This is a genomic window from Elusimicrobiota bacterium (assembly GCA_026388095.1).
Lineage (GTDB): Bacteria > Elusimicrobiota > Elusimicrobia > UBA1565 > UBA9628 > UBA9628.
In genome coordinates, this window is record JAPLKL010000006.1 from 1 (window position 1) to 113,935 (window position 113,935).

The 113,935-nt window shown below is 66.2% G+C and carries 103 protein-coding genes and 2 tRNA genes (1 of these 105 cut by a window edge); 69 read left to right on the forward strand and 36 right to left on the reverse strand.

The features are described from left to right. From NTY77_00825 to NTY77_00835, 3 genes are all read left to right on the forward strand, one after another. Window positions 1-182: hypothetical protein (locus NTY77_00825; protein ID MCX5794023.1), on the forward strand; the 182-nt coding region annotated here is incomplete at its 5' end. Continuing rightward, window positions 173-709 (forward strand): phosphatidylglycerophosphatase A, encoded by a 537-nt coding sequence (locus NTY77_00830; GenBank protein ID MCX5794024.1) that lies wholly within the window; start codon window positions 173-175, stop codon window positions 707-709. The genes NTY77_00825 and NTY77_00830, both read left to right, overlap by 10 nt. Beyond that, entirely contained in the window at window positions 706-1,923 is a 1,218-nt protein-coding gene (locus tag NTY77_00835; protein ID MCX5794025.1) for a hypothetical protein, read from the forward strand. The genes NTY77_00830 and NTY77_00835 overlap by 4 nt, the downstream gene beginning before the upstream one ends. A 12-nt stretch (window positions 1,924-1,935) precedes the next feature. Here NTY77_00835 and NTY77_00840 read toward each other — a convergent pair whose 3' ends face one another. Genes NTY77_00840 through NTY77_00850 form a run of 3 tightly spaced genes read right to left on the reverse strand, consistent with a single transcriptional unit; the run spans window position 1,936 to window position 7,873 of the window. Continuing rightward, window positions 1,936-4,176 carry a glutamine amidotransferase gene (locus tag NTY77_00840; GenBank protein ID MCX5794026.1) on the reverse strand — a complete coding sequence of 747 codons (2,241 nt, stop codon included), beginning with the start codon at window positions 4,174-4,176 and terminating at the stop codon, window positions 1,936-1,938. Further along, a complete protein-coding gene (locus NTY77_00845) occupies window positions 4,173-6,998 on the reverse strand; it encodes a DUF4159 domain-containing protein (protein MCX5794027.1) in 2,826 nt (941 codons plus the stop codon). Before NTY77_00845 ends, NTY77_00840 begins: the two co-directional genes overlap by 4 nt. After that, on the reverse strand, window positions 6,995-7,873 hold the full coding sequence (locus NTY77_00850; GenBank protein MCX5794028.1) for a DUF58 domain-containing protein: 879 nt from the start codon (window positions 7,871-7,873) through the stop codon (window positions 6,995-6,997). The genes NTY77_00845 and NTY77_00850 overlap by 4 nt, the downstream gene beginning before the upstream one ends. A 79-nt stretch (window positions 7,874-7,952) precedes the next feature. On the opposite strand from NTY77_00850, the gene NTY77_00855 reads away from it, so the two are divergent. From NTY77_00855 to NTY77_00865, 3 genes are all read left to right on the forward strand, one after another. After that, a complete protein-coding gene (locus NTY77_00855) occupies window positions 7,953-8,324 on the forward strand; it encodes a VOC family protein (GenBank protein ID MCX5794029.1) in 372 nt (123 codons plus the stop codon). A 130-nt stretch (window positions 8,325-8,454) separates the two neighbouring features. Beyond that, a complete protein-coding gene (locus NTY77_00860) occupies window positions 8,455-9,465 on the forward strand; it encodes a radical SAM protein (GenBank protein ID MCX5794030.1) in 1,011 nt (336 codons plus the stop codon). 24 nt (window positions 9,466-9,489) lie between these two features. After that, window positions 9,490-9,903: a hypothetical protein gene (locus NTY77_00865; protein MCX5794031.1), complete on the forward strand. Its 414-nt coding sequence runs from the start codon at window positions 9,490-9,492 to the stop codon at window positions 9,901-9,903. 56 nt (window positions 9,904-9,959) lie between these two features. Here NTY77_00865 and NTY77_00870 read toward each other — a convergent pair whose 3' ends face one another. The 4 genes from NTY77_00870 to NTY77_00885 form a co-directional block, all read right to left on the reverse strand. Beyond that, complete coding sequence (locus NTY77_00870; protein ID MCX5794032.1) at window positions 9,960-10,943, reverse strand: MoxR family ATPase; 984 nt, start codon at window positions 10,941-10,943, stop codon at window positions 9,960-9,962. Between the two features lie 29 nt (window positions 10,944-10,972). Next, on the reverse strand, window positions 10,973-12,067 hold the full coding sequence (locus NTY77_00875; protein MCX5794033.1) for a hypothetical protein: 1,095 nt from the start codon (window positions 12,065-12,067) through the stop codon (window positions 10,973-10,975). A 95-nt stretch (window positions 12,068-12,162) separates the two neighbouring features. Then, window positions 12,163-13,584 carry a radical SAM protein gene (locus NTY77_00880; protein ID MCX5794034.1) on the reverse strand — a complete coding sequence of 474 codons (1,422 nt, stop codon included), beginning with the start codon at window positions 13,582-13,584 and terminating at the stop codon, window positions 12,163-12,165. 1 nt (window position 13,585) lies between these two features. Beyond that, entirely contained in the window at window positions 13,586-14,065 is a 480-nt protein-coding gene (locus NTY77_00885; GenBank protein ID MCX5794035.1) for a hypothetical protein, read from the reverse strand. 195 nt (window positions 14,066-14,260) lie between these two features. On the opposite strand from NTY77_00885, the gene NTY77_00890 reads away from it, so the two are divergent. The 6 genes from NTY77_00890 (at window position 14,261) to NTY77_00915 (ending at window position 20,083) form a co-directional block, all read left to right on the forward strand. Next, window positions 14,261-14,794, forward strand: coding sequence for a MotA/TolQ/ExbB proton channel family protein (locus NTY77_00890; protein MCX5794036.1), 534 nt, complete (start codon window positions 14,261-14,263; stop codon window positions 14,792-14,794). After that, complete coding sequence (locus NTY77_00895; protein ID MCX5794037.1) at window positions 14,791-15,210, forward strand: biopolymer transporter ExbD; 420 nt, start codon at window positions 14,791-14,793, stop codon at window positions 15,208-15,210. Before NTY77_00890 ends, NTY77_00895 begins: the two co-directional genes overlap by 4 nt. After that, entirely contained in the window at window positions 15,207-15,902 is a 696-nt protein-coding gene (locus NTY77_00900) for an energy transducer TonB (protein MCX5794038.1), read from the forward strand. Before NTY77_00895 ends, NTY77_00900 begins: the two co-directional genes overlap by 4 nt. A 122-nt stretch (window positions 15,903-16,024) precedes the next feature. Beyond that, the gene (locus NTY77_00905; GenBank protein MCX5794039.1) at window positions 16,025-17,788 is read left to right on the forward strand and encodes a hypothetical protein; all 1,764 of its coding nucleotides are present in this window, start codon (window positions 16,025-16,027) and stop codon (window positions 17,786-17,788) included. Between the two features lie 42 nt (window positions 17,789-17,830). Then, the gene (locus tag NTY77_00910) at window positions 17,831-18,787 is read left to right on the forward strand and encodes a hypothetical protein (GenBank protein ID MCX5794040.1); all 957 of its coding nucleotides are present in this window, start codon (window positions 17,831-17,833) and stop codon (window positions 18,785-18,787) included. 21 nt (window positions 18,788-18,808) lie between these two features. Further along, window positions 18,809-20,083 (forward strand): response regulator, encoded by a 1,275-nt coding sequence (locus NTY77_00915; GenBank protein MCX5794041.1) that lies wholly within the window; start codon window positions 18,809-18,811, stop codon window positions 20,081-20,083. Between the two features lie 24 nt (window positions 20,084-20,107). Here NTY77_00915 and NTY77_00920 read toward each other — a convergent pair whose 3' ends face one another. Together NTY77_00920 and NTY77_00925 are read right to left on the reverse strand one after the other, a co-directional pair. Beyond that, window positions 20,108-22,303 (reverse strand): hypothetical protein, encoded by a 2,196-nt coding sequence (locus NTY77_00920; GenBank protein MCX5794042.1) that lies wholly within the window; start codon window positions 22,301-22,303, stop codon window positions 20,108-20,110. Between the two features lie 103 nt (window positions 22,304-22,406). Then, on the reverse strand, window positions 22,407-22,826 hold the full coding sequence (locus NTY77_00925) for a response regulator (protein MCX5794043.1): 420 nt from the start codon (window positions 22,824-22,826) through the stop codon (window positions 22,407-22,409). 98 nt (window positions 22,827-22,924) lie between these two features. Between NTY77_00925 and NTY77_00930 the strand changes: the two genes are divergently transcribed. Both NTY77_00930 and ileS read left to right on the forward strand, forming a co-directional pair. Then, window positions 22,925-23,000, forward strand: a tRNA-Ile gene (locus tag NTY77_00930). Window positions 23,001-23,013: 13 nt separating this feature from the next. Then, entirely contained in the window at window positions 23,014-26,193 is a 3,180-nt protein-coding gene (gene ileS / locus NTY77_00935; protein MCX5794044.1) for an isoleucine--tRNA ligase, read from the forward strand. 3 nt (window positions 26,194-26,196) lie between these two features. Here ileS and NTY77_00940 read toward each other — a convergent pair whose 3' ends face one another. From NTY77_00940 to NTY77_00975, 8 genes are all read right to left on the reverse strand, one after another. Continuing rightward, window positions 26,197-29,619, reverse strand: coding sequence for a PepSY domain-containing protein (locus NTY77_00940; GenBank protein ID MCX5794045.1), 3,423 nt, complete (start codon window positions 29,617-29,619; stop codon window positions 26,197-26,199). A 59-nt stretch (window positions 29,620-29,678) separates the two neighbouring features. Continuing rightward, window positions 29,679-29,769, reverse strand: a tRNA-Ser gene (locus tag NTY77_00945). 17 nt (window positions 29,770-29,786) lie between these two features. Beyond that, window positions 29,787-31,739, reverse strand: a complete 1,953-nt coding sequence (locus NTY77_00950) for a SpoIIE family protein phosphatase (GenBank protein MCX5794046.1) — start codon at window positions 31,737-31,739, stop codon at window positions 29,787-29,789. Beyond that, window positions 31,729-32,697: an ABC transporter substrate-binding protein gene (locus NTY77_00955; protein MCX5794047.1), complete on the reverse strand. Its 969-nt coding sequence runs from the start codon at window positions 32,695-32,697 to the stop codon at window positions 31,729-31,731. The genes NTY77_00950 and NTY77_00955 overlap by 11 nt, the downstream gene beginning before the upstream one ends. After that, complete coding sequence (locus NTY77_00960; protein MCX5794048.1) at window positions 32,694-33,116, reverse strand: ATP-binding protein; 423 nt, start codon at window positions 33,114-33,116, stop codon at window positions 32,694-32,696. The genes NTY77_00955 and NTY77_00960 overlap by 4 nt, the downstream gene beginning before the upstream one ends. Before the next feature lie 13 nt (window positions 33,117-33,129). Continuing rightward, window positions 33,130-33,423 (reverse strand): STAS domain-containing protein, encoded by a 294-nt coding sequence (locus NTY77_00965; protein MCX5794049.1) that lies wholly within the window; start codon window positions 33,421-33,423, stop codon window positions 33,130-33,132. A gap of 70 nt (window positions 33,424-33,493) precedes the next feature. After that, window positions 33,494-35,488: an ATP-dependent DNA helicase gene (locus NTY77_00970; GenBank protein MCX5794050.1), complete on the reverse strand. Its 1,995-nt coding sequence runs from the start codon at window positions 35,486-35,488 to the stop codon at window positions 33,494-33,496. 67 nt (window positions 35,489-35,555) lie between these two features. Further along, window positions 35,556-36,794, reverse strand: coding sequence for a hypothetical protein (locus tag NTY77_00975; protein ID MCX5794051.1), 1,239 nt, complete (start codon window positions 36,792-36,794; stop codon window positions 35,556-35,558). 102 nt (window positions 36,795-36,896) lie between these two features. Here NTY77_00975 and NTY77_00980 point away from each other — a divergent pair, with 102 nt between their 5' ends. The 4 genes from NTY77_00980 (at window position 36,897) to NTY77_00995 (ending at window position 42,820) form a co-directional block, all read left to right on the forward strand. Then, a complete protein-coding gene (locus NTY77_00980) occupies window positions 36,897-37,229 on the forward strand; it encodes a hypothetical protein (GenBank protein MCX5794052.1) in 333 nt (110 codons plus the stop codon). A gap of 51 nt (window positions 37,230-37,280) precedes the next feature. Then, on the forward strand, window positions 37,281-40,178 hold the full coding sequence (locus NTY77_00985; GenBank protein MCX5794053.1) for a tetratricopeptide repeat protein: 2,898 nt from the start codon (window positions 37,281-37,283) through the stop codon (window positions 40,176-40,178). 33 nt (window positions 40,179-40,211) lie between these two features. Next, window positions 40,212-41,075, forward strand: coding sequence for a methylenetetrahydrofolate reductase [NAD(P)H] (metF, locus tag NTY77_00990; protein MCX5794054.1), 864 nt, complete (start codon window positions 40,212-40,214; stop codon window positions 41,073-41,075). A gap of 71 nt (window positions 41,076-41,146) precedes the next feature. Then, window positions 41,147-42,820 (forward strand): BamA/TamA family outer membrane protein, encoded by a 1,674-nt coding sequence (locus tag NTY77_00995; protein MCX5794055.1) that lies wholly within the window; start codon window positions 41,147-41,149, stop codon window positions 42,818-42,820. 9 nt (window positions 42,821-42,829) lie between these two features. Here the strand turns inward: NTY77_00995 and NTY77_01000 are convergent, their stop codons facing one another. Continuing rightward, the gene (locus NTY77_01000) at window positions 42,830-43,351 is read right to left on the reverse strand and encodes an MOSC domain-containing protein (GenBank protein MCX5794056.1); all 522 of its coding nucleotides are present in this window, start codon (window positions 43,349-43,351) and stop codon (window positions 42,830-42,832) included. A 60-nt stretch (window positions 43,352-43,411) separates the two neighbouring features. On the opposite strand from NTY77_01000, the gene NTY77_01005 reads away from it, so the two are divergent. The 16 genes from NTY77_01005 (at window position 43,412) to NTY77_01080 (ending at window position 57,522) form a co-directional block, all read left to right on the forward strand. Then, a complete protein-coding gene (locus NTY77_01005) occupies window positions 43,412-44,515 on the forward strand; it encodes an NAD(P)/FAD-dependent oxidoreductase (GenBank protein ID MCX5794057.1) in 1,104 nt (367 codons plus the stop codon). Next, entirely contained in the window at window positions 44,512-45,369 is an 858-nt protein-coding gene (locus NTY77_01010) for a TRAP transporter TatT component family protein (GenBank protein MCX5794058.1), read from the forward strand. Before NTY77_01005 ends, NTY77_01010 begins: the two co-directional genes overlap by 4 nt. After that, a complete protein-coding gene (dctP, locus tag NTY77_01015; protein ID MCX5794059.1) occupies window positions 45,356-46,381 on the forward strand; it encodes a TRAP transporter substrate-binding protein DctP in 1,026 nt (341 codons plus the stop codon). Before NTY77_01010 ends, dctP begins: the two co-directional genes overlap by 14 nt. Continuing rightward, entirely contained in the window at window positions 46,359-46,862 is a 504-nt protein-coding gene (locus NTY77_01020; GenBank protein ID MCX5794060.1) for a TRAP transporter small permease, read from the forward strand. The genes dctP and NTY77_01020 overlap by 23 nt, the downstream gene beginning before the upstream one ends. Continuing rightward, complete coding sequence (locus tag NTY77_01025; GenBank protein ID MCX5794061.1) at window positions 46,859-48,130, forward strand: TRAP transporter large permease subunit; 1,272 nt, start codon at window positions 46,859-46,861, stop codon at window positions 48,128-48,130. Before NTY77_01020 ends, NTY77_01025 begins: the two co-directional genes overlap by 4 nt. Next, window positions 48,127-49,017, forward strand: a complete 891-nt coding sequence (locus NTY77_01030; protein MCX5794062.1) for an LOG family protein — start codon at window positions 48,127-48,129, stop codon at window positions 49,015-49,017. Before NTY77_01025 ends, NTY77_01030 begins: the two co-directional genes overlap by 4 nt. Window positions 49,018-49,021: 4 nt before the next feature. Further along, a complete protein-coding gene (locus tag NTY77_01035; GenBank protein ID MCX5794063.1) occupies window positions 49,022-50,053 on the forward strand; it encodes a tetratricopeptide repeat protein in 1,032 nt (343 codons plus the stop codon). 45 nt (window positions 50,054-50,098) lie between these two features. Beyond that, window positions 50,099-51,253 carry a hypothetical protein gene (locus NTY77_01040; protein ID MCX5794064.1) on the forward strand — a complete coding sequence of 385 codons (1,155 nt, stop codon included), beginning with the start codon at window positions 50,099-50,101 and terminating at the stop codon, window positions 51,251-51,253. A gap of 94 nt (window positions 51,254-51,347) precedes the next feature. Then, window positions 51,348-52,127: a hypothetical protein gene (locus NTY77_01045; protein ID MCX5794065.1), complete on the forward strand. Its 780-nt coding sequence runs from the start codon at window positions 51,348-51,350 to the stop codon at window positions 52,125-52,127. A 214-nt stretch (window positions 52,128-52,341) separates the two neighbouring features. After that, window positions 52,342-52,653: a co-chaperone GroES gene (locus NTY77_01050; GenBank protein MCX5794066.1), complete on the forward strand. Its 312-nt coding sequence runs from the start codon at window positions 52,342-52,344 to the stop codon at window positions 52,651-52,653. 41 nt (window positions 52,654-52,694) lie between these two features. Further along, the gene (gene groL, locus NTY77_01055; protein ID MCX5794067.1) at window positions 52,695-54,320 is read left to right on the forward strand and encodes a chaperonin GroEL; all 1,626 of its coding nucleotides are present in this window, start codon (window positions 52,695-52,697) and stop codon (window positions 54,318-54,320) included. A gap of 132 nt (window positions 54,321-54,452) precedes the next feature. Then, window positions 54,453-55,130 (forward strand): YggS family pyridoxal phosphate-dependent enzyme, encoded by a 678-nt coding sequence (locus tag NTY77_01060; protein ID MCX5794068.1) that lies wholly within the window; start codon window positions 54,453-54,455, stop codon window positions 55,128-55,130. Between the two features lie 24 nt (window positions 55,131-55,154). Beyond that, window positions 55,155-55,418, forward strand: a complete 264-nt coding sequence (locus NTY77_01065; GenBank protein MCX5794069.1) for a DUF167 domain-containing protein — start codon at window positions 55,155-55,157, stop codon at window positions 55,416-55,418. A gap of 103 nt (window positions 55,419-55,521) precedes the next feature. Further along, entirely contained in the window at window positions 55,522-56,547 is a 1,026-nt protein-coding gene (gene mtnA, locus NTY77_01070) for an S-methyl-5-thioribose-1-phosphate isomerase (protein MCX5794070.1), read from the forward strand. A gap of 4 nt (window positions 56,548-56,551) precedes the next feature. Further along, a complete protein-coding gene (locus NTY77_01075) occupies window positions 56,552-56,914 on the forward strand; it encodes a divalent-cation tolerance protein CutA (protein MCX5794071.1) in 363 nt (120 codons plus the stop codon). After that, complete coding sequence (locus tag NTY77_01080) at window positions 56,914-57,522, forward strand: Maf family protein (protein ID MCX5794072.1); 609 nt, start codon at window positions 56,914-56,916, stop codon at window positions 57,520-57,522. Before NTY77_01075 ends, NTY77_01080 begins: the two co-directional genes overlap by 1 nt. Here NTY77_01080 and NTY77_01085 read toward each other — a convergent pair. Then, window positions 57,483-58,886 (reverse strand): HAMP domain-containing sensor histidine kinase, encoded by a 1,404-nt coding sequence (locus NTY77_01085; GenBank protein ID MCX5794073.1) that lies wholly within the window; start codon window positions 58,884-58,886, stop codon window positions 57,483-57,485. The two genes, NTY77_01080 and NTY77_01085, sit on opposite strands and share 40 nt — an antisense overlap. A gap of 120 nt (window positions 58,887-59,006) precedes the next feature. Between NTY77_01085 and NTY77_01090 the strand changes: the two genes are divergently transcribed. From NTY77_01090 to NTY77_01100, 3 genes are read left to right on the forward strand one after another with little or no spacing between them, the layout of a single operon-like run. Beyond that, window positions 59,007-59,519 (forward strand): hypothetical protein, encoded by a 513-nt coding sequence (locus tag NTY77_01090; protein ID MCX5794074.1) that lies wholly within the window; start codon window positions 59,007-59,009, stop codon window positions 59,517-59,519. A gap of 11 nt (window positions 59,520-59,530) precedes the next feature. Beyond that, a complete protein-coding gene (locus tag NTY77_01095) occupies window positions 59,531-60,817 on the forward strand; it encodes a Yip1 family protein (GenBank protein ID MCX5794075.1) in 1,287 nt (428 codons plus the stop codon). Window positions 60,818-60,828: 11 nt separating this feature from the next. Then, a complete protein-coding gene (locus NTY77_01100; protein MCX5794076.1) occupies window positions 60,829-61,239 on the forward strand; it encodes a 6-carboxytetrahydropterin synthase in 411 nt (136 codons plus the stop codon). A 6-nt stretch (window positions 61,240-61,245) separates the two neighbouring features. Here NTY77_01100 and NTY77_01105 read toward each other — a convergent pair whose 3' ends face one another. Further along, window positions 61,246-62,499, reverse strand: coding sequence for a family 1 glycosylhydrolase (locus NTY77_01105; GenBank protein MCX5794077.1), 1,254 nt, complete (start codon window positions 62,497-62,499; stop codon window positions 61,246-61,248). Window positions 62,500-62,536: 37 nt separating this feature from the next. Between NTY77_01105 and trxB the strand changes: the two genes are divergently transcribed. The 10 genes from trxB (at window position 62,537) to NTY77_01155 (ending at window position 73,538) form a co-directional block, all read left to right on the forward strand. Beyond that, window positions 62,537-63,463 carry a thioredoxin-disulfide reductase gene (gene trxB, locus NTY77_01110; GenBank protein MCX5794078.1) on the forward strand — a complete coding sequence of 309 codons (927 nt, stop codon included), beginning with the start codon at window positions 62,537-62,539 and terminating at the stop codon, window positions 63,461-63,463. Further along, window positions 63,456-64,355 carry a lipoyl synthase gene (lipA, locus tag NTY77_01115; protein ID MCX5794079.1) on the forward strand — a complete coding sequence of 300 codons (900 nt, stop codon included), beginning with the start codon at window positions 63,456-63,458 and terminating at the stop codon, window positions 64,353-64,355. Before trxB ends, lipA begins: the two co-directional genes overlap by 8 nt. 17 nt (window positions 64,356-64,372) lie before the next feature. Next, entirely contained in the window at window positions 64,373-65,773 is a 1,401-nt protein-coding gene (lpdA, locus tag NTY77_01120; GenBank protein ID MCX5794080.1) for a dihydrolipoyl dehydrogenase, read from the forward strand. Window positions 65,774-65,816: 43 nt separating this feature from the next. Next, window positions 65,817-66,368, forward strand: a complete 552-nt coding sequence (gene lipB, locus NTY77_01125) for a lipoyl(octanoyl) transferase LipB (protein MCX5794081.1) — start codon at window positions 65,817-65,819, stop codon at window positions 66,366-66,368. A 32-nt stretch (window positions 66,369-66,400) separates the two neighbouring features. After that, window positions 66,401-67,579 (forward strand): phosphoserine transaminase, encoded by a 1,179-nt coding sequence (locus NTY77_01130; GenBank protein MCX5794082.1) that lies wholly within the window; start codon window positions 66,401-66,403, stop codon window positions 67,577-67,579. Next, on the forward strand, window positions 67,576-68,526 hold the full coding sequence (locus NTY77_01135) for a hydroxyacid dehydrogenase (protein ID MCX5794083.1): 951 nt from the start codon (window positions 67,576-67,578) through the stop codon (window positions 68,524-68,526). Before NTY77_01130 ends, NTY77_01135 begins: the two co-directional genes overlap by 4 nt. 66 nt (window positions 68,527-68,592) lie before the next feature. Continuing rightward, on the forward strand, window positions 68,593-69,927 hold the full coding sequence (locus NTY77_01140; GenBank protein ID MCX5794084.1) for a DUF1015 domain-containing protein: 1,335 nt from the start codon (window positions 68,593-68,595) through the stop codon (window positions 69,925-69,927). Window positions 69,928-69,934: 7 nt separating this feature from the next. Further along, the gene (locus NTY77_01145; protein MCX5794085.1) at window positions 69,935-71,674 is read left to right on the forward strand and encodes an ABC transporter ATP-binding protein; all 1,740 of its coding nucleotides are present in this window, start codon (window positions 69,935-69,937) and stop codon (window positions 71,672-71,674) included. Then, entirely contained in the window at window positions 71,671-72,828 is a 1,158-nt protein-coding gene (locus NTY77_01150; GenBank protein MCX5794086.1) for a glycosyltransferase family 9 protein, read from the forward strand. Before NTY77_01145 ends, NTY77_01150 begins: the two co-directional genes overlap by 4 nt. Continuing rightward, entirely contained in the window at window positions 72,825-73,538 is a 714-nt protein-coding gene (locus NTY77_01155; protein ID MCX5794087.1) for an HAD-IA family hydrolase, read from the forward strand. Before NTY77_01150 ends, NTY77_01155 begins: the two co-directional genes overlap by 4 nt. Here NTY77_01155 and NTY77_01160 read toward each other — a convergent pair. Genes NTY77_01160 through NTY77_01185 form a run of 6 tightly spaced genes read right to left on the reverse strand, consistent with a single transcriptional unit; the run spans window position 73,463 to window position 78,872 of the window. Continuing rightward, window positions 73,463-74,941, reverse strand: coding sequence for an FGGY family carbohydrate kinase (locus tag NTY77_01160; GenBank protein MCX5794088.1), 1,479 nt, complete (start codon window positions 74,939-74,941; stop codon window positions 73,463-73,465). The genes NTY77_01155 and NTY77_01160 overlap by 76 nt on opposite strands. Beyond that, window positions 74,938-76,071, reverse strand: coding sequence for a PD-(D/E)XK nuclease family protein (locus tag NTY77_01165; protein ID MCX5794089.1), 1,134 nt, complete (start codon window positions 76,069-76,071; stop codon window positions 74,938-74,940). Before NTY77_01165 ends, NTY77_01160 begins: the two co-directional genes overlap by 4 nt. Before the next feature lie 40 nt (window positions 76,072-76,111). Next, window positions 76,112-76,828, reverse strand: a complete 717-nt coding sequence (gene radC / locus NTY77_01170) for a DNA repair protein RadC (protein ID MCX5794090.1) — start codon at window positions 76,826-76,828, stop codon at window positions 76,112-76,114. After that, a complete protein-coding gene (locus NTY77_01175) occupies window positions 76,825-77,835 on the reverse strand; it encodes a hypothetical protein (protein ID MCX5794091.1) in 1,011 nt (336 codons plus the stop codon). The genes radC and NTY77_01175 overlap by 4 nt, the downstream gene beginning before the upstream one ends. After that, on the reverse strand, window positions 77,828-78,307 hold the full coding sequence (locus NTY77_01180; GenBank protein ID MCX5794092.1) for a zf-HC2 domain-containing protein: 480 nt from the start codon (window positions 78,305-78,307) through the stop codon (window positions 77,828-77,830). Before NTY77_01180 ends, NTY77_01175 begins: the two co-directional genes overlap by 8 nt. Continuing rightward, window positions 78,297-78,872, reverse strand: coding sequence for an RNA polymerase sigma factor (locus NTY77_01185; protein ID MCX5794093.1), 576 nt, complete (start codon window positions 78,870-78,872; stop codon window positions 78,297-78,299). Before NTY77_01185 ends, NTY77_01180 begins: the two co-directional genes overlap by 11 nt. Before the next feature lie 118 nt (window positions 78,873-78,990). Between NTY77_01185 and NTY77_01190 the strand changes: the two genes are divergently transcribed. The 16 genes from NTY77_01190 (at window position 78,991) to NTY77_01265 (ending at window position 95,683) form a co-directional block, all read left to right on the forward strand. After that, window positions 78,991-79,896 (forward strand): HAMP domain-containing sensor histidine kinase, encoded by a 906-nt coding sequence (locus NTY77_01190; protein MCX5794094.1) that lies wholly within the window; start codon window positions 78,991-78,993, stop codon window positions 79,894-79,896. 65 nt (window positions 79,897-79,961) lie between these two features. Then, the gene (locus NTY77_01195) at window positions 79,962-80,195 is read left to right on the forward strand and encodes a hypothetical protein (protein MCX5794095.1); all 234 of its coding nucleotides are present in this window, start codon (window positions 79,962-79,964) and stop codon (window positions 80,193-80,195) included. Window positions 80,196-80,282: 87 nt separating this feature from the next. Continuing rightward, window positions 80,283-81,413, forward strand: a complete 1,131-nt coding sequence (locus tag NTY77_01200; protein ID MCX5794096.1) for a glycosyltransferase family 1 protein — start codon at window positions 80,283-80,285, stop codon at window positions 81,411-81,413. 100 nt (window positions 81,414-81,513) lie between these two features. Next, complete coding sequence (locus NTY77_01205) at window positions 81,514-82,536, forward strand: SDR family oxidoreductase (protein ID MCX5794097.1); 1,023 nt, start codon at window positions 81,514-81,516, stop codon at window positions 82,534-82,536. Beyond that, window positions 82,533-83,549, forward strand: a complete 1,017-nt coding sequence (locus tag NTY77_01210) for an SDR family oxidoreductase (GenBank protein MCX5794098.1) — start codon at window positions 82,533-82,535, stop codon at window positions 83,547-83,549. The genes NTY77_01205 and NTY77_01210 overlap by 4 nt, the downstream gene beginning before the upstream one ends. 2 nt (window positions 83,550-83,551) lie before the next feature. Next, window positions 83,552-85,111, forward strand: coding sequence for a PfkB family carbohydrate kinase (locus NTY77_01215; GenBank protein MCX5794099.1), 1,560 nt, complete (start codon window positions 83,552-83,554; stop codon window positions 85,109-85,111). Beyond that, entirely contained in the window at window positions 85,108-86,247 is a 1,140-nt protein-coding gene (locus NTY77_01220; protein ID MCX5794100.1) for a DegT/DnrJ/EryC1/StrS family aminotransferase, read from the forward strand. Before NTY77_01215 ends, NTY77_01220 begins: the two co-directional genes overlap by 4 nt. 1 nt (window position 86,248) lies before the next feature. Beyond that, window positions 86,249-87,355, forward strand: coding sequence for a DegT/DnrJ/EryC1/StrS family aminotransferase (locus NTY77_01225; protein MCX5794101.1), 1,107 nt, complete (start codon window positions 86,249-86,251; stop codon window positions 87,353-87,355). Beyond that, entirely contained in the window at window positions 87,345-88,196 is an 852-nt protein-coding gene (locus NTY77_01230) for a transketolase (GenBank protein MCX5794102.1), read from the forward strand. The genes NTY77_01225 and NTY77_01230 overlap by 11 nt, the downstream gene beginning before the upstream one ends. Further along, window positions 88,186-89,112, forward strand: coding sequence for a transketolase (locus tag NTY77_01235; GenBank protein MCX5794103.1), 927 nt, complete (start codon window positions 88,186-88,188; stop codon window positions 89,110-89,112). The genes NTY77_01230 and NTY77_01235 overlap by 11 nt, the downstream gene beginning before the upstream one ends. Then, window positions 89,100-89,870: a class I SAM-dependent methyltransferase gene (locus NTY77_01240; GenBank protein MCX5794104.1), complete on the forward strand. Its 771-nt coding sequence runs from the start codon at window positions 89,100-89,102 to the stop codon at window positions 89,868-89,870. The genes NTY77_01235 and NTY77_01240 overlap by 13 nt, the downstream gene beginning before the upstream one ends. A 76-nt stretch (window positions 89,871-89,946) precedes the next feature. Beyond that, a complete protein-coding gene (locus NTY77_01245) occupies window positions 89,947-91,050 on the forward strand; it encodes a radical SAM protein (protein MCX5794105.1) in 1,104 nt (367 codons plus the stop codon). Between the two features lie 21 nt (window positions 91,051-91,071). Beyond that, window positions 91,072-92,076, forward strand: a complete 1,005-nt coding sequence (locus NTY77_01250) for a radical SAM protein (protein ID MCX5794106.1) — start codon at window positions 91,072-91,074, stop codon at window positions 92,074-92,076. Further along, window positions 92,073-92,843 carry a class I SAM-dependent methyltransferase gene (locus NTY77_01255; GenBank protein MCX5794107.1) on the forward strand — a complete coding sequence of 257 codons (771 nt, stop codon included), beginning with the start codon at window positions 92,073-92,075 and terminating at the stop codon, window positions 92,841-92,843. The genes NTY77_01250 and NTY77_01255 overlap by 4 nt, the downstream gene beginning before the upstream one ends. 170 nt (window positions 92,844-93,013) lie before the next feature. Further along, complete coding sequence (locus NTY77_01260) at window positions 93,014-94,018, forward strand: glycosyltransferase family 2 protein (GenBank protein MCX5794108.1); 1,005 nt, start codon at window positions 93,014-93,016, stop codon at window positions 94,016-94,018. A gap of 24 nt (window positions 94,019-94,042) precedes the next feature. Further along, window positions 94,043-95,683 carry a radical SAM protein gene (locus tag NTY77_01265; protein ID MCX5794109.1) on the forward strand — a complete coding sequence of 547 codons (1,641 nt, stop codon included), beginning with the start codon at window positions 94,043-94,045 and terminating at the stop codon, window positions 95,681-95,683. Window positions 95,684-95,689: 6 nt separating this feature from the next. Here the strand turns inward: NTY77_01265 and NTY77_01270 are convergent, their stop codons facing one another. The 6 genes from NTY77_01270 to NTY77_01295 form a co-directional block, all read right to left on the reverse strand. Then, window positions 95,690-96,559, reverse strand: coding sequence for an FkbM family methyltransferase (locus tag NTY77_01270; GenBank protein MCX5794110.1), 870 nt, complete (start codon window positions 96,557-96,559; stop codon window positions 95,690-95,692). Window positions 96,560-96,612: 53 nt separating this feature from the next. Then, window positions 96,613-97,245 carry an FkbM family methyltransferase gene (locus NTY77_01275; protein ID MCX5794111.1) on the reverse strand — a complete coding sequence of 211 codons (633 nt, stop codon included), beginning with the start codon at window positions 97,243-97,245 and terminating at the stop codon, window positions 96,613-96,615. Window positions 97,246-97,458: 213 nt separating this feature from the next. Next, window positions 97,459-98,976, reverse strand: coding sequence for a flippase (locus tag NTY77_01280; GenBank protein ID MCX5794112.1), 1,518 nt, complete (start codon window positions 98,974-98,976; stop codon window positions 97,459-97,461). Continuing rightward, on the reverse strand, window positions 98,973-99,959 hold the full coding sequence (locus tag NTY77_01285) for an SDR family oxidoreductase (GenBank protein MCX5794113.1): 987 nt from the start codon (window positions 99,957-99,959) through the stop codon (window positions 98,973-98,975). Before NTY77_01285 ends, NTY77_01280 begins: the two co-directional genes overlap by 4 nt. Next, window positions 99,956-100,591 (reverse strand): dTDP-4-dehydrorhamnose 3,5-epimerase family protein, encoded by a 636-nt coding sequence (locus NTY77_01290; protein ID MCX5794114.1) that lies wholly within the window; start codon window positions 100,589-100,591, stop codon window positions 99,956-99,958. The genes NTY77_01285 and NTY77_01290 overlap by 4 nt, the downstream gene beginning before the upstream one ends. A 132-nt stretch (window positions 100,592-100,723) precedes the next feature. Further along, entirely contained in the window at window positions 100,724-102,904 is a 2,181-nt protein-coding gene (locus tag NTY77_01295) for a Zn-dependent oligopeptidase (protein ID MCX5794115.1), read from the reverse strand. Window positions 102,905-103,022: 118 nt separating this feature from the next. Here NTY77_01295 and NTY77_01300 point away from each other — a divergent pair, with 118 nt between their 5' ends. Continuing rightward, complete coding sequence (locus tag NTY77_01300; protein MCX5794116.1) at window positions 103,023-103,991, forward strand: AI-2E family transporter; 969 nt, start codon at window positions 103,023-103,025, stop codon at window positions 103,989-103,991. A gap of 12 nt (window positions 103,992-104,003) precedes the next feature. On the opposite strand, the gene NTY77_01305 is transcribed toward NTY77_01300, so the two are convergent. Genes NTY77_01305 through NTY77_01320 form a run of 4 tightly spaced genes read right to left on the reverse strand, consistent with a single transcriptional unit; the run spans window position 104,004 to window position 109,349 of the window. Then, complete coding sequence (locus NTY77_01305; protein MCX5794117.1) at window positions 104,004-104,681, reverse strand: response regulator transcription factor; 678 nt, start codon at window positions 104,679-104,681, stop codon at window positions 104,004-104,006. Window positions 104,682-104,726: 45 nt separating this feature from the next. Further along, window positions 104,727-106,406 carry a hypothetical protein gene (locus NTY77_01310; protein ID MCX5794118.1) on the reverse strand — a complete coding sequence of 560 codons (1,680 nt, stop codon included), beginning with the start codon at window positions 106,404-106,406 and terminating at the stop codon, window positions 104,727-104,729. After that, window positions 106,396-106,920, reverse strand: coding sequence for a flavin reductase (locus NTY77_01315; protein MCX5794119.1), 525 nt, complete (start codon window positions 106,918-106,920; stop codon window positions 106,396-106,398). Before NTY77_01315 ends, NTY77_01310 begins: the two co-directional genes overlap by 11 nt. After that, complete coding sequence (locus NTY77_01320) at window positions 106,917-109,349, reverse strand: DUF3536 domain-containing protein (protein MCX5794120.1); 2,433 nt, start codon at window positions 109,347-109,349, stop codon at window positions 106,917-106,919. The genes NTY77_01315 and NTY77_01320 overlap by 4 nt, the downstream gene beginning before the upstream one ends. A 69-nt stretch (window positions 109,350-109,418) precedes the next feature. Between NTY77_01320 and NTY77_01325 the strand changes: the two genes are divergently transcribed. The 5 genes in view from NTY77_01325 to NTY77_01345 are tightly spaced (at most 16 nt apart) and all read left to right on the forward strand, a layout consistent with a single transcriptional unit that may run on beyond the window. Beyond that, window positions 109,419-110,843, forward strand: coding sequence for a tetratricopeptide repeat protein (locus tag NTY77_01325; GenBank protein ID MCX5794121.1), 1,425 nt, complete (start codon window positions 109,419-109,421; stop codon window positions 110,841-110,843). Between the two features lie 16 nt (window positions 110,844-110,859). Further along, entirely contained in the window at window positions 110,860-111,615 is a 756-nt protein-coding gene (locus tag NTY77_01330; protein MCX5794122.1) for an outer membrane lipoprotein-sorting protein, read from the forward strand. Beyond that, entirely contained in the window at window positions 111,615-112,829 is a 1,215-nt protein-coding gene (locus NTY77_01335) for an ABC transporter permease (protein ID MCX5794123.1), read from the forward strand. Before NTY77_01330 ends, NTY77_01335 begins: the two co-directional genes overlap by 1 nt. After that, the gene (locus NTY77_01340) at window positions 112,822-113,496 is read left to right on the forward strand and encodes an ABC transporter ATP-binding protein (protein ID MCX5794124.1); all 675 of its coding nucleotides are present in this window, start codon (window positions 112,822-112,824) and stop codon (window positions 113,494-113,496) included. The genes NTY77_01335 and NTY77_01340 overlap by 8 nt, the downstream gene beginning before the upstream one ends. Beyond that, window positions 113,493-113,935, forward strand: partial view of a hypothetical protein gene (locus NTY77_01345; GenBank protein MCX5794125.1) — the beginning only. 730 nt of this gene lie beyond the right edge of the window; only the first 443 of its 1,173 coding nucleotides appear in the window; it begins with the start codon at window positions 113,493-113,495; its stop codon lies off the right edge, out of view. Before NTY77_01340 ends, NTY77_01345 begins: the two co-directional genes overlap by 4 nt.

Below are 113,935 nucleotides of genomic sequence, written 5' to 3' on the forward strand. Positions count from 1 at the left end.
AGAGCGGCGCGGTCGCGCTGATGCTGGTCATCCTCGTCGCCATCGATAACTTCGCCGGCGCCCCGTCCTGGCTGGCCCGCCTGCCCTACCCTCTCACCGTCCTCTGCGTCGTGTTCACCTGGGCCAGCGCCTACTTCTATTACCGACAAAGCCGCCGCATGATCGAGAGCTCATGGGGCTGAGCCGCTGCGACCGCGCGTCGGTCTGCCTTGCCACCGGACTCTATTTAAGCTATATTCCCTCGACGTTATTGGGCGCCCTTTCCAGGGCAAAGTTCTTTGAGTGGGCGCGGGGACGGCGCTGGACCGGGGCGGGGCTGATGGGAACCTGCGCAGGCTTGGCCCTGGCCCCGCTGCTGCCGACGGCGCCTCTGCGCTTCGCCGCCTTCTGGGCCTGCGCCGTGGCGGCGTCCTGCTGGCTCTGCGACCGTGCGGAGAAGGCCTTCGGCGTCCACGACGACCCGCGCATCGTGCTCGACGAGGTCGTCGGCTTCTGGACGGCGATCGCCTTCCTGCCGCCGCGGCTGCCGGTCTGGATGGCCGCTTTTGTGCTGTTCCGGATCCTGGACGCGTGGAAGCTGCCGCCTTGGAGCTGGCTGGAGCGGCTGCCGGGCGGCCTGGGAGTGGTCGCCGACGACGTGGGCGCGGGCGTCGCGGCCAACATCGGTCTGCGTGCCCTGCTCTGGTTCGTGCCTTGGTTCGGCCTGTGAAAAAGACGATTGCGGCGGTCATCCTCCTGCTCGGCCTGGGCGTCTCAAGGGCCCGGGCCCAGTTCGTGGGCGTCTCCACGCAGCCGGTCGCCTTCGGAACCTCCACATCGACCGTGGTCAACCTGGCAGGCTATCTGGGGACCAAGATATCCCGGGAGCGCGGCCCCTGGGTGCTGGGCGAGGTCCTCTTCTTCTCCAGGGACCGCCTGGTCAGCGACTACTCCTGGCGCGAGGCCGTGCGCGGGCAGCGCGGCTCGCTCTACACCAACGCGGACATAGACTCCGACGTCGAGCGCCTCCTGGCGCTGAAGAAGTTCGACAAGGTGGACGCAGGCCTCTACGAGATCCCGGGAGTGCCCGTGCCGCCGGAATTCCAGGGCGTGGCGGTCTCGACCTCCGAGGTGCGCCTGGTCTTCTTCATGACCGAGAAGTTCGTGGTGGGCGCCTCGACCAAGGCGGCGCGGCCGCTAGCGCCCGCGGCCGTCTCCGGCGTCGTGCTCACCCCTACGGCCTACCGGGGTGCGGGCCGCTACACCACACCGGGCATGGGCCTCGACATCAACGCGGCCTACTATATCGGCCGTCTCTACGGGAAGAACAGCTATGCTTTGACCCCGGCCAAGACCAACTACATCGACCGCCTGGGAGTCTGGCTCCTGACCGCGGACGGCAAGATGCAGGTCCAATCCGAGACCTCCCTGCGGCCGGCCATGGCGGTGGGCGTCCAGGCCACGGCCCTCTTGCGCGACTCCCCGCAGCCGCAGATCAACCAGACCCCCACCCTCACGGTCAAAGCCTCCAACGGCAGCACCCAGATCCTCACCGACGCCTTCGTGGTGCTGAGCAAGAAGTTCGGGCCGGCGCGCACGAGCATGGGCCTCATGATGGGCAGCATCGGCAACCTGCCCGCGAACCTCTCCGAATTCCTCACGCCTGAAGCCCTGAAGTTCTACCGAGACCCGAATCAGAACCTCACGTCCCTCAAAAGCAACACCGTGCCCTACGCCAGCGTCCTGTTCGTGCCCAAGCCCGCCTATCCCCTGGGAGTCGAGATCATGAAGTTCAACGGGGCGATGATGAACCCCTGGCTCATCAACTTCAAGATAGGCTACTTCATCAAGCTCAACTTCGACGTGGCCTACCTCAAGTATCAGGGCGGCTACGACGTCATCGGCGTCCTGCAGTTCCGCTACAACTACTTCCCGCAGCGGTAAGGCGCCGGGGCCCTAGGGGTGGCCCCGCCAGCGCCGAGCCGCCCACTCGCAGAGCAGCAGAGCCAGGGCCGCGGTGAGCCACCAAAGCGAGGTGCAAAGGCGCCGACGCCGGACGATCTCGGACTGGCGCCGGACGGGCGAGAGCTTCTCCAGCAGGGCTGCGGCGTCGGCGGCGGAGAGTTCGCTGAAGGTCCCTCCCGTGGCCTCAGCCACCCGGCGCAGCCACTTCCGGTCCATGGGCGCCTCGGGGGGAGTCTGGGCCCACTCGAAGCGCGCCTCGTCTTCGCCCCAGGCTTTTCCCTGGTAGCGCGCCATGGCCTTGAGCCGGTTCCAGCCCGGGGCCAGTCCCGTCATTTCCACGGCATAGGCTCCCGGGCCGGTCTCCCGAGGCACGACCTCGCGCACTGTCCCGTCCGGCGCCGTCCATAGGACCTTGAGCTCGGTGGCGGCCGCGGCCGCGGGAGCGAAGCCTTCGTCGAAGACCCGCAAGGCGACCACGGCCGGCTCCCGGGAAGGCAGGCGGTCCGGCAGCGGCGCGAACTTGACCTTGGAGAGCTCCAGGCTGCCGGTCAGGTACTGCACGGCCCGGGTCCAGAACCGGCCGTAGAAGTTCGCGGTCCGCCAATCCAAGGCCCCGCCCAGGCGCCAGCGCCAGGTCGAATCCGAGCTGACCAGCATGACCTTGCCCCGTCCATAGTCCCGGATCGCGAAGATGGGCACCGGCTCGCCCTCATCGGTGCGGGCCCGCGGATGCGCGGCCAGCACCGCGGCCCCCGGCCGCGCGGCGACGAACTGTCCGTAGCCGTCGAGCTCGGGCAGGGCCTCCCAGGCGGCGCGGGACTGCTCAGGCGTATCGTAGAGCTGCACGAGCGGATGGCTCAGCGCCACGGGCTTGGCCCGGAACAGCCCGCCGATGAAGTCCGGGACCCGGCTGGAGAGCTTGACCGGCAGGACCTCCTCCAGAGGCGTGCCGCGATACCCGCCGAGGCTGAAGGCGTTCTCGCCGCCGATGACCAGCAGGGCCCCGCCCGCGGCCACGAAGCTGCGCAGCGAGTCGAGGTAGGCCAATGGGATCTGGGCGCGGAAGCGCTCGTAGGAGAAATTCTCCAGGATGAAGAGGTCGAATTGACTGATGGTCTGCACGAAGATCTCCGGGGCCGGGAAGGGGATGAGCGAGAGCTCGTTGTCCGGGACGAGCGTGGGGTTCTCCGGATTGCGCAGGATGACGAAGGAGACCAGCTCATGGTTGGGATTGGATTTCAGGAATTCGCGCAGGTTCGCGTACTCGGCGCTGGGCCGGCCGGCCAGGTACATGATGCGGTATTTCTGCCGTATGACCTCCATGCGGAAATCCCGGGCGCCCTGGGCGGACCCGGCTCGCGCGGCGACCCTGTAGCTCTCCGAGCCCAAGGACTCGGCCGTAGCCGTGAACGTGGCCACCACGGTCTCCAGGTCCGTACGTATAAGGGACTCCCGGCGCTCCACCGTCTCCCAGCGCTGCCGGTCCACGGCGCTCCTCTTGAGCAAGCTGAGTTCCAGGACCCGGCCGGACAGAGCCGACGCCTCCACTGCGGCCTCCACGCTGACGCGGCCGTGCAGGAAGGCGAAGTCAGGGGTCTTCAGATCGACGAAGGCGACGCCGCGCTCCCGCTGGGAAGGGCCTACGCCCACCACATCGACGGGCAGGCGCAGCTCGGCCAGCGCCCGCTCGAGCTCCGGGTCGGATTCGGCGTTGCCGTCGCTGAGCAGCCAGGCCCGCTCCGGCCGCGACTCGGGCCCCTGCTCGTCGGCTGCGTCGCGCAGGGCCGCAGCCGGCCGCAAGCCGGCCGCCGAGACGCTCAGCCCGTCGAGCTCGCTCCAGCCCGCCAGCCTGCGGCCGCGGTCGCTGAGGGCGTAGAATTCCGGCTGGCAGCGGACCTCCAAGGACCGGCGCTGGCCCCGCAGCCAGTCCAAGGCCGCGCGCAGGCGGCTGGCGGAGCGCAGCAGGGGCAGCCCCCCGATGCGCGCCGGCGCGGCCATGGGATGGCCGTTGTCGACGAGGACCAGCAGCCTTGGCTTGAAGAGCTGCGGCTCGCTGACCGCGACTGTCGGCTGCAACAGGGCCACCGCCAGGGCGGCCGCGGCCAGGACCCGCAGGGCCAGCAGGACGCCGCGCGCCGGGGTGCGGCGCCCGTGCCAGATCATTGCGGCGGCCAGCGCCAGCGCCGCCAGGGCTCCCGTCCAACCGCCGCCCCATTCCAGGGAGAGACTCATGGGATCCCCAGGCGCATCTTCTGGAGCAGATAAGGCTGATGCACGGCGTCCGACTTGTAGCTGCCGGTCAGCGAGTACATCAGGATGTCGAGGGTGAGCTTGCGCGCGTTGTGCCTCTGGGCCTCTCCGCCGGGAAGGCAGGGCAAAAGCGGCCGTCCCAGGGCGTCCTTGACCCAGGCTCCCAGAAGGTCGTCGCGGGAGTAGAGCACGGCCGTGCGCTCTCCCCAGGAGACCCCTTCCAAAGTCCCGCGCACCATGACCCGGCCCGCAGCCCCGCGCAGGAAGAAGAAGGTCCTGAAGACCACGTGGTCCGCAGGCAGCGGCTGGAGCTCGGACTCGGCGAGCACGTCTTTGAGCGTGCCGCGCACCCAGCGGTCGAAGGAGCTCCTCGCCAACCCCGAGGTGTCCTCGATCCAGAGCATCCCGCCCGCGGTCAGGTAGGCGCGCAGGCGCCGCGCATCCTCGGCGTCGAGCGGCGGCGGGGCTTCGCGCCCCGCCAGGATGACCAGGGGGGAAGTGAAGAGCGCCGGGTCCTTGAGGGTGATGACGCGCCTCTGCGGTTCCACCAGGACGCTGGTCACCGTGCCCAGGAGCTGCAGCGCCTCGGCGGGAGCGTCCGGATAGGGGTCCCAGGTCGCTCCAAGCTTGAGCTGGGTCCACACGAACCGGTCTCCCTGCTGGGCCTCTGACGGGACGGTCAGGCCAGCCAACAGAAGCACGAGGGCGAAGGCCCGCGGCAGGCAGAGGAGCATCTCGAGGATTAGGCAGGCGGCGGCCGCCGCCAGGACCGCGCCGCGCGCTTCGCGGCCGCGCACCTTGAGCCAGAACTCCTCGCGCAGGCGCTCCACGCCCAAGTCCCGCCAGAAGGCCGAGGCGGCCGGCGCCAGTTCGCTCTCGCCGGTGCCGCGGTCGAGATTGACGGCGTAGACCCTGCTGCCGGAGTCGTCTTCCATGACATAGAGTCCGGGCCGCTCCGTCTCGGAGTAGGCGACCCGCCGGTCCTTGACCCAGAGGGTGGCGCTGCGCCCCTCGGGTGAACGCACCCGCACCCGGGCCGGCGCCGCCTCCTGGCGCGACCAGGCCCTGACGATGGGCTCGCCCACCTTCACGCCGAAATCCTCGATCCCGCCCGCGGGTTCGCGCAGCAGAGAGAGGGAGGCGGACACCAAAGCGGCGAAGACTGGCTTGACCGGGAGGTTTCCGGAGACGGCGTCCAGCGGCGCGGCCCAGACGGCCACGCGGCCGATGCCATAACCCGACGAAGCCAGAAGAGGTGCGCCGGAGGGGGTCCGGATCCAGACCTTGCCTCCCGGGCGCGGCGCCAAATCCAACCGGCGGGTCAGCGCGACCTTGTCGAGCTCGAATTCGCGCCATGCCGCGAAGGTCGCGCCGGCCGTATGGAAATCCGCCCGGCCGGTGCCGGCGGAACCTCCGATACCGCCGGCGCCCGCCTCCAGACGCAGGCCCCGCGCCGGCTCCGGCTCGGCCGCGGCCGAGACTCGGACCGGCAGCCATTGCGACAAGCCGCCCAGGACGGCGGAGCCTTCGCGGCTGCCTGGGAACAACCACAAGCCTCCGCCCTGCCTGACATAAGCCTCCAGAGCCGCGGCGACGGAGACGGAGAGCGACTGGACATCAGCCAACGCCACGGCGTCGTAATCCGAGAGCCGCGCCACGGAAGAGCCGAGCCGGCCCGACTCCGCGAAATCCGCGTCCCATTCCAGCAGCCGCTTGCCGGACCCCGCGAAGAGGTCCTGCAGGAAATAGCCGGCGTGCGGCGAGCGCAGGAAGGCGGGGTCGCCGTAAAGGACCAGCAGCCGGGCGCGGCGCGGCTGCCGGAAGGAGTAGTAATGGGGATCGTCGGCCGGCAGGGCGTCCGGCCGCAACTCCACCCGGCCGGACCACGTCGAAGCGGCCCCCGGTCGAGCGGCGGGCAAGGGCACGGACGAGGCGGTCTCGGCCCGGCCCCGCAGAGCCACGGCGCTGGCCCCCAGGCGCGTGCGCTCCTGCCACAGGTCCAAGGACGAGTCCGCCTTGGCCGAGGCCCACAGCCTGACGCGCAGGGCCGGCTGATCCGAGGTGCCGCCGCGCTCCGGGCGGGCGGAGAGCACCGTCGCGTTGAAAGGGGGGGGCGGCCAGGATAGGCAGTAAAGGCCGATTCCGGGCTCCGGCGGCGGGAAATCCCCGCGCAGTCCATGGGCCGCGCCGTCGCTCAGAAGCAGGACGGCGCGGTCTCTGCGGGAGCGCGCCTGCGCCAGAAGCGCGTAGGCGGCCCGCAGGGCGGGAGCGTAATGGGTGCCGCGCCAGCCCGGCGGAGAATGGTCGATGAGTTCCTGGCAGGCGCTCGGGGTCATCCAGTCGAGCCCGGCGTCGGCTCCCTCCACGCGCTCCGCGAAGGCGGCGCAGGCCACGCGGTCGGAGGGACGCAGGCTGCGCAGCAGTCCCGCCGCCGCCTCGCGCGCCGCGGTCCAGCGCGTGCGGCCCTGGCTCACGACCCCCATGGAATAAGAGCGGTCCAAGAGCAGCACGAGGTCCATCCCGTCGTCCCTTCCGGGAGCGGAGGACGCCTGCCCGCCGCCGCGCGGCTCCAGAACCGGTCCGGCATAGGCCGCGATCAGGAGTATCACGACGGCGCTGCGGGCCGCGGCCAAGAGCCATTGGCGCAGCCTGGTGCGCGGCAAGGCCTGGGCCTGGACCCGGCGCAGCAAGGTCAGGTCCGAGAACTCCACCGCCAGCGCCCGGCGCCGCGACAGCAGGTGCAGGAGCAGAGGCACGGCGCCCAAGGGCAAGGCCCAAAGCACGGCCGGATCGGTGAAGGTCATGGGCGGCGGCCCAGCAGACGCGCCAGGTCCTCGTCCCAGGGGCGGTCGTTGTAGAAGCTCAGGAAGGAGATGTCGGCGCCGTGGAAGCCCGCCTCATAGAGCCTCTGTTGGCGATGGAAGGCTTCCCGGTAGGCGGCCTGCAGGGAGGAGGCGTCGCAGAAGAGCTCCCGTTGGTCCTCCAGTCCCCGGAACACGATGGGGCCCGCGAAGCCGAAGTCCCTCTCGGCCGGGTCGAGCACCTGCAGGACCATGAGCTCATGGCGGCGCGCCTGCAGGGCCTTGACCACCTTGAGGATGGCGTCGCAGTCTCCGAGAAGGTCCGAGATCAGGACGACCAAGGAGCGGCGCCGGATGCGGGCGGCCGAGGCCTCCAGGGCCGCGGAGAGGTCGGTCTCGCCGCCGGCCCGGCTGCGCCCCAGCAGAGAATCGATGACCTCGAGCTGTCCGAAGCTGGTCCGAGGGGGGATGAACTCCCGCGGCTGCGTGTCGAAGGTGGCCAGGCCCACGGAGTCGCCCTCGGCGAGGACCAGGAAGGAGACGGCCATGGCCAGGCGGCAGGCGTTCTCCCACTTGGCCGGGCGGCCACCGGCGGCGTAGGCCATGGAGCCCGAAGCGTCGAGGAGGATCATGCCGGTCAGGATGTTCTCGGATTGGTACTGGCGCACGTAGAAGCGCTCCTGGCGCGCGAAGACCTTCCAGTCGAGGGCCTTGATCTCGTCGCCGGGGACATAGGCGCGATGCTGGGCGAACTCGTGCGAGATGCCCCGGGCCGAACTGCGGTGGCGGCCGGTCAGATGGCCCTCGGCGGTCATGCGGCGCAGGTTGAGGCGGAGGTTGCGCAGCTTGGCCAAAGCGACGGGGTCGAGATAACGCATCGAGGGATTCTACCAATATGCGCGAGCGCGCGTGATCAAGTCCGCATAATGTATATTATGCCGACATCGGAGGGAGAACATGACCTTCAAGTTCGCGCACAACAATCTCAACGTGCTGGACCTCCAGAAGAGCCTGGACTTCTACTCCCAGGCCCTGGGGCTCAAGGAGACCCGGCGCATCAACGCCGCGGACGGGAGCTTCATCCTGGTGTTCCTCGGAGACGGCGTCACCGCGCACAAGCTGGAACTGACTTGGCTGCGCGACCGCAAGGGAAAGTACAACCTCGGCGACAACGAGATCCATCTGGCTTTCACCACCCCCGACTATCCGGGCGCCCACAGACAGCACAAAGAGATGGGCTGCATCTGCTACGAGAACGAGAAGATGGGCATCTACTTCATCGAAGACCCTGACGGCTACTGGCTGGAGATCCTGCCGGAAAAGCGCTGATCCCGTGGAGTAAGAAGCCCTGGACACTCAGCAGAAACTGGAGCTCCTGGCCGACGCGTCGCGCTACGACCTGTCCTGCGCCTGCGGCACCACCGACGGCGACGACCACCGCCGCCGCGGCCAGGACGGCATGTGGCTCTACCCGGCCGCGCTTCCCAGCGGCGGGACCTCCATCATGCTCAAGACGCTCATGTCCAACGCCTGCGTCAACGACTGCCGCTACTGCCCCTTCCGCAGCAGCCAGGACGTGCCCCGCTGCACTCTGACTCCGGAGGAGATCGCCGCCCTTTACATGAGCTACGTGCGCCGTATCGGCGTCTTCGGGCTCTTCCTGACCTCGGGCGTGGTGCGGGACCCTGACTTCACCATGGACCGCATGATCGCCACGGCCAGCATCCTGCGCCAGGGCTACCAATACCGCGGCTACATCCATTTGAAGATCATCCCGGGAGCGTCGGACGAGGCCATCACGCAGGCCGTGAGCCTGGCCAGCGCGGTCTCCCTCAACGTGGAAGCGCCCAAGGCCTCCTATTTCCGGACCCTGTCGCAGAAGAAGGACTTCGAGCGGGACATCGTGCGTCCGATCAAGTTCATCAGCAGCCTGACCGCCCCGGGGACCCGCTATGCGCGGGTCAAGCAGACCACCCAGTTCGTGGTGGGCGCGGCGGAGGAGAAAGACGCCGAGATCCTGCAGGCCACCTACGGCCTGTACCGCCGCTGGGGCTTGAGCCGCATCTATTTCAGCGCCTACCAAAGAGGCCTGGGAGACCAGAGCCTGCCGGGGGAGCGCGCCGAGCGCCGGCCGCAGGACCTGCTGACCCGCGAGCACCGGCTCTATCAAGCCGATTTCCTGCTGCGCAAGTACAAGTGGGACCTCAAGGACATCGGCTTCGAGGGGGACGGCAACCTCGCGCTCGATACAGACCCGAAACAGCGCTGGGCGGACGCGCATCCGGAGTTCTATCCGGTGCGGCTGCGCACGGCGCGGCGCGACGACCTGCTGCGGGTGCCCGGCCTGGGGCCGATCACCGCTGACCGGATCCTGGAGGCGCAGCGGGAGGGGGGGCTGGGCAGTTTGCAGGACGCAGGTCTGCGCGGCTCGCGGCTGGAGAAAGCGTCGGCCTATGTGACGCGCCAGTAGGTGCGACGCCGGTAAGGAGACAGAATGAATCATATCTGCGAGCGGCTCCGGTCATTTTTATCAATCGTGCTCGTGGCGTCGATATTGTCTGGCTGTGCTGCCACAACCGTTTTGGGGCGCCCCTCAGCGAAAGACATGAATGTGCTGAATCCCGGCACCTCGAGAGGAGTCGTCGTCAGTGAATTAGGCAAGCCAATCTACACCAAGGATATCGACGGAGAAAAACTAGACACGTTCACATTCGACAAGGGCGTGTCTGGTGGTTTTATGTGGAGTCGCGCCTTCTTTCATGTAGTCGCGGATCTATTCACTATTTTCCTCTGGGAGTTTGTGGCTTGGCCCAGTGAAAGAGTCGCAGCCAGGCGCAGAACGACCGTTGAGGTCGGATATGACAAGGACGAAAAAGTCCAGACGGCGAATTACATCAAGAAAGGTTAAACGAAAAGCGGCTGGGCAAGCGACGCGCGCGGCCTCCGGCGCTTCGCGCCGGAACCTCAGTCCTGCAGCAGCCTCTCGATCAACGCGTCGGGCTTGACGCCCTCGGCCTCGGCCTGGAAGTTGAGCACCAGACGGTGGCGCAGAACCGGCCTGGCCACGGCCTTGATGTCGTCGAGGCAAGCGGCGAAGCGCCCCGAGAGCAAGGCCCGGGCCTTGGCGCCGACCACCAGAGCCTGGCTCGCGCGCGGCCCCGCGCCCCAGGCCACCCACTTCTTCACATCCTCGCGGACCCCGGACTCGGTGGGCCGGGTGCTGCGCACCAGGCGCACCGCGTAGTCCACGGCCGAATCCGGCACCGGGACCCGCCGCACCAGATCCTGGAAGGCCAGGACCTCGGAGCCGGTCAGAACCGGGGTCAGCTTGACCTCCTTGGCGCCCGTGGTCTCGGTCACGATGCGGCGCTCCTCCTCGGCTGTGGGGTAATCCACCGCGATCTGCAGGAAGAAGCGGTCCAACTGCGCCTCGGGCAGGGGATAGGTGCCTTCCTGCTCGATGGGGTTCTGCGTGGCCATCACGAAGAAGGGCGGCGGCAGAGGCCGGGTCGCGCCCGCGGAGGTGACCTGCCACTCCTGCATGGCCTCCAGGACCGCGGACTGCGTCTTGGGCGGCGTGCGGTTGATCTCGTCGGCCAGGATCATGTTGGCGAAGACCGGGCCGGGCAGGAAACGGAAGGACCGCTGGCGCGTGTCGGGGTCCTCGTGCAGGACCTCGGTGCCGGTCACATCGGAGGGCATCAGGTCCGGCGTGAACTGGATGCGGGAGAACTTCAAGTCCAGCAGGCGCGAGAGGCTCGAGATCATCAAGGTCTTGGCCAGGCCCGGCACTCCCTCGAGCAGGCAGTGGCCCCGGGAGAACAGGGCGATGAGGAGCTCCTCGATGACATGGTCCTGCCCGATGATGGCCGAATGGATGCCGCGCAGGACGGCGTCCTTGGCCTTGAGCAGACCCTCGGCGGCCTTCACGTCGTCGGCAAGTTCCATCTTCACCATTTCAGAACCCCTCGTCGCACTCACGCCCCCTGATTGCGCCACCAGAACCAGAGCACGGCGGCCACCAGCAAGATCAGGATCAGCGTGCTCGTCCAGGGCGAAAGCACCGACACCCGGTGCGTCACGGGCATCCTGGGGGAGGCCGCCACGAGCTTGGGCACGGCCGCCGAGCCCAAAGACAAGGAGCCCAGCATCGTCGCGGCCAATTCCGGGACCTTGGCGCCCTTGGCCAGGATGGAGTAACCCCAATACGCCCAGGGCATATAGCCGGCCAAGAACACGCCCTCGCCGGCCGCGTCGGCGACCCGCGCCGAGGCGTAGATGAAATCCGGCCCGGCCGAGGTCATGATGTACTGCACGGGGGTCAGCGTCTTCGGCTGCACGCCGGGGGCCGCGAGCACCGTCCCCTTGACGATCTCGGGCTGGTCCTTGACCGGCGTCCCGTCGTCGGCCGACTTCAGGACCAGAAGCTCGACCCCGGAGCCCTCGAAGGCGGCCACGAATTCCAGCTTGCGCTCGCGCGGGGTCAGCGCCCGGGCGCGCAGCCCCGGCGGCAGGATGAAGCGCAACTGTCCGTCGGCGCTCTCGGCGACCGCGCCCGCTCCCGCGACCGGGGTCCCGGTGCCTTTCAGCGAGCCGAGGATGGAGGGCAGCAAGGTCTCGGGCACGGCGCTCACCAAAGTGCCCAGCAGGTAGACCCCTTCGACTTCCATGACCGCCAGAGTCATGCGCGGCTTGTCGTCCAGATCGGCCCGGAGACAGATGGCGGTGACGCCGTTGGCGTAGGAGGCGGTCTCGACGTTCGCTGCCCCCCGGAACTTGAGGTGCGTGCGCGCGTTGATGCCGGAGAGCACATCGGAAAGGAAGGTGCGCACGGCCGCACGGTTCTCCAGGCTGACCGGATTGATGCGCGCCAGGACGAAGGAGCTTTTCTCCGGCCCCTTGAGGGAGAGGATCAAGGTCGGGTTGTCCCCGGAGAGGGGCACCAAGGACCAGCCCGCCGGGGGTTCGACGGTGAAAGGAGGCGGGGGGGCTGCGCCTGCGCCCGAAGCCGCGCGCTCGGGCACGCCGGCCGCCGCCAGGAACAAGGCCATCGCCATCACCCAGCGATTCATCAGACAGGTAGTTTATCAGCCTGGGACGGGCCGCGCAAGCCCGATGCGGCAGGACAGAGGAGCAGGTCGCGGCGAGGACGACGGGATGGGCTGATCTACGACCGATCTGGCGATAACGCTGACCATATCCTCCAGAACGAGAGCTGGATGAAATTCTGGCATATCTTCAGCGGCAGCCTGCGGACCGCCTGGAAATAGAGCGCATACAATTCGTTCTTGGTCAGATGGCGCTCCCATATCGGCGGAGAAAAGTCAGCCCGAGGATTGCGGACATAGTTCGTCCAATAAAGGGGATCCAGCCCGCCCTCGGCTACAGCCTGCCGATGCAGCTCCGTGCCCGGCATGCATTGCAGCAGCTGGAAATTCGGCACCGATGGCGTGCCGAAAGCCGTATCGATAAGCCTCTCGACGTCCCGGGCGCATTGGTGTTGCGGGAAGCCGATGATCCAATTCGTGCTGCAGCTTATGCCATTATGCATGACCGCGCGCAGCCCATCATCGATCTGCCGCATGGTGACATGCTTCTTGATGGCATGCAGGCCGGCATCCGTGCAATCCTCGATCCCGACGGAAAAAAGATAGCAGCCGGCCTTGCGCGCCAAGCGCATCATGGGGCCGTCGATCTGGTCGATGCGCCCCTGGAAAGACCACTTGATATCGAGCTCCTTGGCGAGCACCGCCTCGCAGAAGTCGATCACCCTCTTCTTGTTGATGTTGAACAAGTGATCGCAAAAGAAGAAATCCCTCACTCCTTGCCGAGTATAAAGCTCGATTTCCTCGATTATATTGGGGATGCTGCGCAATCGATATCGGGCCTCATCGATCTGGCAGAACGTGCAGCGGAAGGGACAGCCTCGGGACGTGCTGATCACGGCCCTGAAACTCCCGAAGCCAAAACGCAAGCCTTTCATCCCCATGTATGGTGAAAAGCCATGCAGGTCCACGGCCGGCACCCCGATCCGGTCCAGATCCTTCACCACGGCCGCGCCGCCTCCCTGGACCTCATCGCCGACCCGGCGCAAAAGCCCAGGGACCAGCTTCACCTCCACCTTATCCCGCAGCGCTTGGCAAAGGTCCGCGAAGACCTCCTCCCCTTCGCCCGCCACCCCATAATCGAAGCAGTCATGCGCCATGGTTTCCCGCCCCAGAGCGTACATGTGCGGCCCGCCGACGACCACGACCACATCGGCTTTCGCTCTCTTGACGGAACGGGCGGTCTGCCAAGCGTCAAAGAAATAGTGCGTCAACGCGCTCAGGCCGACCACATCCGGATCCATATCAGCCGCCCGGCGCGCGGCCTGGTCCTCATCGAGACGCTCGGCCACGCAGTCGATCAAGCTCACCTGGACCCTCGGCATCTTCAGCCTCAGGGCTTGAGCCAGGTACATCAAGCCGACCGGCGGGTACACCAACAGCAGGCTATCCGCGGACCCGAATCCAGGATGGTCGAAAATGACCGGATGCCGCCTGGGCGGATTGATCAATACGACTTTGAAGATGTCATCCCTGGCAGCCACCTCAACCGCCTCTGGCCACGACCATGGTGCGGATCGACTGCATGATCCAGGCCGAGAACAGGAGCAGAAGGAGCTCCCATTGCATGAGCGCGGAAAGGACGGTCTCCCAAAGGATATAACGGGGGTCGATATCGAACGCCGATAGGAGGGTGAAAACGAAGAACAAGACCAGGAAGACCGTCGCCAGGGGGGAAAGGGCGCGCACGGCCATGGTCGATTGCAGAGCCGGGACAGCGGCGGCCAGGATGAATACGGAGAATCTGAGGACATGCATGGAGCACCGGTTCCGCCTGAGCTCCAGAAGCCCCTCGATGAGCGCGCAGGCCATGCACACAAGCATGATCCAACGCAGCGCCTCATGCCGCAGAGGCCAGGGTATGGACCCGTGGGGGATGAGGCGCCCTCTGCCCAGCATGAGATAGAGGGTCGTGGGGATTCCCGCGACGAGACCAAGGGCGGCGGCCCAGTGTCGTCGCAGCATGCGCCAATAGTAGCAAAAAACCGCCTGCGCACCGATCCGCGGGGGAATGTCCCTGCCCACCGTCCACTTCCTTACGGGCGGAGGATTTGACATAATCTCACCATGAGCTTCCATGTCAGCGTCAAGGATATCCTGGTCTCCGGAGGAGCGACCCTTTGGCTGCTCATCGGCCTGTCCATATACTCCGTCGCCCTCATGGCGCAGCGCTGGCGGTTCGTCCGGCGCGCCACCGGCGGCGAGCGGGCCTTGCTGGCCAAGCTGCGCCCGCTCATCGCCTCAGGCAACCTCTCGGATGCCGTCAAGCTCTGCCAGGCCCATAAGGGGCTCGCCGGCCCCATCCTCGTGACCAGCCTCACCGGCTCGCCCAGCCGCGACGAGCGCAAGCGCGCCGTCGAGCGCGAAGTCGAGCGGGCGGTGGCCGACCTCCAGAAGGGGACCACGCTGCTGGGCACGGTCGCGACCGTCGCCCCCTTCATCGGTCTTTTCGGGACGGTCGTGGGCGTCATGCGCGCCTTCCGCGACCTGGCCAGCGCCGCGGGCGCCGGCCCCGGGGTGGTCGCCATCGGCATCTCCGAGGCGCTGGTCTGCACCGCCGCGGGCCTCTTCGTGGCCATCCCGGCCGTCGCCGCCTACAACTACCTCAACCACCGCGCGGCCCGTTTCGGGGAAGACCTGAACTGGGCGTGCGACGAGGTCCTCGACGGCCTCACCGCGAAGGCCCGGCAGTGAAGATCCCCTCCGGGCGCCGGACCTTCGCGGAGATGAACCTCATCCCGCTCATCGATGTCTCGCTCATCCTGGTCATCATCTTCATGGTGCTCACGCCGATCCTGGTGCAGTCCCAACTCACGGTCAAGCTGCCCAAGGCGCAGTCCGGCACCCCGGCCGCCGCCGAGACCACGGTCAACGTCCAGATCAGCCGCGGCGGCGCCGTGCTCGTCGAAGGCCAGCCCGTGCGCTGGGACAAGCTCGAGCGCGAGCTGACCCTGAGGCTGCCCAAGTCCGCCCAGAAGACCCTGCTGGTCCAAGCGGACCGCAGCGTCCCCGTCGAGAAGGTGGTCGCGGTCCTCGACGTGGCCAAACGCCTGGGCGTGGGCAAGCTGGGCATCGGCGTTTCACCGGAGGCCAACGAGGCCAAGCCGTGACTTCCGCCGATGACGGCATGGCGCCCTACCTGACCTATTCTCTGGCCATCCATGTCGGGGCGGCCGCCCTGGCTCTGGCGCTCTACAGCGCCGCCAAAATCAGCTCAACGCCCGTCTACATGATCGACTTCGTGGGGCCCTCCGCCGCCATCCTCAGCCCTCAGGCCGAGACCGCGGCCGCAGCCAAAGGCCCGGCGCCCGCGCTGCAGCCCCAGACCGAGACCGACGAATTCTCGCCGCAGCGGCACAAAGGCGCCCCCCTGCCGAGGCCCAGCCTCCTGCGCGGCTGGAGCGAGCCGACCAGCGACGAGAAGCCCGCCGCCCCGGCCCCGGCGGCAACGACGGCCCAGCCCACGGCGGCCAGCGCACCCGCCAGCGGTGCCCCCGCGCAGGCGGGCATCGCCACGGACATGCCCAACTTCCCTTACCCTTGGTACATCAGCCAGATCCGCCAGGTCCTGTGGGAGCAATGGTCCAGCCGCATGCCCAAGGGAGCGGGCGAATGCGTGGTGGTATTCACCCTGCTGCCTAACGGGCGCTTCGTGGACTTGCGCACGGAAGAGAGTTCCGGAGACCCGGCTTTCGACCTGGCCGCTTTGAGCGCCGTCCAAGACGGGGCCCCTTACCCGCCGCTGCCGCGGGGCTTCAAGGAGCCCTTCCTCAAGATTCACCTCACCTTGAAGAGCCTCTGAGAGAGGCCCCGGACCGGTCGCTCGTTTTACCGTTTTTTTAACGACATTTTTCCATTTTTTTGGAATCCTGTAATAAGAATACCCATACTTCTGTTACACTATAGCGACAGAGGACCGCCCCCATGAAAGAAAAAGAGATTGGAGACACGGATCAGCAAAACCTCGACGCTCAGGTTCCGAACATCCCCGACCTGAAGAAGAAGGACAAGGAGCGCAAGCGAGCAGGGGCGGCTTGGGGCGGCGGCCGGCCTGCGGGGACCCCGTTCACTGGGGCGACCGGGGGGTCCGGAGCCGGCGGCCTTACGGCCGTCGCGGGCGAGGGACAAGTCGCGGCCAGCGCGGCGGGAGCGGCGGGAGGAGCGGGAGCGGCGGGCGCAGCGGGAGCGGGGGGAGCGGCGGGAGCGGCGGGAGCGGCGGGAGCCGCTGGCTCGGCCGCGGCTCCGGGCGGGATGGGCTGGCTGGCCTCCTGGCTGGGCGGCTCCAGCGGCTGGCTCGGTGGGGCCGGTGGCTGGCTCGGCGGGGCCGGTGGCTGGCTCGGCGGCGCCAGCGCGAGCTTCTTCGGCAAGGCCATGATCGCCATCGGCGCGGCGGCCCTGCTGGCCGGCGTAGGGCTCTACGCCTATATGCGTCTGCACGGCAATGGAGCGGAGCGCCAGAGCCCGGAATTAGGTCCGATCTCCGATCCTATCGCGGTACACCGCAGCCCCAGCGATGATCGGCTGCGCATGGCGGCGCAGGCCGGCCATGGCCAGTTCCAGTGGGACCCTCAGGAGTCGCCGGCCGAACCCGCGACGCCCGCCGCTGAAGACAAAGCCCAGACTCCAACGTTGGCGGCGGCGCAGAAGCCGGCGGAGACTCCTTGGGGCGACATCCTTTCCGGGTTCCAGGCCAAGGGCGGATCCCAGGGCCTCTCCGGGTTGCCTTCGGGCTCGGGCGCGTTCGGCGGCAACAACCTCTTCTCGGCGCTGACCGGAGCCGGGGCTCGCGGAGGCAGCGGCGGCGGAGGCAAGAATCTGGGGAGCATGCCCTCGCTGAGCAACCCCGGCCAGAAGGGGCATCTTTCCAGTGCCTTCGCGAAAGGCTCGACGCGCTCGACCAATGCCCAGGCCTTGCGCACCCGCAACATCCGCTCCAGCCGGGCCTTCGCCCAGCTGCGCACCGCCCGGGCCATGTCCGTGCTGGCGGCGCGCGGCTCTTCCAGCGAACAGGGCATGAAGATCGGGGCCGCGGACGCCTTCGACCAGACCCAGACTCAGGGCGGGCAGATCGGGGCGATCGACTCAGCGGTCCCCACGAACCCGCCCGGCGGCAGCGGAGCCTCCGGGGGCGAATACGGCGGGACGGCGCCGCTGCTCAGCGACCCCAACGCTCTGCCCCCCGAGCCGACCTCGCCTCCCGGCGCCGTCGACCCCGGCCAACAGCAGAACTACCAGAACCCCATGGACGCGATCAAGCAGCTCGCCGCCATGGCCGCCAAGCTCAAGCTGCTCTCCATGCTGCTCATCGCCATCGGGATAGCGATGATCATCGCGGGGTGCTGTTGCGCTCCGCCCAACATCGGCTTGATCATGGCCGGCATCGCGATGGTGGCCATGGGCGTCATGATGCTGATGATGGCCCAACAGATGGCGGCCCAGGCCAAGGCCATGGGGGAACAGCTCTCCGCGGCCATGGGGCAGCAATACGAGCAGGATAACGTCAATGCCTGCGTCAACCAAGCCGTCGCCAACGGGACCGATCCCAACGCCTGCAACTCGCCGCACAACAACGGCAACACGCACAACGACCAGACCACGATCAGCCAGGACGTCAACGCGGAGCGCAACTCCACCTCCGAATACGACGACGGGACGCCGGTGTCCCAGCAGCAGTTGCAGCAGCAGTAGCGGCGCTTGAATCGGCGCATCGCCTAGGCTATACTCATGGGGATGCGCTATTGGGTCCGGGTCGATCGAGAAATCCGGGGGCCTTACACGTTCGAAGAGCTGGCCGCCCAAGGCACCCACGACTCGACGCTGGTCTGCCCGGAGAACCGCCCCAACAACAAGCGCCAGAACTGGCTGCCCTTGCGCAAGGCCAAGGAGCCGCCGAGATTCTACGTGCGCGTCGGCTCCCGGGTGCGCGGTCCCATGCCCGGCGCCGAGCTGGGCCGCGTCGGCGGATTCTGCGGCGACACATTGGTCTGCCCCGAGCGGCGCAACTACAGGAACCGCTGGAACTGGGCCCCGGCCAAGACCTTCGCCGGTCTGCGGTCGGCCCCTGCGAGCCCGGTTGCGGTCGCCCCGCGAGAAGCCGCCCCCGTGGCGCGGCGCTTCTGGGATGCGCTGAAGACCCGCTGGCGCCAGCCGCCGGTGCTGCCGCTGCTCATAGGCGCAGCGGCCGTCATCGTAGTCGTGCTGCTCTGGATGAAGTTCTCCTATCTGCCCCGCGTCCGCCAGACCTACCTTAGGGTGCACGCGAGCATCGACCTCGCGGCTTTGGCCGTCCTCCAAGAGCGCTACCACCGCCAGACCGGGTCTTATGCCGACGACCTCGCCACGCTGGTCGCCGCGGGGGGAGACCCCGGACTGCCCGCGGACCTGGCCCCGGACCTCGACTTGCAGACTTTGTTCATCCGGGGGACATCCACTTATTTCATGCTCGAGGCCAACGCCCTCGACGAGAAGCGCACGTTGATCCGGCATGTGGGCTGGACCCCTGTCCTCAAGGAAGGGGACAGGGACCGTGCGATGACGATCTCCTCAAGCACGGCCCCGGTCCGCGAGGGAAAAGACCAGTACCGCGCGCCTGCCGTTTCCTCACACACGGCCGCCGGCCACCATGAAGGAGACGAGGGCCGTGCGCCGGCGATCTCTTCGCGCACGGCAGCCGACAGGACCCCGTGACCTGAACCAGGAGCTACGCGCATGGACATGATGATCTTCGACGACGATCCTTACGCGGCGGAGCTTATAGCCACCATCGCCGAAGACGAAGGCCTGACCGTGGAGAAGCACCTCGACGGGATCGACGCCTTGGAGAAGATCCGCTGCGGACGTCCCCGCCTGGTGGTCACGGACATCATGATGCCGGGCATAGATGGGATATCCCTGTGCCGGGCCGTACGAGCCGACCCCGCCCTGGCTTCCATCCATGTGGTCGTCTGCTCGGGCAAGCAGTTCGAAGAGGACCGCCAGCGGGCGCTCGCCGCGGGTGCGGCCGCCTACTTCACCAAGCCCTTGGAGATGGCCAGGCTGCGCGAAACCATGGCCCGTCTGCTGCCGCGCTCCAGCCTCGCGGTACCAGGCCTGGCCCCGGTCGGAGGCGCTCCGGCGCCCGCCTTCCGGGCCAAGGTCTGGGGCTGCCGCAACGCCGGGACGGAAGCCGCCTCCCACTGCGTCTGCGTGGAGTTCGGCTCCAGGCTGTTGATCCTCGACGCCGGGACGGGGTTGGCCGGCGCGACCGCCGGGCCGCCTCCGCAGGACCGGCAGCTTTGGCTCCTGCTCAGCCGCCACCACTCCGACAACATGACGGGGTTCCCGGCCCTGGCCCCCTGGCTGCGGCAGGGCTGCGTGTTCCGCGTGGCCGGACCCGGGGACATGACCGAGGTGGGCTTCATCTTCGTGCGCTGCCTGCCCGGCACGAGCGCGGCGCAGGCCCAGTTCTACCAGCTCAGCGAGGGCCCCTTCCAGCTCTGGCCGGACGTCGCTTTGACCGCCCTGCTCGCCAATCATCCGGGCGCCACCATGGCCTTCCGCCTGGACCACCGCGGCCGCAGCCTGGTCTACTGCCCAGCCAACGAACTGGAGGACCCGGATGACGTGCAGACCGACTTCAACGAGAAGATGGCGCGTTTCGCCCGCGGAGCCGATGTCCTGCTGCACGACGCCCGTTACAGCGACGAGGACTTCGCTCACCGGCCAGACCGCGGACCGGCCGGCGCGGCCCTGCCCGCCGACCTGTCGACCGCGGGTGCGCAGGCGCGGCCGGGCCGGGAATTCCAAGGTCACAGCTGCCCGTCGCTCGCCGTCGACCTCGCCCTCAAGTCGGGAGCGCGCCGCCTGGTCCTGTTCCAGCTCGACGCTCGCTACGGCCCCGCGGAAGTGGACGGCATCGTGCGCGCCAGCCGCGACCGACTCAGGGAGAGCCGCTCCACGCTGCGGCTCGATGCGGCCGAAGCCGGGCAGGTCCTCGAGGTCTGAGAGTTCCCTGCCCCTTCGGGGGCCTCACTTGGCGGACGGCGAGGTGTTCCTGCTCCGCTGTTCTTTCGTGAAGGCCAGCCAGGGCGAGACCAGCTCGAAGGCGCCGTAGATCGTCGTGGCCACCGCCGCGATCAAGAGCGCCGTGGCGATGGGGATGCCCGAGAGCACGAAGCCGTACACGAAGGTCGACACGATGGCCGCGAGGATGCCGAGGAAGGACTCGGCGGCCAGGACCTTGTTCACCTGGCTGCCGGTGAAGGTCCCCATCTTCTTCTGGTTCACCCCGGAGACGATCATGGCGGCGAAGCTCGCCAGGAAGGTCTGCAGCCCGTAAAGGGGCAGGACCAGCCACATGGAGGGCACGGAGATCATCAGCCAGAACAGGGGGACCTGCAGGGCGGCGAGGATGTAGAGGGGGACGGTCATGGACTCCTCGCTCTTGAAGCCGAACCTGTTGAGGAGCTTGCGCGCGGGCTCCATGAGCATGGCGCCGACGATGCTGCCCAGGCTGGAGAAGACCACCAGGAGGCTGAAGAAGCCCATGGGCGTGCTGGTCATGCCCTTGAGGAACCAGCCCAGGACCGGGATATGCAGGGCCGCCCCGATCGTGGCCGGATTGGCCTTGATGAGGTTCTCCACGTACTCCGGCAGGACGTTGAAGATCAGCGGGTCGGAGAAGAGGGAGACGAGCAAGGACGTGATCATGGAGGTGCGCAGGAAGCGGTCCGAGAACACCAGCTTGACCCCGTCCTTGAGGGAGCTGGCCAGCTCCTTGAGCACTCCCTTGAGCCCCAGTTTCTCCCGGGCCGGCTCGGCCTGCGCCGAGGCGGTCGCCGTGGAGGATTTCTTCGCGAAGATCTTGACCGTGGCGTAGATGAGGCCGGCGATCCCGGTGCACAGCGCGTAGAAGCCGTAGATGACGGCCCCGCCGACCCCGGTCTTGCCCAGGAAATCTCCGACCATGGAGACCTGGCCGGCGATGGCCGGGCCGATGATGGCCACGGCTGAGGCGATGAAGGTCAGGATGGCGTTGGCCCGCACCCGCTCCGAGTCGCTGACGCTCGGGTCGCCCAGCATGCGGTTGACTCCCACGCTCTCCATGGTCACGGAGAGACCCTGGAAGAAGGACTGCACCGCGATGAAGCCCAGGAGGGTGTAGAGCGCGGCGCTCAGGCTGAAGACGCCGGAGGCGAAGAAGAGTCCCACGATGCCGCCCAGCACCGCGGAACGGACCCAGAAGGAGCGCGGCAGCCACTTGAGGCTGCCGTCGGTGTTGCGGGTGAACAGAGGGATGGTCGCGTAGCTGAAGGCCTGCGCCACCCAGTGCGCGATGCGCACCATGCTGCGGTTCTGGCGCACCAGGGCCTGGACGGCCTCGGAGTTGCCCGCGCGCGGGTCATTGTTCTCCTTCAGGGAGTTCTTGGTGAAGGCCGAGACCAGGTAGGGCAGGCCCACCATGTACATCTCGATGCCGAAGGTGTAGAAGATGTTGCCGACCACGTAGCGCCAGAAGGACTTGTTGCGCTCCGGGTCCTTGAAGACCTGTCCGAAAGAGCCCTTGGCCTCGGGAGCGGCGGCCGGGACCTCGGCCTGCGCTTGCGCCGGCTTCTCGCCGGAGGGCTGCAGCGTCGAACTGCGCGCGCCGCCGAGTTCGGGAGACTGCGTGGCCGAGACGGGATCGGCGACATCCTCCGCGCCCCGGGCGCGGCGCTCACCGGTCAGGACTCCGAACTGATTTTCGGCGGCGCTCTTGGAGCCGTCGGCGGAGGTCTTCTCCACCCCCTGCACAGCCTCGGCTGCGGCCTGGGCGGCCGGCTGGATCTTCTCCGCGCTCAGCGTGCGGACGGCCTCGGCGACCGGGACCTTGGTCTCGGCTGGCGCGGCCGAGACGACGGGAACTGCGGCCGCCGCCGGACCAAGAGCGGGCGCAGCCTGAGGAACGACTCCCGGAATGACGCGCAGGCCGGAAGCATCGACAGTCGGCACGGCGGAGAGGGAAGGACCCGAAAGGGGCTGCAGGGAGAGGCCGGAAAGCGATGCGGCGCCCGCAGTCAGGCGGGAGACCTGGAGGGAGGAGCCGACCGCGCTCGCCGCGTTGATGGGCAGGGCGCCGGTCTGGACCTGCACGGTCTGCACCGCAGCCAAGGCCGACTGCACGCTCAGGAGGTACGCCAGCAAGGAGGCGATGACCTTGAGGCCGCAGCGCGAGAGAGGTCTCATGTCAATGATTATATCCACAGGGCCTGCGCGGCAGCACGGCCCTTTGGTCTGAATCAGGCCGTTATTGGGCCTAGGCGGAGTTGGGTCCTTGGACCGGGAGACTTTAGGGGGTCACGCGCCAGGGCCGATAGTCGTCGTCCTTCTGCCGCTGGGAAGGTCCTTCCAGGAGCCGCTTGACCTCGCCGCGCAACTCTCCGAAGTCGAAAGGCTTGGTGATGTACGCGTTGGCGCCCAGGTCGAGCGCCTCGCGGGCCAGCTCCAGGTCGGCCTGCGCGGTCAGCATGAGCACCGGGATGCAGATGCAGCCGGCGCGCGCGCTGCGCAGGACCTCGATGCCCGTCATGCCGGGCATGGCGACGTCGAGGAGGAGCAGGTGCGGGCAGGACTCGGCCAGGGCGCGCAGGCATGACGGGCCGTCGCAGGCCTCGTGGATCTCATACTCCTTGCCCAACAGGAGCACCAGCCCCCGGCGCAGGTCCGGGTCGTCGTCCACGACCAGGATGCATTTCCTCTCCAGGGCCATATTCGCATTATACCACTAAACCCCGATGGCCGAACCCGGGGATGGCGCCGCCGGGGAAATTATGTAGAATGTCTGGCCATTTCAGGCAGGCCGCATACGGGCGGATAGCTCAGTTGGTAGAGCGCTGTGCTGATAACACAGAGGTACCGGGTTCGAATCCCGGTCCGCCCACCACTTTTTTCACCCCATGAGCGAGACCCCTCCGCAGATGAAGCCGGCGCCGGCCATGCCGCGCCACACCGAGATCGATCGCCGCATCCTGGAGTTCTGGAAGGAGCACCGCAGCTTCGAGGTCCTGCGCGAACTGCGCCAAGGCCGGCCCCCGTTCCGCTTCGTGGACGGTCCCATCACGGCCAACAACCCCATGGGCGTGCACCACGCCTGGGGCCGCACCCTCAAGGACGCCTTCATCCGCTACAAATCCATGCGCGGGCACTCCTGCCGCTACCAGAACGGCTTCGACTGCCAGGGCCTCTGGCTCGAGGTGGAGGTGGAGAAGGAGCTGGGCTTCAAGGGCAAGCCCGACATCGAGCGCTTCGGCATCGACAACTTCTCGCGCAAATGCCGGGAAAGAGTGGAGAAGTTCTCCCGCATCCAGGCCGAGCAATCCGTGCGCCTGGGCCAGTGGATGGACTGGGACCACTCCTATTATACGCACACGGACGGCAACATCCTGGGCATCTGGCACTTCCTCAAGCTCTGCAAACAGAACGGCTGGCTCACGCGCAAGGCTTTGCCCATGCCCTGGTGCCCGCGCTGCGGCACCAGTCTCTCCGAGCACGAGATGGCCGGCTCCCACAAGGACCTCCAGCACCTCTCGGTGTTCGTGCACCTGCCGCTCAAGGACGACCCCAAGAAACATCTCCTGCTCTGGACCACGACCCCTTGGACCCTTTCTTCTAATACGGCCGCGGCCGTCAACCCGGACCTGCAGTACTGCGAGGTCTCCTCGCCCAAGTGGCCGCACCGCCTCATCCTCTGCAAGGACGCTTTGGGAAAGCTCAAGTCCTACGCGCCCAAGGTGGAGCGCATGTTCCCCGGCAAGGAGCTGGTGGGGCTGCGCTACGAGACCTTCTTCCCTGAGTTCGAGCCGCAAAAGTCCGTGGACCACAAGGTGGTGCCGTGGGCCGAGGTGGACGCGGCCGAGGGCTCGGGCATCGTGCACATCGCCCCCGGCTGCGGCCGCGAGGACCACGAATTGGGGCTGGAGCAGAAGCTCGCCGCCATCTCTCCGGTCGATGACAACGGAGTCTTTTTACCCGGCTTCGGCTGGCTGACCGGCCGCACGGCCGGAGAGGTGGCCGACGACGTGGCCAAGGCGCTGGAGAAGGCCGGCAAGCTGCTCCGGGCCGAGATGTACACGCACCCCTACCCCGTGTGCTGGCGCTGCAAGAGCGAGGTCCTCTTCCGGCTGGTGGACGAATGGTTCATCAAGACCGCGGAGATTAAGCCCCGGCTCAAGAAGGCGGCGTCAGCCGTGCAGTGGATGCCCGAGCACCTGGGCAAGCTCATGAGCGACTGGCTAGAGAACATGGGCGACTGGTGCATCTCCCGCAAGCGCTTCTGGGGCATGCCTCTGCCTTTCTTCAGCTGCAAGGACTGCGGAGAGCTCACGGTGGTGGGTTCCCGCGAAGAGCTGCGCTCTTTGGCCGTGGACCCGGCCAAGGTGGACGCCCTGCCGGAGCTGCACAAGTCCTGGATAGACACGGTCCAGATCCGCTGCCCGAAGTGCGGCAAGAGCGTACCGCGCACCGTGGAGGTCGGCGACTGCTGGCTCGACGCGGGCATCGTGCCCTACTCGACCATGGGCTATTTCACGGACCGGCCCGCTTGGGAGAAGCAGTATCCCATAGAATGGGTCTGCGAGATGCGCGAGCAGGTCCGGCTCTGGTTCTACTCCATGCTCTTCATGGGCGTCACCATCAGCGACCGCGCCCCTTACGAGAAGGTCCTGGCCCACGAGCGGGTCATCTCGGAGGAGGGCAACAAGTTCTCCAAGACCGGCTACATGATCCATTTCGACGAAGCCGTGGACAAGCTGGGCGCCGACCCCATGCGCTACCTCTACTGCGGCCAGCCCGTGGCCCTGGACCTGCGCTTCGGCTTCAACCTGGGCGAGCTGGCGGGCCGCAAGCTCTGCGCCCTCTGGAACATCTACGTCTTCTTCGTGACCTACGCGCTGGTCGACAAGCCCGACCTCGCGGCCGAGGTGCCCGCCGACTCTCGCTCCGTGGCCGACCGTTGGCTTTTGGCGCGCACCCACGCCTTGCTCGCCGCGGCCACCGCAGCCTATGAAGGCTATGCCGTCAACGCGGTAGTGCGCGAAGTCGACGAGTACCTGGAAGACGTGTCCAATTGGTACGTGCGCATCAACCGCCGCCGGTTCTGGAGGAGCGGGGAGGCGGCTGACAAGGCCGCAGCCTACCAGGCCCTCCATGACGGACTCAAGACGCTGGTCGAGGTCCTGGCGCCCATCGTCCCTTTCATCACCGAGGAGATCTGGCAGAACGCGGTGCGCCCGCTGCTCCCCGGGGCCCCGGAGTCGGTCCACCATGCGGACTGGCCGGTCACCCCCGAGGGCTGGGCCGACGCCGGGCTCATCGCGCGCACCGCTTCGGTGCGCCGGGTCATCAGCATGGCTCTGCACTTGCGCGAAGCGGCAGGCGTCCGGGTGCGCCAGCCCCTGCGCGAGCTCCTGGTCAGAAGCTCGGAGGAGACCGCAGCGGCGCTGCGCGAGCAGCTTCCGGTCATCCTGGCCGAGATCAATATCAAGAACGTTCGCTTCATCCCGGACACGGACGCCCTCTTCGTGCCCCGGCTCGCGATCAACCTCCGCGCCGCGGGCCCGGTCCTGCGCGGGGACATGGGCAAGGTCAAGCAGCTCGTGGAGGGCGCATCCGCTTCCGAGATGGCGGCGATGGCGGCCAAGTTCGATGCCGGAGAGCCCTGCCGCGTCCCAGGTCACGACGGCGACCTGCCGCCCGCCATCTTCACGCGCGAGAAGGGCATGACGCCGGGCTTCCAGGTCGCGGAGGAGGGGGACCTCACCTTGGCCCTCGACACGCGCCTCGATGAAGCCTTGGAGCTCGAAGGCTTGGCGCGCGACGTGGTGCGCCATCTCCAGGTCCTGCGCAAAGACGCGGGTCTCGAAGTCACGCAGCGGGTGGAATTGGGATGGACGACGCCCAGCGCGAAGCTCAAGAAGGCCATCGCCGAGCACAAGGACCACATCGCCGAGGAACTCCTTGCGGTCAGGCTGCAGGAGGGGGACTTGCCCGGCGAGGCGGTGCGCAAGGACTTCGACATCAGCGGCCACCCGCTGACCGCGATGCTCAAGCCGGCCTCCAGGCAGTCCGTCGGCGCCTGACGGCTACTTGACCACGACGATCTTCTGGGTCTTGCTGCCGCCGGGGCCGGACATGTGCACGAGATAGACGCCGCTGGCCACCCGGTTGCCCGCGCCGTTGTTGCCGAACCAGTCCACGGAGCCCTTGCCTGCCGGGACGTCCCCGTCGAAGAGCGTGCCCACCAGCGTGCCGTTGAGAGTGTATAGCTTGATGGTCACGCGTCCCGCGGTCTGGACCTCGTATTTGACAGTGGCCTTCTCCCCCCGAAGCGGGTTGAAGATGTTGTTGTAGGCCGTGAGTTGTGCGCCCCCATCGGACGTCAGATTGATGGCGTTCGACAAGCCTAGAGAGACCGTGCTGCCCGTCACATTGTAGCCGAAGACTTCCAGATATATCGTCCCCACGGATGGGAAACGGCACGAGAACGTCACCGTGGATGAGCACTGCGTGAACGCCTTAGTGGTTTCGGTCGTGAGTTGCACCTGGCCTGTGATCATGCCCAACGCATTGACCATCGAGCCGGGCACAACGTTCAAGAAGGTGAAGGTGTTGCTGCTGATCGTATCGGGAATCACATTCCTGGCTTGATCGCGCAGTTGGGCGTAAGCGAAGGAGTAGTCCTGTTTCTGTGGCCAAGTGGTCACAACAACGGAGAATTTGATGATGTCATGGTCCATCGATGCATTGACCACGCTCCCCTCCAGAGCTCCGGAGCGAGGATAGTCGAAGGTCAGAGTGTAGGGAAGCAGGGAACTGACGCCGCTCTCGAAGCCGCCGGCCACCTGCAAGAAGAACTGTCCGGCCGACTCGTTCCTGTAGTTCAAGACCACGGTCGGCGCCGCCGAAGTGCAGTCACTCTGGTCGCAGAAGGCGAACTCTGAAGGCACCGTGACCACGGGCTTGTGCCGGAGGTCGTAGAGGGTCAGGCCGTAGCCCATGTAGTAGCCGTCGGAAGGCACGCTATGGACCGGCAGCTTCATGATGATCGAGATCTGTCCTGGCCCGGCCCCAAAGGTGTAGAAGTCCGTGTGCCCGGGCGGGGAGATCGTGCCGGTCACCACGGTGTAGGTGCTCACGTCCAAGGCGCTCTCGAAGCCCGTATGGAGCTCGTTGACTCCGCCCCCGAGCAACAGGCCGTGCGCGTTGAAGCGCGGGATGATCGAACTGTTCTGGACCGGACCGCCGCAGGCCGGGACGAGGCCCTGGCTGTCCACCCTCTTCAGGGCATCCAGGAATTCTTCGAAGCTCTCCGGGAAGAACTGCAAGGCCTGGAAGACCAGCCCGTCCGCGCAGGCCTGGCCGACCGACGGGTTCAAGCGCGCGATCTGGTCGGCGCGGATGTCCCAAAGTGCCTGGCTGAAGAAGATGCTGTCCGCATGGATCTCTCCGTTCCAAGCCTGGTCCAAGTAACCGTTGACCGGGAGAGGATTGCAGGCGGTGCCCGAACACAACTTCGAGCACTTTCCGTTGGCCCACGATTTTGCCGGGTTGCGGCAGTCCAGTTCGCGCAGGGGCGCCTCGGGATAGTTGTAGTAGGCGCCAATGGAGGAGTCGTCGAGGGAGGTCGCCGCGAAGTAGTCCGCCAGCCCTTCGGAGATGGCGCCGGCCTGTCCGAAGTTCTGGATCGACCAGATTTTCTCCACTACATAGTGGGTGTATTCGTGGCGCGGGACAGTGGCGTCGTCCGTGAGCGAGTCGGACGGAGTCTGGCCCCCGATGGAGGTATCCCCAAAGTTGAGGTTGTCATAGTCCGGATTGTAGAATGGGTCGCTGACGTTGGGCCCCAGGAGCGCGATGGCGTCGACCGGATGGCTGTTGATGTCAGCGGCCCCATCCTTGTTCACCGCGTATTGCTGAATGTAGCCGGCGCCGTAGGGGGTCCCCGCCGGGATGCCGGAGTTGAAGAAATCGTGCATCAGGTTGAGGTGGTAGAACAGGCTGATCTCGCTGCGCATGCCTTCCAAGGCCGTGCCCGTGCTCCATACGAGGTCGCTCACGCCGGAGACGCCCGGGTTGGGCAGGACCATGTAGCTGGAAAGGCTCACGTCGTAGCCGTACTGCCCCCCCGGCTGATCGTTCGACTTGAGCCGCAGGTAGTAGGAGTCGCCGGCCACGGCCGCGCCCCTGAAGGCGCCGCGGTTGCCGAAGAAGGTTCCCACGGGATTGCCGGCGGGGTCCAGCACCGCCAGCTCGTCGTCGTCGATGACCGCGCTCGCCTCGTTGATGGCCCCGCCCACGGTCCCGACCTCGAATTTGTCGAAGATGGGAAGCACCTTGACCACCTTATGGTTGCTGGGGTGCGTGGGGTCGGAGTCCGTGACGGTGACTGTGGATATCAGGGTGACGCTGCCGGGATAGGGGTGCGGCGACGAGACCGGGGTGCTCCCGGTGTACCAGAGGCCACCGCCGTTGTCATAGTGGACGCTGGGACCCCGGAAATTAGAGACGTTGACGTAGGGCCCCTGCAGCTGGGTGAACATCGCGCCCTGCTTGGTGCTGCAGTAGTGGCCGTCGCCGTAACCGCCGGTGGCCGGGTCGTCGTAATAGGTCTCGGCCGAGGTGCTGGCGTCGACCACGTAGACGTACTGGTGGCGGAAAGGCCGGACCTGCAGAGCGCCGCGGAGAGGGTCCACGTCGTAGACCTGGCCGGAGACAGTCCCCGTGCTCAGGCATCCCAGGGTAAAGAAGCGCAGGTCGTTGTAGCGAAAAAGCACCGCGCCGCTATGCGCGTCGATGTAGTAGCGCCAGAGCGCGGACTTGTCGCGCGCGGTGAACTTCCAGGCCAGACGCGCCTGGCCCGAGTTCTCGTCCGGGAAGACCACCAAAGCGGCGCGGCTGGAAGGGGCCACCCCCGCGTCCCGGCGCACCGCGGCCGCGGCTTGCGCGGCCGTCAAGGTCGGGACGATGTCCACGGCCAAGTCCGGCTCGAAGCGCGAGTGCACGCCGGTCACCGCGCCGCGCGCGTCGAGATGGACCTTGACCCGGGCGAACTCCACGGGCAGGCCCCGATAGGTCTGGCGGTAGAGGACATGGTGCTGCCCGCCGCCCGAGACGACCCGCTCCACGGCCAAGGCCGCCGGGTCGACGCCGAGCATCCCGCGCTGTTCCGCCAGGAACGCGGCCGCCGCCTCTTGAGGCCGTCCCGGATGGGGCCCCGAGGCGCCTTCCACCAGGGCGGAGGGCATGCCGGTGCGTCCGTCGAACCGGATCTTCCAGCGGCCGCCGTGGGCTTGGTTGAAGGAGTCGAAGGCGCTGCGGGACCGGACGGAAGGGTCCCGCCGCCGGGGCCGGGAGAACTGGTCGAGTCCGAAGCGCTTGGCGTCCGCGCGGGCGACGGCGGAGCCCCGGACGGCGTAGGCTTGGCGCGGGACCAGGCCGGCCGTCGCCAACAGGGCGGCGCCCGCAAAGGTCCGGATGGCGTGCCTTAGGTGCTGACCGCGCCGCATGACGTCACTAGGTTAGGACAATCCGTTTACAGAAATGTTACGTTCCCGGAAGGAAGACACGGAGAGGGAGGGATTCGAACCCTCGGTACCAGGATTACCCAGTACAACGGTTTAGCAAACCGTCGGTTTCAGCCGCTCACCCACCTCTCCAAGATCGGGGCGACGCCTTATTCTCCTATTTTTGTCGGCCTTCCGCAACCCGGCCCCAGGTAGCGCAGGGCCAGCAGCGTGATGTCGTCGGCGTGATCGCCCTGGGAGAACCGGTCCACGTCCTTGAGCAGGCCGAGCACCATGTCCTTGGGCGGGAGCTCACGCGCCTGCTTCAGGTACTCGAGCATCCGCTCTTCGCCGAAGAACGAGCCGTCCGGTGCCATGCCCTCGGTCACGCCGTCGGTGTAGAGGAACAGGCCGTCGCCCGGCCTCAGAGTCAGCGTCGCCTCCTCGTAAGCCGCCCCGGGGCGGACCCCGACGGCCGTCCCGTGGCCGCCCTCCAGGAAAGACATCTCCTCGCCTCGGCGCAGGAGCAGAGGGGGGTTGTGCCCGCCGTTGGAGTAGCGCAGCATCCCGGTCTTGATGTCCAGGACGGCGAAGAAGGTCGTCACGAACATCATCTGATCGTTGCCCTCGCTGAGATTGTCGTTGACCCGGGCCAGGATGGCCGCCGGCGAGAGCGTGGCGCCGGCCACGCTCTTGAGCAAGGTCTTGGTGATGGCCAGGAACAAGGAGGCAGGCACGCCCTTGCCGGACACGTCGCCGATGGTGAAGCAGAACTGCCCGCCCTCCATCAAGTAGAAGTCATAGAGGTCGCCGCCGACCTCGCGCGCCGGGTCCAGGACCGCGTGCATCTCGATCTCCGGGAAGTCCGGCAGCGGGGGGAATATCTTGGGCAGCGTGCTCATCTGGATGTCGCGGGCGATGGAGAGCTCGCTCTCGATGCGCTGCTTGGCCGCGGTGGTCTCGGTGAGCTTGCGGATGTAGTCCTTGAGGGAGTCGCGCATCCTGCGGAAGGAGTCCGTCAACTGGCCCACCTCGTCCCGGGATAGCGCCTGGGGCAAGTCCACGTCGAGGTTGCCCCCGGCCATGGCCTCAGTGGCCCGCGCCATGGCCGTGAGCGGCTGCGTCACCGAGCGGCACTCCGAGGCCACGAACAGCACGAGGATGAGCAGCGCGCCTGTGCCCACCAGGACGGTGATCCAGCTCAGCCGCCGCAGGTCGGAGAGCAACTCCCGGTCAGGGAACACCACCCCCAGCGACCAGCCCGCGATGCCGATGGGCGCGAAGAACATATGGGCGGGCTCGTCGGTGCCGACGCGCCGGTAGGGCCTGAAGCCCATCTCGCCGCCGATCATCCTCCTGCCGATCTCCCGCAGGACCGGGTCGCCGCGGCCCTCGGCCAGGCTGAAGATGGTCTCGTTCATGATGAGCTGCTTGCGGTGGTGGGTGACGAAGGTGCCGTTCTGGGATATCAGGAAGGCGTCGCCCGTCCGGAGCACCTTGATGGAGGAGACCAGCTTCGTCAGCCAGTCCAAGGAGATGTCCACCCCCACGACGCCGACGAAGCGGCGCTCCCCTGCGACCCGGCGGTAGAAGGGCACGGAGTAGCTCGTCATCAGGATGTCGCCGCCGCCCACGTCGAAATAGGGCTCGCTCCAGGCCGGGCGCCCCAGCTCCTTGGGGATCTGGAAGAAGTCCTCGTAGAAGTATTGGTAGGTGGGGCTGCCCAGCACCGCGTACCTGAGCTTCCCGTTCATCCGGTGGTAGGCGGGGCAAAAGTAGAGGTGCTTTTGGTCGAAGGCATGCGGCGCGAAGGCGATCCAGAACCCATAGATGTCGGGGTTGGTCTGGGCCGCCTGCTTGAGCAGGCGCTGCATCGTCTCCTGACCGACAGGGGCGTCGTCCAGATAATCGGCCAGGCCCTCCGGGACCTTCTGGATCGGCCCCAGGATGGAGCGCACCTGATGGACCGTGCTCATGGTCAGCTGCCGGGCGTATCGCTCCGTGTCCTGCAGCATCAGCCGGCTCGTGAACCGGTAGAAGAAGCCGAAGACCACCGCAAAGACGACGGTGCTCGTGGCGCAGACGAGCACGATGAGCTTAAAGGCGATCGACTTATCGCGCATCGCGCTCCGCGCAGGGCGCTAAGAAGGAATCGAATGCGGGCGCCGCCTGGATCAGGCCTCCGTCCACGAGCACCTGGGCGGTCCGGGCGTAGTCCTCCGGCTTGAGCCGGCCGGTCAGGACGCGGCTGCTGCGGTCCTGGAAGAGTTCGCGCATCTGATCGAGCATCCAGCGCTGGTGGATCAGGTCGGCCGGGATGTGCGCCGCGCGCATGCGCTGCAGGACGACCTCCAAGGCCTCATCCTGATGGGAGAAGGCGTAGTCCCAGCCTTCCAGGCTGGCCATGGCGAAGGCGCAGGCGCGCGCCGGGTCCTTGCGGTAGGTCGCCTCCAGGGCGTAGATTCCGTCCTCGGGGGAATTCAGGCCGTACTCGTCGAACCGGAAGACGCTCAGCTCCCGGGGCTCGAGGCCGGAATTGAGCATGGTGTGGTACTCATTGTAGATCATGGCCGAAGCCAGGTCCACGCCTCCACGCAGGAACAGGTTCACGGAATGGGACTGCCGGACCTCCCGCACGCTGACCCCGTACTTCTTGAAGAAAGCCCGGGGCAGAATCTGGAAGCTCTCCCAGAGGCCGACCTTCTTGCCCTTCATGTCCGCCGGCTTGCCGATGCCCGAGGACTTCATGGCGACCAGGACCAGCGCGGAGTATTGGCTGGTCTGCGCCAGATTGACCAGCCGCACCCCGTGCGCCCGCAGGCGGATGGCCTCCGAAAGCCAGAGCGTGCCGAAATCCGCCTTCCTCTCGCGCAGCAGTGCGTCGGCGGGCATGTCCGGGCCCCCTTGGAGGATGGTCACGTCCAATCCGCGCTTCCGGTAGAAGCCCTTGGCCTCGGCCATGTAGTAGCCCGCGAACTGAGCCTGCGGGCTCCACAAGGGCGCATAGACCATCGGGCGCGGCGTTGGCGCGGCGCTAGCGCAGCCGGACCACAGCGCCAGCGCCAGGCCGATGGTCGTCATGCCCCGGGAGTGCGCCGGAATTCGAGCCGCAGGACGTTGCGGCCGGGCCGGCGTTCGTAGCTGACGCGATCCGTGACCTTCTTTATCAGGAAGACGCCGAGACCGCCGATGGGACGATCCTCGAGGGGGACCGTAAGATCGGGATCGGCCCGGGCGGTCATGTCGAAAGGCCTGCCGTCGTCCGCGATCTCCACGGCGAGGATGCCGTCGTCCGCGAGACAGGAGAGTCCGATGGCGGCCGGCCCCTCTGGTCCGGCGTATTTGCAGATATTGGTGACCGCCTCCTCCACGGCCAGCTCGACGCAGCCGATCTTCTGGGGATCCAGGCCCTCGGCGCGCGCGGCGCCGGACACCACGGCGATGAATTTCGGGAGGTTTTCGAGGAGGGCCGGCGACTCAAGCCGCGCGATGCTGCGCATTGGGATGGCCAGCCTATTGGATCGTGAGACAGACCTCCAGCCCCGCGATCTTGAAGACCTTCTTGACCTCCGGAGCCACATTGGCCATGATGAAGCGCTCCTGGCCGACCGTCTGGGCCGCGCGCAGGCAGATGCGCAAGAACGACGAGGAAACGTAGCCCACCCCGGACAGGTCGAAGGTCACCGGAGTTTTCGCCTGGGAGACCTCCTCGTCAATCCGGGTGGCGTGCTGCTCGCAGGCCAGAGTATCCATCCGTTCGGGGAAAGTACAGACCAGACGGCCGTCGACCGTGGCGATGTTGAACATGGCGTTGCCTCCGCGTGCGTTATCGCGGTCCGAGTATAGCATATCCCTCTGGAGCGCTCCCGCGGCCCGTTCAACGGCGGCGCTTGGCGCCTTTCCTCGCGGGCCTGGACCCGGCGAAGAAGATCGAGAGCTCCTCCAGACTGGCCAGACGCCGGCAAGGAGGCAGGGCCTCCAGGAAGGTCTCTCCGTAGCGCTTGTGCAGGATGCGCGAATCCAGGATGACCACCGCGCCGCGGTCGCAGCCGCTGCGGATCAAGCGGCCGAATCCCTGGCGCAGCTTCATGACCGCGCGGGGGAGGCTCCAGCACTCGAAATAGGAGCGGCCGAAGGACTCGTGCCAGCGCCTGCGCGCCTCTTCCAAGGGCGAGGCGAAATTGGGGAAAGGGAGCTTGGCCAGGATCACGCAGGAGAGGGCCGCTCCGGGGACGTCCACGCCCTGCCAGAAGGTGTCCACTCCCAGCAGCACGGCGTCGCCGGCTGAGATGAAGTCGTTCAAGAGCGCCTCGTTGCCGGAGACGCCCTGGACCCACAAGGGCCGGCCCTTGATCCGGCCTTTCATGAGACCATGGACCCGGCGCAGCATCTTCCAACTCGAGAACAGGATGAAGACCCCTCCGGGGATGCTGGGGATGATATCGCGGCAGCGCCGCGCCACCGCCGCCGCGTAGGCCGTCTCGTCGGACGGGTCGGGGCCGTCATCGAGTATGAGCAGAGCAGCCTGGCTGCGGAAATCGAAAGGGGAATCCAGCGCCAGTTCCCGCGCGCCCGCCATGCCGACCTGCGCCTTGAACTCTCCCAAGCCCCGGCCCCAGGAGAGCGTGGCGGAAGTCATCACCACCGGGACTGCCGGCCCCAGGAGCTTATCGGAGAGCGGCTGCGACACGTCGAGCGGCACGGCGCGGAGTTCGAAGCCGAAGCGGCGGGGGGCGCGGCCGGTCTGCGGCCGGTCCGGCTGGCCCAAGGGGAACCACTCCACCCAGCGCGCGGTGTCGAGCGATCCGACCCCGAGAAGCTCGCGGAGGTCCTGGCGCAAGGCCGCCGCCCGGGCCTGCAGGGCATGGGCCTCGGACTCGTCTTCAGGGTCCGGGCATCTCCGCCGGACCTCGGCCAGACCTCGTTCCAGGCCGGCCAAAGAGGGGGGCTCAGATGCCTCTTCCGAGGAGCCCTCCAGCAGCCTGCCCCCGGGCTCCGCTACGCGTTCCGAGAAGCCGTGCCGGAAGGCGACCGCCCTGAGGAACTGCGGCCCCTCCTCGGCGCAGAGCCCGGCGCAGCGCAGCGCCTCGGCCCAGGACCCGTCGGCATCTCCGCCTTGGGCCGCGCTGCGGCCGGCCAAGGCCGCAGTCTCCTCGGCCAGGCGCAGGAAGCGGCCCGGGGTCACGGCCGTGCCGAAATGACCGGCCGCGACATCCGCGAGGGTGTGCGCTTCGTCCACGACCAGGGCATCGCTCGGGGGCAGCCGTGCGGCCGAAAGCAGCAAGGAGTGGTTGATGACCAGGACCTGCGCCTTCTCGGCGCGCTCCCGGTCGCAGCGGTAGAGGCAACGGCCGCATTGTGCGGGGCGCCTGCGGCCCTGCCCCAGGCAAAGCTCCGGATCCCGGCAGATCCGGCGCCAGAGACCCTCCGGCACGAGGTTGGGCAGGCGCGTGCGCTGGCCCGTCTCCGCCGTCCTGGCCCAGGCGGACAGCTCCTGCAGAACGATTGCCGTGGAGTCCGAGAAGGATTCGGGGGACTGGACCAGCCTTTCGAGCCGGCGCACGCAGAGATAGTTGTCGGCGCCCATGAGCATGGCGTAGCTCAGGCGATGGCCCAGGCGCCTGAGGACGCGCGCGACGGTGGGCAGTTCGCGCGATAGGACCTGCTCCTGCAGCGCGCGCGTGTGAGTCGAGACCTGGAGGCGCCTGCCCCCGGACATCGCCCACAGGGCTCCGGGAAGCAGGTAGGCCAGGGACTTGCCCACGCCCGTGCCCGCCTCGACTACGAGACCGCCGCCCCGCTCGAGAGTCTCCAGGACCGCCGCGGCCATGCGGGCCTGCTGCGGCCGGAACTCATAATCAGGATCTTCCATGGCCAGAGGTCCTTCCGGCGAGAAGAGTTCCGCGGTAGTCATGAGGGGCGCAGGGTGCCAGCCGCGTTCACAGCAGTAGCTTGAGCTTCAAGACGAGCGCGCGCGTCTGGGGCCAGAAGAAGAATGGCACCAGGTTCAGGAGGCCCCAGAGCAACAGGAACCGCCAGACCTTCTGCTTTCCATAACGCTCGCGCAGACCCGTGAAGCCGGCCCCAGCCAGCCACAACAGCAGCGGGGCGTAAAGCTGCCGGAACCGCGAGTCGGCGCCGCCGAAAACGATGAAGACCGCCGGCCATGAAACGGTCAGCAGCAACAGCGGCCATAGGACCCTCTCCCGGCGCGCGCTCCAGAAAGCGAAGACCCAGAGCGGCAGCCACAACATGAACGTGAGCTCGTAGCCGGGCAGGAAAGGATAGAACTGGGAGACCAAGTTGAACAGCATCGCCTCACAGAGCTTGGCACGGGGGGCGGATCGGATGGCCTGCAGAGCATAGGCCCGGTAGAAGCGCTCGCGGGCGAGTTCGTCGCTCGGAGACTGCGCCGGCCGCGCCCCAAGGTCCAGCTTGAGATGTTCGTGCATGGTCCGGGGCAGGGCGGCCCACAGGCTGAAGCCCGCCCCCGTCGTACCTGGAACGAATGCGCCGAGGGCCGCCCGGTTGCGCAGGCCCCAACCCAGCATCGTCAGGGCCAGAGCGCCAGCCACGATGAGCGAATGGAGCGGCCGCCAGCCGGGTCGGGTCCGCGGGCCCAAAAGCGCGATAGCGAGCGCGGCCAGGGCGCCTTCCGGCCGCACGAGGTAGAGCGCCGCGCCGGCGCCGGCGATGCCTAGGACCCACCGGCGCTGACACCGCCAACGCAGCCAGAGGGCGAAAAGGGCGGCCAGCATGAAGGCGAAGAACACCTCGGTCAGCAGCCGGCCGCAGGGATAGAACAGGCCGTAATAGAAGACGGACGCCCAACCTGCCAGCAAGGCCCCCTCCGCAGGGAGCCAGGCCAAGCCCCCCCAGAAGATGAGCACACAGGTCGCCGCTCCGACGAGTATCTGCGCGAGCTGTGCGGCCATGATCGCAGGGCCTACGGCCAGGAAGACCGCGGCCAGGAAAGCAGGATATAAAGGCATACGCAGAGCCCGGTATCCGGCGTCATCATGGAATGAGTGGTCCGCCGCCAAATGGACCGCGCTTTGATAGTAGAAGGTGGCGTCGCCGCGCACTTCGCCGGGACCCAACGAGGTCCGAGCCGTCCCCGCGGCCCTCAAGACGACGGCGGCCAGAAAAATCGCCAGTCCGTGTCTTAGGGTTCTCATGCGGCCGGACGGATCGTGACTCTCATGCAAGGCTGGAAGAGCGCGCAGATTATAGCGCATTCTTGACGCTCCAGGGCAGACCTGCTACTCTCTCCGTTGAGGATGGACACAGGACCAGCGCAGACGACGCATCGCCTATGGCTCTGCGCGCGCTATCTGCCGGAGACGGCGCGCCTGCTGGGCACCCGTTACCGCGCCCTTTTCCTCTCCTACGCCCCGCGCACCCGGCCCGAAGGCGATGCGGCCACCGTAGCTGACGCCCTGGCCTTCGCCGATTTCATGCTGGGCCAGCAAAGGATCGCCCTGCTGGCGCCGGAGCTCTCGGCCCTGCGCCGAGACGCTCGGCACCTGCAGCGGCGCTACCGACTATTGCGGCGCGGGGAGGCCGTGACGGCGGTCCCCAAAGGGAAGCTGCGGCGCTGGCTAGGGCTGTGACTTGAATTTGTAACACTTTTTCACTAATCTTCTCTGCGGATGAGGTTGCCCTTGCGTTCGACGCTCGCCCTGCTCGCACTGCTCTTCACCCTGCCCTGCCGCGCCAGCGACCAGGCCGGGGCGCGGCGGTCTTATGACGAAGCGCTGGCGGCGTTCCTCAACGGGAACTTTCACGCGGCGTTGTCTTCCGCCAACGAGGCCCTCAGGCGAGACTCCGGCTCTGGTGTGGCTTTCAGCCTGCGGGCGCGGATCTGGTACGTGCTAGGCGACCGGAGGCGCATGCAGGAGGACTGCGAGTCCGCCCTCTCCAGGCTGCGCGGCTCGGCGTCGGACGCGGACAGCCTGACTGCGCGTGGCTCGGCGCTGCTGCTCAAGGGCGACGTGGAGCAGGCGTTGACCAGCTTCAACACCGCCTTGCAGGCCAAGAGACCGTCCGCGGAGGCTTTCGCAGCCCGAGCCCGGGCCTGGCGCGCCAAAGGCGACTTCGCGGCCGAGGCCAATGACCTCACCGCCGCCCTCAAGGTCGCGAGGGTGAGCCTCTACTTCCACAACCGGGCCCACGCCTATTACGACCTGGGCCAGTACGACAAGGCCATCGCGGACTTGACCGCGGCGCTTAAGGACAACAAGAGTTCCCACCTGTCCTTCGGCCTGCTGGGCACGGTCATCGCCCGCAGCGGCGACGCGGCGCGCGCGCTCAAGGCCTACAATAAGGCCATCACTTTGGACCCGCAGTACGTCTACGCCTACCTGGGGCGGGCGGCGCTGCGCCTCTCCCGCGGGGAGGACGCGGCCGCGTTCCAGGATTTCGGCGAGGCCATCCGGATCACCCCCCGTGAATTCTCTCCCTGGTTCAACCGGGCCGAAGCCTACTGGCGGCGGGGAGACCAAGACAACGCCCTGGCCGACTACCGCAAAGTCCTGGCCACGGATCTACCGGACGCCCGTTACGCCCTCATTGTGGGAGACCGCTTCACCCAGCGGCAACTCTGGCGGGAAGCCATCGAGGCCTATTCCCGCGCCGCAGAGCTGAGCGCGACCGCCGCGCCGCTGGTGCGTCGCTCCGCCGCCTGGGAGGGGCTCAAGGACTCTCGCAAGGCGATGGCCGACCTCAACGCGGCCGTTCGGGTCGAGCCGGCTTCGGCCTCGGCCTGGACCGCCCGCGGCCTGCTGGGCCTGCAACTCGGCCGCTGGGACCAGGCCTTGGAGGACCTCACCCGCGCGGTCAGGCTCGATCCCAAGGCCGCCAAGGTCCGGGTGGCGCGGGGGAGCTTCTACGCCCGCACGGGCAAAGCTCAACTGGCCCTGGAAGACTTCAACGCCGCCATCGCCGCCGATCCCAACCAGGCGGAGGCCTACAACAACCGCGGCGCACTCTACGCCAACGCCTTCAACGACACCGACAAGGCGCTCAACGACATCGTCTCCGCGGTGGTCCTGTCGCCGCAGAACGCCGGCTACCAGTTCAACCTGGGCATCATGCGCCAGCGGGCCCGGCACTACCACAAGGCCCTGGAAGCCCTAGAAGCCGCCCTCAGCTTGAAAGGGCCGGTGGCCCCCATCATGCAGGCCCGCGCCGAGATCCGCGCCCAGCTCGGAGAGCATGCCGCAGCGCTGCGCGACATCCAGATATCCCTGGAGAAGGACCCCCGCAATCCCGCCATCTACGACAGCCTGGGCCTCATCCGTCTGGCGGCGCACGACTACGAAGCCGCGATCCGCGACCTCAACCAGGCTCTGCATATCTCCAAGAAATTCGTCCCAGCGCTCGTGCACCGCGGCACGGCCTACGGGGCGCTGGGCACGCTCAAGGACGCCTACGACGATTTCGACCGCGCCGCAGACCTGGATGCGATGTCCAAAGAAGCCTGGACCGGCCTTTGCACGGTCAAGCGGCTGCGCCAGGATAACGCGGGCGCCGTGCGGGACTGCACCCGGGCTTTGGGATTGGAGCAGAGCTACGGACCCGCTTTTCTGCAAAGAGGGCTCGCATACCTCCATCTGAAGGACGCCAACCGCGCCATCTCCGACCTCAACACCGCCTACCAGCTCGGCGTGCGCCGCGCCGAGGGCCTGCTGGCCCAGTCCTACGCCCATGCGCTGGCCAGGCAATATCGGGAAGCTCACCGGACCTACCTCGCCGCCATGGCTCTCGATCCCAACGCCAGGACCTACCAGGCCGGGTTCGGGGCCCCCCGCGGGGACAGCGACGACTTCTTCACCGCCGTCTCGGATATCGATGCGCTCACTTCGTCGGACGCCACCGATCCCTACGTCTTCGTCGTGCGCGGCGACGCGCTGCACAACGCGGGCCATTACGACAAAGCCATCGTGGAATTCACCAAGGCCATGGAGCTCGACGCCAACGTCCCCGAGGCCTACATCGGCCGCGGCAACTGCCTCTTCGCCCAGGAATCCTACGACGCGGCGCAGCAGGACTTCCTGCGGGCCATCGAGCTCGACCCGAAGGACGCGAGCTCGCGCCTGCGCCTGGCCACGCTGTTGACGGTACGCCGCAGCTACAAACCGGCGATGGCGGCGATCTCGGCAGCGCTCAAGATCGACCCGAAGAACTCGGAAGCCTTCCTGCGCGCCGGCAACGTCTACTACTTCCAGGGCGCCTACCAGAAAGCCCTGGAAAACTACGAAGTCGCGGCGAAGTACGATGTGAACTCGGCCGCCGCCTGCAACGGCGTCGGGATGGGCTATTTCGCCCTGCACAAGTATCCCGAGGCCCTGGAGAACTTCAGCCGGGCCGTTTCCCTAGGCGCCACCTGCGACCGCTACTATCGCAACCGCGCCTCGACCTACTCCAACCTCAAACAGTTCCGGAACGCAGCCGCGGAGTTCCGAAGCGCGAGTCTCGTCAATACGGACCCCGGGCTGGTGGAAGAATACCAGAGACTCATCAAGGACGCCGAGGCCCAGGTCAGCGGCAGCGGAGCGTGACGGTCCGCGGTCCCCATTTGCTAAGATAGCGGCGTGGATATCCCGGCCCTCTTCGCCCGGCGGGAGCCGGTCTTCTCCTTCGAATTCTTCCTGCCCAAGGCTCCGGAAGACACGGACGCATTCCTGGCCAAGGTCCAGGCCCTCAAGGCCCTCGCGCCCGCCTTCGTGACCTTGACCTACGGGGCGGGCGGCTCGGCCCGGGAGCGCACTATCGATGTGGTCGGCCGCATGCAGCGGGAGGTCGGCATCGAGACCGTCTGCCACCTGACCGGCATCACGCACACCCGAGCCGAGATGTTCCGGAACCTCGAGCGCATCGAGGCGGCGGGCATCCGGCACATCATGGCCCTGCGCGGCGACCAGCCCAAGGACTGGGCCGGCGCCTTGCCCGGAGACTTTCCGCACGCGGTGGACCTGGTGCGTTTCATCCGGCAGTCGGGAGGCTTCAGCATGGCCGTGGCCGGCTACCCCGAGACCCATCCTGAGGCGGGCAGCCGGGACGAGGACCTCCGGAACCTCGCGTCCAAGGTGCGCGCCGGCGCGGACTGGGTGGTCACGCAGCTGTTCTTCGACAACCGGCACTACTTCGACTTCGTGGCCGCGGCCCGCCGCTCCGGCATCACCGTTCCCATCGTCCCCGGTCTCATGCCCGTGACAGGATACTCCCAGCTCAAGCGCTTCACCACGCTCTGCGGAGCCTCCATCCCGCCCCGGATGGCCGCGGACCTCGAGCTCATCCAAGGCGACTCCGAGGCCGTGGCCCGCTACGGCATTGACTGGGCCACGCGGCAGTGCCGGGAACTGTTGGACCGCGGCGCGCCCGGCATCCATTTCTACACGCTCAACCGCTCCCACTCCACGACGGAAATCTTGGGAGCCCTGCGTAAAGTCGCATGAAACGGAGCGCGTCGGCATTGCCGACGCGCCCCCGGCGCCCCCCTCGCAGGGGGGCGCCGGTTCCGTTAGGGGTGACCCTGCTGTTGCTGTTCTGCCTCAGGCCGGCCTCAGCCTGGAGCCAATCCGCCTCCACCCAGCCGGTAGTCGCCGAAATCCGGGTCGCTGAGCGCCTCGACGTTTTCGACCCCCGGGTCCCGGGCGAAGCCTGGTGGGGCTTCCAGATCGCCAACAAAATTCACGTCACGACCCGCGAACGGATCATCCGCCAGGAGATCCTGCTCCGACCGGGCGACCCCTGGGACGAACTCAAGGCCCTGGAATCCGAGCGCAACCTGCGCGCCCTGGGCTCGTTCCGCTGGGCCATGGTCACGGCCGTGCCGCGGCCGGACGGCAAAGTCGACGTCCTGGCCAAGGCCCAGGATTCCTGGACCACCATACCGAACCTCTCCATCGGGACCGAAGGGGGCCAGAACTTCTTCGCCTACGGCATCCAGGAGAACAACCTCTTCGGGTACAACAAATCCGTCTCCCTCCTGCACTACCAGAACGGGCCCACGGTGCGCAACGATCTGCGCTACACGGACCCCCGGTTGTTAGCCACCCGTTTGCGCCTCTCGGCCCTGGCGGCCAGGACCAGCCATGGAGATTCCACCGGCCTGGACCTGGCGCGGCCTTTCTATGCCCTGGATACGCCCTACGCCTACGGAGCGGGATGGACGCGGCTCATCGACGAGGACACGCTCTATCGGAGCGGCCAGAACTACTCCCAGTTCCTGGAATACACCCGGAGCTTCATGCTCAGCGCGGGCCGGCGCCTGGGCAGCGGCGAGGCTCTGACCCAGCGCCTGGAGGCGGGCTGGCTCTACAGCAAGAGCCGCTTCGACTCCGAACCAGGGACTCTGGCCGGCACCATGCCGCCGGACCGCGAGCTCTCCGGGCCCACCTTGGGCTACTCTTGGATCCAGCCCCGCTACATCAAGGAGACCTATGTCGACCGGATGGAGCGCGTCGAAGACTACAACCTGGGCAACGAGCTGAGCTTCCTGGGCGGCTATGCCGGCACGCACCTGCAGTCGGACCGGGAGCGCTGGATATTCAACGCCACGGACCAGCAGGGCTTGAGCCTCGGCGAGGGCCGCTTCGCCCTGGCCCAGGTCGGCGCGGCCGGCCGCGTGGCGGGGGGGGACTGGGAGAACGCACTGCTCTTCACCAATCTCGACCTGTTCTGGAAGTCGGAGCGCCCCGTCCTCAACACGTGGGTGGCGCATCTGGAGGGCGCGACGGTGCGCCGGATGGACAAAGAGAACCAGGTCGTCCTGGGCGGGGACACTGGACTGCGCGGCTATGAGAATAACGCCTTCACCGGCGCCAAGGCCTTTCTGGCCAACGTCGAGAACCGATTCTTCGCTCCCGGGGAATACCTGCATCTGGTGCGCGTGGGCGGCGCGGTCTTCTTCGACTCCGGCGCGGTGGCCCCGGAGGGGGCGGGGCTCTCCCTGCGGAGCTTCAAATCGGACGTGGGCATGGGGCTGAGGCTGGCCTCGACGCGGTCGCGCTCCGGCGGAGTCCTGCGCGTGGACCTGGCCTACGCCCTGGACCAAGGCCCGGGGCCGAGCCGCTGGGTGGTGTCCATCCGCGGGGGGCAGGCCTTTTCCATATTCAACAGCGCGACCCGGCGACTGCGCCGGCCGCCCACCTCCCGCCTCGACGAGGTCGCGCCGCCCGGCTTTCCGGATCCGCGCTGAACGGCGGGCTCAGGGAGCCGCCGCCTCCTTGCGCACGCGGTCTCCCACCCTCACGATCCCGGTCTGGATGACGCGGGCGTAGAGACCGCGCAGCCGTTGGGCCCGCCCGTCGGGGGACTTGGTCAGGTCGTTGGCTGGTTTGCCGTAGTGGCGTTCGAACTTGCTGCAGCCGGTATGCGGGTGGGCGGTGACCTCGATCACCACCTGGCCGACGCGCAACCGCGTGCCCGCGGGGAGGTTCTCCTCGTGGAGGTCGAGATCGACGACCAGATTGTCTCCGGATAGATCTCCACGCCCGTTCCCCCCAGAGATGGCGGCCAGGAACCGCGCGTTGATGAGCGAGACCTGCGCCGAGGGGTCCGCGTCGGGTCCGAGACTCCAACGGTCGCCCCCAACGCCGCTCTCCGGGCTGAGGGCCGCCTCAGACAAGACCCGGCGCTCCTCGCCGGGCAGGCGCAGGACGATGCGCTCCAGCACGCCCCCGTCCTTTGGGCTGCTGCCAGCCAGTTCCAGGAGTCGGCGCATTTCCATCGGCCTCCATTATAGGAAAAGGCGAACCGGCCCGGCAAAGAAGTAGAATGGACCTTGCCCATGGAGACGATCGACGCGGTCATCGTAGGCGCCGGAGTCGTGGGCTTGGCCACGGCCGCGCGTCTGGCCCGGTCCGACAACAACGTCGTCGTCCTCGAGCGCCACAGTCGCCACGGCCTGGAGACCTCGTCGCGGAACAGCGAGGTGATCCACGCCGGCCTCTACTACCCGCCGGGCAGCCTCAAGGCCCGGTTCTGCGTCGCCGGCCGCCGCAAGCTCTATGAGATCGGCGAACGGCACGGAGTGTTCTGCCGCCGCACCGGAAAGCTTCTCGTCGCCTGCGCCCCTGAAGAGGTTAAGAAGCTCGAGAGCCTCCGCGCCCAAGGGCGAGCCAACGGCCTCGTAGGCCTCGAGCTGGTGGAAAAAGCCGACATCCCCGGCTTGGCGCCCGGGGTGAGCGCCATCGCCGGCCTTTGGTCCCCCGAGACCGGCATCGTTGACACCGAAGAGCTCATGCGCTACTTCCTGCTCAAAGCCCAGGAGGCCGGAGCCATCTTCCTGTGGGACTCCGAGCTGACCTGCGTCTCACGCGCAGGCGGCTGCTACCGTCTGGGCGTCAAGGGAATGGCCGATCCCATTTTAGCCCGCTGCGTCGTCAATGCGGCGGGCCTGGCCTCCGACCGCGTGGCCGGCCTCGCCGGTCTCGACTGCGATGCCGCAGGCTGCCGGCTCCATTGGTTCAAAGGCGAATACTTCAGCCTGCGCCGGGCGCTGCCCATCAGGCCCCTGGTCTATCCCGTCCCCGCGGAGCACGGCCTCGGCATCCACCTCACGGTGGACCGGCAGGGCCGCCACCGCCTCGGGCCGAACGCTTTCGCGGTGGATGCCCTGGATTACGACGTGGACCCCGGCCACCGCGGCTCATTCTTCGAGGCGGCCTCCCGCTATCTGCCGGACCTCAAGCCCGAGGACCTCGCCCCGGGCACGGCCGGCATCCGGCCCAAGCTCTCCACGGACGGCTCCTTCCGCGATTTCTTCATCGCCGAGCAATCCGGCCGCGGCCTGCCCGGCTGGGTCGACCTCATCGGGATCGATTCGCCGGGCCTCACCGGCAGCCCGGCCATCGCCGACTTCGTGGCCAATTTGCTAGAATGGCCCGCTTGAAGAAAATAGCGTTCCTGATTCCACTTTTCAGCCTTTGCTCCTGCAGCCTAAACTCCTTGGCCCTGCGCTCGACCGCGGAGTTCCTCGACCGCGGCGTCGCGGCCTATTACGACGAATCCGACCCTCAACTCGCCCGGGAGGCCATGGTCTCCCAGCTCAAGTTCGTCGAAGGTCTGCTGCAGAGCGCGCCCAAGAATCCTCGCCTCAACCGCCTGGCCGCGGAAGGCTTCGGGAGCTACACTTTCCTCTTCATAGAGGACTCGCAGCCGGAGCGGGCCAAGGGCTTCTATCTCCGGGGCCGCGACTATGCGCTCAGGGGCCTCAGCGCCCGGCCGGTTCTGGCGAATCTTTCCGCCATGCTGCCCGACGACTTGGATAAGGCGCTCAAGAGGGCGGGCAAGGCCGACGCCCCAGACCTCTTCTGGGCGGCCTTCTGTTGGTCCGGGTTCATCAACTTATCCAGGGACTCTCCCGATGCCGTGGCCGAGCTCCCCAAGGCCGTGGCGCTCATGAAGCGTTCGCACGAGCTGGACCCGGACTACGACTTCGCCGGTTCCGACATGTTCTTCGGCGTGTACTTCGCCTCGCGGCCCAAACTGCTGGGCGGCGACACGAAGAAGGCCCAAGAACATTTCAAGTGGGCCGAACGCCTCACGGAAGGGAAATACCTCATGGTCTACTTGCTGGAGGCCAAGACCTTGGCCGTGGCCTTGCAGGACCGCGCGCTCTTCGAGAGCCTCCTCGCCAAGGTCAAGGAATCCCCGGCCGGCCGCCTGCCCCAAGCCAGGCTCGCCGACGAGGTGGCCAAGCTCAAGGCCGCTGCCCTCATGGAGAGGATCGATGACCTGTTCTAGTCTTTTCCTAGCCCTGTCTTTGGCCCTGCCGAGCTCGGCCCCCGCAGCCGAACCCCAGGTCATCATCAAGTTCGCGACCTTGGCGCCGGACGGCTCCACATGGATGAAGGTCATGAACGACCTCAATGCGGAGCTCCAGGCCAAGACCGCGGGCCGGGTCAAGTTCAAGTTCTATGCGGGGGGGGTCCAGGGCGACGAGACCGACGTGGTCAAGAAGATCCGCATCGGGCAGATCCAGGCCGCGGGCTTCACGGGCGTGGGCCTGGGCCAGATCGCTCCCGCGGTGCGCATACTCGACGCCCCCTGGCTCTTCCACGACAACGCCGAGGCTGATATCATCCGCCAGGCCTTCGCCAAGGACCTCACTGCCGCCGTCGAGAAGGGGGGGTATGTCCTTCTGGGATGGACCGAACTGGGCTGGGTCTACGTGTTCAGCCGCAGCCCCGTCAACTCCCCGGAGGACATGCAGAGAGCCAAGATGTGGGTCTGGGAGGGCGATCCCATCGCCCAGGCCGCCTACAAAGCCCTGGGCGTCACCCCGCGGCCGCTCTCCGTCGTGGATGTCATGTCGTCCCTGGAGACCGGGATGGTCGACGGCGTCTACGGCCCCCCGATGGGAGTGACCGCGCTGCAGTGGTTCCGCCGGACCAAATTCATCTACAACGTGCCGATAGCGGACTCCATGGGCGCGGTGCTCCTGTCCCGCAAGGCCTTCGACGCCATCCCCGAGTCCGACCGCAAGGTCCTGCTCGAGGTCGGCGCACGGCACCTCAAGCGCCTGGGCCAGCTCTCGCGCCGGGAGAACGAGGACGCCCTGGCCGCTCTGCAGAAGCAGGGCCTGACCCTTTCGGCCAAGGCCGCCCCCGAGATGATGAAGCGCTACGAGGAACTGGGCCGGCTGGCCCGGCGGGAGCTGGTCGGCACGCTCTACCCGGCGGAGCTCCTCGACCGGGTCGAGAAGGCGCTCGCCGACCTGCGGGCCAAAAGCGGTGGCAAGACTAAAAAAGGCTGAGTCCGTCCTGCTCGGTCTGGAGAGCATCGCCCTCGTGGGCATATTGCTCTTCCTGGTGGCGATGTCCTTCCTCCAGGTGGTCCTGCGCCAGTTCTTCGGCGGCGGCATCCTCTGGTGCGACACCTTGCTGCGCCACCTGGTCCTCTGGGTCGGGTTCCTGGGCGCTGCGCGCGCCGCCGCCGAGGAGAAGCATTTCGCTTTCGAAGCCGTGACCGAGCACCTGCCCGCCCGGCTCCACGGCGCGGCCGCCGCGCTGGCGCGCCTGTGCGCCGCGGCCGTGGCCCTGCTCCTGGCCAAGGCCTCCTGGGCCTTCATGCTCGAGGAGCGCTCCGCTGGCGCGCCCCTGTTCACGGCCGGAGGGCTCGGGGTCCCGGGCTGGCCCTTCGCCGCCATCGTGCCCATCGGGTTCCTGCTGGTCGCCGTCCACGCCGGGCTGCGCCTCTGGGTGGAGAAGGTCCCCGAGGAAGGCAGGACCCCGTGATCTGGGCCATCACCGCGGCCGTGCTCGTGTTGGCCTTCCTGGGTGCGCCCATCTTCGCCCTGATGGGAGGGCTGGCCCTGTGGCTCTTCCAAAGCGCCGGGATCGCCTCGACCGCGGTCATCATCGAGCTCTATCGCCTCGCCACTTTGCCCTCTTTGATCGCCATCCCGCTGTTCACCTTCGCGGGCTACGCGCTGGCGGAGTCCGGCGCCCCCAAGCGCTTGGTGGCCTTGGCTGAGGCCCTCTTCAGCTGGCTGCCCGGCGGCGTGGCCATGTCCGCGCTGCTGGCCACCGCCCTCTTCACCGCCTTCACCGGAGCCTCCGGCGTGACCATCATCGCTTTGGGCGGGCTCATCTATCCGCTGCTGCGGCGCCAGGGCTACCCAGAGGACTTCTCCTTGGGCCTGGTGACCACGACCGGCAGTCTGGGGCTCCTCTTCCCGCCGAGCCTGCCCATCATCCTCTACGCCCTCGTGGGCAAGGTCTCCATCGACCGGCTCTTCGCGGCCGCGGCCGTGCCTGGACTGGTCCTGCTCGCTATTCTCGGCGGCTACGCCATGCTCGTGGCCGCCCGCCACGGTGTGCCCCGCGTGCCCTTCTCGCTGGCGACGGCGCTGCAGGCCGCGCGCGCAGCGGCCTGGGAGATACCGCTGCCCTTCCTCATCATCGGCGGCATCTACAGCGGCAAGTTCACCGCCTCCGAGGCCGCCGCCATCATGGCCTTCTATGTGGTGGCCGTCGAAGTCCTGGTCTACGGGGACCTGAGCTGGCGCGACCTGCCCCGGGTCGTGCGCCGCAGCATGATGCTGGTCGGCGCCATCCTCATCGTCCTGGGTACGGCCCTGGGCCTGACCAACTATCTCATCGATGCCGAGGTCCCGGCGCGCATCTTCGGATTCCTCAGGCTCCACCTGCACAGCCAGTGGGCCTTCCTCGCCTGTCTCAACGTCTTCCTCCTCGTGGTCAACATGGTGGAGATATTCTCGGCCATCATCATCGTGGTGCCCATCATCGTGCCCGTGGCCCTGCAGTACGGCATCGACCCCATCCATCTGGGGACCCTATTCTTGCTCAACCTCGAGATCGGCTACATGACGCCGCCTTTGGGCCTCAACCTTTTCCTGTCGAGCCGGCGCTTCGACAAGCGTCTGCCCGCCCTCTACCGGGCGACCATGCCGTTCTGGGCCGTGCTCCTCGTCGCCCTGGCCCTGGTCACCTATCTGCCGCGCCTGAGCCTCTGGCTCCCCGACCTCCTGAGGATACTATGAAACCATCGACGCGCAGCAGCGACCTGAAGCCTGAAGAGAAGCGGCGCCTCCTAGACCGAATCGAGTCTTCGCCGGCCTACCGCAAAGCCTACGAAGACGCGGAGTTCATGCAGCGCCGGGAACTCCGGCCCATCCGCCTGCAGTTGGAGCTGCTCAAGCCGGAAATGGTGCTGGCCGAGAACAAGATCAAGTCCACGGTCGTCGTGTTCGGTTCGGCGCGGGTGATGCCGCCCGAGCAGGCCAGCCGGGAACTGTCCCAGGCGCAAGCCAAGGCCAAAGCCGAACCCAGCGACTACGAACTGGCGCAGGACGTCAACCGGGCCCAGATGAAGGTCGAGTTCTCCCGCTACTACGAGGAGGCCCGCCGCTTCGCGGCCATCATCTCCCAGGCTCAGCAGTCCGACAAGCGCCTGGAGTTCGTCATCGTGACCGGAGGCGGCCCCGGCATCATGGAGGCGGCCAACCGCGGCGCCTATGAGACCGACTGCCGCTCCATCGGCCTCAACATCACCCTGCCGCACGAGCAAGACCCCAACCCGTTCATCACGCCGGAGCTTTCTTTCCAGTTCCACTACTTCGCGCTGCGCAAGATGCACTTCATGATGCGGGCCAAGGCCATGGTGGCGTTCCCCGGCGGCTTCGGGACCCTCGACGAACTCTTCGAGACCCTGACCCTCGTGCAGACCGGCAAGAAACGGCCCATCCCCATCGTGCTCTTCGGCCGCGAGTTCTGGAAACGAGTCATCGACTTCGACTATCTGGCCGAGACAGGGATGATCCACTGGGAGGACACCCGATTGGTGGCCATCGTCGAGAAAGCCGAGGAAGGCTGGGCCCACATCCGCAATTTCTGGAAGGAGCACCGCTCCAGCGGCCGCATGCCGTGATGCCATGGTAGCCTCCGGCCTGGTGGCTCTCGCGCTCATGGCCGGCTCGCCCTCGGCCTGGGCGGGCGACGATTTTCTGGCGCTGGTGCGCAAAGCCCGAGGCCGCCAGGAGCCCGAGGAGCGCGTCGAGTATTTCTCGCGCGCGATCGCGGCCTGGACGCCCGGCCACGGCAGCGGCCTGCTGGCTTCGTGCTACTTCGGCCGCGGCGAGGCCCGCTACCAGACCGGCGATTTCGCCCAGGCTCTGCCCGACCTGGCCAAATCCTTGGAGGGGGACCTCAACAACGCGCGGGCGGTGTTCCTGCGCGGGAGGATACTCCTGCATCAGACGCTCCTGGAACCTGAGCCTTCGGCCCGTTCCGCCGCTCAGGCGGAGCAGGCTCTGGCTGATTACGCCGCGGTCAAGCCGGAGGATGTCGAAGGCCTCCTCGCTCTGGGCCGCGCGCAGGTCCTGGCCGGCCACCTCGCCGCAGCCCAAGGCGTTTTCGGCCGGGCGCGCAAGCTCGTCCCCTCCGATCCCCGTCCCGGCCTCGGGCTCGGCCGGGCTTTCCTGGCCGCGCGGGAATTCAGCCGCGCGCGCGAGACCCTCGACGACGCCGATGCCCTGGCCCGCGGCCGCGAGGCCGATGTCTTGACGGAGCGCGCCAAGTGCCGGCGGGCGCAGGGGGATGAACTCGGGGCGCTCGCGGACTACGACCGGGCCCTGCCCCGGCATGAAGACCTCCTCCTGGACCTGTCCCGCTCACATGCGCCTGCCGCGGACATCGAAGAGCGCGAGGCCGACGCCGGCCGCGCCTATTACGGCCGCGGACGCATCCGCGAGTCGCGCGGCGACGCGCCCGGGGCTTTGGCCGATTATGAGGCCGGCTGCCGGCACGGCATCGAGGCCTGCTGCCGCAAGGCCAAGGAGTTCTCCGCGGTCAAGCCGCGGCAGCCCGAGACCCGGCCCGCCCCGGCCAAGCCGCCCAGGAAACCCAAGCGCCGCGAGCTGCCGAACCCGTCCAGCGACCCCGGGGACCGCCTATACGGCTCCTAAGCCGGCGCGTCTGCGCTCCTCGCCCATTTGATATAATCGCTCTGCTTGAAGAGCCACCTGTTGCTAGCGGCGCTGGCCATGGTCTGCGCCCCTGCGGCGCACGCCGTCCTGCCCGAGACAGACAAGCTGATCCTGCAAGGTCTCGATGCGGCCTACAGCCTGGACTTCGAGCGTTCCGCCTCCCTTTTCACCGAGGCAGGCCGCTTGGAGCCGGAACATCCGGTCGGGCCTTTCTTCCTCGCCTCGCTGCAGTGGCTCCAGTACTCCCAGAACGCCGACGTCCCCGGGACGGTCGACTCGCTCGAGCCGAAATTCAACCAGATCATGGACCAAGCCCTGGACCGTGCCCGGAAGATGTACGCGAAAAAGCACGACGACGCCGAAGCGAACTTCTACCTGGGAGCCATCTACGGGATGAAGGGGCGCTGGTTCCTGCTGAAGTACAAATGGATCCGGGCGGCCCGCTACGGCTTCAAGGGCTATAAATACTTGAAGCGGGCAGTCGAACTCGATCCCGAGTGCTACGATGCCTACCTGGGGATGGGCATGTACGACTATTACTCGGACACCCTGCCGACCGTCGTGAAGTTCGCGGCCAACATGATCGTCCGCGGAGACAAGCGGCGGGGGCTGCGCTACATCCAGATGACGATGGAGAAGGGCCATTACAGCGTCACGGAGGCGAAGATCTTCCTGGTCGGAATCCTGTCCGTCTACGAGAAGCAGCCGGACAAGGCCCTGCAAATGGTCCAGGAGCTGCGCCTCCACAATCCTGGAAACCTTTTCTTTGTCCTGATGGAGATGGGGCCCCGGATCATCCTCCGAGACTGGAACGGGGCCATAGCCTTCGGGGAGTTCCTGGCCCCCCGGGTCCGCGAACTCCCCTACACGAAGCCGCACACCAGCCTCTTCGACCTCTATCTGGGGGAGGCCTACCTGGGGGCCAAGGATTACCTCAAAGCGACCGACATATTCAACCGCTGCATCGAGGCTGCCCCCGAACCCAGGAAGGCGACGGTCACCCACTGTCATCTGCGCCGGGCCCAGACTTTGGACCTCCTGGGTCGGCGGACGGAAGCCGTCCTGGACTACACGTTCGTCAAGGAGCGCCCCGATTTCTTCGACTCGCAGGACAAGGCCAAGCGGGGCCTGAAGGCGGCCGCCACATACGAAGAGGTCCTCCGTCAACTCCAGCAGTGATGCCTTCGGTCCTTAGGGGAGTCGCGCGCTCCGGCAGGCAAAAGCCCAAGACACGTCTTGAAAATTTAATGTCCGCACGGTATGCTTTGGGCGTATGGCCGAAGCGGACCCCTACCAGGTTTGGCTCGATGATTACAAGCGCGAGATCGATGCCTTAGCCGCCAAGCCCCTCGCGCCCAGCCGGGAAGCGGGCCGCCGCGCCCAGGCCGCATTCTCTTCCTGGTGGCAGTCAGAATTGGGATCTCCTGCGGCGCCGCCGATCGCGGAGCCGGCCGCCCCGCCCGGACCGGGATCCTTCGACCGCTTCGAAGCCATGGCCCAGGAGAAGGCTTCTTTGAAGTCGGAACTCGGACTGGCCAGACAGGAGAACGGACAACTGCGCCAGCGTCAAGAGGAATCGCGGGCGGCCCGGGAGGAGTTGGAAGCCGAGCTCCTGCGCCTGAAGGACACCCATGACCGCGCCCTGGCGAGCCTCCAGGAGAAGGTCCGCCTTCTGGAAGACCGTATCCAGGCGCAGCGCCGGGACAAGGCCAACGCGGAGAAGGCGTTCGAGCGCTTGGAGGTCCGCGGCCAGGCTCTGGACGCGGACCTGCGCCAAGCCGCGACGGAGAGCGCCGCGGCCGAGCGGGACGCTCTGGAGGCGCGCCGCCACCTCGCAGAAGCAGAACCCGAGTTGCAGCGCCTCAAGCAGGAATGGGCCGCCGCGCAGGCGACGATCACGGAGCTGCGGCGCCAAGCCTCGTCCTATCAGGAGCGGGTGGTCGATTTCCAGGAGCACACCGGCTCCGACTTGGCGCTGCTGCGACAGGAGCTGCGCGAATTCCTCATCAAGGTCAAGCGGCTCATCGACGAGGCTGCAGGCAGGCAGACCTAGAATCCCTTTCGCGACGCAGCGCGTCGCGAAACCGGCCGGCCCCCATCTGAGGGGGGCCGGCCGTTCCGTTGGGGGATGGCCTTCCTTTATAATTAGCACTCCAACAAACCGATTGACAGCTTTGGCAGTGTCATGCTAAAATAGCAGACGACAACGCCGAGTGCTAGTTATGACACTCGCCGATCAACAGACTGATATCCGGAGGTAACGCAACATGGCCGAAGCGACGCTGAGCAAAGTAAAGATCCAGCCCTTGGGCGACCGCGTGCTGGTCAAGCCGGTCGAAGCGAAGGAAATCAAACGGGGGGGAATCATCATCCCCGACACCGCCAAGGAAAAGCCCCAGGAAGGAGAGGTGGTCGCGGTGGGTAAAGGCAAGATGACCGAGGAAGGCAAGGTCCTGCCCATGGACGTCAAGCCCGGCGACCGCATCCTTTACGGCAAATACTCGGGCAACGAGATCAAGATCGACGATGTCGAACACCTGATCATGCATCAGGACGACATCCTCGGCATCCTCAAGTAGCTATCCTAATTATATAGGCAAGAAGAGAGGGAAACACCAACATGGCAAAACAAATCGCTTACTCGGATGAGGCGCGCAGGCACCTCAAAAACGGCGTGGAGAAGCTGGCCAACGCCACCAAGATCACCCTCGGCCCCCGCGGCCGCTCCGTGATCCTGGAGAAGAAATTCGGCTCCCCGTCCGTTCTGGACGACGGCGTCACCATCGCCAAGGACATCGAACTGGAGAATCCCTTCGAGAACATGGGCGCCCAGCTCGCCCGCGAAGTCGCCTCCAAGACCAACGACGTGGCCGGCGACGGCACCACCACAGCCATCGTCCTGACGCAGTCCCTGCTGGTCGAGGGCATCAAGAACATCACGGCCGGCGCCAACGCCAAGGCCATCGAGCGGGGCATGCACAAGGCCCTCGAGATGGTGGTCAAGGAGCTCAAGAAGAACACCAAGCCGGTCAAGACCAAGGAAGAGAAGGCCCAGGTGGCCACCATCTCCTCCAACGACCGGGTCATCGGCGACCTCATCGCCCAGGCCATGGAGAAGGTCGGGCACGAGGGCCTCATCACCGTCGAGGAAGGCAAGTCCGCCGAGACCACCCTCGAAGTGGTGGAAGGCATGCAGTTCGACCGGGGCTACATCTCGCCCTACTTCATCACCGACTCCGAGCGCATGGAGACGGTCCTGGAGAACCCGGCCATCCTCATCTCAGACAAGAAGGTGTCCTCCATGCAGGACCTCCTGCCCATCCTCGAGAAGGTCGTGCAGTCCGGGAAGGCCTTCGTGCTCATCGCCGAGGACGTGGACGGCGAGGCCCTGGCCACCCTCGTGGTCAACAAGCTGCGCGGGACCATCAAGGCCGTGGCCGTTAAGGCCCCGGGCTTCGGCGACCGGCGCAAGGAGATGCTCCAGGACATCGCGGTCCTGACCAACGGCCAGGTCATCAGCGAGGAACTCGGCCACAAGCTCGAGAAGATCGGCATGGACATGCTGGGCTCGGCCAAGCGCGTGGTCATCGACAAGGAGAACACCACCATCATCAACGGCGGCGGCGACAAGTCCGAGATCAAGAAGCGCGCCGAGTCCATCCGCAAGCAGATCGAGGAGACCACCTCCGACTATGACAAGGAGAAGCTCCAGGAGCGGCTGGCCAAGCTCTCCGGCGGCGTGGCGGTCATCAACGTCGGAGCGGCCACCGAGACCGAGATGAAGGCCAAGAAGGCCAAGGTCGAGGACGCCTCCAACGCGACTCGCGCGGGCGTGGAAGAAGGAATGATCGCCGGCGGTGGCGTGGCGCTCCTGCGCGCGGCCTCGGTCCTGGACAAGTTCGCGGGCGTAGACGACGACGAGACCACGGGCGGAGAGATCGTGCGCCGGGCCCTGCAATCCCCCATCCGCCAGATCGCGGAGAATTCCGGCCTGGAGGGCTCCGTGGTGGTACAGAAGGTCCTCACCTCGACCCAGAACGTCGGGCTCAACGCCGACAACGGGGAGTACGTGGACCTCTTCAAGGCCGGGATCGTCGACCCCCTCAAGGTCACGCGCACGGCCCTGGAGAACGCGGTATCCTTGGTCGGGACCATCCTGACCACCGAAGTCCTGGTCGCGGACATCCCGGAGAAGAAGGAATCCATGCCGGGAGGCCCCCACGGCCACGGCGGTGACATGTACTAAGCCGCACCAGGCCGGCGCCGTCAGCCGGCCTTGCGTCCGCGCCCCCGGTCCGACAGGACCGGGGGCGCCTCATTCCCGGTCTCCGCCCCGATCGTTTTTCCAGGACGATTCTGTGGTATAATATACATCTCGTTGATCCTTGACAACTTAACCAAAATACGCTACAGCATCCACGCCGCGGCGCAAAGGTCCGGCCGAGACCCAGGCCGAGTAGGCCTTGTGGTCGTGACCAAGTACGCGACCACGCAGCAGGTCCGCGAGGTCATCGCCTCCGGCATGGTTTCCGAGATCGGCGAGAGCAGGGTCCAGACCGCCGAGGCGAAGCGTTGCGAACTGGGAGAGCTTGCGGAGCGGGTCCGCTGGCGGCTCATCGGGCATCTGCAGACCAACAAGGCCCGCAAGGCCGCGCAGGTCTTCGACGCCGTGGATTCGGTGGACAGCCCGCATGTGGCGCAAGCCCTGGAGAAGGCCTTGGCCCCGGCTGGGAAGACCTTGCCGGTCTTGGTGCAGGTCAAGCTCACGGACCGCGACACCCAAGGGGGGGTCGCCCCGGAAGCCCTGGAGAGCCTCCTGCAAGAGCTCAGAGCGTATCCGCATCTGGAAGTCCGCGGCCTGATGACCATCGCGCCGCAGGCGGGGACTCCGGAGGATGTCCGGCCGCATTTCCGGCGCATGCGCGGTTGGTTCGACAGATTTTTCGCAGGCCGGCCCGAGGCGCAGTTGTCCATGGGCATGAGTAGCGATTACGAAGTGGCCGTAGAGGAAGGTTCCACGCTAGTCCGGTTGGGTTCGGTCGTTTTCGGTCAATAGACCATCGTAGAGGGAGGGTACTGCATGATCGTCAAAGTCCGTGTCATCCCAAACGCAGAGGACAACGAGGTGGTCAGCCGCATCGGGAGCGTTCTTCGGGTGAAGGTCACGGCCCCGGCCATAGACGAGAAGGCGAACGCGACGCTCAAGAATTACCTGGCTGAGTTCTTCGAAGTCCCGTCCCGGCGGGTCAACATCCTGCGCGGCGCCAACGGCCGCGAGAAGACCGTGGAGATCGTGGGCCGGACCGAAGAGCAGCTCAAACGGGTGATGGAGTCCATCCCGTAAGCGCGCCCGCGCTCACGAGATAGCGATTCGATAGACACCCGCGCGCATGGGGCCGCAGGCCCCTGCCGCGGGTGTCTTCGTTTTTGCTATAAATGAAAACACCATGAAGCCATTCCCGGTGCAGGACCCCATCGCGCACATCGCCTGGAAAGGCGACCGCCTGCTCGTCCTCGACCAGAGGCACCTGCCTCGCCGCATCCGCTATGTGACCTGCCGCACGGCGGACGAAGTCGCCCGAGCCATCCGCTCCATGGTCCTGCGCGGGGCGCCCCTGATCGGGGTCGCCGCCGCCTACGGGATGGTCTTGTCCGCGCGGCGGGGCAGCGCGGCGCTCAGGCGCGCGGGACGGCTCTTGCGCCGCGCCCGGCCCACGGCCGTCAACCTCATGCACGGGATCGACGCCATGCTCGCCGCCGGCGAGGGCGTCGCCGAGCATCGTCTGGCACCCGTCTTGGAGGAAGCGGCCGTCGCCTTCCACCGCGAGGACATCGCGGGCAACCGGCGCATGGCCGTCCTGGGAGCTTCCTTGCTCAAGAGGGGCTCCCGCATCATCACCCACTGCAACGCCGGGGCCCTGGCCACCGCGGGGCTGGGCACCGCGGTCGGCGTCATCCGCTACGCGCATCACTTGGGCAAAGTCTCCCAGGTCTATCCATGCGAGACCCGGCCCTACCTCCAGGGTAGCCGCCTCACCTTGTGGGAGCTCATGCAGTCGCGCGTGCCCGCCGCCCTCATCACCGACAACATGGCCGCGCACGTCATGAAGACCTGCGGCATCGACGCCGTGATCGTGGGCTCGGACCGCATCGCGGCCAACGCAGACGTGTGCAACAAGATCGGGACCTACGGCCTGGCCATACTGGCCCGACATCACGGCATCCCGTTCTACGTGGTGGCGCCCACCACCACCGTGGACCTGGCCACGCCGGACGGCTCGCGCATCCCCATCGAGGAGAGGAGCGCCGCCGAGGTCCTCAAGATCTTCGGCCACCCCATCGCACCCCGGGGAGCCCAGGCCCGCCATTTCGCTTTCGACGTGACCCCGCACCAGTTGGTCACCGCCATCGTCACGGAGCGGGGCATCGTGAGCCCGGCCAACGGGCGCAACCTCAAGCAAGTGGTAGGATAAGCCCATGCCAGAAGCCTCCCAGTTCCGAGTCCTATTCGTGACCGTGCCCGACGCCAAGCTGGCCGACGTCATCGCGGGCGGCTTGGTGGACCGTAAATTGGCGGCTTGCGTCAACATCATCCCCGGCGTCACATCCGTCTACCGGTGGGAAGACAAGATCCAGAAGGACTCCGAGGTGCTACTGCTCATCAAGACCCGGACCGGAGCCCTCGATGAAGTGACGCAGTTCATCAAGGAGAAGCACACGGCCGAGGTCCCGGAGATCATCAGCCTCCCGATCACCGAGGGCAACCCATCCTATCTGGAATGGCTCGGGGCCAATACGATCTTCACCCGCAAGGTGGAAGACACCCCGTTCCCCTATTAGTGCACGGCTTGAAGGGCGCCACCCTCATCCTCGCCTCCGCCTCCCCGCGCCGCCGCGTCCTGCTGCGGCGGCTGCGCCTGCCGTTCCGCATCCTGCCCAGCCATGTCAGCGAGGAGACCCGCGAGAAGAATCCGCGCCTCCTGGTCGTCGAACTGGCCCTGCGCAAGGCTCGCGACGTAGCCCGCCGCCATCCTGAGGCCAGGGTCCTGGGCGCAGACACCATCGTGGTCTGCCGGGGCGAGATCATCGGCAAGCCCCTGGACATGGCCGATGCTCGGCGCATCCTGGAACTCCTCAACGGCCGTTGGCAGGAGGTCTACACCGGGGTAGCCGTTGTCTGGGAGGGGGGACAGAGGTCCTTGTCCCGGGCCGTGAAGAGCCGGGTCCTGGCACGGCGCCTGAGCTCAGCGCAGCTCTCGCGTCTGGCGGGCAAGCATCACGACAAGGCCGGCGCCTACGCGGTGCAGGACCAGGACGATCCGTTCATCGAACGCATCGAAGGCGACTACGGCAACGTGGTGGGGTTGCCTCTCGACGCAACCCGCAGACTGTTGGAGAGGTCCGGCGCCTACGCCGACTTGCCCTTGGCCAGAGGCAGGCTGAAGTAGAAACGGGCGCCGTGGGGAGAGGCGTCCTCGACCCCGATCGTGCCGCCGTGCCGCTGGACCGCCTTGAGGCAGAGCGCCAGCCCCAGGCCCACGTTGCCCACGTGGCGCTTCATGTCCTTCTGGAAGAACTTCTTGAAGATCTCCGGCCGCGCTTCCGGCGGGATCCCCGGGCCCCCGTCCGAGACCTCCACCCGCCCCTGACCGTCCTGGACCCGCACGGAGATGGTGATCGCGCCATGGGCCGGGGTATGCTCGACCGCGTTGTGCACCAGGTTGTCGAGCACCCGGCGCAGGAGGGCCGCGTCGCCTAGGGCCACGGCTCTGGTCCCGGCGGGGATGTCGACGACGAGTTTCTGCTTGCGGTCCGCCGTGATCAGTCCAAAATCCTTCCCGGCCACGGCGGCCATGGCCGCCAGGTCCACGGGCTGCTGCTCGCGCAGACCCTCGACCTCCTCCATGCGCGCCAGTTGCAGGACGTCATCGACCATGCGCCGCAGCCGGTCGGTGGACATGTCCAGAAGCTCTAGCGTGCGTTTGCAGCCCGCCCCCGCCTTGGACTCCGCGAGCTGCTCTTGAAGCAGAGTGACGCCGGAGCGCACCACGGTCAACGGGGTCTTGAGGTCGTGCACGAGCATCGCCGATAGCTCGCGCTTCTCCAGTTCCAGCTCGCGCCGCCGCCGCGTCTCCTCCTTGAGGATGCCCCCGAGGCGGTTGAAGGCGGCCACCAGGCGAGCGGCCTCGTCGCCCGCGTCGTCCACGCGCAGGGGCCGGAACCGCTCGGGGTCCTTGGGCAGAGCCTCGAAGCGGGGCACCAGCCGTTCGATGCGCCAGCCGAACCACGCGCCCATGAGCCAAGCCGTGATGGTGACGCCCAACAGGGCCGTCACGCCCCCCTGTACGGCGCTCGCACCGATGGCGGCTAGGCGGCTTTCCAAATCGGCGGTATGGAACCCCAACAGGACCGTACCCGGCCCGCGGGCCCCTAGCGGCACCCCCGTCTGCACGTCATAGATCCCGTCCGGGACCAGGCGGATGGGGACACCAGGATGCGGTTGGCGGGACAGCCAGCGGGGGTCATCCACGCGGCGCAGCACAGGCCGGCCCCGTCGGTCCCTCACCTCGACGGCCGCGATGCCGGCCTGCCGGATCATGGCCGCCAAGTCGCCGTCGAGCTCGTGGTAGCGGCCGGCCCGCGCCTGCGCGGAGACCAGCGCCCGCACGGCCACCAAGGTGTCATCCGCCATGTTCTCGGCTCGGGAATAGGCCTCCCGGCGGATGACGCGGACATGGTAGGTCAGCAGACCGGCCGTGATGGCCAGACCGAACAACGAGAAAACCAGAGCGAGACGGACGCTCAGCCGCATGACAATTCCAGGGACACCATACCTAATTCAGGCATAAGCATAAGACGATTTAGGAATTAAGTATGGTGTCCCACATCTTGCGCCGTTTCAAGTCTACTTCTTTTTTCCTATACTTTGCATGTGGACGCCCCTTCCAGCGCCGCGTCCTGGGCGCTGCTCTTCGCCCGGCTCTGGTTCATCCTGCGGACCTTGGCCGTTCGCGGACGGTTCCTGACGGGCAAGGCCAGCTTCGTCCGGACGCATGTGCGCCAGACCTCCAGCGCCTTGGCCGAGGTCTACGACCGCCGGGGCCATCCCCTGGGGACCCGAAGGCTCGCTCACCACAGGCTGGAGACCGACCCGCCCCGCACAGGGATGCAAGGCTGGAGCCTTTTCGCGGCGCAGGCCGGGCCGGCCGCCTTTCCCGCGCTGCCGCCCCTCGTGAGACTCGTCTGCGGCTTCTGCGGCCATCTCTACTTCATCGAGATCCGGAGCCCAGAGGCGTCCGGAGGGGATGCTCCCCCGGGGCCCGCCTCCTACAGCGCGGCTTGGTTCTCCTTCATGGATCGCTCTTGCCAGGGAGTGCCCGCGCTGGATTGTCCGCATTGCGAACAATCCAGCGCCCCGGGTGTCCAATTCCTGACCGGGGCCTGAGGGGAGAACGCATGGACGAGAGCCGACCGGTGCAGAGCCAGCCCGCGGCCCGAGAGCCCTACGGCTTGGGCCGCATGCTCGAGGACACGGTCTCCTCCCTGTTCCAGGCGGGCGACGTCTTCGCCGACCTCGCTGGGAAGCCGGCGCCGTCCTACGAGGTCATGATCCCGAATCTGCTGGTCTTCTGCGCGGCCGTCTGCGCCGCGACCCTCCTGCGCGCCTGCGTCGCCACGCCGGGCCTGCTGTACGCTTCCCCGTCCACGATGGCCATCGCGGCCGCAGGCGGATTGATCCTCGCCGTGCCCCTGAGCTTCCTGACGGCGGGAGTGCTCCATGCGTTCATGCTGCTCTCGGGAGGAGAAGGGGATTACCAACGCAGCTATCAAGCGTCCTCCATGTTTTCCATCCTGATCGCGCTGCAGGCCCTGCTGAATTGGTTCGACTGGGTCTGGATGTTGCCGGCGCTGCTGGCGGCCTACATGGGAACCGCCGCCGCTCGGACCTTGCATCGCGCGCCGGCCCTGCGCGCCGGCGTCGTATTCTGCCTGGTGGCGGCCTTCGGCATCGTGGGGCAATGGGCGGTGCGCGAGCAGGTCTCCCGCTGGTCCCAGACCGCGCGAGCGATGCAGACTACGGCCACGGCCGTCCAGGACCTCAGCATCCAGCTCCAGCGGATGCAGCAGATGTCCGCGCCGCAGGAGCCGGGGATTGGCGGGACCGGCCGCGGGGCTCCGGAGGCGCTGGGAACGGGGCCGGGGCCGGCGGCGCCGCAGAACTCCCCTCAACCGATTGGGCTGTCCAGCCTGGAACTTCTCTCCCCGCCCCAGGGCGACAACCAGTCGGACCTCCCGGCCCAGCTCCAGGCCCAGGCTCAAGCCCAGACTAGAACGATCCAGCAGACCACCACGGATCTTCTGGCCCCAATAATGGGCATGCTGAAGAACCCGGCTTTGACCAGGGGCATGCCGCCGGAGCAGGCCAAGCAGATCGGCGCTATCACCGACATGCTGGTCCAGATGCAGAAGGACATGGCTGGAGGAAAGACCATCACCCCCGAAGAGCGCTCGGCCATGATGGCCCGGTTCCAGGGCACCATGATGCAGATGATGACTCAGATGCAGCAGCAGGGGCCGCTGCCGCGCAGAGGCCGAATACTTGAACCGGCCCGGAAGACCGCCAAGCCCAGCCGGACCCCTCCCGCGCCAAGACCGGACGCCGGCAACCCGACCAAGAGCGGCGCGGGCGGCCCCCAGCAGGAGCCGGCGTCTCGGGAGTCTCCGGAGAAGACTCCCGAGTGAATATGGCGTCAGTGAAATCCCACTGCGTGACGAAAGTCATCCATTTCTGCTACGGCCACCGGCTGCTGGAGCACCGCGGCAAGTGCCGCCACTTGCATGGTCACAACGGCGTCCTTGAGGTCACCTTGCGGCGAAGAAGGCTCGACCGGCTAGGGATGGTCGTGGACTTCGAAAGGATCAAGTCCGCCGTGGCGGATTGGGTCAAAGCCAACTTGGATCACAAGATGCTGCTGAACTCCCGCGATCCGCTGGTCCGGGCCCTGCGCGCGCTGGGCGAGCCCGTGATGACCATCCGGGGCAATCCCACGGCGGAGAACATCGCGCGCCTCGTCTACTCCCGGGCCCGCAGCCGCAAGCTCCCGGTGCTCAGCGTACGGCTCTGGGAGAGCCGCGACTCCTCGGCGCTCTATCCGGGAGCCTGAGCGGCCTCAGCCTTCGAACCAGCCCCGCCGCGCGGTCTCGGCGAGGAATGCCGCTCCCGGTTTGAGACGGCGCGCCCGATCGCAGAGGCCGAAGCGGTGGCGGTAGGTGCCCCACTCGTAGTTGTCCATGAGGGTCCAGTGCAGGTAGCCCCGCAGGTCCGCGCCCTGCGCCGCGGCCTGCGCCAGGCTCGCCAGATGCGCACGCAGGAAGCTCTCCCGGTCCGCGCCGGATTCATCGGCCACGCCGTTCTCGGTGACCCATAGGGGCTTGCCGTACTCCTTCCAGAGCTTCAGCGCCACGGCCCCCAGCCCTTCCGGGACGATCTCCCAGCCCGTCCCGCCGCGCGGCCGGTCTCCCCGTCGGCCGCCCAGGAGGCGGAACAGGGGCCGGGTCAGAGCGGCCTCGACCTCGGCGAACCCGGGCAGAGCCCCGGCCGGCAGGCCCGGCAGGCGGCCCCGCGCCACGAAGATGCGGGTGTAGTAGTTGAGTCCCAGGAAGTCCAGACAGTCCTTGGTGCCGTCTAAGAAGTCGCGGTGCATGAATCGGTCCCAGCGCTCGACCGCCGCCTCGTCGCCCGGCCGGGCCGGCTCCAAGGCGCTGACATGGTGGGCCACTCCGACCCGGGCCTCCGGGCACAGCCGATGGATGAGGCGGTAGCATTCATTATGCGTCCTCGCGAAGCTGGGCACCAGCAACGGCGTGAACTCACGCTCCGGCCGCCAGATCATGCGCCGGCCCGGGGGGAAGTGACCCACGCCGTAGGCGAAGAGCAAGTAGACCATGGGCTCGTTAAAGACCACCCAATCCCTCACTACGCCTCCCAGCGCCGTCACCGCGCGCTCGGCAAAGCGCAGGAACCTCTGGGGCACGGCTTCGTCGAGCCAGCCGCGAGGATGCCTCTTGAGCAGCCAAGCGGGCTCGGAGAAATGGTGCAGAGTGACGATGGGCCGGATGCCGGCGCCGACCAAGCGCTGGGCCCATTGCGCATAGCGGGCCAGGGCCCCATCGTCGAAGCGGCCCGGCTCGGGCTGGACGCGGGACCATTCCAGGGAGAAACGATAGGCGGTGAGGTTGAGCTCCTGCAGGAGGCGAAAGTCCTCGGCGAAGAGCTCCCAGGAGCGCGCGGCCTCGGCCGAGCGTTCCCAGCCTCGTCTCGCCTCCCAGTCCCAAAGCGCCGAGTCCTTGTTGCCGCCCTCGTTCTGATAGGAGGAGGTGGAGGCCCCCCAAAGGAATCCTTTCGGAAATGTTATAATGGCCACGCTTTCTCCGTCTGAGAAACGCCGGACCAAGCAAATTATGGCTTATTCCAAAAAGGTTGTCATCATCGGCTCCGGGCCCTCCGCCCATACCGCGGCCATCTACGCGGCCCGCGCCAATCTCGAGCCCTTGGTCTTCGGAGGCGTGGCCATGGGCGGTCAGCTCATGATCACTTCGGACGTGGAGAATTTCCCGGGCTTCGCGGAGCCCGTGGCGGGCCCGGAGCTTATGGAGCGCATGCGCGCTCAGTGCGAGAGACTGGGAGTGCTGATCATCCCGGAGTACGTCTCCAAGGTCGACCTGAGCCGCCGCCCGTTCTCCCTGGAGACCACGGAAGGGGTCACCGCCTCCGCCGCGGCGCTCATCATCGCGACAGGAGCCAAAGCCAAGCTGCTGGGCCTGGAATCCGAAGGCAAGCTGATGGGTCACGGGGTCTCGGCCTGCGCCACCTGCGACGGATTCTTCTTCAAGGGCAAGGAGATCGCCGTGGTCGGAGGCGGAGACACCGCAGTCGAGGAAGCGACCTTCCTGACCAGGTTCGCCACCAAGGTGACGGTGATCCATCGCCGCAACGCCCTGCGCGCCTCGGCGGTGATGATCCAGCGCGCCGAGCGCAACCCGAAGATCGCGTTCCTCTGGGACTCGGTGGTGACCGAGGTCTTGGGCCAGGATTCGGTCACGGGCGTGCGAGTCCGCAACGTGAAGACCGACTCGGTCAGAGAATTCGCCTGCCAGGGCCTGTTCGTGGCCATCGGGCACTCCCCGACCACGGACTTCCTGAGCGGACAACTCAAGACGGACGAGAACGGCTACATCGTGACCGACGGCCGGACCCGCACCTCGGTGGAGGGGGTCTTCGCCGCGGGCGACGTCATGGATTCCCGCTACCGGCAGGCGGTCACGGCCGCGGGCACGGGCTGCATGGCGGCCTTGGAAGCCGAGCGCTTCCTGGCGCAACATGAATGAAGCAGCCCGCAAGCCTCTGCCGTCCTGGCTGAAGGTCTCGGTCCCCTCCGGGGAGAAGGTCGCGCGCATCCGCAAGACCTGCGCCGAGCGCGGCCTCCATACCGTATGCGCCAGCGCCCGCTGTCCGAACCTGGGCGAGTGCTGGGGCGCGGGCACCGCGACTTTCATGATCCTGGGCGGCCATTGCACGCGCGGCTGCCGCTTTTGCTCCGTGCCTTCGGCCGCGCGGCCTGAAGCGCCCAAGCCGAGCGAGCCCGAACTGCTGGCCCAGACCGTGGCCGAGCTGGGGCTGCGCTACGTGGTCTTGACCACGGTCTGCCGCGACGATCTGCCGGACCAGGGCGCTGGGCACATCGCGGCCTGCATCCAGGCGGTCAAAGAGCGGGTGCCCGAAATCCGCGTCGAGATCCTCCTGCAGGATTTCACAGGACAGGAGGCGGCCTTGCGCAAGGTCGTCGCCTCGGTCCCGGACGTGGTCGGGCACAACATCGAGACCGTGGAGCGCCTCACGCCTTCGGTGCGCGACGGGCGCTGCTCCTATCGGCTTTCCCTGCAGACGCTCTCGGCCTTGCGCAAGCTGGCGCCCAAGACGCCCCTGAAGTCCTCGCTCATGCTGGGCCTGGGCGAGGCGGACGAGGAAATCCTGGCCGCCTTGCGCGACCTGCGCGGCGTGGACGTGGACCTGGTCACCATCGGGCAGTACCTCCGGCCCACGGGCATGGGCCGGAATCTTCCGGTGGAGCGCTATGTGGCGCCCGGAGAATTCGCGCGCTGGGCCGAGCGCGCCAAGGAGCTGGGCTTCAAGCACGCATCCTGCGGCCCGTTCGTGCGCAGTTCCTATCACGCGGCGGAGGCCTTTACGGCCAGCCTGCTCAGCGGTAGAATTAGTTAGGAGACCTCTTTATGGCCATGGACACGGAAGTGCTGGTGATCGGCGCGGGACCGGGCGGCTACGTGGCCGCCCTGAAGCTGGGCAAGCTGGGCAAGAAGACCCTGCTGGTGGAAAAGGACCGTCTGGGGGGAGTGTGCCTTAACTGCGGCTGCATCCCATCCAAAGCCATGATCCACATCGCGGGCCAGGTGCACAAGCTGCGCAAGGCCAAGGCCCAGGGTCTGGAAGCTCCGGACCTGCGCCTGACCTGGTCCAAGGTGGTGGACTGGAAGGACCTGATGGGGACAGGCCTGAACCGCGGCATCGCCGCTTTGGAGAAGGGCAACGCTGTGACGGTGCTGGCCGGCACGGCGCGCCTGACCGGCGCCCATCAGGCCGAGGTGGCGACGTCGACCGGGAAGGAGACCGTGTCCTTCCAGCAGGCCATCGTGGTGACGGGCTCGCGTCCGATCTCGATACCAGGCTTCGATTTCGACGCGGACAGGATCTTGAGCTCGAGCGATGCTTTGGCATTGCGCGAGGTCCCGGGGCGGCTCTTGGTCATCGGCGGAGGCATCATCGGGCTGGAGTTGGGCACGGTGTTCGCCAAGCTGGGCTCGCAGGTTACCGTGGTGGAGTTCCTGCCCCAGGTGCTCACGGGAGTGGAGGCGGACCTGGCCGCGCCGGTGACGCGGGGCCTGCAGAGGATGGGGGTCACGGTCTGGACGAGCTCCAAAGCCAGGAGCTTCAAGACCGCGGCGGGCGGGCTGGAGGTCTCGATCGAGACTCCTGAAGGCGACAAGATGGTGGAGACGGACAAGGTCTTGGTCTGCGTGGGCCGGGCGGTCAACAGCAAAGACCTGGGCCTGGAGGCTTTGGGGATCGTCTGCGACCCGAAGGGGCACATCATCGTCAACCAGAACTATCAGACGAAGCAGCCGCACATCTACGCTGTGGGCGATGTGATCGGTCCTCCTTACCTGGCTCACAAGGCCTCTCGCGAAGGGGTGCTCGCAGCGCTGCACATCTCGGGCAAGCCTGTAGAGCCGCGGGGCGCCATCCCGGCGGCCATCTTCACGGATCCCGAGATCGCGGCGGTGGGGGAGACAGAGACCGAAGCGCGGGCTCGCGGGGCCGAGGTGATCACCGGACGCTTCCCGTTCTCGGCTCTGGGCAAGGCCCAGGCGATGCGCGAGACCGAAGGCTTCGTGAAGATCGTGGCGGACAAGTCCTCGCACAAGGTGCTGGGCGGGGCGATCGTGGGGCCGGAGGCCGCGGATCTCATCGGCGAGTTGTGCTTGGCCGTGAAGGTGGGTGCGACCTTGGAGGACCTGGGTTCCACCGTGCATCCGCATCCGACCCTGAGCGAGGCGATCTCCGAGGCCGCCGAGGCCTGTCTGGGCCAGGCCTTGCACATCCTGACTCCGAGCCGAGTGTAGGATGCTGGTCCGTCACCTTGGGCTGAAGCCGTATTCAGAGGTGATGGGCAAGCAGTTCACATTGCTGCGGCGCCGGGCCTTGGGAGAGGCTCCTGACACCCTCCTGCTGGCCGAGCATCCGCCCCTCTACACCCGCGGCGTGGCGTGCCGGCAGAGACCCGCCCACAAGCTGCCGTATCCTCTGCGCACGGTGGACCGAGAGGGGGGGCTTTTCTACCACGGTCCGGGTCAGCTGGCGGGGTATCCGGTCTTCGACCTGCGGCAGCGTGGTCTGACTCTGGCAGCCTATCGTCGCTCGCTAGAGGGCGTGATCATGGAGGCGCTGCTGGGCCTGGGAGTGAAGGCGGTGCGCCGCAAGGGGTCTGTGGGGCTGTGGGCGCGGGGCAAGAGGCTAGTGTTCATCGGGGTGGCGGCACGGAAAGGGATCTGCTGCCATGGCTTCGCGCTCAACATCAACTGCGACCTGGCTCCGTTCCACTGCATCACGCCGCGCTCGGGGCCTGGGTGGACGTCGCTGGCCGATGTCCTGGGAAAGCCCCTGGATGAGACCTTGGTCGCCAAGGCCGTGGCTGAAGCCTTCCTACGTTACTTTTGATATGATAGGCAAAAGACATTAAGGAGGATAGAATGCAAAAGCCCACTTTGAAGCCCAAGTGCCCCAACTTCTCTTCCGGCCCCTGCGCCAAGCGCCCCGGCTGGACCGTCGACGCCCTCAAGAACGCTTTGGTCGGCCGCTCCCACCGCTCCAAGGAAGGCAAGGCCCGGCTCAAGGAAGTCTCCGACCGCATGAAGGCCGTCCTAGGCCTGCCCGCGGACTACCGCATCGGCGTGGTGGCCGGCTCCGATACCGGTGCCGTCGAACTCGCCCTATGGACCCTCCTGGGGCCCAGGCCCGTTGACATCTTCGGCTGGGAGTCCTTCGGCAAAGGCTGGATCACGGACGTGGTCAAGTACCTCAAGCTGCCCAACGTGCGCGAGTTCAAGGCCGACTACGGCAAGATCCCCGACCTCACCAAGGCCGACCCCAAGCACGACATCGTCTTCACATCCAACGGCACCACCTCCGGAGTCAAGGTCCCCAACCTCGACTGGATATCCAAGGACCGCGAGGGCCTGACCATCTGCGACGCCACCTCCGGCATCTTCGCCATGGAGCTCGACTTCACCAAGCTCGACGTCGTGACCTTCTCCTGGCAGAAGGTCCTCGGCGGAGAGGCCGGCCACGGCGTCCTCATCCTCTCGCCCCGCGCCGTCAAGCGCATGGAGGAGAACGACCCCAAGGTCTCCTGGCCTCTGCCCAAGATCTTCCGCCTGGTCGCGGAAGGCAAGCTCAAGCCCGGCGAGCTGGAGTACAACACGGTCAACACCCCCTCCATGCTCTGCGTGGAGGACGCCATAGACGCCCTCAAGTGGGCCGAGTCCATCGGCGGCTGCAAGGCTCTGGTCGCCCGCTCCAACGCCAACCTCGCCGCCCTCGAGAAATGGGTGGAGAAGGCCGGCTGGATCTCCTTCCTCGCCGAGTCCAAGGCCATCCGCTCCAACACCTCCGTCTGCTTCAAGATCACGGCGGACTGGTTCACCAAGCTTCCCGACGAGGAGAAGGCCAAGGCCGCCAAGAAGATCACGGGGATGCTCGACAAGGAGGGCGTCGCCCACGACATCAACTCTTATGGGAAGGCCCCTGCTGGCATCCGCATCTGGTGCGGCGCCACCGTGGAGACCTCGGACGTCGAAGCCCTCACCCACTGGCTGGATTGGGCTTATGAATCCGTCTCACAGGAATACGCCAAGGAGACAGTGAAATGATGAAAGTCCTCATCGCCGACAAAGCCGATTCCATCTGCGAAAAGGTCCTGAAGGAAAGGGGCCTGCAGCCGGTCGTCAAGAACGGCATGAAGCCCGAGGAGCTCAAAGCCTGCATCGGCGAGTACGAGGCCATCATCGTGCGCTCCGCCACCACGCTGACCGCGGACCTCGTCAAGGCCGCGGCCAAGCTCAAGGCCGTGGCCCGGGCCGGCAGCGGCGTCGACAACATAGACGTGCCGGCCTGCACCGAGAAGGGCGTGGTCGTCATGAACACGCCTTTCGGCAACACCGTCTCCACCGGAGAGCACGCCGTGGCCATGATGATGGCCCTGGCCCGCCACATCCCCCAGGCCAACGCCTCCACCCACGCCGGCAAGTGGGAGAAGAAGAAGTTCGAGGGCGTCGAGCTCACCGGCAAGACCCTCGGCGTGATCGGCTGCGGCAACATCGGCGCCGTGGTCGCCAACCGGGCCATGGGACTCAAGATGAAGGTCTTGGTCTACGACCCAGTCATGACCACGGAACGGGCCCGGGAGCTGGGCGTCGAGATGGTCAGCCTCGACACCCTCTATCAGAAGGCCGACTTCATCACCTACCACGTGACCATGCGGGACACCACCAAGGGCATGCTCAACAAGGACGCCATCGCCAAGATGAAGAAGGGCGTGCGCATCATCAACTGCGCGCGCGGCGGCATCATGGTCGAGGCCGATGTGAAGGCGGCCCTGCAGAGCGGCCAGATCGCGGGCTTCGCCTGCGACGTCTTCGTCAAGGAGCCGGCCACCGAGCACATCTTCTTCGGGATGGAGAATGTGGTCGTCACCCCGCACATCGCGGCTTCCACCAAGGACGCCCAGATCACCGTGGCGCGGCAGGCCGCCGAGCAGATCGCGGACTACCTGCTCACGGGCAAGATGACGCACGCCGTAAACGGCAGCGACCTATAACGACCGCCGACCCGGGCCGGACCCAGTCGTCGGGTCCGGCCCGATCTTCCCAAAGAGGTGAAGGCCATGGCCATGTTCTTCGATGACATCGGGCTGCAGGTGCCGACCGTGCTTCTTCCCGCGCCCGCGGTGGACCTCAAGAAATGGGCGGTGGTGGCCTGCGACCAGTACACCTCGGAACCCGCGTATTGGGAGCGGGTCCGCAAGTTCGCGGGGTCAGCCCCCTCCACGCTCAACATCATCCTGCCGGAGATAGGCCTGGACTCTCCGCGCTTGGCACGAATGATCACGAGCATCAACAAGACCATGCGCGCTTACGTGGCCGAGGGGGTCTTGCGGGAGCAGCGGCCGGGGCTCGTGCTCGTGGACCGAAAGACCGTCCATGCCAAGTCCCGCAAAGGGATGATCGTGGCGCTGGACCTGGAGAGGTACGACTTCAGGAAGGGCTCTCAGACCCTCATCCGCGCCACCGAAGGGACGATCCTCGAGCGCATCCCTCCCCGCGTGAAGATCCGCAAGAACGCCTCGCTGGAGCTTCCCCATATCATGGTCCTCATCGACGACCCGGAGAGGACCGTGATCGAGCCCCTTTGCAAGAAACGGCCGGCCAAGCTCTACGACACGGACCTCATGCAGGGGTCGGGGCATATCTCAGGCTATCTCATAGACGACGCGGTGGCGATCGAGCGCGTGCACAAGAGCCTGGCCAGGCTCGCGGAGCGCGGCCGGTTCGCGAAGAAGTACGGTGCCCGGGGCAAGGGCGTCCTCCTCTATGCCATGGGCGACGGGAACCACAGTCTCGCCACGGCCAAGACCATCTGGGAGACCCTGAAGTCCCAGGCCAAGGACAAGAAGGTCATCATGCGCCACCCGGCGCGCTTCGCGCTCGTCGAGCTCGTCAACGTCCATGACGACGGGCTCGAGTTCGAGCCGATCCACCGCGTGGTCTTCAACACGGACACGGCCGCGCTGCTCAAGGCGATGGGGTCCTTCTTCGGACCGCGCTTCTCCGTGCGCACCGTAAAGGGCCGGAAGAACGCCATCCGGGTGTCCCGGAGCTGCGCTGGTCCCTGCCACTGCATCCCGTTCTCGACCGGCAAGACCTTCGGCATCATCAGCATACGCCGGCCGAAGCTGACCCTGGAAGTCGCCACCCTGCAGTCCTTCCTGGACCAATACCTGGCATCGGACAAGCGGGCCAAGATAGACTACATCCACGGCGACGAAGTCGTCGAGTCGCTCTCGGCCAAGCCCGGCGCCATCGGCTTCTATCTGCCGCCGATGGACAAGAGCGACCTCTTCAAGACCGTCATCCTCGACGGCGCTCTGCCGCGCAAGACGTTCTCCATGGGAGAGGCCAGCGAAAAGCGGTTCTACCTGGAGTGCCGGAAGATCGCCTGAGCCCCGGATGAAGTCTCTCAAGCGCCTTCTCCCCTATCTCCACGAGCACCGGGTCAGGTTCCTGCAGGTCTGCCTGGTCATGGTGGCCGTGGCGGCCCTCAGCGGCGCCACGGTCTACATCCTCAAGCCCGGCATCAACTCCATCTTCGAGCGCAAGGACCCCAATCTCCTCGTGGCCGTGGTACTGGCCATACCCGCCATCTTCTTCCTCAAGCTCATCCTCGTCTACGCCCAGACCTATCTCATCAACTACATCGGCCAGCGCATCGCCCAGCGCCTGCGCGAGGAACTCTTCGCCCATCTCCACACCCTCTCCCTGGACTTCTTCTGGAGGTCCAAGAGCGGCGAGCTCCTCTCGCGCCTGACCAACGACCTCAACAACCTCCAGCAAGGCCTCCAATTCGTGCCCCTGTTCCTGGTGCGCGACACGCTCACCGTCCTCATCCTGCTCGTGGTCATGTTCGTCATCAACTGGCAGTTCGCGCTCATCGCCATACTCGCCATCCCCATGGCGGGCGGGGTCCTGGCCGTGCTGGGCAAGAAGCTGCGCTCCTCCAGCATGAAGGGTCAGGAAGTCATGGGCGAGATCTACCACCGCTTCCAGGAGAGCCTGCAGGGCATGCTCGTGGTCAAGGCCTTCAACTACGAGGCCGAGGCCACGGCCAAGTTCAAGGCCGAGAGCAGCGCTTTCTTCAGCCAGATGATGCGCTATTTCAGGGCCACCGCCCTCTCCGGCCCGCTCATGGAGTTCCTGGGAAGCATCATCATGGCCGCCATCGTGCTCAAGGCCGGCACCGAGATATTCCATGGGCACATGACTCCCGGAGACTTCTTCACCTTCCTGGGCGCCTTCTTCATGGCCTACGCTCCCATCAAGAACCTCTCCCAGACCAACGCCCAGGTCCAGCTGGCCCTGGCCGGGGCGGACCGCATCTTCGAAATCCTGGACGAGAAGCCCAGCGTCAAGGAGCGCCCCGACGCCTTGCCGTTCTCCGGCCTGCGCGAGAGCGTGGTGTTCGAGGACGTCTCCTATCGCTATCCCGGCCGCGAGAACTGGGCCTTGCGCCACATCGACCTCACCATCAAGGCCGGCGAGGTCGTGGCCTTCGCCGGCCCCAGCGGCTCGGGCAAGACCACCTTGGTGCATCTGCTCCTGCGGCTCTTCGACCCGCTGGAGGGCCGCATCCTCATCGACGGCAAAGATCTGCGCGACTACTCATCCAACGCTCTGCGCGCCCATCTGGGCTTGGTCACGCAGGACACCATCCTCTTCAACGACACGCTGGGCGCCAACGTGGGAGTGGGCCGACACGGGGCGTCTCTGGAAGACATCCGTTCCGCTCTCCAGGTCGCCGATGCCACGGAGTTCGTCTCCCACATGCCCGCGGGCCTCGACACTCCCCTGGGCGACCGCGGCCTGCGCCTCTCCGGAGGCCAGCGCCAGCGCATCGCCATCGCGCGGGCCGTGCTCAAGAACCCGTCCTTGCTCCTGCTCGACGAAGCCACCTCCAACCTCGACACCGGCAGCGAGCGCAGCGTCCAGGAGGCTCTGGAACGCCTCTATCCCGGCAGGACCGTGCTCATCATCGCCCACCGGCTGACCACGTTGCAGAACGCCCACCGCATCGTGGTCCTGCACCACGGCGAGGTCGCGGAGGCCGGGCCCCATGCCGAGCTCCTGGCCCAAGGCGGCATCTACGCCACCCTATACCGCTACCAACAGCTCGAGCCCGTCGACGTCCAGTGAAGCAGCTCCTCAAAGCCGTCGAGAAGAAGGGCCGAACAACCGTGGCATGCCTCATCGGCTCACTCTTCCCGCCCCGCCGGACCGCGCCCGAGGACCTGCGCCGCGGACTGGAGAGGGGGGACATCAAGAGGATCCTCCTGGTGAGGCCCTATCAAGGCTTGGGCGACCTGATCTGCACCACGCCCGTAATAACCAACCTCAAAGCCGCGTTCCCCGGCGTTTCCATCCAATTCCTGGCCAACACCTTCAACCAGGCGGCGCTGCAGAACAATCCCGGGCTGGACAAGGTCTGGGCCTGGGACGAGCGCACCGTCTCCCATCCCACGGCGTGGTGGAGGATGCGCTCCGTTCTGCGCCGGGAGAAGTTCGACCTGGCTTTGGTCCTCTCCGGCAACGCCCTGTCTTTGACCTCCATCCTCCTGGCCAAACTCTCCGGAGCGCGCTTCGTCGCAGGCTATGACACCCGCGCCTACGGCCGCGATTGGAGCCGCTGGCTCTACAGCTGCGAGTTGCCGTATCGCGACCCGGTCAGGGAGATCGACAAGTTCCTCGGTCTGTTGGAAGGCATCGGCCTGGCCTGCCCGCGCCGCGAGCCCGTGTATCGGGTCCTCCCCGAGAACGCCGGCCTCATCGACGAGCGTCTCGCGGCGCTGTTCCCGGGCAGCACCCGTCCGATCCTCGGGATGTTCATAGGCGGCAAGACGGACAGGCCGGAGCGCATCTGGCCGCCGGCCAATTACGCGGAGACGGCGCGGCTGGTGCTGGCCCAGAAGCCCTGCGACCTCATCATCATCGCCCCGCCCAAAGCTCGGCGCCAGAGCCACAGCCGGGAATCGACCTTCTGGCTTGACGAGGATGTCCATCTCTCCGAGTTCAAGAAGGCTTTCGGCGCGGACGCCCCCGTGTTCCAGGAGGCGGACCTGGGCCGCGTGGCGGCCCTCCTGGCGCGGCTGAGGCTATTCATCTGCCCCGATGGCGGCATGATGCATGTGGCCGCGGGCCTCAAGGTCCCGACCCTCACGCTCTTCTTCGGCACCGATCCGGAGGTCTGGAACCCTCCGGTCCCCACCGCCCATTTCCTCAGAAGCCCGGGGCAGGACCCCAAGGGACTGGCTCCCGCCGCCGTGGCCGACGCCGCGGTCCGGCTTCTATGAAGAGGGCGCTTCTCGCGGCCGTCATCCTCGACATGGACGGGGTCATGGTGGACAGCGAGTATCAGTGGATGCTCTTGGAGAGGCCCTTCCTGCGCGGCCTGGTCGGACGCTGGACCGTGGCTGACCACCGCAAGGTCGTAGGCCTGGGCGTGGTGGACCTCTACTATCATCTGGTCAGGGAGTACGGCCTGCGCCTTGGGAAAACCGACTTCCTGGCGCGCTGCGACCGCATCGCCCGAGAGGTCTACCTGCGCAAGGTCGGCCTGGCTCCGGGTTTACGGCGTTTCATCGCAGACCTACGACGCCGCAGGGTGCCGCTGGGACTGGCCTCATCCTCTCCCAAGGAATGGGTGGACATGGTCCTGCGGCGCTTCCGCCTCAGGGCGGCGTTCCGTGCGGTCGTGACCGGCGACGACGCGCCCGGACGGACCAAGCCGGCCCCGGACCTCTACCTGCTGGCGGCGCGGCGCCTCAAGGTGCGCCCCGCCATCTGCTTGGCCGTAGAGGACTCGGACTTCGGGGTGCGCGCCGCCAAGGACGCGGGCATGACCTGCGTGGGGCTGCGCAGCGGGAACAACGACGAGCAGGAGCTCTCGGAGGCGGATTGGCAGGCTCGCGGTTTCGCGGCCCTGGGCTACCGGAGGCTGATCTCGCGGCTCAAGGCCGCTTGCGCCTTGACGAAGGCGCCCCAGTCCGCCAGCAAGGCCTGAGCTTCAGGCTCCGGCAGAGCCGGCTTGAACACGCGCACGCCTTTGCCCTGGCGCAGGCGCCCGGCCCAGGGCGCTCCCGCAGCCTCGGCGGCCAAGGACGCAGCGCCCAAGGCCGTCACCTCGGCCTCGCCGCAGCGCTCGATCTCGGCTCCCAGCAGGTCGGCCTGGAACTGCAGCAGGTAGCTCACCCGGGAAAGACCGCCCGAGGCCTTCACGGCCCCGGGCTTGAGTCCGGCCTGGCGCAAGGCGGCGACGATGTCCGCGATCTCGAAGGCGATGCCCTCGGCCATGCCCCGCACCAGGTCCGCGGCCCGGGTCTGGTTGGTCATGCCGAAGAACACGGTCTTGGTGATATAGTCCCAGCGCGGTGCCCCCAAGCCGCCGATGGCCGGCAGGACCAGCACCCGGTTCTTGGAGGCGCGGCAGAGGCGGTCGATGTCCGTCTGCTTCTTGAGCAGCCCAAGATTCTCGCGCAGCCAGTCGAAGGAGGCCCCGGCCGCGTGCACCGTGCCCTCCTGAAGGAAGATCGCGGGCCGGTCCCGCAACTTCCAAGCCACCGAAGTCAGCAGTCCCGGCACCCGGTGCTGGGCCTCGCCCGTGTTGTAGAGGAAGAACGCGCCGGTGCCGTAGTTGGCCACGGCCGAGCCCGGGGCCACGCCGCCGAGACCCATGGTCGCGGCTTGCTGGTCGCCCAGGCAGGCGAGTATGGGGAGCTTGCGTCCGCCGCGATGGAAAGACCCCCAATCGCCGGCGGAGGAGAACACGTTGGGCAGCAGCGCGCGGGGCACGTTGAAAAGGGCGAGCATCTCCGGGTCCCAATCCATGGTCCGCAGGTTGAGCAGCATCATGCGCTGCGCCAAAGTCGGGTCGGTCGCGAAGACCTCGCCGCGGGTCAGGCGCCAGATCAGGAAGGTCGCCACGGGGGCGGCCAGCAAGCGGCCCTCCTCCGCCAGCCGCCGCACCGCGGGGTCGTTGTCGAGGAACCACTTGACCTTGGGCGCGGAGTAATAGGGGGTCAGATACAGGCCCGTGCGCTCGTGCGCGTCGGTCTGCCGCGCCTGCAGCGGCGCCACCACGGCCGCGCCGCGGCCGTCCTGCCAGCTCGGCGCCCGGGACGCGGGCTTGCCGGTCTTGCGGTCCCAGAAGACGACGGTCGAGCGCTGGGAGGCCACCGCGACGCCCAGGACCTCCGTGGCGCGGGGCAGCTGGTCCAGCACGGCGTCCAGGGTCCGCTCCTGGGTGCGCGCGATCTCCAGCGCGTCGTGCTCGGCCCAGCCGGCCTTGGGGTAGAAGGTCCTCACCGGGAGCTGAGCCCGGGCCACGACCTTGCCCCGGGCGTCTATGGCCAGCGTCCGGGAGGTGGAGCTGCCCTGGTCCAGGGCGATGACCACGGCTTGGTTCACAGCGGGCTCACCTTGAGGTCGGAGGGCTCCACGCGGTCGCCCAGCTCGCGCAGGGCGGCGCGCAGTTCCGCATCGGTGTCGGGGTCGGCCAGCAGCTTCTGGATGAGCGGGCCGGAAGGGGCCTGGATGCGCTCGTAGAGCCCGGCCTCCTTGAGCAATCGGATGACCTTCTTCTTGTTGCCCTCGGGGAACTCGGTCCGCTCCGCGCCGGAGCGCTGGATCTCGTAGCGTGCGCCGAAGGCGCGGACGTAGCCCTTGCTGCGCAGGATGGCGAGTATGGCGGCCTTGACCTGCGCGGACTCGCGCTCGGCCTCGGCCGCGCGCGCCATGATGTCGCCGTACCGGTCTATCAACGCGGCCAGGTCCCCATCTGCCGGCGGAGGCGCCGCGGCGGTGGGCTGCTTCGCGAATATGGGGCAATAGGCCTTGTAGTCGCACCAGCGACAGGAATTCTCCGAAGGCTTGGGCTCGAAGCGTTCCGCCACGATGGCGGCGGCGGTGTCCACGATCTTGCGCCGCAGCCCACCCACCAGGGCCTCGGGCCGGCGGCCGACCGAATGCGCCTTGAGCGAGGGCAGATGGTAGAAGGTCAATATCCCGACCTCGGCTCCGAGCCCGGCCTCGCAGGCCAACTGGTACATGGTCAGTTGCGCGTCGGTCTCGATGCGGTCAACAGCCAGCTGCTTGCCGGTCTTGTAGTCCAGGATGGAGAGCCGGCCGTCTTCCAGCCGGTCGATGCGGTCCACTTTCCCCGTGACCGGCACGCCTTCCACCGTGAGCTGAAAATTATATTCAACGTGGAGGGGGAGGGAGAAGGCCTTGGCGTGCTTCCTGTAGTAGCCGGTCAGGATGTCCTTGCCTTGCTGGAAGTACTCGGCCTCCTGCTCCTGGTCCCGGTAACCGACCGAGACCCAGTTTTCCTTGAGGCTCTGATGCAGCTCCTGCAAGGAAGGGGCCGCGGGGGTCTTGCCGCCGTAGAAGAACTCCAGGGCCAGGTGCACGCTCTGGCCGAAGGAAAAGAAGTGCTTGGGCTTCTCCGGAATCTTATCGACGTACTTGAGCTTGTACTTGAGGGGACACTCCGCGTACAAAGAGATGGAGGAATGCGAGAGCGCGCGGGGCAGGTCCATCCTGGATATTCTACCAAACGGGCGGCTGCGCCGCCCGGGGCTAGCCCAGGAGACCGTGCTCGCGGAAGCTGAAGCACGCCGAGCCCGACACGATGATGTGGTCCAAGAGCGGGATGCCCAGGATCTCCCCGGCTCGGCAGAGGCGCCGGGTGGTGTCCCGGTCGTCTGGAGAGGGCGAGCAGTCGCCGGAGGGATGGTTGTGCACGACGATGACCGCCGCGGCCGAGTTAGCCACGGCTGGGGAGAAGACCTCGCGCGGGTGGACCAGGCTCGCCGAGAGCGTGCCGATGGAGACCGTCTCCTGGCGCAGAAGCTGGCTGCGGGCGTTGAGGTAGAAGGCCAGGAGATGCTCCTTGCGCCCCTCGCGGACCTCCTGCGGGACGGCCTCCAGGACCCGTCCCGGGCTGTCCAGGGTGGGCCGGTGGTCCGGCCTGCCGGAGAAGCGCCGGGCCAGCTCGAAAGAGGCCACCAAAGCCGCGGCCCGGGTCTCGCCCACGCCTTTGACCCGGCGCAGCGCGGCGAAGCCCGCTTCCGCCAGGCCGTCCGTGAACTGGACCAGCAAAGACGAGGACAGGTCCATGACGCTGCGGCCGGAATAGCCCGTGCGCAGGACCAAGGCCAGGAGCTCCTGGTCGCTCAGGGCCTCGGGGCCGGACCGGGCCAGCTTCTCACGCGGCCTTTCCACCGGATGCAGGTCGCGCAGGAGCACTCCCGGCCGAGGCGATGAGGCGTAGGCGGCCGCCCGCGGCGCGTTCATCGCATCGATTCGGCCATGCGCTTGAGCGTCTCGTCGGACGCGGAACCGACCAGGACGAAGCGCCAGCCTCCCGAGTTCCAGGACAGCACGTTGCCTTCCGCCGTCCGGGTCCGGTAGCCCCGGCCCACGCTCAACTTGACGCGCCGGCTCAGGCGGGCGCCCAGGTCGAGGCGGACCCGAGGCGGACATTGGAAGAGCGAGATGGCCGAAAGTCCATCGGAAAAGCGGTAGTGAACGACGTTGCGCCGGCCCTTGGCCATGACGGAGAGGCTCTCGAAGACGTAGCCGGAGGGCAGCCAGGCCGGGAGCCGGGGCTCGAAGCCGGCGGCCTTGGCTTCGTCCAAGGCCAGGTAATCCGGCTCGGCCCGCTTGACGACCGTGCTGCCGGCCGGAGGGGAGAATCGGAACAGAGTCAGGTCCCGGGGTTCTCCGATCTGGAGCCGGGTCATGGACATGGCATCGGCGGGGGACCCGTCAGGCCGGAAGGCCTCCGCCCGCAGGAGCAAGGAGCTCTTCCGGTCGACCCACAGACGCCGGGCCGGCAAGCCGTCGGAGCGCGCGCGCAGGGTGAGCAGCCAGGTCGAGCGTCCCGCGACCGGACCCCCGGTCGCGATGCCGACGTCGTAGTTCTCGCTGAGGAGGTCGAACTCATCCTCCGGGCCGAAGCGCTTGAAGAGGGGGTCGGCGGGCTCTCCCTGCCAGACCTTGCGCCGCGCCGGGTCGTAGATCCATTCGGTCCGGCCGTCCTCCACGATGAGCTGGGCCGTCTTGCTGCCGGGCCCCAGTATCTCGCGGCGGTAGAGGTTAGGGGGGCTGAAGCGGACCGCCAAGCGTCGGGACACGGCTTGCCCCTGGCCCGCCTCCCGGCTCTCGACCGTCAACTCGGCCGTGTAAGGCTCATGGGGCGGCTCCAGACTTTGGCGCAGGACCGTCAGGGCTTCGGGCGGGCCAGCGGCGGCGGTCCCAGGCAGCAGGGACAGGACGGAAAGCAGCAGCGCGCTAGTCATGACGGCCTCCTTCCTGGGACAAGCGCAGGCTCAGGCCGGTGAAGAGGGCGTCGCGGTCAGCGGCCGGCATGGTGAGCTCGTAGCGGCTGTGCGCTTCCAGGACCTCGTCCAAAGAGAGCTCCTCGGTCCCGGTGGAGAAGCGGCTGACGGCCAGGACCGCCACCGCGGCGGCGAAGGCCGAGGCGCAGCCGAACCCGGCCGCTAGGCGCCAAGAGAAGCGCCAGGACTCCAGCCAAGCCGGGCGCGGTTGCGCCGCCGCGCGGGCCTGACGCATGAGCGCCGCGCGCAGGTCCGCCGGCAACGCGGGCCGGGGCACGCCGCGCACGGCCGCTTTGAGGACGCGCACCCAGCGCAGTTCCCGGGAGCAGGCCGGGCAGACCTGCAGGTGGGCCTCGAGCCGGGACGCCTCCGCGGCGGGGAGCCTGCCCGCGGCGTAGGATTCGAGAGACTCCCGCATCCGGTCACATTCCATGGTGTTCCACCTCCGGCTCCGACTTGAGGATCGCCCTCTTGAGCGCCCTGCGGGCCCGGCTGAGCCGGGAGCGCACCGTGCCCAGGGGGCAGTCGAGGGCCTCGGCGATCTGCTCGTAGCCGAGTCCATCCACGTCGAAAAGGGTCAGGATCGCCTTGTGCTCCATCGTGAGGCTGTCCAGCGCCTGGCGCACTTCGGCCAATTGGCTCTCCCGCGTGAGCCGCTCCAGGACCGCCTCTTCCTTGGTGTCGGCGAGGCTGTCGGCGAGAGTGGCGCCGTCCCCCTGCTCGGGCGCCAAGGCGGCGTCGAGGCGCACGCCGAACCTGTGCTCGCAGCTCCTGACGCTGTCAACGTAGATGTTCCTAAGTATGGTCAGGAACCAAGTCTCCAGCGGCTGGGAGCGGTCGTAGCGGTCCCAGCTCCGGAAGACGCGGTAGAAGGCCTCCTGCACCAACTCCTTGGCCTCCTCGCTGTTGCCGCAAAGCCCATAGGCGAACTGGTAGCCCCGCTCCGAATGCTCCTCCACGAGCCGCTCCATCTGCGCCGGGTCCCGCTTGGGGCTCATACTATACATACGAGTTCGGGCCGAAAAAGTTCCCTCCCGTCCTGCCGCCTCGTCGATTGTAACAATTCGTTAACAGCCCTGAAATCGCTCTGTAACAGCCTGGCCACATACTCATAGCGTGAACGCCAAGACCCCAGAAGTGGCGCAGTGGGAAGACCTGGTGATCCGCCAGCCCGAACAGCCGGTCCCGGCCCCGGTGCCGGCGCCGGTGCCCGTGAAGGCTCCCGAGCAGATGCAGGCCTCCTACCTCACCCATGAATTGCGCGCCCCGGTCACTGCGATCCGTCTGGGCCTGGAGATCCTCCAGGAGCAGGTCCTGCGCAAGCTGGAATCCGATGAGAAGCAGATGCTGAACTTGGCGATCAAGAACACCGCGCGCCTCGAAGGGCTCATCAACGACATCATGGACTACTCAAAGATCGTGGCGGGCAAGATGACCGTCACAACGGAGCCCTGCGAGGCGCGCGCCCTCATCGGCGACGCCGTGGACGCCATGCAGACCATGGCCCTCTCCAAGGGCGTCAAGCTGGTCAAGGACATCGAGGAAGGCCTGCCCCGGGTCTCGGCCGAAGCGCGGCGCGTGGTCCAGGTCCTGACCAACCTCATCTCCAACGCCATCAAGTTCAGCCCCACCCGCGGGACCGTCACGGTCTCGGTCAAGGCCGGCCGCTACGAGCACGCCGGAGCTTTGGTCTTCCGGGTCAAGGACATGGGCTGCGGCATCCCGGCCGAGGACATCGAGAAGGTCTTCGACATGTTCGTGCAGTCCGCGTCCAGCGTCCAGAAGAAGACCGAGGGCACGGGCCTGGGCCTGACCTTGGCCCGGACCATGGTGGAGCTGCACGGCGGCCGCATCTGGGCCGAGAGCTGGAAAGGCGCCGGCGCGAGCTTCTCCTTCACGATTCCGATCGCCCCCGAGGACATGGCCCGCAAGGTCGAGCTCTACCCGAAGCCGGTCGAGTACCACGGCCTGCTGGTCTCGCTCTACCGCCGCCTCAACGCGTTCTTCGCGATGTTCGTCTAGGCTGCCCATCCGGGTCGGCCCTTTTCCTTAACAGGCCTGAAACACAGCTTTGGTGGAATATCCTCATGCCTATATTCCATCTGGCCCCCAGCTACCACGATACCTGGGTCGTCTTCGACCGCAGTCTGCGCGTGGTGGACTGCGGGGAGCACCTGGAGCCCCTGCGACGAAAGCACGGCGCCCGCCGGACCTTCTGCTTCGTGGCCGGCCCCGGCGACTCCCCGCAGGCGGCCGCAGATGGTCCCTGGTCCCTGCGCGGGATGCTCGGACATCCGCCCGTAGGCTTAGCCTTCGGCTGACGACTCCGGGGGACGATCCGAGCCTCCAAGACGCTTCGTACTCCATTGGACCGCGGCGGGAGGATTAGATAGAATCCCTCAACGATGATGCGCATCGGTCTTGACATCAGCTCGGCACTGGCCGGGAACAGCGGCTTGGACATGTACGTCAAGAACCTGGTCAAGGGCTTGGCCGCAGTCGACCAGGAGAACGAGTACTTTCTCTACAGCGCCTTCTGGTCCAGACCGGACCGGATGGCCGCATTCGATTTGCCGCTGGCCGGGAATTTCCGTCCTGCGTTCAAGCGTTTTCCCCAACGCCTGCTCCTCCCAGCAGATGAATTCGGGCTGGGACTGCAGGAACGGTGGCTGCGCGATTGGAAGCTCGATTTGTTCCATGGTCTGGGGAACACGATTCCTCGCCTCCACAGCCTGCCCAGCGTGGTGACCGTGCATCATGTTGGGGGGCTATCCCCTCAGGCTACGGCCTGGGACCGCTTTTACTTCGACTTCCTCACGACCCGATCCGTCCGGCGCGCCCACGCAGTCGTGGCGGTCTCGGAGTTCACCCGGGGAGAGATCCTGCGACGGTGGAGCCTGGACCCCACCCGCGTCGCGACCGTGCTGGAGGGCGGGCCTGCGCCGGAGTTCCGGCCGCGCGAGGGCCGGCGGCCCCCGACGCGCGCCCGCCCTTTCATCCTGCATGTCGGCAGTTTTCTCGAGCACAAGAACATCCCGACTTTGGTCAAAGCCTACCATGGATTGCTGGCCCGGGCTCCGGAGTGCGTGGGGGACCTGGTGCTCGCGGGACACGGAGGACGAGACCTGGCCCGGGTCGAGAGCCTCATCCGTGAGCTGGGCCTCGGCGGCCGGGTCGATATACTGACCGGAGCGTCGCGCGGCGAAATCGTCTCCCTCTATCAGGATGCGGCGGCGGTCGTGGTGCCCTCGCTGATCGAGGGCTTCGGTTTCGCGGCCCTGGAAGCGATGGCTTGCGGGGCGCCCATCCTGGTATCGCGGGCGGGAGCTCTCCCTGAACTCGTCGGCGACGCGGGCCTGGTCTTCGACCCTCTGGATTGCAAGGCCTTGACCCTCGGATTGCAGAGGATACTGACCGACGCATCCCTAGCGGCGGACTTGCGGCGGCGCGGGCTGGAGCGGGTGCGCCGCTTCTCCTGGGATAAGACCGCCCGCGACACCATCGAGGTCTATCGACGGACCCTGGGCCAAGGCCGATGAAGATGCGAGCCTGAAAGGCGCCCTACCGGCACCTGCTGGAGCTTCCGCGCAGTGGAGCCACGTCGGAATTTTAGTACAATTGACGATAGCTGTTCATTTTATGAACGACGAACCTACAAGAGAGGTCCTCATCACTGGTGGGGCCGGCTACGTAGGCTGCGTCCTCGTGCCCAAGCTCCTCGATGCCGGATACCACGTCACGGTATTCGACATCATGTATTACGGGGACCGCAACCTCCCATCTCACCCGCGGCTCAAGGTCGTCCGGGCCGACATCCGCGACACCGCTCGCTTGGACTCCGAGTTGGCCGGGACGGACGCGGTCATCCATCTGGCCTGCATCTCCAACGATCCCAGCTTCGAGCTCGACGCCGGCCTGGGCAAGTCAATCAACTTCGACTGCTTCGAGCCCATGCTCAAGGCCTGCCGCGCCGCCGGGGTCAGGCGCTTCATCTACGCCTCCTCCAGTTCCGTCTACGGCGTCAGCGAAGCCCCGGACGTCACCGAGGAGCACCCCCTCAAGCCCCTCACGGACTACAGCAAGTATAAGGCCCTATGCGAGGACGTACTGCGCCGTTACCAAGCTCCGGATTTCTGCACGGTCATCATCCGGCCGGCCACCGTCTGCGGCTACTCCCCGCGCATGCGCCTCGACCTCTCGGTCAACATCCTGACCAACCTCGCGGTCAACAACCGCCGCATCACGGTCTTCGGCGGCAGCCAGAAGCGCCCGAACCTGCACATCGGGGACATGGCCGACCTCTACCTCCGGCTCCTGGGGCTCCCCGATGAGAAACTGGCCGGCGACACCTTCAACGCCGGTTATCAGAACTACTCCATCGCCGACCTGGCCCAGATGGTGCGCAGGGTGGTGGAGGCCGAGATGCCGGAGAAGGCGCCCATCGAGATCGTGACCAGCGCCACGGACGACCTGCGCTCCTATCACGTCTCCTCCGGGAAGATCGCCGCCAAGTTGGGGTTCAAGCCCACGCGCACGGTGGAAGACGCCATCGCCGACCTCTGTCGCGCCTTCAAGGCCCGCCAGCTCCCGGACAGCCTCACCGACCCCCGTTACTTCAACGTCAAGACCATGAAGGCCCTCACCTCCGCGAGGAGCGCATGAGCACGCCGGCCCGAGCGGTGGTCACCGGAGGCGCCGGGTTCATCGGCAGCCACCTGGTCGAGCGCCTCCTCAAAGAAGGCCTGGCCGTCACGGTGATCGACGACTTCTCCACCGGCCGGCCCGAGAACCTGGCGCACCTCAAGGATCAGGCCGGGCTCAAGCTGGTCCGAGCCGATGCCGCGGACGGAGAGTCTATCAGCCCCTGTTTCCAAGGCGCCGACTGGGTCTTCCACCTCGCCGCCTTGGCCGACATCGTGCCCTCCATCGAGCGCCCCACGGACTACTTCCGCGCCAACGTCGCCGCGACTCAGTCCGTCCTCGAAGCGGCGCGCGCGGCGGGCGTCAAGCGCTTCGTCTACGCGGCCTCATCCTCATGCTACGGCATCCCGGACGTCTTCCCGACGCCGGAGACCGCGGCCATCCGGCCGCAGTACCCCTACGCCCTGACCAAGCGCCTGGGAGAGGAGCTGGTCCTGCACTGGGGCCAAGTCTACCGTCTGCCGGTGGTGAGCCTGCGTTTCTTCAACGTCTACGGGCCGCGCTCGCGCACCTCGGGGACTTACGGCGCCGTGTTCGGGGTCTTCCTGGCCCAGAAACTGGCCGGCCGGCCCTACACCGTGGTCGGCGACGGCCGGCAGACCCGCGACTTCACCTTCGTCACCGACGTGGCGGAGGCCCTGGCGAGCGCGGCGCGGTCCTCGGTGAGCGGCGAGGTCTTCAACGTGGGTTCGGGCCACACCTACAGCGTCAACCGTCTTGTGGAGCTCTTGGGCGGCCCGGTAACCCACATCCCCAAGAGGCCCGGCGAACCGGACCGCACCTTCGCCGACATCTCCAAGATCCGGCGCGTCTTGGGCTGGGAGCCCCGCGTCTCTTTGGAGGATGGCGTGCGCCGGATGATCGAGCATATCGACTACTGGAAAGCCGCCCCGGTCTGGACGCCGGAGCAGATCGCCAAGGCCACGGAGACGTGGTTCCGCTGCCTCACCCCGGCCGCCGAGAGGAGACCTTGAGAATGCCCATGGCCAAGCCCGCGCCGTCCCAGCCCAGGACCGACGTCTCCGGCAAGATCAAGGGGCTTACCGAGCTCGCCGCCATCATCCAGTCAGCGCGCCGCCGCGGCCGCAAGATCGTGCTTTGCCACGGGGTCTTCGACTTGGTGCACCCCGGCCACATCGTCCACTTCAAGGAGGCGCGCAAGCACGGCGATTTGCTGGTCGTGACGGTGACCCCGGACCGTTGGGTCAACAAGGGTCCGGGACATCCGCTGTTCTCCGAGCAACTTCGCCTGGAAAGCCTCGCCGCCTTGGCCATGGTCGACTATGTCGCGCTCAACGAATGGCCCACCGCGACCAAGGCCATCAAGCTGCTACGGCCGCATTTCTACGTCAAAGGCCGCGACTACGCAGACCCCAAAGCGGACCTGACCGGAAAGATAGGCGAGGAAGCAGCCGCCATCAAGTCCGTAGGCGGCCGCCTCGTCACTACCGAAGGCTTCACCTCGAGTTCCAGCCACATTATCAACCGTTTCTTCAGCGCCTATCCGGCAGAGACCCAGGAGTACTTGGATGGTATGCGCCGGCTTCACTCAGCCGACAGTATCATCGCTCACCTGCGCTCGCTCTCCAAGCTCAAGGTCCTGGTGATAGGAGAAGCCATCCTCGACCAATACTCCTACTGCCTGCCCCTGGGGAAGTCCCCAAAGGAAAACCTGGTCTCCACCAAATATTCGCACGAGGAGCTCTTCGCGGGCGGCGCCGTGGCCACGGCCAACCATCTGGCCGGCTTCTGCCAGTCGGTCGTCTTGCTCACTAATCTTGGACCGGACGCGAAGGAAGAGGCTTTCATCCGCGGCAAGCTCAGGCCCAACGTGCGCCTGGAGGCCGTCCGGACCCCCGAGCGGCCCACCGTGCGCAAGCAGCGCTTCGTGGATCCTGAACCGCTCCGCAAGGTCTTCGAGATCCAGTATCTCGACGACACGCCCCTGGACACCCGCACCGAAAAGGCCTGCCAAGCCAAGCTCGCCCGGGAGCTTCCTCGTCACGACCTGGTCGTGGTCAACGATTTCGGGCACGGCCTGATGACCCCCCGCCTGCGCGAGACGGTGCTCTCCAGCCGCAAGTTCCTGGCCCTCAACACCCAATCCAATTCCGCCAACCACGGCTTTAACGCGGTCACCAAGTACGCCCACGCCGACTACGTGGCCATCGACGAGCTGGAGCTGCGCATCGCGGCGCGCGACAAGTACGGCGCCATACCGGACCTCGCGGCCTCGGTGCGCCGCCAACTGCGCGCGGGCCAGTTCCTGGTCAGCCGCGGAGCGCTGGGCTCCTTCGTGCTCTCGTCATGCGGGTGGCACGAGTCGCCGGCCCTGGCCCTGCGCATCGTGGACCGGATGGGCGCCGGCGACGCGCTTTTCGCCGTCACCTCACCCTGCGCCTATCGCCGGGTCCCGCCGGACCTGCTCTGCTTCATCGGCAACTGCGTGGGCGCCTTGGCGGTCGAAATCGTGGGCAACCGCAAGCCCGTGGATCCCGTGGCCCTGTTCAAGTTCATCAAGACCCTGCTGAAATGACTCTGAAAGACCGACGCGTCAAAATCAATCCCGTTACCCAGGTGCGCTACTCCTACCTCGACCGGCAGTTCGCCGATATCGAGCCCATCGTCGACGATATCCGCAAGCTGGTCAAGTCCGGCGACTTCACCCTGGGCGCGCCCGTCGCCGAGTTCGAGGCCGAGTTCGCCCGGCTCATCGGATCCCAATATGCGGTAGGGGTCGGTTCCGGGACCGACGCCCTGACGCTCTCACTCAAGGCCCTGGGAATCGGGCCTGGCGATGAGGTCATCACTGCCGCCAACACCTTCGTGGCCACCGCTGGAGCCATCGCCGCGGCGGGAGCCCGCATCGTGTTCGTGGACTGCGACGACAAGTTCGTCATCGACGCGGACCTCATGGAGCGCGCCATCACTCCCCGAACCAAGGCCCTGCTACCCGTGCAGTGGGGGGGACAGCCGGCAGACATGAGCCGCATCATGGATATCGCGGCGCGGCACAAGATTCCGGTGCTCGAGGACGCCTGCCAGTCTATCGGAGCCGAGATCGACGGCCGCAAGTGCGGCACCTGGGGCGCGGCCGCAGGCTTCAGCCTGCATCCCCTTAAGAACCTCAATGTCTGGGGCGACGGTGGGCTCATCACCACTGATTCCCAGGAGCTGCGCGACCGGCTCATCCTCATGCGCAACCACGGCATGTCCACGCGCGATGAGTACGCATTCTACGCCTACAACAGCCGCCTCGATTCCCTACAGGCCGTGGTGGGGCTCCACCTCATCAAGGATTTCGAGTGGATCACCAACACCCGCATCGCCAACGCGGCAAAACTCGACGCGGCCCTCTCCAAACTGATCCCCCGCGTGACGCTGCCGCGGCGCGACGCCGGGGAGCGGCACGTCTATCACCTCTACCAGTTCCTGGCCCAGGACCGCGACCTCCTCTGCGCGCACCTGCGGGCGCATGGGGTAGAGGCCAAGGTCCACTATCCCGTGCCCCTGCACCTGCAGCCCGCCAGCCGGAGCCTCGGCTACAAAGCCGGGGACTTCCCGAAAGCCGAGGCCCAGGCCAAGACCACCGTCACTTTGCCCGTACACCAGCACCTCACTGCAGAAGAGCTCTCCTACATGATAAGCTGTGTAGAGGAGTTCTATTCCTAGGATGAAGGTCCCCTACGTCGACTTCCAGGCCCAGTATGCCACCGAGCGCAGGCCGCTCCTGCACGCAATCGACCGCGTCCTGTCGCGCGGCGAGTACATCCTCGGCCGGGAGGTGGCGGCTTTCGAGTCCGCGCTGGCCAGGCTCTGCGGCGTGCGCCACGCGGTCGGGGTGGCCAACGGCACCGACGCCCTCATCCTCACGCTCAAGGCCTTGGGCATCGGCCCGGGTCACGAAGTCATCACAGTCCCCAACTCCTTCGTGGCTTCCGCCTCCTGCATCGCGCTGGCCGGCGCCCAGCCGGTCTTCGTGGACGTCGGCCCCGACCAGCTCATGGACCCACGGCAGCTCGAGCGCGCGTTCACGCGCCGGACCAAGGCCGTCATCCCGGTCCACCTGACCGGGAAATGCTGCGACATGGACGCCATCGGGGCTGCGGCCCGCCGCCGCGGCCTGCCCGTCATCGAAGACGCGGCCCAGGCCGTGGGAGCCCGGTACCACGGCCGCCGGGCGGGGTCTTTGGGCCGCGCCGCCTGCCTGAGCTTCCACCCGCTCAAGAACCTCAACGCGGCGGGCGACGCCGGGGCCGTGGTCACGGACGACCCCCGCTTGGCCGAGCGGCTGCGCCTTCTGCGCAATCACGGCCTTAGGTCCCGCGACGAGGTGCTCTTCTGGGGCTTCAATTCACGGCTCGACGCCCTGCAAGCCGCCATCCTGCGCTCCCGCTTGAAGAGGCTGCGCGCCGTCGTAGCCCGGCGTCGGCGCAATGCCGAGACCTACCGTCATGCGCTGGCGGACCTGACGGACGTAGTGCAGTGCCCGCAGGATGCGCCGGACTGCCAGGACACCTACCACCTATTCGTCATCCAATGCGACCGCCGCGATGCGCTGCAGTCCTTCTTGGCCCGGAGGGGGGTTGCCACCGCAGTGCATTACCCCACGCCAATCCACCTGCAGCCCTGTTGCGCTGATCTGGGCTACCGGCAGGGGGACTTCCCCGAGGCCGAGCGGCAGGCCCGCCGGATACTCTCCTTGCCTGTGCACCAGCACCTCAAAAGGAGCCAGTTGGCCTACGTCATCCATTGCATCAGGAACTGCTATGGCCGCTGACCGCACAGGCCTCAGATCACCGCGGGTATCGGACGCGCGCTTGCGGCGCCTGGCGGACGAGGCCCGCCGGCTCATCATCGAGGTGGCTTGCCGCTCCCGCACGGCTCATGTGAGTTCGGCCCTGTCTTGCGTCGACCTGCTGGTCACCCTGTATTTCGGGAATCTGAGGCTCCCGCCCCGGCAATGGGACCGGCGGGACATCTTCGTGCTCAGCAAAGGCCACGCGGCGCTGGCCCTCTACGCCATATTGACTCTGAAGAGACTGATGCCCAGGAGCAAGCTCCTCGGTTATCTGCAAAACGACGGGACGCTGCCTGGACACCTGGATCGGACCAGCAACAAGGGCATCGAGGTCTCCGCCGGCTCCCTGGGACACGGCTTCAGCGTGGCCCTGGGCATGGCTCACGGCTACCGGCTCCGCAAAGACCGCCGGAGGGTCTGGTCGCTCATCGGCGATGGAGAATCCCAGGAAGGCGCGATTTGGGAAGGGGCGCTATTCGCCGCCCGCCTCGGGCTGGACAATTTCACCGCCATCCTGGACTACAACAACCTGCAAGGCTACGGCCGGCCGCGCCAACTCTGCCACTACGAGCCGGTCTTGGCCAAATGGCGGGCCTTCGGGTGGGACGCCTGCCGGATCGACGGGCATGACTTCCGGCAGATCCGGAAAGCTTTCCGGCGCCCACCGCGCGGCAGACCGCGGGTCATCGTGGCCGACACCACCAAGGGCAAGGGCGTCGCGTTCATGGAAAACGAACTCAAATGGCATTACCACATCGTCACCGAGGACCTCAAGCGCGAGGCCCTCAGCCAGATTGGGGGAGCCCGCCGTGCGCCATAGCGCCATAGAGGCCATCACTCTCATCGCCGCGCGCGACCCCCGAGTCTTCGTCGTGACCGGGGACGCCGGCTACGGCATCCTGGACAAGTTCCAGAAAGAGCATCCGGACCGTTTCCTGAACCTGGGCGTGGCGGAACAGAACATGATGGGCTTCTGCGCCGGCCTGGCCATGGCCGACTACAGGGTCTTCGCCTACAACATCGCCCCCTTCATCCTTTACCGCCCTTACGAACAGGTCCGCAACGATATCTGCTACCAGGCTCTGCCCGTGACGCTCATCGGCATCGGCAGCGGAGTCACCTACGCTCCCGGAGGCATGACGCACTATTCCGTCGAGGATATCGCCGTGGCGCGAACCCTGCCGAACCTCGCCATCCTTTCCCCAGCCGACCCCTGGGAGACGCGGGCTTGCATCGCGCACGCCTACCATCACCGGCACCCGACCTACATCCGGATCGCCAAAACCGGAGAGCCCGCCCTGCACGCCGGTCCCATAGCCTCCGTAGCAGCGCCTCTCCTCTTGCGCCCGGGCCGGGGAGTGGCGCTGCTCTGCCATGGCTCCATCAGCGCCGAAGCGCTGTCTGCCGCGGACGCATTGTCCGTCCGGCCGCTGGTCCTCTCCGTCCCCATGCTGCAGCCCCTTCCCTTCGCCGCCCTACGACGGCGTCTGCGCGGGATCCACACCGTGGTGACCGTGGAAGAGCATTTTGTCGAGGGCGGTCTGGGCAGCATCATCGCGGAGTGGATCGTCCGAGAGCGCCTACCGCTGCGGCTGGTCAAGCTGGGTATAGCCAACGAATTCATACACGCCATCAAGGATACCTCCGGCATGCGCCGCCATTACGGGATATCCGCCGGACAGATCGCGGCGGCCGTCAGACGCGCCGGCCAAAGGAGGGGATCATGTCCGACATAGCCCTGCGCCACGAGAACGAACGGCTTCAAAAGGAGGCTCTGGAAAAGCTCTTCAAGGCCACGGATCTTCCGGTCTTCGACATGTTCCGGAATTTCCCGGTGTTCACCCCCCGCTACAACCTGGCGCGCTTCCTCGTGCACTACGAACTGTTCAAGAAGGTCTGCGCGCTGCCCGGCGTCATCATCGACCTGGGAGTGTTCCAGGGCGCCTCGACCTTCACATGGGCCAAGCTCTCCGAGATATTCTGCCCCACAGACGTACGCAAGGTGGTTTACGGGTTTGACACGTTCGCGGGCTTCCCCTCGCTGGCGGCGGGCGACGAAGGCGTTGATTCCAAGAATGATCGGAAGGTGGGCGGTTTTTTCCCAGGCGCCACCATCGAACGCGACCTGCGCCTGGCCCAGGAGGCGATGCGCCCGGACAAGCACATCCGGCACATCGACCGCATCGAATTCGTCAAAGGCGACGCGGCCCAGAGCATCCCCGAGTTCGTGAAGGCCAAGGGCAGCGGCTTCAAGATCGCGCTGCTCAACGTCGATTTCGATCTCTATGAGCCGACCAAGGTGGCTCTGGAGCATTTCGTCCCGCACATGGTCCGCGGCGGCATCATCATCGCGGACGAATATGCCCTGGAGACCTTCGCCGGGGAGACCAAGGCTATCGACGAATACTTCCAGAAGAATTTCGGCTCCCGTCCGAAGGTCCAGAAGTTCAGCTGGCACAGCGTGCCCTCGGCCTATATCGAGGTCGATTGGTAGCCCGTTACTGATAGAGGCGTCGGACGGGAGATCTCGAGCCGTGACGTGCGCCGTTTTGATCAGCAGGAGCTGACCGGTGAAAGACCTGATTCTCGACGACACAAAGCTTTCCTGGCACAAGGAGCGGGTGGAGGCCTGGCTCCGCGGGGAACGCATCCCTCCGATTACGATCGACTGCGCCCTGACCAGACGCTGCAACTATCGGTGTGTTTATTGCATGGGCAAGCTGCAAGCCAATGACGAGAAGAGGATGACGCGCGACGTCATCTTCCGGTTCCTCGACGATGCCGCCGAGATCGGAGTCAAGGCGATCAGCTTCGTCAGCGACGGCGAAAGCACGTGCAGCCCCCATCTTTACGAAGCCATCTTGCGGGGTGCGGCCAATGGGCTGGACATCGCCCTGGGGACCAACGGCTATCTTCTCCAAGAAGCCCATTTGCCCGCGATCCTGCCCAAGCTCACGTATCTGCGATTCAACATTTCCGCCGCGACGCCGGAACGATACGCCCAAATCATGGGGACAAAACCCCAGGCTCTCGAGAAAGTCCTGGCGGTAATAAGAAAATGCGTTGAATACAAGAAAAAAGACAACCTGCCAGTGACGTTGGGCCTCCAAATGGTCCTTATGCCTTCGCTCGCCGACCAAATACTCCCCCTGACCGAACTCGGAGAGGGACTCGGCGTGGACTACCTGGTGATCAAGCATTGCAGCGACACCGAAGACGGCGCCCTCGGTGTCGAGTATGGCAAGTATTTCGGCCTCGTGGATGTGCTCAAGAAAGCCGAAGCTCTTTCGAACGATCATTACCTCGTCAAAGCCAAGTGGTCGAAGATCCTCAGCGGTGGGAAACGGTCTTACTCCCAGTGCTACGGGCCCCCGTTCATCATGCAGCTCAGCGGGTCGGGCCTGGTGGCTCCTTGCGGAGCGCTGTTCCACGCAAGATACAAGAAGTATCACATCGGCAATATCGCGGAGACGTCGTTCAAAGAGCTCTGGAAAGGCGACCGCTACTGGGAAATCGTGAATCTGATCGCGTCGGACCGCTTCGACGCCAGGACCATGTGTTCGTCCCTTTGCCTCCAGCATAAAGTCAACGAAGTCCTCTGGGGCATCAAGCGGGAAGGCGGAGTCCTGCCTGATGCCGTCGGAGCGCCGCCGATGCACATCAACTTCATCTAGGATACAGGACAAAATATGTATTTGAGGAAGAAGAAACTACATGAGCGGGAGCGTCACCGGCTGCCCGGCACCTTGCGGACCATCGTGCTCGACGTCACTCCCCGCTGCGACATGCGCTGCCCCCACTGTTACGCGGAGACTTTTTCCGACGTGGAGCCGATCGCCATCGAGATCCTGCAGCGAGCACTGGAACAAGCCCACGAAATGGGCGTTTCCCACTACGTGCTGATGGGCGGCGAACCCATCCTGGACCCAAAACGCGTCGAGGCGATCCTCGCCGCCTGTCATCCAGATGAGTCCTATATTACCGTGACGACCAACGGCTGGAGCATGACTTTGGACAAGATCCGCTGGCTCAAGAGCCTGCAGGTTGACAAACTCTCGGTCAGCCTCGATTCGGGGATCGAGGCGGAGCACGACGCCAACAGAAGGCCGGGATCCTATCGGCGGGTCATGCAGATGGTCGATGAGGCGTTGGGCGAGGATATCATCGTCGCCCTGGACGTCCTGGTGACGCATCAATCGTTGCACTCCGAGGGATTTCGAAAAGCCTACGACTATGCGAAGTCCAAAGGCATTCGCCTGGACCTGCAGATCGCGGAGCCCGTAGGGAAATGGGACGGCCGCAAAGACGTGCTGATCACCCCGGAAGACGCCCGCTACATCAAGGACCTGCAGATGAGCAGTCCTCTGACCCGCAACGGCGAGCGCACCATCAAGAGGGACATCTATGCAGGCCCGCAGGATCACTGTCCCGCCGGGAAGGATTTCCTTCATATCACCTCGCACGGGCACGTGTTCCCCTGCAATTTCCTGCAGTTCAGCCTGGGCAACATCCGCGACAAATCGCTCCAGGCGATGCGCAAGGATCTATTGACCTGTCATTGGTTCAGCGCGAGCCACCCCATATGCCTCTGTGGAGAGGACGAGAAGTTCATTGCTGCCTACATCATGCCTCATGTCGCCAGGCCCAAACCCCTCGCTGCGCATGAAATCTTCGACCTTCCTTACGGAGGACAAAAATGACCCCAAAAAACAAATTCGACGGGTATCGCAAATATGGCCCGGATTCAAAGATTGAAGGGAGGATCGCGTCCCACTGCAAGAAGTTCAAGCTCGACCCGCTCGATGCCGTGAAGCTGTTTCCTCTGTTGGCTCGTCGCCAATGGCTCAAGAGGTTCATGGCCCACCATGAGCTCTTTCTCAAGACGCTCGAGGTCCCTGGAGACATCGCCGAGTTGGGGGTATTCCGTGGAGTTGGCCTGATGACCTGGGCGAATCTCCTTGAATCTTATTGCATCGGGAGCCGGACCAAAGTCGTCTTCGGTTTCGATAACTGGAAGGGCTTTGTCGATCTGGCCAGCGAGGACGGCAAGGAGGTCGGTGCTGTCCAAAAAGTGGTCGGCGGGTTCTCGCCCGAACTCCATTTCAAGCAGTTAAAAGACGCCATCTCTATTTTTGATGAAGACCGGTTTGTCCCTTGGAAGAATCGGATTCGACTGATAGAAGGCAACATCGAAGATTCGGCACCGGCCTTCACGCAGCAGCATCCCGGCGTGCGATTCTCCCTGGTCCATTTTGACTGCGATTTGTACAAACCGACGAAGGCGGCCCTGCAAAGCTTTTGGCCCCGTCTCTGCCGCGGTGGCGTCATGATATTTGACGAATACGCGATTGCCGACTGGCCTGGCGAGACCCAGGCTGTCGATGAGTTCTTTGCGGACATGCCCAATATGAGAATCCGGACCTTCCCTTGGACCAATTCCCCGGGAGGCTACCTCATCAAGGAGTGACGAGGGCCTTAATCAAGAATTGGCCTTATCGGGCTCGCCGCCCACAATCCGGGCGTCACAAGGACACTGAAATATCTCAAACAGAACAACATGTTGAGTAGACCATCTTGCATGCGCATGGCACATCACCGCCCATGAGTCCGAATTCTCCAAGGAGCAAGACTTTGTCTGTGGTGATGCCCAACTACAATCACGGCCATTATATCCGAGAGGCCCTAGCGGCGTTCTTGAGCCAGTCTTTTAAGCCCATGGAAATCATTATTGTTGATGATGCTTCCACCGACAACAGCATCGAGATTCTGGAAGAGTTATGCAGAAACAACCCGACTCTCCATCTGGTGCGCAACGAACGGAACATGGGGGTGATGGCAAGCGCCAATCGCGCAGCGCGGATGTTGTCCGGCGACTACGCGCAATTCTCCGCAGCCGACGACAGAATCCTCCCAGGTTTCCTGGAACAGTCCATCGGGCTGCTGTCGCGGTATCCCCAAGCCGGACTCTGCTCCACCCTCAGCCTCATGTTGGGCAAAGACGGCCAGAACCTGGGCCCATACCAAACCCCGGTCGTCGCCGAGACCGAGTGCTATCTGCCGCCGGCGCGGATTGCCGCCATCTACAGAAAGAACGGCTCTTGGGTGGTCCCCAATACGGTCATCTTTCGGCGCGAGGCTATCCTGGAGTTCGGCTGCTTCGATCCTGCGCTGGGACCGTCGGCGGACGGGTTCCTGCACCACGCTGTTTCCTTGAAGTACGGGGCCTGTTTCATCCCGCGGCCTTTGGCAATGTGGCGACAGATGGAAACCAATTACTCATGGACCTACACGGCCGATTTCCGCGCAAGCATGGACATGGTGGGACGCATGGAGCACCGGATGCGCCACCAGTACCGCGACCTGTTCCCGCCTGACTACGTGGACCTGTTCAAACTGCGGGCCATGCGGAGCCAGGTGCACGGAATGATTGAGCGCAACCCCTACCGCCACGACCAGATCCTCGAAGTGGGGAAATCCATGCGGCTGCGACGCCCGCTCGACAAGATGTACTTCGCCGGCCTGCGGCTCTGTTTGGAGGTGGGCCTCTGGGCCACGAAGCTCTATATCCTATTGCAGCACCCTTTCCCGGACCAAGCACGCATCATCCTCAGGAAGCTGCGCCGGCTCGTAAGCGGGGCCTAATTGATGAGCCGCGTATTGATGGTAGTGCCAAGGACCGGATCCGGAGAGGAACCGAACTTCTGCTATGTCTTCCCCATCGGCTTAGTCTATATCGTAACCGCGATGCGGCAGGCCGGGCATTCGGTCGATTGCCTCAACCTCAACCACCGCCGCGGCTCCGTTGAGGAGCTGGTGCGAAGCAGTCTGGGCGGGGAGCGCAGATACGACTATCTCTGCACGGGCGGCCTCTCCAATGTCTATCGCGAGATACGGTCGATAGTCGGCGCCACGCGCAGGGCCAGGCAGGGGGCCCGCATCATCGTGGGCGGCGGGATCATCACCTGCGAGCCCGCGCTCATGTTCGAGGCCTTGAAGCCCGATTTCGTCGTCATCGGCGAAGGCGAAAGGACCATCGTCGAGCTTCTTGGCAGCCTGGAAAGCGGCTTGGAAATCGCAGAGGTGCCCGGCATCGGTTATCGGTCCGCGGCCGGCGGCTTCATCCAGACCCGGGAGCGCGCACCGATCGCCGACCTCGACTCTCTTGCCATGCCCGACTACGACGGCTTCGGGATCGAGGACTACCTTGACCATATGGCGCCCTCGGACAACCTCTTCTACGACCTGTTCGACCATCCCAGGGTCTATCCCATCACCTGCAGCCGGTCCTGCCCGTTCCTGTGCACCTTCTGCTTCCATCCCTTGGGGAACAAATTCCGGAAGAGGTCCGTCGCCTCGGTCATGGGAGAGGTCGAGTTGATGGTGCGGCGTCATCGCATCAACCTGCTGCTCGTCTATGACGAATTATTCTCCAACCAGCGCCAATGGATGAGCGAGTTCTGCCGCCGGATCACGGAGTTCCGCCAGGGACTCCCGTGGCCGCTGCATTGGATATGCCAGATGCGGGTCGACCATATTGACGAAGGGATGCTTAGGACGATGAAGGAGGCGGGCTGCTGTCTGGTGAGCTACGGGTTCGAGAGCTACAGCGAGAAGGTTCTCAAGAGCATGAAGAAGCACATCAAGCCCGAACAGATCGAGCGGGCCATCGGCGCCACCCTGCGCAACCATCTCAGCATCCAGGCGAACTTCATCTTCGGGGATACGCTGGAGACCTCCGAGACCGTCAGCCAGACTCTGGCCTATTGGAAGCGCAACAGCCATGCGGGGATCAACCTTGAATTCATCCGCCCCTACCCCGGCAGCGAGTTGTACCATAGATGCGTCGAGCGCGGGATCATCGGCGACAAGCTCGAATTCATCCAGGACCATCTCTTCGACATCTTGAACATGACGGAGACTATGAGCCAAGACGAATTCGAGAGGCTGAAGTTCGATGTTTATCAGGCTTGGCTGAAGCACAGGAGATACGCCTCGCCCACGCTTTTGGGAACCGGCCCGGAGGCGGCCGCAGGATTTCGGGTCAGATGTCCATATTGCGGAACGACATCAACTTACAGGAATTATCGGATGCCGTTCAGACATTACTTTTACCTCGAAGTCTATTGCCGCTCCTGCCGCTGGAGGTTCACGGTCGCGAGCCGGACATACAGGATTGTCGCGAAACTGGTGGTGTGGTCCTACTCGCTGCTGCCAAACGGGCTGAAGGTCCCGGCCTTCCGGCTCCAGAAAGGCCTGCGATTCAAGGCGCTTTTAAAGCGGTATGTCTTTCCCGCGCTGAAGGTCTAGGGCCGTTCAACGAACGATCGCGAAGAGATTGTTCCCGGACCGCTGCACTGCATAGCCCAGACCGCGCAGCAGGGCACCAGCCTCTTCTTCTTCCTGCGGCGAATGCACTTCCATGACCACCCTGGGCTTATGGCATCGCAACAGGGCCTGGCCTCCGCGCAGCACATGGGCGCCGTAGCCTTCCACATCGATCTTAAGGAACGACGGCTTCAAGGAAAGCTTTGCAGCCAGACCATCGAGGGTCTCCACGGCCACAGCCAGGCTCTTCCCGCCGGGCTCGCAGGCATTCAAGGAATGCCCTCCGGAATTGAGTCCATCAAGGAAAAGCAGCGCGCTCCCAGCCTTATCCGATAAAGCCAGCGGCACGGCAGTCACGTTGCGGAGCTCGTTGCGCGCCACATTCCTGGTCAAAAGCTCATAGTTGGCCGGCATCGGCTCGAAACTGTACACCCGCCCCGAAGCCCCCACCTCTTTCGCGGCCAAGGCCGCGTAGCAGCCTTGCTGGCCTCCGACATCCACGACCACGTCGCCCTCATGCAAAGAAAAATCACCCAAAGCGCAAGTGTGATAGATGCCCTCGACCCAGATCTCGCGCAGGATCATGAAGACCGTCATAAGATCGATCTCCAGACAGAGTCCCGGCTCGCCGCGCATGCGCACCCTCACGACTCTTCGGCTCCATCCTTGTCGGCTCAGATAGCCCATGGCCGCGGCATGCGCCTGCGTCGAGTCCGCCTGAGCCGAGCCTCGGCGCGCGATCAGATAATGCCACCAATACAACGTGGCGTAGGCCAGCCGGTTGCTCAGAGCTCCGCTCATCCCTAATTGAAAAGCGTAACTCCTGCAAATGTTAGTCAGGCCCGAAGGCAGACGCATCATCGCCTCCTACAGATTCCCATACCTATTCCGCCGGTCCTCGCCGACGGCGACTAAACCGGAGGCCGGAGACAGAGGAAATTAGTCCCATCGATGTCACGACACTCGAAGCCGGCGCTCCGGAAGACCGCCAAGAACTCATCGACGCTCGTTCCTTGGTCAGAAAGGACCTCCCTGCAGCATTCAATGAACACCGCCTGCAACCGCCGGTCCTCGATCATCCGATTCATGCCGGCGATCGCGAGGGACTCTCCGCCTTCGATGTCCATCTTCACGACATGCGGCCGCAGCACTCCCAGGTACTCGTCCAAAGGGACCATCCCGACTTGCTGAGAGATCGCGCCAGCGTGCCGCTCCCGGGGGCTCCGGATCGAATGTCCGCTGCGGCTGGGAAAGGACAGGTATAGGGTGGCCGCGCCGAAGGACCGCCCGGCGGCGCAAGGGCAAACGAATACGTTGACGCAGGCGTTTGCAACCACGTTCTTGACCAAGAACCCCAGGTTCGTCAATTCCGGCTCCAGAGCCAGGACCTTGCCCTGCTCTCCGACCAACTTGGATGCGAGGATCGTATAATATCCGATGTTGGCGCCGCAGTCCACAACCACCATTCCCGGGCGGACGACCCGCCGGAACTCCTCCACCATCTTCGCCTCGAAGACCTCGTTCATCTGCAAGACCTGAGACATCCCGGTATCATCCTTCGGGAGATACAGACGATATCCGTTGATGTCCACGAATGCAGGCTGCAAGCAGCGTTGCCACACCAGGGAGTGGAGCTTATTGAATAACCCGAATCCGAATCCCTTCCCCTGGAATACGCGGAAAAACGCCCGATACCATTCGGTCAACAAGACGACGCCTCCTCGCGGCAGAACCCGATCCCGATCTTCCCGGCCTGCCTAGCGCAAAACTGCCAGGACTTCCTTCAAGCTTTCATAGTTATCGTGGTCGATCAAGAGGAGAACCAGGCCGATGTAAACCGCGGCGCAAAGCCCTCCGCCCAACAGGAACGAGGTCCAGCTGCCGAGCCAGAAGTGGATCATCCACGCGACCGCCAACAGAACGGCGCCGGCCAAAAAGGGCCTCAGGCAGACGTCCTCAAAATACTCGCGCCCAGACATGCTGAAGAAATCGCGATTGGCGCACAGAATGAAAACCCCATTGACCAAGAGGGAGGCGAGGAAGAATCCCCAAGCCGCGCCGACGATGCCGAGCCGCGGTATCAGGAACGTCCAGAGAAACAGACACATCAAGGCCAACGCGACACCGGCCTTGACCCCATATTGGATCCGGCCGAGCCCCCCGACGGCGACGCCCGGCATGACGCCCATGAAATAGAAGAAATTGCCCATGGCGAGAAGCCGCAGCGGCCAGGTCCCGTACCGGGAGAACTCCTCGCCCAGCCACAGGGTCAAGAACTGGGGCGCCAGCACCATGAGCATGACGAAACCGGGGACGACCAGCCAGATGACGAGCTGGGAGCACCGGCGATAGAAGCGCCTGACGCCCGCGGCATCTTTGGCCCCATGGAGCTCGCTGAGCATGGGAAAAGCCACCGTCGTGATGGTCGATGGGATGATCCAAAACTTCTGGAGGATGGCCGAGGGCATCATGTAGTAAGTGAGCTGCGAGAGGGGGAGCATGCATCCGATGAACAACTTGTCCCATTGGAAAATGACCGACCACGACAGCAGGCCCACGAAGCCGGTGATGCTGAAGATCAAGAAATCCCGGAAAGGCTTGCGGCCCGACTCCAGCCAGAAGTCCCAGGCCGGATAGACCGGAAGGAAGTGCAACGCCGATGCGAGGGCGGCAAGGCCGACGACGGCGTTGATGACGACGAACGCTCCTCCGATGGCAAGGATGCCGCAGCCGCGCCACAGGAGGAGCGCCACGCTGCCCAGGAACAGTCCGGCCTGCAGCAAAGAGAGCGTGTTGGAGAGATCGTAGCGCTGCAGGCCCTGCAGGACGTTCTGCCCATATTGCGCCAGGGCGAAGCACACCCCGCCGACGCTGGCGCAGGCCATGACCCAGACCGCCAGCTTGAGCGATGCTGGTTCGACTTTCAATAGATGCGCGACCTCTTGCCTGAAGACCAAGACCGCCGCGGCTCCCAAGCACACCCCGAAAGCATGCATCCAGAGAGAGGTGCCGAGGACCGCCCTCAGGGCGCCTCGGTCGCCCGAGCCCAGGTGTTCGGAGACGTATTTGACCGTGGCGTTTCCGGCCCCCAGCGAAAGAAGCATGAGGTAGCCCGACACGATGCCCAGCAGACTATAGAGAGCGTAGCCCTCCGAGCCGAGCTTCTTGACGATGTAGGGAATGAGCCAGAAGGCCAGGATCGCAAGTCCGGCTTGCCCAGCCATGTTCCAGCCCGCATTCCGAGCCAGGCGAACGGATCGGGAAACTGGCTTCATTGAAAAGGGAGACGCGGCGACTGCGGGTCCGGACGCAGCTTCTTGTGCATCCTGATGTTATAGAATTCGTCCTGGTTGTAATCCCCGTACTCGTTCCGGTGCGCGTACAGGTCCATCACGATATCCTTCACGGTGTATTGGGGCTGGAAACCGAGTTCCGTCTTCGCCTTGGCGATGGAGACTTTGTAGTTGCGGAAATCGCGGAGATTCCCGATCTCCAGGCCGATCTTCTTGCCGGTCAGTCTCTCCAGCTCGAATTTCACCAGGTCTCCCGCCTGCCCCACGGTGTAATTGTCCGAAGCGACATTGAAGATCCCATGCGTCTCTTGGTCCGCCTGGATCGCCCGGAGCATGGCCGCCGTCGCGTCCTGGATATGCAGGATCGGGCGCCAGATCGAGGGATTATTGATATGGATGCGGCCCTCCGTCATCGCGGTCTTGAACATCGTATTGATGATGAGGTCCATCCTCATGCGCGGGCTATGCCCGGACACCGTGCCCTGGCGCAGGCATATGACGGAGAACGATTCATCCTCCATCTGCAGCACTCCGCGCTCGCCCTGCAGCTTGGATATCCCGTAGGGATAGCTGCAGGAGACGGGCGCCTCCTCGTCGTCGAGGTGGTTGGTCGTGTAGCCGTAGATCGAGCAGGACGAGGCGTATATGAAGCGCTTGATCCCAGCCTTCTTGGCGTTGAAGGCCAGGTAGGACGGCAGGGCTCCGTTGTAGATGAAGTTCTCGGCGGGGCTGTACTCGGCCATGGGGTCGTTGGAGAGCCCGGCCAGGAAGACGATCTGGTCGAAGCCGGCCAGGTCCTCGACCGTGCAGGCGAACAGGTCTTTCTTGACGACCTTGACTCCCGCCGGGAGGTGATTGCCGAACCACAAGAGATCGATGACCTCGACCTGATAGCCGTGTTCGACGAGAACCCCGGCCAGGGACGAGCCGATGTAACCTGCGCCGCCTGCCAGCAAAATCCTCATATCCCCGCCTTGGCCATCCCCAGCCTGGGCGCGGTGAATTGATCCGATCTGGGATCGTTCTGCCAGCCGGAAACGGTCAGCCCGGCCCTATCCTTCTCGCTGATCAGTTCCGATCCCCGGGCCACAGCGTCGAACAGCCCCTTGAGCTCGGCCGGGCACAAAGACCAATCGATGTCCGGGGCCAGCGGGGAGATCCCCGCCTCGCAGCCGGCGCTGTACTCTCCCGTGCACAAATATTGGATCTGCGTCGGCTCCATGAAAAGATTTCCGTGCGCGAACCCGGGCGGGACCCAGATCCATTCGTCCTGGTCGGAGTCCTCGTGGTAAGGCATGTCCCAGGCCAGTATCTTTCCGTACGTCGGCCGGTCTTTCCGGATGTCCAGGACGAGGTCGATCATCCGGCCGCGCAGCGTGCGGACGAGTTTTCCCATAAACGGGTTCCACTGGAAGTGCAGCCCGCGCACGGCGCCGGCCTTCGAAAAGCTCTCGTTGCCCTGCACGAATTCGAGCCCGCGCAGTCCATCCGAGCCGGGATGGTCCCGAAGGTCTCTCTTCCTGAAGGTCTCCGTGAAATATCCGCGCGCATCGCAAAAACGCGCGAAGACGACGACCTTGACTTCAGGTATAGCCAAGCTCTTTATCGAGAGGATTCTCACGAGCGGTTCTTGAAGGCCCAGGATGGCGGTTCTACGGCTCAGCGAATATATAACATCTCGACAACCCCCAGCAACTTGAGGCCAGCGGCCCGAGCTGAGCGCCGGCGGCTAAGCCGAGGGCGCGGTAGGGGCGGCGGGCTGTGCCGGCTGCTGCGTCGGGAAGCCCAGGTAGCGCAGGAAGGCCTCCTCGTCGGGCTCGCGCCCCAGGAAGGCCTTCAAGGACTCGGCTTCGTCGCGGCTCGATCCCGTCTGCAGGATCTCCTTGCGGTAGGACCGGCCCACGGCGGGGTTGTCTATGCCTTCCTTCTCGAAGCGCGAGAAGATGTCCTGGGCGTAGACGCGCGACCAGAGGTAGCCGTAGTAGCCGGCCGCGTAGCCCATGAGATGCCCGAAGCTGGCGGGGAAATGGGTGCCGGGCACGGGCGCGGGCAGGCCGAGGTCCTTCCAGATGGCCTCCATCACGGCCATAGGGTCCACGGGCCCGGTCATGAGGTTGTAGACCAGGTCGAGCGTGGCCAGGGCGACCTGGCCGAGCTCGGCTTTGGCATGGTTGAAGTTCTTGGCCGCGATCATCTTGTCCAGGAGCGCCTGCGGGAGCTTCTGGGAGGGGTTCTGCCAGTGGCCGGAGAGCTGAGCCAGGACCGAGGGCTGCCAGACGAAGTTCTCCAGCATCTGCGACGGGGCCTCGACGAAGTCGCGCGCCACGCGCGAGCCGGAGAAGTCGGTGTAGCGGGCCTGGGTCAAGGTCTGGTGCATGAGATGGCCGAACTCGTGGAAGAAGGTCTCGACCTCGCTGTGCAGCAGCAGCGAGGGCTGGTTGGGAGTGGCCTTGGTGAAATTGCCGACCATGGCTGAGACGGGCTGGCGGTAGGAGCCGTCCGGGAGCTCGCGCCCCTGGAGCAGCGAGAAGGCCGCCATGTGCTCGTATTTGCCGGCCCGGGGATAGAGGTCCAGGAAGAAGTGGCCGATCTGCCGGCCCGTGGCCGCGTCCGTGATCTTGAAGAGGCGCACGTCCGAGGACCAGGCCTGGGCCGGGACCTCCGTGAAGCGCACTCCGAGCAGGTTCTGGTAGACCTTCATGGTGCCTTCGACCACGGTGTCTACGGGGAAGTACTGGCGGACCTCTTCGTCATCGAGGTCGTAGAGGCGCTTCTGGAGCTTGACCGCGTAGTAGCCGCGGTCCCAAGCGGGGATGCTCTGCGCGGCCGGGTCGTCCGCGCGCTTCTCTTCGAGCATGCGCGCTTCCTCGGCCTTGGCCGGGCCCTGCAGGAGGTCTTTGAGCCGGGTGAGGAAGGACTGCACGCGGTCCGGGGTCTTGGCCATGCGGTCTTCGATGGCATAGTGGGCGTAGGACTTGTAGCCGAGTACGCCGGCGAGCTCCCGGCGCAGTTGGAGGACCTCGGTGAGGATGGGCATGTTCTCGACCGCGGCGCGGTTGGCGTACTTCATGTAGAGTTGGCGGCGCAGGTCCGAGTTCTGGGCGAGGTCCATGAATGGACCGTAGGAGGGGTAATCGAGGCCGATCTTGACCTTGCCGTCCGGGGTCTTCTCCAGGCCGTCTATGTAGGACTGCGGCAGGCCGGCGAGCTGGGAGGGGTCGACTTCGAGCTTGTCGTTGACCTCGCGAAGATTCTTGGAGAAGGCCTGGGAGAGGTCGGAGAGGCGCTGGCGGATCTGGTTGAGACGGTCGCGCTGGTCCTGGGGAAGTCCCATGCCGCTGCGCTCGTAGCCCCGCAAAGTCTCTTCGAGGAGCTTCTTGTCCTCGCCGGTGAGTTGCTCCCCCCTGGCCGCTACGTCCTTGTAGGCCTGGTAGATGTCCTGGCGAGCGGCCAGCCCGATGCCGAGGCGGCTGCTGCGGCGGTCGATGGCATCGGCCATGCGGCGGACCTTGGGGTCCTGGGAAACGTCGGTCATGAAGGACGGCCCGACCGTGGCTTCCTGGAAGCGGGCGTCGGCCTCGGAGAGGGGCTGGACCGTGTTGGCGAAGCCGCGCTGGTCCGCGGGGATGGCCATGACCTTCTCGATGGCCTGGAGGTAGTCCTTCTCGGCGACCTTGTACGCCGCGGCCATGCCGCGGTAGGTGGTGGGGTAGGAGAGGACCGGGACTCCGGTGAGGACCGAGGCGCCCGAGAGGCCGGAGGAAGGGGAGGCTGTGTTGATGCCGGCGGCAAGGCTGCCTAGTCCTGCGTTTACGCCAGCGGTCTGGACGGGGGCGACGACGGCGCCAGCCGCCCAAAGGGATGGGGGGATGAAGAGGATGAGGGAGAGCAGGACTCTCAAGAGGTTCATGATAAAGATTCTAGCTTGCGCCTGCGCCGGGCGCATGAAGCGAGAGGCCTATGGGGAGGGTGGCAAGATTCCCATCCCAAGTGGGTCTTTTGGGCGCGGATTTCATATAATCGAGTCCATGTCCGTCGCGAAGAAGGCGTCCTACGTCCTGGTGCCGCTGGCGGTCCTGGCCTCGGCGTGGATGCATTTGGCTCCCATCGTCCTGGCCGGCCTTTTCTCCTACATGATCCTGGACCTGACCTACCGGGGGCTCGCGCGGCGCCTCTCGCCCCTGCTCTCCCGTTGGCTGGCGCTCGCGGTGTTCCTGGTCGCCGCCGTCGCGCTCGGGTGGATGGTCGCCCGCTTCGTGCGCGCCACCCTCCACACCTTGCCCCAGATCGCCGCCGCCGCCATCCCCCGGGTCATCGTCCTCGCCGAATCCCACGGCATCGACCTGCCCTTCGACAACGTCTACGAGCTGCGCGAGATAGCCATCCAGAAGATCAAGGAGAATGCCGAGGCCATCACCAAGACCAGCGGCGTGCTGACCGTGCAGTTCTTCCGGATCCTCATCGCCGTCTTCGCGGCCATACTCGCCTTCTTCTGCCCTCCCCCGGAGGTCCACGCGCCCAACCTCTTCGATGAACTGGGCCGGGAGCTGGCGGAGCGCATGCGCACCTTCATGGCCGGATTCGAGAAGGTCCTCGGCGCCCAGCTAGGCATCTCCGCGGCTTACGCCGTCCTGACTCTCGCCTTCCTCGTCACGATGGGCTTCTCGCACCTGATCTTCCTGACTTTGGCCACCTTCCTCTTCGGCGTCATGCCCATCATCGGCAACATCATCAGCAACGCCATCATCGTGGCCACGGGGCTGACCATATCCGACCGCCACGCCGCCTTCGCGCTGGTCTTCCTGATCGTCATCCACAAGAGCGGTTATTTCGTATACGGCCGGGTCCTGGGCACAAGCATGAAGGTGCCCATGTGGCAGACCCTCCTGGCCATCCTCCTCGGCGAAGTCGTCATGGGCGTGCCCGGCATCATCATGGCGCCGACCCTGCTGCATTACGTCAAGGAAGAGTTGCGCGCCATACCGTCCGCGCGCTGAAGTCAGCCGGGGTCAACCGATGAGCTCGTAGCCGTCGTCCGTGGTCTGGATACGCTTGCTGTCATCCGGGCCGAAGTCCTCGCGCAGCCGCTGCACGGTCTTCTCCAGGGCGCTGACGTGGTCGCCCGCGCCCCAGACCGCGGTCATGAGCTTCTCCCGCTTGACCGCGTCCTTGGCCTCGATGAGCATCTTGAGCACCTCGGCCCGGGTCGGAGGCAGCGTCGCGACCGTCCGGCCGGATATCCAGACCGTGCGGAAGCGCGTGTCGAGACGGACCTCGCCCTTGGCCACTTCGGAAGGGAGGGCGGGAGCGCGCGGATACTGGGCGATGAGGCGCCGCACGAGGCTGATGAGGGGCTTGAGCTCGAAAGGCTTGCGCACGTACTCGCGCACGCCGTGGGCGCGGATGGACTGCTCGAGCATGTCGGCCTTGTCGCTGTGCGCGGTCATGACCACGATGGGGATGTCGCGCACCGAGGTGTTGGAGGTCACCTTCTTGATGACGTCCACGCCGCTCAATATCGGCAGCATGAGGTCCAAGAGGACGAGGTCAGGCTGCAGGGACAGGATCTTGTCGTAGCCTTCCTGGCCGTTGAAAGCGTAGTGCGTCTCGAAGCCCTCGCGGTTGAAGGCGAAGCTCAAGATCTGCTGCAGGTCGCCGTCATCCTCGACAATGAGCAAACGCGGCATGCGGGCAATCTATTAAATATCGCGATTCTTGACAAGGGCGGCGGGTCACCGGCTCCTGCCGGCCAGAGACGCCGCGACGGCGCGGTCCTTGACGGCGCTGGGGAAGTCCGGCTCCAGCGCCAGCGCGAGATCCAATTTCGCGAACCCATCGCGCCACCGCTCCCGGCTGAAGTCGCCGCGCGCGCCGACGTAGAGCTCGTAGGCTCGCACGGACACGCCGGAGCCCGCGACGCGATAGAGCAGCGAGCCTTCCTGCGGCTCCGCGTGGAGCAACTCGTAGCGCCGCGGGGCGGAGCGGATCCAGTCCCACACCCGCAGCCAGGATTCCTGGTGCGCCGGCGCGATGTCGGTGAGCGGAAAGAACAGGAGGACAGCGCGGATGTCCTTCTGCGCCAGGAGATAGCGGAGCTCATCGGCGTCCCGGATTCCCACCGGAAGAGAATACGCCTGACGGCCCGTGTAGATGTAGACGGTGGGGGCGTTGTTGCTCAGCAAGGCGGAACCCTCTCCCAGCAGGCTCTGGACCGACTTCCAGGTGGCCGTCGGATTCTGCGCGTTCCCGTAAGGGCGCCTCATCAAGCCGTCGGCCGCCAGCCGGGCGTCCTGGGCCGCGTAGGTGGCGGCCAGAAGCACGGCGGCGGACCACCCCAACAACCGCGACTTTCCGCCTCGTCCCAGCAAGGCCAGCAGCCCCAGGACCATGAACACGGCGAGTAGCGGCATCAGGGGCAGGAAATAACGGACATCCAAAGGGCGCCAGAGCAGATGGACGGCCAGGTAGAGGCCCCAGGCTGCCGCCGCCGAGCGCGTTCCCGGATCCGGGTTCCTCCTGAGGAGTTCGCGCAGGCCCAGGAGGGCCAGCGCCATGGAACCCAGGAGCGCCAGGGCGCGGCTGGGCCCGGGCGCAAATCCCGGAGGCAACAGGCCCGCGGCCTGGACGAAGAGGGTGTCCAGCACCGCCCACCAGCCGCGCCAGAGTTGCGCGGCCCCCAGGTCCGCGCGCCATTCGCCGAGGTAGTCCGACACCTGATGGGAGAGCGCGTAGTTGCGCAGGAGCCAGGCGCCCCAGATGGCGCAGGCGCCGGCGACGATCGGCCAGAGACGGCGGCGCAGGTCCGCCCTGAAGGCGAGCATCCCCAAGACGGCCGTCAGGACGATGCCTTCCGGCCGGGTCAATGCGGCCCAGCCCAGCAGGAGGGCGGGGGGCCAGGCGGCCGCGGCCGGCCGGTCCTCCTTGAGAAGACCATCGAGGCGCGGCAGGATCCAGAGCCACAGGACCAGGAACCAGGACTCCGCAGTGACCAGGCTGCACAGGCGCGCGGTGGCCGGATTCAGGGCGAAGAGCAGGACCGCCAAGCCCCGCTCACGGCCGGAGAGGCGACCCGCCAGCCAGCGGTGCAAAAGGATGGCCGCGACCAGGATGAGGGCCACGGCCAACCCCTGCAGGAGCTGCCAATGCGGGGCGACGCATCCGACCCAGGGCGAGAGGAAGAGGGGGAAGCCGGGCAGGAAATGGATGAGGGGAGGGGTGTCCGGTCTGGTGAGGTCCACGTAACGGCCCTGGAGCAAGGATCGGGCCCCCGCGATGTAGGACGCGTCGTCGATCAGGACGCCGACATAAGAGCGGCCCAACTGCGTCGCGTAGAACAGGGCGGCCAGGAGAAGGATCAGCCGATAAGGCCTGTCGCTGAGCTTGCTCCCTGCGGGTCCGCCGCTAAGCTCCATGCGCAAGCTTGTAGGAGCGGAGGATGCGGCCGTTGAATATGGAATGGAAGTCGCCTTGGGGATAGTAGCCGGCGATGATGTCCGCGTCCAAGGTCTCCGGGAGCACCTGGGTCTTGTGCACGGTCTCGCATTCGAAGGCCAGGCCGCAGCCTTCCAGGACCGAGACGCCCCGCTCCAGTCCCGGGCCCACCTTGAGCCCCAAGGACTCCACTTTATCGCAATCACGCCCGGACTTGCTGCCGCAGAAGGCCAGCTCATCGGCCAGTTGCCCTTCCTCGGGCACGCAGACCGAGAATCGCCGCGACCTTTCTAAAAGGCCGAAGGTGTGGCGGGACGGCCGCACGAGCACGGTCATGATGGGCTCGCCCCAGACGACGCCGGCCAGGGCCCAGCCGATGGTCATCGGATTGGGCCGCCCTGTCTCATCCTGGACCACCAAGAAGGCCCCGCCGCCGCGCAAGGCCCTGCAGAGCTCCGCGAAACCCGCCGAGAATTCCAGCTCGCGTTGCTTCATGCGTCGGCCGATATCTCGAGGAGGCGCGCCGCCTCGTCGATCTCTCCCACCAGCCGGACCTTCTCATCGCTGTCCGGGGGCAGACGCCGCAGCAGGTCGAAGAACCGGTTCTGCGCGCGGTAGCGCCAGCGCGTCAGGCCGGCGGCCGGAGCCAGCGCTGCCAAGGCCGCCAGCCGCCGCAGCCAGGCGGCGGAAAAATCCTTCTCCAGCGAGTCCAGGACCCAGAAGGCGCAGGACTCCCATTCCTCTTCCGCCGCGGCCGAAGGCGCGCAGAGGTCCGCGGATTTGGCCCGCGCCATGGTCGCGGCCACATCCGAGAGGTCCGCGTCCGGATTCTGACGCAGGCCCCTCACCCGGCGCAGGAGCCAGGCGTCCAGGGCCGCCTCGGTCTGGCCGCGCAGTCCGGGCGGCAGTTCCAGGCCGAGCCGCGCGTGCTGCTCGGCCAGGCCCAGGCATTCGTCCATATCGAGCAGCGGCGAGTCCTCCCAGAACTGCCGGCGCTTTTCCACCAGGATCCTGAGGATGCGCTCTCGCTCGTCGGCCAGCAGGTCATCGAAGCCGAAGCGGCGCCCCTTGGCCAGCGGCCCGGCCACGGCGCTGAGGTCGAATCCTTGGCCCTCCCGCGCCGACCGGACCCGCTCTCCAAGAGCCTCCAGGCCTCCGGGCCCCAGGTCCGATGACGAAACCAGGGCCGTGACCGTGTAGTCGGGCATGGCCGCGGCCAGGAAGGTCCGCCGCCAGCGCTCGCCGGTGATGCCGTCGCGGACCGCGACCTGGCCTGAGACCAAGCGGATGCCGCCGACCTGAGCGCGCGCCAAGCCGGAGAATTCCGCGGCGGCCTGCCCCATCGGCCACACCTCCTGGCCCTCGCTGAACAGGCTGGCGATGGCATGGTGAGCCGCGGCGCGGTCCTCGTCCATCCGGCCGGCCACCGCCAGCTTGCGGTACACGCCCTCGCCGTTGCGATGCTCGGCATAGTTGCTGGGCGCCGATTTCAGGCGCGCGGCCAGCCCGCGCTCCAGTTCCACTCCGGCGGCCAGATGCGCAAGCTCCGCGGCCCGGGCCGCATACTGGAGGTTCTGCACGGCCTCTATGCCGGAGATATCCGAGAAGAACCAGCCGCAGCTGGTGTACATGAGCATGGCATGCCTCTGCATCTCCAGCAGGCGCAGCGCTCTGACCCGGTTCTCGGGAGAGTCTTCGGCTTTGAGATGCTCCGCCATGAACCGGGAAACGTTCTCGTCCGAACGCTCCAGGATGACCGAGATGTAGGCGTCGCGCGCGGCCCAGGGCTCGCGCAGGAGGCGGCCGCCCTCGCGCTCGAAGGTCAGCGCCAGGTGGTCGCGCAGCCAGTCCAGGGCCTCGCGCAGCGGCCGGCGCCAGGACAGGCTCTTGCCTTCGCCGCCGCAGCCGCAGGCGTCGCTCCAGCGCGACACGCCGTGGCTGCAGCTCCAGGAGGTCCCGAGGCCGCCCTCGCCGGGCTTGACCTCGGCCTCCCAGGTCGGCGGATGCTCGGCCAGGAAGGCCGCGTAATTGACCACCTCGATGCCGCGCTTGGGCAGCTCCTGGACCAGGAGGTGGGCCAGCCCCATCTCGCCGAACTTCTCATGGTGCCCGTAGGATTCCCCGTCCGTGCAGAGGTTGACCAGCTGGTCCTCGGCGGCGGCGGGGTCGAAGGCGCCCAGGATGCGGTCCGCCCAGGCTTTGGCGTTGACCATGACCTTTTCGAAGGCCACGGCGTGGGAGAGGCCGCCGTCGTAGAAGAAGAGGGCCAGGGACTTCTTGCCCTGCGAGCCGGGGGCCGACCAGCGATAGGCCCGGCGGGGATCGAGACCGCCGGAGGACACGTCGGTCCAGGCCTCGCTGCCAAGGCGCCGCACGCGCCGCGCCTGGGTCGGGGCGAGCACGGCGTATTTGAGTCCGTGCTCGGCCAGGGCCTCGAGGACCGCGTCGTTGCAGGCGGTCTCCGGGATCCACAGCGCCTCGGGCTCGCGGCCGAAGCGGTGCCGGAAGTCGGCCAGGCCCCAGAGGATCTGCGTGCGCAGGTCCCGCGGCTTGGCCAGGGGCAGGATCATGTGGTTGTAGGCCTGGGCCATGGCGTTGCCGTGGCCGGAGAGGCGCTGCAGGCTCTTGCGGTCCGCGTCGAGCAGGCGGCGGTAGTCGTGCGGGTGGGCCTTCTCGAACCAGGTGAGCAAGGTGGGCCCGAAGTCGAAATCGAGGTATTCGTAGTTGTTGACCAGCTCGCTGATGAGGTTGTGCGCGTCCATCAGGCGCGCCTGGCTGTTGGGGATGTAGCACTCGCGCGCGATGCGGCGGTTCCAGTCGTGCTCGGGCTTGGCCGAGGGCTGGCGCTCCACCGTCTCGGTCCAGGGGTTCTCGCGGGGCGGCTGGTAGAAATGTCCGTGGATGCAGAAGTAGCGCTTGGTCATCCGGGAGATTATAGGGTTTTGGCCCGTCGGCCGTCCACCGGCCGAGGCGAAATGGTATCATGGCGGGGCATGCCGAGGACCGCGGCCTTCTGCATGCTTCTCGCCGCCATCTCGGGCGCCGCCGCCTGCCGCAAAGACCACCGGCCCGAGCAATGGAAGGAGAAGTCGGAGGAGAGCATCGACCTCTTCGACCAGGGCCGCTATCTGGAGGCCCTGCAGCCCGCCCTGCAGGCGCAACAGCTCGCCCAGGAGGTCTTCGGACCGGCCGATATCCGGACCGCCTACTCGCTGGACCAGTCAGGCAAGGTCTACCGCCGCAACGGCGACCTGGAGAAGGCCCGTCCCCTCTTCGACTCCGCGCTCAAAGCCGCCTCGGGCGTCCTGGCCGCCGACGACGCGAAGCGGGCGCATTTCTACGACAACCTGGCCGAGCTGCTCATGGTCGAGGGCCGCTTCGACGAGGCGGAGGACTACTACCAGAGCTCGCTGCACGTCCTGCAGAAGAACTTCGGCGAGCTCAGCGGGGCGGTGGCCTCGGCCTACGCCAAACTGGGCGCGCTCTACACGCGCTGGGGTGTCTACGAGGAGGCGGACCGGACCCTGCGCCGTGGGGAGGCCATCGGCTTCCGCGTGGGCGGCGCGGACGACTCCGCCGAGGCCCTAGCCGCGGCGAGCCTCTGCGAGGTCGGCATGGAGACGGCCGAGGGCCAGTTCTACGGCCAGGACCATTGCCGCCGGGCCTTGTCTTTGAGCCGGAAGCTGCCCAAGAACCACCTGGACCTGGCCCAGGCCCTGCGGCTCGACGGGACGCTCGCCCTGCGCGAGGGCCGGCTCAACGAGGCCGGAGCCTCTCTCCAGCAGGCCATAGACATCTACAAGCTGAGCCCGGGCGCGGACCCGCAGGGCCTGCGCCAGAGCTGGCTGGCCATGGCCGAGGTCTACGCGGCGCAGGGGCGGGGCGACGAGGCCGCGGCCCTCTACCAGAAGCTCCTGCCGCAGGACCCGAACCCTTACACCGGGGTCAAGTCCGCCCTACGCGCCGCCGCCTTCTATCACCGCCGTGGAGAACTCAAGACCGCGGAGTCTTTGTGCCTGCAGGCCCTAGCCAAGCAGGTGCAGGCTCCCAAGGCCGACCAGCGCGACCGCGAGGAACTGCTCCTGAGCCTGGCCGAGGTCTCGGCCGGGCTGGGCCGCAATGAGAAAGCCGAGGGCTTCTTCCGCCGCGCTTTGGAGGTCAACGAGGGACGGCACCACGGACCGGACCCTAGCACGCTGTCAATCTGGGAGGGCCTGGCCCGGGTCTACGTCGCGCGGGGCAAGCCCGACCTGGTCGAGATGTGCCTCAAGCGCATGCGCCAAGTGGGGGAGATGTTCGGCCGCCAGCACCCGGTGCACAAGGACGCCTTGCGCCGCATGGCCAAGGTCTACCGGGCGATGGGCCGCAAGCAGCGCGCCGAGAAGCTGGAGCGGGATGCGGACTTCGGCAGCGGCTAAGTTGTAGAATCACCGCGTGTCCGCGATATTCAGCCTCCTCCTTGGTGTGGCCGCGGCCTGCGCCGCCGCGGACCTGTCCCTGCACGAGATCGTGGACCGCGCCAACAAGGCCCTGCGCGGCGACACCAGCCACGCGCGCCTGACCATGACCATCACGACCCCCTCCTGGGAGCGCAAGCTCGACGTGGAGGGTTGGAACCGGGACCGCAAGCTGGCCTTCATCCTCATCCACGCCCCGCCCAAGGACGCGGGCAACGTGACCCTGCGCCGGCGCGACGAGATGTGGGCCTGGCTGCCGCGCGTGGAGCGCGTCATCAAGGTGCCGCCCACCATGATGCACAGCTCCTGGCAAGGCTCGGACTTCACCTACGAGGACATCGTCAAGGCCGACTCCATCGTCAAGGACTATGAGCACAAGCTCCTGGACAAGACACCGGAGGAAGGCCGCACGGTCTACCGGATCCAGGCCGACCCCAAGCCCGACGCGCCCGTGGTCTGGGGCAAGGTCCTGTTCTGGGCCGCGGTGTATCCGGGCGACGAGGTGGTGGGACTCAAGGAAGAGGACTACAGCGAGCGCGGCGAGCTCATCCGCACCATCACCCTCTCCGACATCAAGCGGATGGGGGGGAGATTGGTGCCCGCGCGGCTGCAGTGCCAGCCGCACAAGAAGCCTGGGCAGAAGACCTCCCTGCAGTACCATGAGATCGAATTCGACATCCCGCTGGCCGACGGCTTCTTCAGCCTCTCGCGGCTTCAGAAGGGAGTGCGGTAGTGCTCCGTTTGGCCTGGCGCAACGTCTGCCGCAACCTGCGGCGCAGCCTCATCACCGTGGCCTCCATGGCCTGCGGCCTGGCCGCCATCATGTTCGGCCAGAGCATGATCAAGAGCGTCCAGCGCCAGCTCATCGAGCGCGCCACCGGCTCCATCACCGGCCACCTCCAGATCCAGAACCGCAGCATCAAGGAGTACAAGTTCCCGGACAAGTACATCGAGGACCCCGCGCCTGTGGAGGCCGTCCTGTCTCGGCAGACCGGCATCAGAGCCTTCGGCAAGCGCATCGACGTCACCGGACTGGTCTCCTCTCCGACCGGCTCCGTGGGCGCCATGATCTGCGCCGTGGAGCCGGACAAGGAGAAGCAGATCACCACCATGGCCGGCTACATCACTTTGGGCCGCTACCTGGGCGGCGCCGAGCACGAGGCGGTCCTGGGCGACAAGATCGCCCAGCGCCTGGACCTGCGCCTGGGAGAGAAGGTTGTGGTCATGGCCCAGGCCGACGACGGCAGCATGGGCGCCGAAGCCTTCCGAGTCGTGGGGATCTATCACACCGGCAGCACCACCTTCGACGGCCAATTCATCTATATCCCGCTCGCCGGCGGCCAGGCCCTGCTGGCCGCGGGCCGCAAGGTCAACCAGATCGTGGTCCGGCTCGACGACATCGGGCTCGCCGACCGGGTGCGCGCCGAGCTGGCCGAGAAGCTGGGCCGCGGGCCCGTGCAGGTCCTGCGCTGGCTCGACATCGACCATGAGATCGTGGCCATCCAGACCTTCCAGAACGCCCTGCTCGACATCGTCCTGCTCATCGTGTTCGCCATCGTGGCCCTGGGCATCCTCAACACCTTGCTCATGAGCCTCTTCGAGCGCGTGCGCGAGTTCGGCGTGCTCATGGCCATCGGCGCGCGGCCGCGCTGGGTCATGAAGCTGGTGCTGGCCGAGTCCGTCATCCTGGGCTCGGTGGGCACGGTCCTGGGGCTCGGGATCGGCTGCCTGCTCATCACCTACTACGGCAAGGCCGGCCTGCGCCTGGCCGTGGGCGACGCTCTGTCCTATTTCCTGCCCTTCCCGTCCGTCATCTACCTCCGCTTCGACTGGCCCAGCCACGCCCGCGCCCTCTGCGCGGTGCTGGTGGTCAGCGTGCTCGCGGCCCTGCCGCCCGCTTTGCGCGCCTGCCGCCTCAATCCCTCGGAGGCCCTGCGCCATGTCTAAGGCCCCCCTGATATCGGTCCGCCACGTCTCCAAGACTTACGCGGCCAAGGTCACGGCGCTGACCTCGGTGAGCATGGACTTCCAGGCCGGAGAGTTCTCCGCCATCGCCGGGCCTTCCGGCTCGGGCAAGACCACCTTGCTCAACATCATCGGGACTTTGGACGCGCCCAGCTCGGGGGAGGTCCTCTACGAGGGCCGCAAGGTCTCGCACCTGTCCCCGCCCGAAGCCGCGGACTTCCGCCTGCGCTCTTTGGGCTTCATCTTCCAGGCCTACAACCTCATCCCGGTGCTCAGCGCCGTGGAGAACGTCGAGTATCCCATGGTCCTGCAGGGCGTGCCGGCCTCGGAGCGGCGCGCCCGCGCCTTGGAGGTGCTCGGCTGGGTGGGCCTGGAGACCATGGCGAACCGCAGGCCCAACCTGCTCTCGGGCGGCCAACAGCAGAGGGTCGCGGTCGCCCGCTCCATCGTGCACCGGCCCATGGTGGTGCTGGCCGACGAACCCACGGCCAACCTCGACTCCAAGACCGCGGCCTCTTTGCTGGACCTCATGGGCTCGCTCAATCAGGACCGCGGCATCACCTTCATCTTCTCCAGCCACGACCCGGCCGTGCTCTCCCGCGCGCGCCGCGTGATCCACCTCCACGACGGGAAGCTCGCTCCGTCATGATCGTTGCGGCCGCACTCTGGCTCTGGACCGCGGCCGGGCCGGTGCAGGCCAAAGAGTCCCATCCCGGTCCCGTGCGGCTGGAGGCCTCGGGCTATCTCAAAGAACTCTGGCAGTATTCTCATTCCGGGCTCGACGGCAGGCCCTTCTTCCTCAATCTCGACCGGGCGCGCCTGACCTTGGAAGCCCAGGCCTCGGTATTCAAAGTCCACGTGGACTACGACCACGAAGTCTACGCCGGCAGCTTCTTTCGCACCACGGAGTACAAGACCTTCGGCCTGGCCGGGCCGCAGACCTGGCTCGACATGGACCAGACCGTCGCCGATTCCGCCACCTCGCTCTGGCGCCACCGGCTCTACCGGGGCTGGGCCGGCCTGGAGACGGAGCGCACCAGCCTGCGCTTCGGCCGCCAGCGCGTGGCCTGGGGCACGGGCAAGCTCTG

What these genes read in the sequence shown, in the direction of transcription:
- trxB (MCX5794078.1), top strand. Translation starts at nt 62,537, where the DNA reads ATGGCTTATTCCAAAAAGGTTGTCATCATCGGCTCCGGGCCCTCCGCC.
- NTY77_00875 (MCX5794033.1), bottom strand. Translation starts at nt 12,067, where the DNA reads ATGAATCGCTGGGTGATGGCGATGGCCTTGTTCCTGGCGGCGGCCGGC.
- NTY77_00940 (MCX5794045.1), bottom strand. Translation starts at nt 29,619, where the DNA reads ATGCGGCGCGGTCAGCACCTAAGGCACGCCATCCGGACCTTTGCGGGC.
- NTY77_01045 (MCX5794065.1), top strand. Translation starts at nt 51,348, where the DNA reads ATGGCCGAAGCGGACCCCTACCAGGTTTGGCTCGATGATTACAAGCGC.
- radC (MCX5794090.1), bottom strand. Translation starts at nt 76,828, where the DNA reads ATGAACGCGCCGCGGGCGGCCGCCTACGCCTCATCGCCTCGGCCGGGA.
- NTY77_01135 (MCX5794083.1), top strand. Translation starts at nt 67,576, where the DNA reads ATGATGAAAGTCCTCATCGCCGACAAAGCCGATTCCATCTGCGAAAAG.
- NTY77_01285 (MCX5794113.1), bottom strand. Translation starts at nt 99,959, where the DNA reads ATGAGGATTTTGCTGGCAGGCGGCGCAGGTTACATCGGCTCGTCCCTG.
- ileS (MCX5794044.1), top strand. Translation starts at nt 23,014, where the DNA reads ATGAGCGAGACCCCTCCGCAGATGAAGCCGGCGCCGGCCATGCCGCGC.
- NTY77_01230 (MCX5794102.1), top strand. Translation starts at nt 87,345, where the DNA reads ATGGCCGCTGACCGCACAGGCCTCAGATCACCGCGGGTATCGGACGCG.
- NTY77_00830 (MCX5794024.1), top strand. Translation starts at nt 173, where the DNA reads ATGGGGCTGAGCCGCTGCGACCGCGCGTCGGTCTGCCTTGCCACCGGA.
- dctP (MCX5794059.1), top strand. Translation starts at nt 45,356, where the DNA reads ATGACCTGTTCTAGTCTTTTCCTAGCCCTGTCTTTGGCCCTGCCGAGC.
- NTY77_00855 (MCX5794029.1), top strand. Translation starts at nt 7,953, where the DNA reads ATGACCTTCAAGTTCGCGCACAACAATCTCAACGTGCTGGACCTCCAG.
- NTY77_01165 (MCX5794089.1), bottom strand. Translation starts at nt 76,071, where the DNA reads ATGGACCTGCCCCGCGCGCTCTCGCATTCCTCCATCTCTTTGTACGCG.
- lpdA (MCX5794080.1), top strand. Translation starts at nt 64,373, where the DNA reads ATGGACACGGAAGTGCTGGTGATCGGCGCGGGACCGGGCGGCTACGTG.
- NTY77_01300 (MCX5794116.1), top strand. Translation starts at nt 103,023, where the DNA reads ATGTCCGTCGCGAAGAAGGCGTCCTACGTCCTGGTGCCGCTGGCGGTC.
- groL (MCX5794067.1), top strand. Translation starts at nt 52,695, where the DNA reads ATGGCAAAACAAATCGCTTACTCGGATGAGGCGCGCAGGCACCTCAAA.
- NTY77_01095 (MCX5794075.1), top strand. Translation starts at nt 59,531, where the DNA reads ATGGACGAGAGCCGACCGGTGCAGAGCCAGCCCGCGGCCCGAGAGCCC.
- NTY77_01000 (MCX5794056.1), bottom strand. Translation starts at nt 43,351, where the DNA reads ATGGAAATGCGCCGACTCCTGGAACTGGCTGGCAGCAGCCCAAAGGAC.
- NTY77_01145 (MCX5794085.1), top strand. Translation starts at nt 69,935, where the DNA reads ATGAAGTCTCTCAAGCGCCTTCTCCCCTATCTCCACGAGCACCGGGTC.
- NTY77_01180 (MCX5794092.1), bottom strand. Translation starts at nt 78,307, where the DNA reads ATGGAATGTGACCGGATGCGGGAGTCTCTCGAATCCTACGCCGCGGGC.
- NTY77_01030 (MCX5794062.1), top strand. Translation starts at nt 48,127, where the DNA reads ATGAAACCATCGACGCGCAGCAGCGACCTGAAGCCTGAAGAGAAGCGG.
- NTY77_01320 (MCX5794120.1), bottom strand. Translation starts at nt 109,349, where the DNA reads ATGACCAAGCGCTACTTCTGCATCCACGGACATTTCTACCAGCCGCCC.
- NTY77_01185 (MCX5794093.1), bottom strand. Translation starts at nt 78,872, where the DNA reads ATGAGCCCCAAGCGGGACCCGGCGCAGATGGAGCGGCTCGTGGAGGAG.
- NTY77_01275 (MCX5794111.1), bottom strand. Translation starts at nt 97,245, where the DNA reads ATGTCTCAGGTCTTGCAGATGAACGAGGTCTTCGAGGCGAAGATGGTG.
- NTY77_01200 (MCX5794096.1), top strand. Translation starts at nt 80,283, where the DNA reads ATGCGCATCGGTCTTGACATCAGCTCGGCACTGGCCGGGAACAGCGGC.
- NTY77_00925 (MCX5794043.1), bottom strand. Translation starts at nt 22,826, where the DNA reads ATGGCCCTGGAGAGGAAATGCATCCTGGTCGTGGACGACGACCCGGAC.
- NTY77_00950 (MCX5794046.1), bottom strand. Translation starts at nt 31,739, where the DNA reads ATGCGCGATAAGTCGATCGCCTTTAAGCTCATCGTGCTCGTCTGCGCC.
- NTY77_01195 (MCX5794095.1), top strand. Translation starts at nt 79,962, where the DNA reads ATGCCTATATTCCATCTGGCCCCCAGCTACCACGATACCTGGGTCGTC.
- NTY77_01065 (MCX5794069.1), top strand. Translation starts at nt 55,155, where the DNA reads ATGATCGTCAAAGTCCGTGTCATCCCAAACGCAGAGGACAACGAGGTG.
- NTY77_01280 (MCX5794112.1), bottom strand. Translation starts at nt 98,976, where the DNA reads ATGAAGCCAGTTTCCCGATCCGTTCGCCTGGCTCGGAATGCGGGCTGG.
- NTY77_00955 (MCX5794047.1), bottom strand. Translation starts at nt 32,697, where the DNA reads ATGACGACCATCGGCCTGGCGCTGGCGCTGTGGTCCGGCTGCGCTAGC.
- NTY77_01225 (MCX5794101.1), top strand. Translation starts at nt 86,249, where the DNA reads ATGAAGGTCCCCTACGTCGACTTCCAGGCCCAGTATGCCACCGAGCGC.
- NTY77_00980 (MCX5794052.1), top strand. Translation starts at nt 36,897, where the DNA reads ATGGACACAGGACCAGCGCAGACGACGCATCGCCTATGGCTCTGCGCG.
- NTY77_00915 (MCX5794041.1), top strand. Translation starts at nt 18,809, where the DNA reads ATGGACATGATGATCTTCGACGACGATCCTTACGCGGCGGAGCTTATA.
- mtnA (MCX5794070.1), top strand. Translation starts at nt 55,522, where the DNA reads ATGAAGCCATTCCCGGTGCAGGACCCCATCGCGCACATCGCCTGGAAA.
- NTY77_00965 (MCX5794049.1), bottom strand. Translation starts at nt 33,423, where the DNA reads ATGTTCAACATCGCCACGGTCGACGGCCGTCTGGTCTGTACTTTCCCC.
- NTY77_00870 (MCX5794032.1), bottom strand. Translation starts at nt 10,943, where the DNA reads ATGGAACTTGCCGACGACGTGAAGGCCGCCGAGGGTCTGCTCAAGGCC.
- lipB (MCX5794081.1), top strand. Translation starts at nt 65,817, where the DNA reads ATGGGCAAGCAGTTCACATTGCTGCGGCGCCGGGCCTTGGGAGAGGCT.
- NTY77_01255 (MCX5794107.1), top strand. Translation starts at nt 92,073, where the DNA reads ATGACCCCAAAAAACAAATTCGACGGGTATCGCAAATATGGCCCGGAT.
- NTY77_01175 (MCX5794091.1), bottom strand. Translation starts at nt 77,835, where the DNA reads ATGACTAGCGCGCTGCTGCTTTCCGTCCTGTCCCTGCTGCCTGGGACC.
- NTY77_00890 (MCX5794036.1), top strand. Translation starts at nt 14,261, where the DNA reads ATGGCGCAGCGCTGGCGGTTCGTCCGGCGCGCCACCGGCGGCGAGCGG.
- NTY77_00970 (MCX5794050.1), bottom strand. Translation starts at nt 35,488, where the DNA reads ATGGAAGATCCTGATTATGAGTTCCGGCCGCAGCAGGCCCGCATGGCC.
- NTY77_01240 (MCX5794104.1), top strand. Translation starts at nt 89,100, where the DNA reads ATGTCCGACATAGCCCTGCGCCACGAGAACGAACGGCTTCAAAAGGAG.
- NTY77_00975 (MCX5794051.1), bottom strand. Translation starts at nt 36,794, where the DNA reads ATGAGAACCCTAAGACACGGACTGGCGATTTTTCTGGCCGCCGTCGTC.
- NTY77_01050 (MCX5794066.1), top strand. Translation starts at nt 52,342, where the DNA reads ATGGCCGAAGCGACGCTGAGCAAAGTAAAGATCCAGCCCTTGGGCGAC.
- NTY77_00860 (MCX5794030.1), top strand. Translation starts at nt 8,455, where the DNA reads ATGTGGCTCTACCCGGCCGCGCTTCCCAGCGGCGGGACCTCCATCATG.
- NTY77_01075 (MCX5794071.1), top strand. Translation starts at nt 56,552, where the DNA reads ATGCCAGAAGCCTCCCAGTTCCGAGTCCTATTCGTGACCGTGCCCGAC.
- NTY77_01210 (MCX5794098.1), top strand. Translation starts at nt 82,533, where the DNA reads ATGAGCACGCCGGCCCGAGCGGTGGTCACCGGAGGCGCCGGGTTCATC.
- lipA (MCX5794079.1), top strand. Translation starts at nt 63,456, where the DNA reads ATGAATGAAGCAGCCCGCAAGCCTCTGCCGTCCTGGCTGAAGGTCTCG.
- NTY77_00840 (MCX5794026.1), bottom strand. Translation starts at nt 4,176, where the DNA reads ATGAGTCTCTCCCTGGAATGGGGCGGCGGTTGGACGGGAGCCCTGGCG.
- NTY77_01305 (MCX5794117.1), bottom strand. Translation starts at nt 104,681, where the DNA reads ATGCCGCGTTTGCTCATTGTCGAGGATGACGGCGACCTGCAGCAGATC.
- NTY77_01270 (MCX5794110.1), bottom strand. Translation starts at nt 96,559, where the DNA reads ATGCGTCTGCCTTCGGGCCTGACTAACATTTGCAGGAGTTACGCTTTT.
- NTY77_00850 (MCX5794028.1), bottom strand. Translation starts at nt 7,873, where the DNA reads ATGCGTTATCTCGACCCCGTCGCTTTGGCCAAGCTGCGCAACCTCCGC.
- NTY77_01220 (MCX5794100.1), top strand. Translation starts at nt 85,108, where the DNA reads ATGACTCTGAAAGACCGACGCGTCAAAATCAATCCCGTTACCCAGGTG.
- NTY77_01340 (MCX5794124.1), top strand. Translation starts at nt 112,822, where the DNA reads ATGTCTAAGGCCCCCCTGATATCGGTCCGCCACGTCTCCAAGACTTAC.
- NTY77_01295 (MCX5794115.1), bottom strand. Translation starts at nt 102,904, where the DNA reads ATGAACCTCTTGAGAGTCCTGCTCTCCCTCATCCTCTTCATCCCCCCA.
- NTY77_00920 (MCX5794042.1), bottom strand. Translation starts at nt 22,303, where the DNA reads ATGAGACCTCTCTCGCGCTGCGGCCTCAAGGTCATCGCCTCCTTGCTG.
- NTY77_00960 (MCX5794048.1), bottom strand. Translation starts at nt 33,116, where the DNA reads ATGCGCAGCATCGCGCGGCTTGAGTCGCCGGCCCTCCTCGAAAACCTC.
- NTY77_01085 (MCX5794073.1), bottom strand. Translation starts at nt 58,886, where the DNA reads ATGCGGCTGAGCGTCCGTCTCGCTCTGGTTTTCTCGTTGTTCGGTCTG.
- NTY77_01005 (MCX5794057.1), top strand. Translation starts at nt 43,412, where the DNA reads ATGGAGACGATCGACGCGGTCATCGTAGGCGCCGGAGTCGTGGGCTTG.
- NTY77_01140 (MCX5794084.1), top strand. Translation starts at nt 68,593, where the DNA reads ATGGCCATGTTCTTCGATGACATCGGGCTGCAGGTGCCGACCGTGCTT.
- NTY77_00865 (MCX5794031.1), top strand. Translation starts at nt 9,490, where the DNA reads ATGAATCATATCTGCGAGCGGCTCCGGTCATTTTTATCAATCGTGCTC.
- NTY77_00845 (MCX5794027.1), bottom strand. Translation starts at nt 6,998, where the DNA reads ATGACCTTCACCGATCCGGCCGTGCTTTGGGCCTTGCCCTTGGGCGCC.
- NTY77_01310 (MCX5794118.1), bottom strand. Translation starts at nt 106,406, where the DNA reads ATGGAGCTTAGCGGCGGACCCGCAGGGAGCAAGCTCAGCGACAGGCCT.
- NTY77_00905 (MCX5794039.1), top strand. Translation starts at nt 16,025, where the DNA reads ATGAAAGAAAAAGAGATTGGAGACACGGATCAGCAAAACCTCGACGCT.
- NTY77_01035 (MCX5794063.1), top strand. Translation starts at nt 49,022, where the DNA reads ATGGTAGCCTCCGGCCTGGTGGCTCTCGCGCTCATGGCCGGCTCGCCC.
- NTY77_01130 (MCX5794082.1), top strand. Translation starts at nt 66,401, where the DNA reads ATGCAAAAGCCCACTTTGAAGCCCAAGTGCCCCAACTTCTCTTCCGGC.
- NTY77_01325 (MCX5794121.1), top strand. Translation starts at nt 109,419, where the DNA reads ATGCCGAGGACCGCGGCCTTCTGCATGCTTCTCGCCGCCATCTCGGGC.
- NTY77_01205 (MCX5794097.1), top strand. Translation starts at nt 81,514, where the DNA reads ATGAACGACGAACCTACAAGAGAGGTCCTCATCACTGGTGGGGCCGGC.
- NTY77_00885 (MCX5794035.1), bottom strand. Translation starts at nt 14,065, where the DNA reads ATGCTGCGACGACACTGGGCCGCCGCCCTTGGTCTCGTCGCGGGAATC.
- NTY77_00910 (MCX5794040.1), top strand. Translation starts at nt 17,831, where the DNA reads ATGCGCTATTGGGTCCGGGTCGATCGAGAAATCCGGGGGCCTTACACG.
- NTY77_01215 (MCX5794099.1), top strand. Translation starts at nt 83,552, where the DNA reads ATGCCCATGGCCAAGCCCGCGCCGTCCCAGCCCAGGACCGACGTCTCC.
- NTY77_01155 (MCX5794087.1), top strand. Translation starts at nt 72,825, where the DNA reads ATGAAGAGGGCGCTTCTCGCGGCCGTCATCCTCGACATGGACGGGGTC.
- NTY77_01315 (MCX5794119.1), bottom strand. Translation starts at nt 106,920, where the DNA reads ATGAAGCAACGCGAGCTGGAATTCTCGGCGGGTTTCGCGGAGCTCTGC.